At 61.3% G+C, this 114,913-nt stretch carries 109 protein-coding genes and 1 pseudogene (1 of these 110 cut by a window edge); 63 read left to right on the top strand and 47 right to left on the bottom strand.

What is annotated here, in order from left to right; all coding sequences use genetic code 11:
- Window positions 1–14 precede the first annotated feature (14 nt).
- Window positions 15–611, top strand: a complete 597-nt coding sequence (locus SFY93_RS13580; RefSeq protein ID WP_231077604.1) for a collagen-like domain-containing protein — start codon at window positions 15–17, stop codon at window positions 609–611.
- A gap of 79 nt (window positions 612–690) precedes the next feature.
- Here SFY93_RS13580 and SFY93_RS13575 read toward each other — a convergent pair whose 3' ends face one another.
- Window positions 691–1,755: an alpha/beta fold hydrolase gene (locus SFY93_RS13575; RefSeq protein ID WP_320447764.1), complete on the bottom strand. Its 1,065-nt coding sequence runs from the start codon at window positions 1,753–1,755 to the stop codon at window positions 691–693.
- Between the two features lie 252 nt (window positions 1,756–2,007).
- On the opposite strand from SFY93_RS13575, the gene SFY93_RS13570 reads away from it, so the two are divergent.
- The 5 genes from SFY93_RS13570 (at window position 2,008) to SFY93_RS13550 (ending at window position 4,460) form a co-directional block, all read left to right on the top strand.
- Complete coding sequence (locus tag SFY93_RS13570) at window positions 2,008–2,361, top strand: hypothetical protein (RefSeq protein ID WP_231077605.1); 354 nt, start codon at window positions 2,008–2,010, stop codon at window positions 2,359–2,361.
- A 148-nt stretch (window positions 2,362–2,509) separates the two neighbouring features.
- A complete protein-coding gene (locus SFY93_RS13565) occupies window positions 2,510–2,755 on the top strand; it encodes a DUF2188 domain-containing protein (protein ID WP_068732250.1) in 246 nt (81 codons plus the stop codon).
- A 16-nt stretch (window positions 2,756–2,771) separates the two neighbouring features.
- Window positions 2,772–3,005 carry a DoxX family protein gene (locus SFY93_RS13560; RefSeq protein ID WP_320447480.1) on the top strand — a complete coding sequence of 78 codons (234 nt, stop codon included), beginning with the start codon at window positions 2,772–2,774 and terminating at the stop codon, window positions 3,003–3,005.
- Between the two features lie 142 nt (window positions 3,006–3,147).
- Window positions 3,148–3,753: an MSMEG_1061 family FMN-dependent PPOX-type flavoprotein gene (locus SFY93_RS13555; RefSeq protein ID WP_068732246.1), complete on the top strand. Its 606-nt coding sequence runs from the start codon at window positions 3,148–3,150 to the stop codon at window positions 3,751–3,753.
- A 116-nt stretch (window positions 3,754–3,869) separates the two neighbouring features.
- Window positions 3,870–4,460 (top strand): hypothetical protein, encoded by a 591-nt coding sequence (locus SFY93_RS13550; protein ID WP_320447479.1) that lies wholly within the window; start codon window positions 3,870–3,872, stop codon window positions 4,458–4,460.
- A 20-nt stretch (window positions 4,461–4,480) separates the two neighbouring features.
- On the opposite strand, the gene bfr is transcribed toward SFY93_RS13550, so the two are convergent.
- Together bfr and SFY93_RS13540 are read right to left on the bottom strand one after the other, a co-directional pair.
- Window positions 4,481–4,966 carry a bacterioferritin gene (gene bfr / locus SFY93_RS13545; protein WP_068732242.1) on the bottom strand — a complete coding sequence of 162 codons (486 nt, stop codon included), beginning with the start codon at window positions 4,964–4,966 and terminating at the stop codon, window positions 4,481–4,483.
- A gap of 150 nt (window positions 4,967–5,116) precedes the next feature.
- On the bottom strand, window positions 5,117–5,404 hold the full coding sequence (locus SFY93_RS13540; RefSeq protein ID WP_068732239.1) for a (2Fe-2S)-binding protein: 288 nt from the start codon (window positions 5,402–5,404) through the stop codon (window positions 5,117–5,119).
- A 379-nt stretch (window positions 5,405–5,783) separates the two neighbouring features.
- Here SFY93_RS13540 and SFY93_RS13535 point away from each other — a divergent pair, with 379 nt between their 5' ends.
- Together SFY93_RS13535 and SFY93_RS13530 are read left to right on the top strand one after the other, a co-directional pair.
- On the top strand, window positions 5,784–6,110 hold the full coding sequence (locus SFY93_RS13535; RefSeq protein ID WP_093760596.1) for a hypothetical protein: 327 nt from the start codon (window positions 5,784–5,786) through the stop codon (window positions 6,108–6,110).
- A 245-nt stretch (window positions 6,111–6,355) separates the two neighbouring features.
- Window positions 6,356–6,652, top strand: coding sequence for a hypothetical protein (locus SFY93_RS13530; protein WP_068732235.1), 297 nt, complete (start codon window positions 6,356–6,358; stop codon window positions 6,650–6,652).
- A 95-nt stretch (window positions 6,653–6,747) separates the two neighbouring features.
- On the opposite strand, the gene SFY93_RS13525 is transcribed toward SFY93_RS13530, so the two are convergent.
- From SFY93_RS13525 to ettA, 4 genes are all read right to left on the bottom strand, one after another.
- The gene (locus tag SFY93_RS13525; RefSeq protein ID WP_320447478.1) at window positions 6,748–7,974 is read right to left on the bottom strand and encodes a lytic murein transglycosylase; all 1,227 of its coding nucleotides are present in this window, start codon (window positions 7,972–7,974) and stop codon (window positions 6,748–6,750) included.
- 5 nt (window positions 7,975–7,979) lie between these two features.
- Window positions 7,980–8,597, bottom strand: coding sequence for a TIGR00645 family protein (locus SFY93_RS13520; protein ID WP_089267384.1), 618 nt, complete (start codon window positions 8,595–8,597; stop codon window positions 7,980–7,982).
- Between the two features lie 107 nt (window positions 8,598–8,704).
- Window positions 8,705–9,475, bottom strand: a complete 771-nt coding sequence (tam, locus tag SFY93_RS13515) for a trans-aconitate 2-methyltransferase (RefSeq protein ID WP_089267385.1) — start codon at window positions 9,473–9,475, stop codon at window positions 8,705–8,707.
- A gap of 13 nt (window positions 9,476–9,488) precedes the next feature.
- The gene (ettA, locus tag SFY93_RS13510; RefSeq protein ID WP_320447477.1) at window positions 9,489–11,138 is read right to left on the bottom strand and encodes an energy-dependent translational throttle protein EttA; all 1,650 of its coding nucleotides are present in this window, start codon (window positions 11,136–11,138) and stop codon (window positions 9,489–9,491) included.
- Window positions 11,139–11,369: 231 nt separating this feature from the next.
- Here ettA and SFY93_RS13505 point away from each other — a divergent pair, with 231 nt between their 5' ends.
- Complete coding sequence (locus tag SFY93_RS13505; RefSeq protein ID WP_315841279.1) at window positions 11,370–11,576, top strand: hypothetical protein; 207 nt, start codon at window positions 11,370–11,372, stop codon at window positions 11,574–11,576.
- A 114-nt stretch (window positions 11,577–11,690) separates the two neighbouring features.
- A complete protein-coding gene (locus SFY93_RS13500; protein WP_320447476.1) occupies window positions 11,691–12,650 on the top strand; it encodes a D-2-hydroxyacid dehydrogenase family protein in 960 nt (319 codons plus the stop codon).
- 80 nt (window positions 12,651–12,730) lie between these two features.
- On the opposite strand, the gene SFY93_RS13495 is transcribed toward SFY93_RS13500, so the two are convergent.
- The gene (locus SFY93_RS13495) at window positions 12,731–13,909 is read right to left on the bottom strand and encodes a L,D-transpeptidase family protein (RefSeq protein ID WP_093760602.1); all 1,179 of its coding nucleotides are present in this window, start codon (window positions 13,907–13,909) and stop codon (window positions 12,731–12,733) included.
- Window positions 13,910–14,267: 358 nt separating this feature from the next.
- On the opposite strand from SFY93_RS13495, the gene SFY93_RS13490 reads away from it, so the two are divergent.
- Window positions 14,268–15,062, top strand: coding sequence for a hypothetical protein (locus SFY93_RS13490; protein WP_320447475.1), 795 nt, complete (start codon window positions 14,268–14,270; stop codon window positions 15,060–15,062).
- A 12-nt stretch (window positions 15,063–15,074) separates the two neighbouring features.
- Here SFY93_RS13490 and sseA read toward each other — a convergent pair whose 3' ends face one another.
- The 3 genes from sseA to SFY93_RS13475 all read right to left on the bottom strand — a co-directional run bounded on the left by sseA (window position 15,075) and on the right by SFY93_RS13475 (window position 17,648).
- Window positions 15,075–15,932 (bottom strand): 3-mercaptopyruvate sulfurtransferase, encoded by an 858-nt coding sequence (gene sseA / locus SFY93_RS13485; RefSeq protein ID WP_320447474.1) that lies wholly within the window; start codon window positions 15,930–15,932, stop codon window positions 15,075–15,077.
- 133 nt (window positions 15,933–16,065) lie between these two features.
- Entirely contained in the window at window positions 16,066–16,470 is a 405-nt protein-coding gene (locus SFY93_RS13480) for a rhodanese-like domain-containing protein (protein WP_320447473.1), read from the bottom strand.
- Window positions 16,467–17,648, bottom strand: coding sequence for a vWA domain-containing protein (locus tag SFY93_RS13475; protein WP_320447472.1), 1,182 nt, complete (start codon window positions 17,646–17,648; stop codon window positions 16,467–16,469). The genes SFY93_RS13480 and SFY93_RS13475 overlap by 4 nt, the downstream gene beginning before the upstream one ends.
- 303 nt (window positions 17,649–17,951) lie before the next feature.
- Between SFY93_RS13475 and SFY93_RS13470 the strand changes: the two genes are divergently transcribed.
- The 6 genes from SFY93_RS13470 to SFY93_RS13445 all read left to right on the top strand — a co-directional run bounded on the left by SFY93_RS13470 (window position 17,952) and on the right by SFY93_RS13445 (window position 24,256).
- On the top strand, window positions 17,952–19,868 hold the full coding sequence (locus tag SFY93_RS13470) for a diguanylate cyclase (RefSeq protein WP_320447471.1): 1,917 nt from the start codon (window positions 17,952–17,954) through the stop codon (window positions 19,866–19,868).
- 217 nt (window positions 19,869–20,085) lie between these two features.
- Window positions 20,086–20,328, top strand: coding sequence for a GlsB/YeaQ/YmgE family stress response membrane protein (locus SFY93_RS13465; protein WP_068732215.1), 243 nt, complete (start codon window positions 20,086–20,088; stop codon window positions 20,326–20,328).
- Between the two features lie 92 nt (window positions 20,329–20,420).
- The gene (locus SFY93_RS13460; protein WP_068732213.1) at window positions 20,421–21,263 is read left to right on the top strand and encodes an AAA family ATPase; all 843 of its coding nucleotides are present in this window, start codon (window positions 20,421–20,423) and stop codon (window positions 21,261–21,263) included.
- Between the two features lie 193 nt (window positions 21,264–21,456).
- The gene (locus SFY93_RS13455; RefSeq protein WP_320447470.1) at window positions 21,457–22,506 is read left to right on the top strand and encodes an aromatic ring-hydroxylating dioxygenase subunit alpha; all 1,050 of its coding nucleotides are present in this window, start codon (window positions 21,457–21,459) and stop codon (window positions 22,504–22,506) included.
- Between the two features lie 4 nt (window positions 22,507–22,510).
- Window positions 22,511–23,266, top strand: coding sequence for a GntR family transcriptional regulator (locus SFY93_RS13450; protein ID WP_320447469.1), 756 nt, complete (start codon window positions 22,511–22,513; stop codon window positions 23,264–23,266).
- A 12-nt stretch (window positions 23,267–23,278) separates the two neighbouring features.
- Window positions 23,279–24,256 carry a PDR/VanB family oxidoreductase gene (locus SFY93_RS13445; RefSeq protein WP_320447468.1) on the top strand — a complete coding sequence of 326 codons (978 nt, stop codon included), beginning with the start codon at window positions 23,279–23,281 and terminating at the stop codon, window positions 24,254–24,256.
- Window positions 24,257–24,259: 3 nt separating this feature from the next.
- Here the strand turns inward: SFY93_RS13445 and SFY93_RS13440 are convergent, their stop codons facing one another.
- A complete protein-coding gene (locus SFY93_RS13440) occupies window positions 24,260–25,399 on the bottom strand; it encodes an MFS transporter (RefSeq protein WP_320447467.1) in 1,140 nt (379 codons plus the stop codon).
- Between the two features lie 203 nt (window positions 25,400–25,602).
- Here SFY93_RS13440 and SFY93_RS13435 point away from each other — a divergent pair, with 203 nt between their 5' ends.
- Complete coding sequence (locus SFY93_RS13435) at window positions 25,603–26,181, top strand: TetR/AcrR family transcriptional regulator (protein WP_320447466.1); 579 nt, start codon at window positions 25,603–25,605, stop codon at window positions 26,179–26,181.
- A 3-nt stretch (window positions 26,182–26,184) separates the two neighbouring features.
- Here the strand turns inward: SFY93_RS13435 and SFY93_RS13430 are convergent, their stop codons facing one another.
- Together SFY93_RS13430 and SFY93_RS13425 are read right to left on the bottom strand one after the other, a co-directional pair.
- Window positions 26,185–26,778, bottom strand: a complete 594-nt coding sequence (locus SFY93_RS13430; RefSeq protein WP_320447465.1) for a GNAT family N-acetyltransferase — start codon at window positions 26,776–26,778, stop codon at window positions 26,185–26,187.
- A gap of 70 nt (window positions 26,779–26,848) precedes the next feature.
- Window positions 26,849–27,784, bottom strand: a complete 936-nt coding sequence (locus tag SFY93_RS13425; RefSeq protein WP_320447464.1) for an SMP-30/gluconolactonase/LRE family protein — start codon at window positions 27,782–27,784, stop codon at window positions 26,849–26,851.
- A gap of 179 nt (window positions 27,785–27,963) precedes the next feature.
- Between SFY93_RS13425 and SFY93_RS13420 the strand changes: the two genes are divergently transcribed.
- The 3 genes from SFY93_RS13420 (at window position 27,964) to SFY93_RS13410 (ending at window position 31,583) form a co-directional block, all read left to right on the top strand.
- A complete protein-coding gene (locus tag SFY93_RS13420) occupies window positions 27,964–28,791 on the top strand; it encodes an enoyl-CoA hydratase/isomerase family protein (protein ID WP_120288996.1) in 828 nt (275 codons plus the stop codon).
- 173 nt (window positions 28,792–28,964) lie between these two features.
- The gene (locus SFY93_RS13415; protein WP_320447763.1) at window positions 28,965–30,191 is read left to right on the top strand and encodes an ABC transporter substrate-binding protein; all 1,227 of its coding nucleotides are present in this window, start codon (window positions 28,965–28,967) and stop codon (window positions 30,189–30,191) included.
- Window positions 30,192–30,389: 198 nt separating this feature from the next.
- Entirely contained in the window at window positions 30,390–31,583 is a 1,194-nt protein-coding gene (locus SFY93_RS13410) for an ABC transporter substrate-binding protein (protein ID WP_320447463.1), read from the top strand.
- Window positions 31,584–31,595: 12 nt separating this feature from the next.
- Here SFY93_RS13410 and SFY93_RS13405 read toward each other — a convergent pair whose 3' ends face one another.
- Window positions 31,596–31,976 carry a hypothetical protein gene (locus tag SFY93_RS13405; protein ID WP_170849791.1) on the bottom strand — a complete coding sequence of 127 codons (381 nt, stop codon included), beginning with the start codon at window positions 31,974–31,976 and terminating at the stop codon, window positions 31,596–31,598.
- A 118-nt stretch (window positions 31,977–32,094) separates the two neighbouring features.
- Here SFY93_RS13405 and SFY93_RS13400 point away from each other — a divergent pair, with 118 nt between their 5' ends.
- Window positions 32,095–32,304, top strand: a complete 210-nt coding sequence (locus SFY93_RS13400) for a hypothetical protein (protein ID WP_320447462.1) — start codon at window positions 32,095–32,097, stop codon at window positions 32,302–32,304.
- Window positions 32,305–32,354: 50 nt separating this feature from the next.
- Here SFY93_RS13400 and SFY93_RS13395 read toward each other — a convergent pair whose 3' ends face one another.
- Together SFY93_RS13395 and SFY93_RS13390 are read right to left on the bottom strand one after the other, a co-directional pair.
- Window positions 32,355–33,494 (bottom strand): hypothetical protein, encoded by a 1,140-nt coding sequence (locus SFY93_RS13395; protein ID WP_320447461.1) that lies wholly within the window; start codon window positions 33,492–33,494, stop codon window positions 32,355–32,357.
- Between the two features lie 274 nt (window positions 33,495–33,768).
- Window positions 33,769–34,422, bottom strand: a complete 654-nt coding sequence (locus tag SFY93_RS13390) for a glutathione S-transferase family protein (protein ID WP_093760630.1) — start codon at window positions 34,420–34,422, stop codon at window positions 33,769–33,771.
- A gap of 179 nt (window positions 34,423–34,601) precedes the next feature.
- On the opposite strand from SFY93_RS13390, the gene SFY93_RS13385 reads away from it, so the two are divergent.
- Window positions 34,602–35,825: a polyhydroxyalkanoate depolymerase gene (locus tag SFY93_RS13385; protein ID WP_320447460.1), complete on the top strand. Its 1,224-nt coding sequence runs from the start codon at window positions 34,602–34,604 to the stop codon at window positions 35,823–35,825.
- Window positions 35,826–36,054: 229 nt separating this feature from the next.
- Here the strand turns inward: SFY93_RS13385 and SFY93_RS13380 are convergent, their stop codons facing one another.
- Entirely contained in the window at window positions 36,055–37,221 is a 1,167-nt protein-coding gene (locus SFY93_RS13380; protein WP_320447459.1) for a helix-turn-helix transcriptional regulator, read from the bottom strand.
- 174 nt (window positions 37,222–37,395) lie between these two features.
- Window positions 37,396–38,574, bottom strand: a complete 1,179-nt coding sequence (locus tag SFY93_RS13375; RefSeq protein WP_089267410.1) for an MFS transporter — start codon at window positions 38,572–38,574, stop codon at window positions 37,396–37,398.
- 63 nt (window positions 38,575–38,637) lie between these two features.
- Here SFY93_RS13375 and SFY93_RS13370 point away from each other — a divergent pair, with 63 nt between their 5' ends.
- The gene (locus tag SFY93_RS13370) at window positions 38,638–39,438 is read left to right on the top strand and encodes an AraC family transcriptional regulator (RefSeq protein ID WP_320447458.1); all 801 of its coding nucleotides are present in this window, start codon (window positions 38,638–38,640) and stop codon (window positions 39,436–39,438) included.
- Window positions 39,439–39,444: 6 nt separating this feature from the next.
- Here the strand turns inward: SFY93_RS13370 and SFY93_RS13365 are convergent, their stop codons facing one another.
- The 4 genes from SFY93_RS13365 to SFY93_RS13350 form a co-directional block, all read right to left on the bottom strand.
- Entirely contained in the window at window positions 39,445–39,903 is a 459-nt protein-coding gene (locus SFY93_RS13365; protein WP_414717123.1) for a RidA family protein, read from the bottom strand.
- Window positions 39,904–39,937: 34 nt separating this feature from the next.
- Window positions 39,938–41,605, bottom strand: coding sequence for an AMP-binding protein (locus SFY93_RS13360; RefSeq protein WP_414717144.1), 1,668 nt, complete (start codon window positions 41,603–41,605; stop codon window positions 39,938–39,940).
- Window positions 41,606–41,749: 144 nt separating this feature from the next.
- Window positions 41,750–42,568: an alpha/beta hydrolase gene (locus SFY93_RS13355; protein WP_320447456.1), complete on the bottom strand. Its 819-nt coding sequence runs from the start codon at window positions 42,566–42,568 to the stop codon at window positions 41,750–41,752.
- 10 nt (window positions 42,569–42,578) lie between these two features.
- Window positions 42,579–43,085 carry a MarR family winged helix-turn-helix transcriptional regulator gene (locus SFY93_RS13350; RefSeq protein ID WP_170849792.1) on the bottom strand — a complete coding sequence of 169 codons (507 nt, stop codon included), beginning with the start codon at window positions 43,083–43,085 and terminating at the stop codon, window positions 42,579–42,581.
- A 339-nt stretch (window positions 43,086–43,424) separates the two neighbouring features.
- Between SFY93_RS13350 and SFY93_RS13345 the strand changes: the two genes are divergently transcribed.
- The 6 genes from SFY93_RS13345 (at window position 43,425) to SFY93_RS13320 (ending at window position 48,588) form a co-directional block, all read left to right on the top strand.
- Window positions 43,425–44,600, top strand: coding sequence for an ABC transporter substrate-binding protein (locus SFY93_RS13345; RefSeq protein WP_093760644.1), 1,176 nt, complete (start codon window positions 43,425–43,427; stop codon window positions 44,598–44,600).
- Between the two features lie 102 nt (window positions 44,601–44,702).
- Window positions 44,703–45,623 (top strand): branched-chain amino acid ABC transporter permease, encoded by a 921-nt coding sequence (locus SFY93_RS13340; RefSeq protein WP_320447455.1) that lies wholly within the window; start codon window positions 44,703–44,705, stop codon window positions 45,621–45,623.
- Between the two features lie 12 nt (window positions 45,624–45,635).
- Window positions 45,636–46,625 carry a branched-chain amino acid ABC transporter permease gene (locus SFY93_RS13335; protein WP_320447454.1) on the top strand — a complete coding sequence of 330 codons (990 nt, stop codon included), beginning with the start codon at window positions 45,636–45,638 and terminating at the stop codon, window positions 46,623–46,625.
- On the top strand, window positions 46,622–47,374 hold the full coding sequence (locus SFY93_RS13330) for an ABC transporter ATP-binding protein (protein WP_320447453.1): 753 nt from the start codon (window positions 46,622–46,624) through the stop codon (window positions 47,372–47,374). Before SFY93_RS13335 ends, SFY93_RS13330 begins: the two co-directional genes overlap by 4 nt.
- A complete protein-coding gene (locus tag SFY93_RS13325) occupies window positions 47,374–48,072 on the top strand; it encodes an ABC transporter ATP-binding protein (protein ID WP_320447452.1) in 699 nt (232 codons plus the stop codon). The genes SFY93_RS13330 and SFY93_RS13325 overlap by 1 nt, the downstream gene beginning before the upstream one ends.
- A gap of 60 nt (window positions 48,073–48,132) precedes the next feature.
- Window positions 48,133–48,588: a cupin domain-containing protein gene (locus SFY93_RS13320; RefSeq protein ID WP_089267419.1), complete on the top strand. Its 456-nt coding sequence runs from the start codon at window positions 48,133–48,135 to the stop codon at window positions 48,586–48,588.
- 150 nt (window positions 48,589–48,738) lie between these two features.
- Here the strand turns inward: SFY93_RS13320 and SFY93_RS13315 are convergent, their stop codons facing one another.
- The 5 genes from SFY93_RS13315 to SFY93_RS13295 all read right to left on the bottom strand — a co-directional run bounded on the left by SFY93_RS13315 (window position 48,739) and on the right by SFY93_RS13295 (window position 55,438).
- Window positions 48,739–49,989, bottom strand: a complete 1,251-nt coding sequence (locus tag SFY93_RS13315; RefSeq protein WP_320447451.1) for a flavin-dependent oxidoreductase — start codon at window positions 49,987–49,989, stop codon at window positions 48,739–48,741.
- Between the two features lie 58 nt (window positions 49,990–50,047).
- Window positions 50,048–52,399: a bifunctional salicylyl-CoA 5-hydroxylase/oxidoreductase gene (locus SFY93_RS13310; RefSeq protein ID WP_320447450.1), complete on the bottom strand. Its 2,352-nt coding sequence runs from the start codon at window positions 52,397–52,399 to the stop codon at window positions 50,048–50,050.
- Between the two features lie 264 nt (window positions 52,400–52,663).
- The gene (locus SFY93_RS13305; protein WP_320447761.1) at window positions 52,664–53,506 is read right to left on the bottom strand and encodes an enoyl-CoA hydratase family protein; all 843 of its coding nucleotides are present in this window, start codon (window positions 53,504–53,506) and stop codon (window positions 52,664–52,666) included.
- 53 nt (window positions 53,507–53,559) lie between these two features.
- Complete coding sequence (locus SFY93_RS13300) at window positions 53,560–54,321, bottom strand: SDR family NAD(P)-dependent oxidoreductase (protein WP_320447449.1); 762 nt, start codon at window positions 54,319–54,321, stop codon at window positions 53,560–53,562.
- An 88-nt stretch (window positions 54,322–54,409) separates the two neighbouring features.
- Window positions 54,410–55,438, bottom strand: a complete 1,029-nt coding sequence (locus SFY93_RS13295) for an AraC family transcriptional regulator (protein WP_320447448.1) — start codon at window positions 55,436–55,438, stop codon at window positions 54,410–54,412.
- Window positions 55,439–55,704: 266 nt separating this feature from the next.
- Here SFY93_RS13295 and SFY93_RS13290 point away from each other — a divergent pair, with 266 nt between their 5' ends.
- Together SFY93_RS13290 and SFY93_RS13285 are read left to right on the top strand one after the other, a co-directional pair.
- On the top strand, window positions 55,705–56,154 hold the full coding sequence (locus SFY93_RS13290) for a cupin domain-containing protein (RefSeq protein WP_315841244.1): 450 nt from the start codon (window positions 55,705–55,707) through the stop codon (window positions 56,152–56,154).
- Window positions 56,155–56,270: 116 nt separating this feature from the next.
- Window positions 56,271–57,773 carry a flavin-containing monooxygenase gene (locus SFY93_RS13285; protein WP_320447447.1) on the top strand — a complete coding sequence of 501 codons (1,503 nt, stop codon included), beginning with the start codon at window positions 56,271–56,273 and terminating at the stop codon, window positions 57,771–57,773.
- Between the two features lie 37 nt (window positions 57,774–57,810).
- Here SFY93_RS13285 and SFY93_RS13280 read toward each other — a convergent pair whose 3' ends face one another.
- On the bottom strand, window positions 57,811–58,983 hold the full coding sequence (locus SFY93_RS13280) for an acyl-CoA dehydrogenase family protein (RefSeq protein WP_320447446.1): 1,173 nt from the start codon (window positions 58,981–58,983) through the stop codon (window positions 57,811–57,813).
- A 251-nt stretch (window positions 58,984–59,234) separates the two neighbouring features.
- Between SFY93_RS13280 and SFY93_RS13275 the strand changes: the two genes are divergently transcribed.
- Genes SFY93_RS13275 through SFY93_RS13255 form a run of 5 tightly spaced genes read left to right on the top strand, consistent with a single transcriptional unit; the run spans window position 59,235 to window position 64,954 of the window.
- Complete coding sequence (locus SFY93_RS13275) at window positions 59,235–60,062, top strand: alpha/beta fold hydrolase (RefSeq protein WP_320447445.1); 828 nt, start codon at window positions 59,235–59,237, stop codon at window positions 60,060–60,062.
- A complete protein-coding gene (locus tag SFY93_RS13270; RefSeq protein WP_320447444.1) occupies window positions 60,059–61,342 on the top strand; it encodes an acyl-CoA dehydrogenase family protein in 1,284 nt (427 codons plus the stop codon). Before SFY93_RS13275 ends, SFY93_RS13270 begins: the two co-directional genes overlap by 4 nt.
- Before the next feature lie 2 nt (window positions 61,343–61,344).
- On the top strand, window positions 61,345–62,883 hold the full coding sequence (locus SFY93_RS13265) for a class I adenylate-forming enzyme family protein (RefSeq protein ID WP_320447443.1): 1,539 nt from the start codon (window positions 61,345–61,347) through the stop codon (window positions 62,881–62,883).
- Window positions 62,880–63,974 (top strand): NAD/NADP-dependent octopine/nopaline dehydrogenase family protein, encoded by a 1,095-nt coding sequence (locus SFY93_RS13260; RefSeq protein WP_320447442.1) that lies wholly within the window; start codon window positions 62,880–62,882, stop codon window positions 63,972–63,974. Before SFY93_RS13265 ends, SFY93_RS13260 begins: the two co-directional genes overlap by 4 nt.
- The gene (locus SFY93_RS13255; protein ID WP_320447441.1) at window positions 63,971–64,954 is read left to right on the top strand and encodes a 3-hydroxybutyryl-CoA dehydrogenase; all 984 of its coding nucleotides are present in this window, start codon (window positions 63,971–63,973) and stop codon (window positions 64,952–64,954) included. Before SFY93_RS13260 ends, SFY93_RS13255 begins: the two co-directional genes overlap by 4 nt.
- A 141-nt stretch (window positions 64,955–65,095) precedes the next feature.
- On the opposite strand, the gene SFY93_RS13250 is transcribed toward SFY93_RS13255, so the two are convergent.
- The 9 genes from SFY93_RS13250 to SFY93_RS13210 form a co-directional block, all read right to left on the bottom strand.
- Window positions 65,096–65,860 carry an ABC transporter permease gene (locus SFY93_RS13250; RefSeq protein WP_068732140.1) on the bottom strand — a complete coding sequence of 255 codons (765 nt, stop codon included), beginning with the start codon at window positions 65,858–65,860 and terminating at the stop codon, window positions 65,096–65,098.
- 7 nt (window positions 65,861–65,867) lie between these two features.
- Entirely contained in the window at window positions 65,868–66,650 is a 783-nt protein-coding gene (locus SFY93_RS13245) for an ABC transporter permease (protein ID WP_093760676.1), read from the bottom strand.
- Window positions 66,650–67,492: an ABC transporter ATP-binding protein gene (locus tag SFY93_RS13240; protein ID WP_320447760.1), complete on the bottom strand. Its 843-nt coding sequence runs from the start codon at window positions 67,490–67,492 to the stop codon at window positions 66,650–66,652. Before SFY93_RS13240 ends, SFY93_RS13245 begins: the two co-directional genes overlap by 1 nt.
- Before the next feature lie 198 nt (window positions 67,493–67,690).
- Window positions 67,691–67,945, bottom strand: a complete 255-nt coding sequence (locus SFY93_RS13235; RefSeq protein ID WP_320447440.1) for a DUF3297 family protein — start codon at window positions 67,943–67,945, stop codon at window positions 67,691–67,693.
- A complete protein-coding gene (locus SFY93_RS13230) occupies window positions 67,942–68,418 on the bottom strand; it encodes a glutathione peroxidase (RefSeq protein WP_320447439.1) in 477 nt (158 codons plus the stop codon). The genes SFY93_RS13235 and SFY93_RS13230 overlap by 4 nt, the downstream gene beginning before the upstream one ends.
- Before the next feature lie 14 nt (window positions 68,419–68,432).
- Window positions 68,433–69,836, bottom strand: coding sequence for an amidase family protein (locus SFY93_RS13225; RefSeq protein ID WP_320447438.1), 1,404 nt, complete (start codon window positions 69,834–69,836; stop codon window positions 68,433–68,435).
- A gap of 893 nt (window positions 69,837–70,729) precedes the next feature.
- Entirely contained in the window at window positions 70,730–71,296 is a 567-nt protein-coding gene (locus SFY93_RS13220) for a c-type cytochrome (RefSeq protein ID WP_320447437.1), read from the bottom strand.
- 193 nt (window positions 71,297–71,489) lie between these two features.
- On the bottom strand, window positions 71,490–72,860 hold the full coding sequence (locus SFY93_RS13215) for a PQQ-dependent sugar dehydrogenase (protein WP_320447436.1): 1,371 nt from the start codon (window positions 72,858–72,860) through the stop codon (window positions 71,490–71,492).
- A 257-nt stretch (window positions 72,861–73,117) separates the two neighbouring features.
- Entirely contained in the window at window positions 73,118–73,375 is a 258-nt protein-coding gene (locus tag SFY93_RS13210; protein WP_089267437.1) for a DUF6894 family protein, read from the bottom strand.
- Window positions 73,376–73,660: 285 nt separating this feature from the next.
- Here SFY93_RS13210 and pqqA point away from each other — a divergent pair, with 285 nt between their 5' ends.
- The 15 genes from pqqA (at window position 73,661) to SFY93_RS13135 (ending at window position 87,860) form a co-directional block, all read left to right on the top strand.
- Window positions 73,661–73,741 carry a pyrroloquinoline quinone precursor peptide PqqA gene (pqqA, locus tag SFY93_RS13205; protein WP_089267584.1) on the top strand — a complete coding sequence of 27 codons (81 nt, stop codon included), beginning with the start codon at window positions 73,661–73,663 and terminating at the stop codon, window positions 73,739–73,741.
- A gap of 99 nt (window positions 73,742–73,840) precedes the next feature.
- Complete coding sequence (gene pqqB, locus SFY93_RS13200) at window positions 73,841–74,770, top strand: pyrroloquinoline quinone biosynthesis protein PqqB (protein ID WP_320447759.1); 930 nt, start codon at window positions 73,841–73,843, stop codon at window positions 74,768–74,770.
- A gap of 2 nt (window positions 74,771–74,772) precedes the next feature.
- Window positions 74,773–75,525 carry a pyrroloquinoline-quinone synthase PqqC gene (gene pqqC / locus SFY93_RS13195; RefSeq protein WP_320447758.1) on the top strand — a complete coding sequence of 251 codons (753 nt, stop codon included), beginning with the start codon at window positions 74,773–74,775 and terminating at the stop codon, window positions 75,523–75,525.
- 10 nt (window positions 75,526–75,535) lie between these two features.
- Window positions 75,536–75,856: a pyrroloquinoline quinone biosynthesis peptide chaperone PqqD gene (gene pqqD, locus SFY93_RS13190; RefSeq protein ID WP_320447435.1), complete on the top strand. Its 321-nt coding sequence runs from the start codon at window positions 75,536–75,538 to the stop codon at window positions 75,854–75,856.
- A complete protein-coding gene (gene pqqE / locus SFY93_RS13185; RefSeq protein ID WP_320447434.1) occupies window positions 75,853–77,067 on the top strand; it encodes a pyrroloquinoline quinone biosynthesis protein PqqE in 1,215 nt (404 codons plus the stop codon). The genes pqqD and pqqE overlap by 4 nt, the downstream gene beginning before the upstream one ends.
- Window positions 77,057–78,034 (top strand): prolyl aminopeptidase, encoded by a 978-nt coding sequence (pip, locus tag SFY93_RS13180; protein WP_320447433.1) that lies wholly within the window; start codon window positions 77,057–77,059, stop codon window positions 78,032–78,034. Before pqqE ends, pip begins: the two co-directional genes overlap by 11 nt.
- A 10-nt stretch (window positions 78,035–78,044) precedes the next feature.
- Window positions 78,045–78,713, top strand: a complete 669-nt coding sequence (locus tag SFY93_RS13175; RefSeq protein ID WP_320447432.1) for a DUF4286 family protein — start codon at window positions 78,045–78,047, stop codon at window positions 78,711–78,713.
- An 88-nt stretch (window positions 78,714–78,801) separates the two neighbouring features.
- A complete protein-coding gene (locus tag SFY93_RS13170) occupies window positions 78,802–79,434 on the top strand; it encodes a hypothetical protein (RefSeq protein WP_320447431.1) in 633 nt (210 codons plus the stop codon).
- Between the two features lie 29 nt (window positions 79,435–79,463).
- Window positions 79,464–79,916, top strand: a complete 453-nt coding sequence (locus SFY93_RS13165) for a DsrE family protein (RefSeq protein ID WP_320447430.1) — start codon at window positions 79,464–79,466, stop codon at window positions 79,914–79,916.
- Between the two features lie 377 nt (window positions 79,917–80,293).
- The gene (locus tag SFY93_RS13160) at window positions 80,294–83,146 is read left to right on the top strand and encodes a bifunctional transaldolase/phosoglucose isomerase (protein WP_320447429.1); all 2,853 of its coding nucleotides are present in this window, start codon (window positions 80,294–80,296) and stop codon (window positions 83,144–83,146) included.
- A 64-nt stretch (window positions 83,147–83,210) separates the two neighbouring features.
- Window positions 83,211–84,239: a phosphogluconate dehydrogenase (NAD(+)-dependent, decarboxylating) gene (gene gnd / locus SFY93_RS13155; protein WP_320447428.1), complete on the top strand. Its 1,029-nt coding sequence runs from the start codon at window positions 83,211–83,213 to the stop codon at window positions 84,237–84,239.
- Between the two features lie 5 nt (window positions 84,240–84,244).
- A complete protein-coding gene (zwf, locus tag SFY93_RS13150; protein ID WP_320447427.1) occupies window positions 84,245–85,771 on the top strand; it encodes a glucose-6-phosphate dehydrogenase in 1,527 nt (508 codons plus the stop codon).
- Window positions 85,772–85,775: 4 nt separating this feature from the next.
- Entirely contained in the window at window positions 85,776–86,516 is a 741-nt protein-coding gene (gene pgl / locus SFY93_RS13145; protein ID WP_320447426.1) for a 6-phosphogluconolactonase, read from the top strand.
- Window positions 86,517–86,556: 40 nt separating this feature from the next.
- On the top strand, window positions 86,557–87,036 hold the full coding sequence (locus tag SFY93_RS13140) for a gluconokinase (RefSeq protein WP_320447757.1): 480 nt from the start codon (window positions 86,557–86,559) through the stop codon (window positions 87,034–87,036).
- An 11-nt stretch (window positions 87,037–87,047) separates the two neighbouring features.
- Window positions 87,048–87,860, top strand: a complete 813-nt coding sequence (locus SFY93_RS13135; RefSeq protein ID WP_320447425.1) for an HAD family hydrolase — start codon at window positions 87,048–87,050, stop codon at window positions 87,858–87,860.
- A gap of 238 nt (window positions 87,861–88,098) precedes the next feature.
- On the opposite strand, the gene SFY93_RS13130 is transcribed toward SFY93_RS13135, so the two are convergent.
- Both SFY93_RS13130 and malQ read right to left on the bottom strand, forming a co-directional pair.
- A complete protein-coding gene (locus tag SFY93_RS13130; protein ID WP_089267451.1) occupies window positions 88,099–89,898 on the bottom strand; it encodes a glycoside hydrolase family 15 protein in 1,800 nt (599 codons plus the stop codon).
- A 24-nt stretch (window positions 89,899–89,922) separates the two neighbouring features.
- Window positions 89,923–91,875, bottom strand: coding sequence for a 4-alpha-glucanotransferase (gene malQ, locus SFY93_RS13125; RefSeq protein ID WP_320447424.1), 1,953 nt, complete (start codon window positions 91,873–91,875; stop codon window positions 89,923–89,925).
- Between the two features lie 198 nt (window positions 91,876–92,073).
- On the opposite strand from malQ, the gene SFY93_RS13120 reads away from it, so the two are divergent.
- The 6 genes from SFY93_RS13120 to treY are packed head-to-tail and all read left to right on the top strand — an operon-like array spanning window position 92,074 to window position 106,111.
- Window positions 92,074–94,026, top strand: coding sequence for an alpha-1,4-glucan--maltose-1-phosphate maltosyltransferase (locus SFY93_RS13120; RefSeq protein ID WP_320447423.1), 1,953 nt, complete (start codon window positions 92,074–92,076; stop codon window positions 94,024–94,026).
- 10 nt (window positions 94,027–94,036) lie between these two features.
- The gene (gene treS / locus SFY93_RS13115; protein ID WP_320447422.1) at window positions 94,037–97,336 is read left to right on the top strand and encodes a maltose alpha-D-glucosyltransferase; all 3,300 of its coding nucleotides are present in this window, start codon (window positions 94,037–94,039) and stop codon (window positions 97,334–97,336) included.
- Window positions 97,333–99,474, top strand: coding sequence for a 1,4-alpha-glucan branching protein GlgB (gene glgB, locus SFY93_RS13110; RefSeq protein WP_320447421.1), 2,142 nt, complete (start codon window positions 97,333–97,335; stop codon window positions 99,472–99,474). The genes treS and glgB overlap by 4 nt, the downstream gene beginning before the upstream one ends.
- 3 nt (window positions 99,475–99,477) lie before the next feature.
- Entirely contained in the window at window positions 99,478–101,556 is a 2,079-nt protein-coding gene (gene glgX, locus SFY93_RS13105) for a glycogen debranching protein GlgX (RefSeq protein ID WP_320447420.1), read from the top strand.
- Window positions 101,553–103,319: a malto-oligosyltrehalose trehalohydrolase gene (treZ, locus tag SFY93_RS13100; protein ID WP_320447419.1), complete on the top strand. Its 1,767-nt coding sequence runs from the start codon at window positions 101,553–101,555 to the stop codon at window positions 103,317–103,319. Before glgX ends, treZ begins: the two co-directional genes overlap by 4 nt.
- Window positions 103,319–106,111, top strand: a complete 2,793-nt coding sequence (gene treY, locus SFY93_RS13095; protein ID WP_320447418.1) for a malto-oligosyltrehalose synthase — start codon at window positions 103,319–103,321, stop codon at window positions 106,109–106,111. Before treZ ends, treY begins: the two co-directional genes overlap by 1 nt.
- A 230-nt stretch (window positions 106,112–106,341) precedes the next feature.
- Here treY and SFY93_RS13090 read toward each other — a convergent pair whose 3' ends face one another.
- Window positions 106,342–106,653 (bottom strand): polyhydroxyalkanoic acid system family protein, encoded by a 312-nt coding sequence (locus tag SFY93_RS13090; RefSeq protein ID WP_320447417.1) that lies wholly within the window; start codon window positions 106,651–106,653, stop codon window positions 106,342–106,344.
- 155 nt (window positions 106,654–106,808) lie between these two features.
- On the opposite strand from SFY93_RS13090, the gene SFY93_RS13085 reads away from it, so the two are divergent.
- A complete protein-coding gene (locus SFY93_RS13085; protein WP_081422059.1) occupies window positions 106,809–106,973 on the top strand; it encodes a DUF3309 family protein in 165 nt (54 codons plus the stop codon).
- 107 nt (window positions 106,974–107,080) lie between these two features.
- On the opposite strand, the gene ligD is transcribed toward SFY93_RS13085, so the two are convergent.
- Window positions 107,081–109,804 (bottom strand): DNA ligase D, encoded by a 2,724-nt coding sequence (gene ligD / locus SFY93_RS13080; protein WP_320447416.1) that lies wholly within the window; start codon window positions 109,802–109,804, stop codon window positions 107,081–107,083.
- Window positions 109,805–109,946: 142 nt separating this feature from the next.
- On the opposite strand from ligD, the gene SFY93_RS13075 reads away from it, so the two are divergent.
- Window positions 109,947–110,834, top strand: a complete 888-nt coding sequence (locus SFY93_RS13075) for a non-homologous end joining protein Ku (protein ID WP_320447415.1) — start codon at window positions 109,947–109,949, stop codon at window positions 110,832–110,834.
- 19 nt (window positions 110,835–110,853) lie between these two features.
- Complete coding sequence (locus SFY93_RS13070) at window positions 110,854–111,090, top strand: hypothetical protein (protein ID WP_320447414.1); 237 nt, start codon at window positions 110,854–110,856, stop codon at window positions 111,088–111,090.
- A gap of 153 nt (window positions 111,091–111,243) precedes the next feature.
- Here SFY93_RS13070 and SFY93_RS13065 read toward each other — a convergent pair.
- Window positions 111,244–111,489: pseudogene (locus tag SFY93_RS13065) on the bottom strand (DUF6496 domain-containing protein); the annotation flags it as partial.
- A gap of 184 nt (window positions 111,490–111,673) precedes the next feature.
- Between SFY93_RS13065 and SFY93_RS13060 the strand changes: the two are divergent.
- Together SFY93_RS13060 and dapA are read left to right on the top strand one after the other, a co-directional pair.
- Window positions 111,674–111,943: a hypothetical protein gene (locus tag SFY93_RS13060; protein WP_320447412.1), complete on the top strand. Its 270-nt coding sequence runs from the start codon at window positions 111,674–111,676 to the stop codon at window positions 111,941–111,943.
- 10 nt (window positions 111,944–111,953) lie between these two features.
- Window positions 111,954–112,928, top strand: coding sequence for a 4-hydroxy-tetrahydrodipicolinate synthase (gene dapA, locus SFY93_RS13055; RefSeq protein ID WP_320447411.1), 975 nt, complete (start codon window positions 111,954–111,956; stop codon window positions 112,926–112,928).
- Here the strand turns inward: dapA and SFY93_RS13050 are convergent.
- The 4 genes from SFY93_RS13050 to SFY93_RS13035 form a co-directional block, all read right to left on the bottom strand.
- Entirely contained in the window at window positions 112,925–113,107 is a 183-nt protein-coding gene (locus SFY93_RS13050) for a hypothetical protein (RefSeq protein WP_320447410.1), read from the bottom strand. The genes dapA and SFY93_RS13050 overlap by 4 nt on opposite strands.
- A complete protein-coding gene (locus SFY93_RS13045) occupies window positions 113,104–113,400 on the bottom strand; it encodes a hypothetical protein (protein ID WP_199712044.1) in 297 nt (98 codons plus the stop codon). The genes SFY93_RS13050 and SFY93_RS13045 overlap by 4 nt, the downstream gene beginning before the upstream one ends.
- 159 nt (window positions 113,401–113,559) lie before the next feature.
- A complete protein-coding gene (locus SFY93_RS13040) occupies window positions 113,560–113,823 on the bottom strand; it encodes a hypothetical protein (RefSeq protein ID WP_089267466.1) in 264 nt (87 codons plus the stop codon).
- A gap of 87 nt (window positions 113,824–113,910) precedes the next feature.
- Window positions 113,911–114,913, bottom strand: the 3' portion of a protein-coding gene (locus tag SFY93_RS13035; protein WP_175367285.1) for an OFA family MFS transporter. Its footprint extends 656 nt past the window's final position; the window shows 1,003 of its 1,659 coding nt (coding positions 657–1,659); its start codon lies beyond the right edge, outside the window; it ends in the stop codon at window positions 113,911–113,913.

The raw sequence follows: 114,913 nt of genomic DNA, 5'->3' as shown, positions 1-114,913 counted from the left end.
ACGGAGTGTGAGGCGTGGCAAAAGATACGATCAGCCAAACCGGATTACGCGGCCCCCGCGGCGAACCGGGACTTCCCGGACCGCAGGGCCATCCCGGACGGCCGGGGCCGGACGGCGCGCAGGGCAAGCCGGGCCTGGCCGGCAAAGCCGGCGCCAATGGCAAGCCGGGGCCGCAGGGCAAGCGCGGCGAAGCAGGCCCTCAGGGTAAGGCTGGCGTCAATGGTAAGGCTGGCGCCGACGGCAAGCCTGGTCCGATCGGACCGCAGGGCAAGGCCGGGCCGCAGGGACCACGGGGTGAACAGGGCCTTCAGGGCAAACCCGGTGTGCAGGGTGAAGCCGGGCCGCGCGGCGAGCAGGGTCCTCCCGGCACGCTGCCGAGCCTCGAGCAGATCATGCCGTGGCTGCACATGGTGTTCGACGCCTGGGAAGACCACCGCCAGATGCGCCTGCGCGAAGCCCAGGAGCGCGAAGAGGCGCTGCTGCGCGAGCAGCAGGAAGCCGTTGAACGTGTCGCCGCGATGATCGAGGCCGAAGCCGCCATCGCGGATGAGTCCGATGAAACCGACGACGGCAAGAAAAAGAAGAAGCGCAAGAAGAACAAGGACGACTAGCACCGCTGCGTCGTTCGATACGGACGCGCGACAACAGATCAGGCGACGCGCCGCAATGCCGGCCCGTCGCCTTTACTTTTTACATGGTCCGCTGCGGTGCGGTCTGCAGCAGCTCCTGAAGCTGTTGCTTATAGAATCTCGCACCGCCCGTCGTGAGATGACCACGGGTCTCGGTGCTTGCCCGGATCAGCAGCATCTTCGCGTTTTTGATCCGCTTCAGCGCGGCATCCATCAACCCGGTCTCCGGCGGATTGCGCTCGTCATCGGCAGCGTTGATCGCGAGCACGACGGATGTGATCTTGTCCAGACCTGCTGATGGATTGTAGTCGCGCGACGATTCCCACTGATAGATGAAATCATTTGCATCGGCGACAAATGGCGCCTTGAGCCGGTCATCGACATTCTTGTCGGCGGCCTCGCCGGTCGGCGCCAGCATCTGATAGGCCAGCGTGCCGCCGGCTGTCGCGATGCCATACATCACGCTGGCAAATTTGATCATGCCGGGCTGCGATGTGTAGTTGCCGGCCTTGTAGTCTGGATCGGCGCGCACGGTCTCGATCATCATGCGCCGCATCATCCAGTTGCGTGCGCTCATTTCCGTAGGCTGTGATGCCATCGGCACCAGAGCGTCCATCACATCGGGATATTTCGTGCCCCAGATCCACGCATGCATGCCGCCCATGGAATTGCCGATCACCATGCGCACATGCTTGATGCCGAGCCCTTCGATCAGCAGCCGGTGCTGGGCATCGACCATATCGTCGTAATTGTACTTCGGAAATGCGGTCTTCATGCCATCAGAGGGTTTCGACGATTTGCCGTGGCCGACCGCATCGGGAATGATGATGTAATATTTTGTGGCATCGAGCGGCTGGCCCGCGCCGAATAACTCGCCCGCAAAAGCAGGCGTCAATATGCTCTGCGCCGAACCGCCGGTGCCATGCAGCACCAGCACCGGCTGGCCGCTCGGCTCACCCACCGTCGTGTAATGCAGCTTCAACTCCGGCATCACATGGCCAGTATGAAACTTGAAATCCTTCGCGATCCAGTCGCCCTGCTTTGGCGCCGGATAATCAGCGGCGAACGCGGTCACGGCAGCAAGCGAAGCACATGTCACGACAGCAGCAGCGCACAACGCGCGCATAGAACGGCTGGGCATCGTCATCCTCCCCGGCGCAGCCATTTGATCGGGCCGCTTGACACAGATGCTAGCACGGCAGCGTGAGCCAGGAGACCAACAGATCGATACTGCAGCGCAGCGATCCCCAGCTCGTCGCTCCGGGTATAATTTTTGGGCAGGCGTCGCCGCCATAGCTCGGGCTTAATCATCGCAAGAATCCGAGTCGTCCCGTGCGGCACCCGGCGTCCGCGCGTGATGCAACACCGTGAGGTTCGCATGCGGGGATTGATTCAAGTGGTGCTGCTGGCAGTGCTTACCGTGATGGCGACGACCGCTCACGCCATCGATCGCGGCCAGTTCAGCGATGTGCCCGACGATATCCGGAACTGGTTCAAAAGCGTCATCAGCCCTAATGGCGTGCCGTGTTGCGATATCTCCGACGGCCATCGCACCGAATATGACGTCCGCAACGGCGCCTATTGGGTACCGATCGAAGGCATATGGACGGAGGTGCCGACGCGCGCCGTGATCCGCGATCGCGGCAACCCCGTTGGCGAAGCCGTCGTCTGGTATGTGCGCCATCGCGGCGAGATCATCATCAGCTGTTTCGTTCCGGCTGACGCCGCGTGATGACGATCACGAAACGGTGCCAGGGTGCGGCCTTGCAATCCACAGGCAATCGGGCCCAATTTGAGGCTAATTCTGCGCGCGGCGCGTTAGGTCACTCTGGCCCCGCCGTCACCTCGCCGCGGGCGCTACAGGATAAAGAGAGACCGATATGACGGAAGTGACCTATGTGATCGTCGAGCATGATGGCGGTTGGGCCTATAAGGTTGGCGCCGTCTTCTCCGAGCCGTATGCGACGCACGCACTCGCCACCGCAGCCGCCAAGCGCGCCGCGGCCGAGCAGAGAGTGCCGGGACGCACCGAGGTGATCGCCTATGAGGACGAAAAAGGACAGTGGCACGAGGAAACTGCCTCGGGCAGTGATCGTCCCAACACCCACATCATCGACAAGGCCTGATCGCGAAGACAGGTGAATGATCCAACTGACGTCAACGCGTCCAATGGCGCCGGCATTGCCGTATCTCGCCATGCCGGAGAAGTTGTTGCTCGTCACGCCCGCCTGGGTGCCTTTCGCGCGCGAACTCATCATCGCCAGCGGCGTCATTGAAATCGCCGCATGGCTTGCACTTGTGACACGCACACGGTTGCGTTGGTGGGCCGGCGTCATCAATTGGCCCGAGCCACACAAAGACGCCCCAGACTCATAGCGAACGGGCCAAATCAGCAAGCAGGATTCGTTAGGGAGTCACATGGTGACTCCGACGTCGGTTGCGGTGCTGTCTGCGCGACTTTTCCGCAAGGCGCCACCATGCTAGTTTTGCACCATCAAATTGCATCGGGAGAGCAGACGTGACCGACGTCGCAGCAGACGAACTCCGCACCATTTATCCAACGCCGCACCCGCGCGTGATCGCCAAGGCGCGACCGACGCTCGACATGCATTCCAGCAAATTCATCTCGCTATCCCCGTTCTGCGTGCTTGCTTCGTCGGGTCCCGACGGCACCGTCGATGCATCGCCGCGCGGTGGCGGCGTCGGCTTCGTGCGGATCGCCTCGCCGACCGAATTGCAGATGCCGGACCGTCCCGGCAACAACCGCATCGATACGTTCCAGAATCTGATGGCGGGCAGCGGCCATGTGCAGCTGATCTTCTTCGTTCCGGGCATCGACGACACCTTGCGTGTCAGCGGCGTCGCCAGGCTGATTAAAGACCCGGAACTGATGGCGTCGATGGAAGAGTTCGGCAAGCTCCCGCGCGCAGTGTTGAGCATCACCGTGACCGAAGCCTATTTTCATTGCGGCAAGGCGCTGATGCGTTCGAAGCTGTGGTCGCCGGAGGTGCAGGTGAAGCGCTCGGTGATGCCGAGCATCTCCGAAATGGTTCACGATCAGACGAAACTCGGTGAACCGATGACTCAGGAACAGATCGACGTCGCCTATCGCCAGCAGTTGTAGCTCGTCGACCTCGTCCGGATCCAAAAGGAGTTCCGGCAGCCGCGGTCATCCACGCACAACCTCTATTTGAAATTATCACTTAAGGTTGTATAGTCACGACGCTTGGGGAGAGCGTTGTGCGTGGCGTTGCGTTGATCCAGCTGATGACGGTCGCGGGCCTCATGCTTGGCGGCTGCGTGCGTGATCCATTCGTGACAGAACGGGACGAAACCTATGCAGGCGAATGGCTGATCCCGCACCAGATCGACCGCATTACCGGAGCCGAACTACCGAGCGCCTATGTCTTTGCCGAAGCGTCAAACAGCAATGTGGATTTTCCACGCGTCTCGTCATTGCTGCTGACATGCATCGATGGCGCGCCGCTGATCCGCTTCGCCTTTGATTTCAAGATCGGCAGCAACCGCAACACGGTGCTCGGCTATCGCTTCGATGGAAAACCTGGTCACGACGACGTCGGCTCGCGGGTGGTGCGGGGAAACCAGATCATCGTCATCGAAGACAGGGCAGAGATCGCGACCTTTGTCAGCGAGCTTGCCGGCGCGAAGACGTTGTACGTCCGGATCAGGTCGATCAACGGGGGCCGAACGGCCGTCGAATATCCGCTGGAGGGATCGACTGCGGCGATCCGCGCGGCATTCGCGAAATGCGATATGCCGAAACCGCCCCTGCCGGAACAGGGGCGGACGACATTGTCCGGCGTCTATTGAGACACCGCAAAGATCCAGGCTTAGAACTCGCTCTCAAGGCCACCCATGTGCTTCTGGGTGTAGAGATCGATGCCGATCCGCTCGATCAGATCGAGCTGGGTTTCGAGGAAGTCGATGTGACCTTCCTCGTCCTTCATCAGCTTCTCGAACAGGTCGCGCGAGACGTAATCCTTGACGCCGTGGCAATAGGTGGCGGCTTCTTCATAAAGCGTGCGGGCGCCGATTTCGGCAGCGAGATCGCATTCGATGATTTCCTTGACCGTCTGGCCGATGCGCAACGGATCGAGAACCTGCATGTTCGGGAAGCCGTCCAGGAAGAGAATGCGATCGGTAAAACGATCCGCGTGATTCATCTCTTCAATGGATTCCTTGCGCCACATCTTGGCCATGTCGACCAAGCCCCAGTGATTCAGGAGCCGGAAGTGCAGCCAGTACTGGCTGATCGCTGTGAGCTCGCTGCGCAGGCCCTTGTTGAGGAATTCGATGACCTTCGGGTCGCCCTTCATGATGTTCTCCTGTCTGCTGAACCCGTCCGAAACAGGCCCTCGTCTGAATTTAGAATGTTTCTAAATCAGATTCACCGGCAGGACAACCCTTCTTTGCTCAATTCGGCAAGGAGCGTGGAAAAGCTGGAAAGCTGTTGAATTTATAAGTGCTTAGGCTGCCGCTTCGATCGAGGCAATATCTGCCAGTTCGATATGCGCATGAGTCTCGGTGTGAGACTGTCCGTGGGCCGCTGTATGCGGGCATCCGGCACAGCAGGACTTGGCGCAGGCGCCCAGCGCTTCGTCCATGATCTTCTTGATCGTCCGTACGCACCGTCCGCACTGGGCGCTGCAACCGAGGCATCCATAGACCTGCCCCGGCGTACGCGGCGGACGCGCTCCGGCAACGGCACTACGGACATCATGGTCGGAAAAGACGTTGCAGGAACAAACGATCATGAGATGAAGGCGAACTCGCAGGTCAGGACCCTTCTTGGATATGTAAGAGGCCGCCCCGATGCAAAAGGAAAACGCCGACTTTGAAGCTATTCCAAACTACTGATCGCATGGAAGAAATTGGAACGAATCTAAAATTCGTCTGAGCGCTCGCAAGCGCCATGATCGGAAGACGGCTAGCCGACAGATGCCCCTATCCAGTAACCGCCTGCAGCTCGGCATGCCCTTGGGAGGGTCGCGGACCTCCGTCCGGAATGGCTTTAATATCAAGATGTAACCTGGATCGCGCGGTCCCGTTCATTGATCATTCAAGTGAAGTATGAAACTTTTCGCGTCAGGCAGCGCTATGTGTGAGCGAAGCCCGATTGAGAAAGGGAATGCCATGAAGAAAACTCTGATGGCCATTGCCGCCGTTGCCACCCTGGCCGTTTCCGCCATGGCTCCTACATCGGCAAGCGCGCAGCACTGGCGTGGACATGGCGGCGGTGGCGCGGTGGCTGCAGGTCTGATTGGCGGCGCCCTGCTTGGCGGCGCGATCGCTGCCGGTTCGGGATACTATGGTCCCGGCTATTACGGTCCCGGCTACGGCTATTACGGCCGTCCTGCCTATGTGGCCGGCCCCGGCTATTACGGCGATTGTTTCTGGCAACGTCAGCGTTTCTGGGACGGCTATGGCTGGCGCATTCGCCGCGTCCGCGTGTGCGGCTGAGATCGCAGGATCATGTGATCTCTGAGATCACTGTGATCTCCTGTTACGCATCGGAAACCTACGACATTTCCAGTGCGTGATGCTTGCAATGGCCCGAAAAAACCGCTTTTTCGGAGCATTGACTGGCTAACGTTTACATCGAATTGACGGTTGGGCGCTTCTAAGTGAGACCGTCAGTTCGAATCGCAGCGTGAGTAGACCTTTAACCGTGCGTCGCTTGCGGCGCCCTTCTGGAGAGACTTGAGATGAAGAAGACGATTTCCGCCTTGCTCGCCGCCGCGACGGTTGCCGGTTCGCTGGTTGCTGTTGCGCCTGCCGCAAAGGCCGACGGTGGCCGCATCGCCGCTGGCGTTGCCGGTGGCCTGATCGGTGGCGCTCTCCTCGGTGGCGCCATTGCAGCCAGCCGTCCGGCTCCGGCCTATGGCTACGGCTACGCCCCCGCTCCGGTTTATGTCGAACCGGAATGCCGTGTCGTCCGCCAGCGCGTCTGGGACGAATATCGCGGTGTCTGGCGTTCGCGCCCGGTCGAAGTTTGCGATTGATCTGATCTGACGACCGCGCATTCGCGCGCACGATCCAAATTCAAAACCCGGCCGTTTACGCGGCCGGGTTTTTCGTTGGGCGATTGAAGGTGCGACTATCTTGCGTTCATCGCACGCAACACCGTCTCGCTGGGCCAGCAATCGACCTTGAGGCCCGCTGACTTCTGATAGGCACCGAGCGCGGCGCGCGTCTTCATGCCGGCCTTGCCATCCATCTTGTCGGCATAGAGACCAAGCCTCGTCAGGTGCCGCTGCATGGCCTCGACATCGGTGCTGCGCAACTGGTTCGATGCCGACCACGGCGTAGCAAAGGGCTGCGCATTGGCCATTCGATCACTGAGATGGCCGACGAACAGCACATAGAGATCGGAAAAATTGTATTCCTTGATGACGAAATAGTTCTTCGTCGTCAGGAAGGCCGGGCCGTAGATCCCCTCCGGCTGCAGCAGCGACGCGGGCTGCGCCTGCTCCGCCGCGCTGAGCTTCTCACCACGGACCGGAATGAAGCCGGCACGAATCCACTCCCCAATCGGCCGGGTGACTTCTGGCACACCCATCGTACAGTCGGCATTGACCGGCGCACGCACTTCATAGGCCCAGCGCAAACCGCGCTGCCAGCCCTTGTTGGTGAGTTGCTGCGCCGCTGATGCCAGCGCATCCGGCACCGACTTCCAGATATCGACACGGCCGTCGCCGTCGAAATCGACGCCGTGCTTATCCAGTTCCGACGGCAGGAATTGCGTGAGCCCCGTCGCGCCGCCCCACGACACGCGCAGATCCTTGCGCGATACGTCGCCGCGCTCGATCAGCTTCAACGCTGCGATGAACTCGCCGCGATACTGGTCCTTGCGGCGGCCGACATATGCCTGCGTCGCCAGCACGCGAATGCCGTCATAGGGCAACGCATACCGACCGTAATCGGTCTCGCGCCCCCAGATCGCCAGGATGATTGTCGCCGGCACGCCGAAGCGCTGCTCGATGGCAGCCAGTGTCGCGCGGTGCTTCTGCAGCAGCCGCTGCCCTTCGCCGGACAGCCGGATGATGCTGGCCTCTTTCACATAGTCGGCAGGCACCTGCACGAATTCCGCCTGCGACGGCGCGCCAGTCGCAGGACGGCCGGGCAGAATGAGATCCGGAAGCTTGTAGTCCGGCTCGAGCCCGCGTGTGGCCTCATCGAAGGTCTTGCGCGAGACGCCAGCCTGCTGGGCTTCCGGCCAGAGCGAAGCAACGAAGGTGGTGAAGCCGGCGTCGGCGGCGCGGGCAACCGAGGCACTGCCCGACAGAACTAGCGCCAGCAGTGCATATTTCAGAATACGGATCATCGCCCTCAATGATGCTTGCCATGGCCATCGGCCAGTTCGTGGGCGCCCTGCCGCCGCGCTTCTTCCGTGGCGAGGTTCGACAACCGATCGACATAGGCGATGCCGACTGCCGAAAGTATGAACACCGTATGGATGATGGTCTGCCACATCACGCCGGTCTCTGTGTAGTTGCCGGCGCGGGACGAGCCCAGCGCGCCAGCCTCGATGAAGGTACGCAGCAGATGGATCGAGGAGATGCCGATGATCGCCATAGCAAGCTTGATTTTGAGCACGCTTGCGTTGACGTGGCTCAGCCATTCCGGCTCGTCCGGATGGCCCTGCAGGTTGAGCCGCGACACAAAGGTCTCGTAGCCGCCAACGATCACCATCACCAGCAGGTTGGAAATCATCACCACGTCGATCAAGCCGAGCACCGCCAGCATGATCTGCTGTTCGGTGGAATCGAAAGCGCCGTGGAACAGATGCCACAGCTCCTTAAGGAACAGCACCACGTAAACGCCCTGCGCCACGATCAGGCCGACATATAGCGGCAGTTGCAGCCAGCGCGATCCGAAAATCAGCATCGGGATCGGGCGCAACGGGAAGCCCTTCGGCGGCAGGGGCGTTTCAGGCGTCATGGACATGTCGGGGCTCGCTTGAGGGACGAATCGCGGCGCGATTGAAGTGCCGATTATATAACGCGGGTTGTGGACGCCATGATGTCGGCGTGCGCGGCGACTCGCCGCATCAGCTATTTGACAGCGACAATGAAGATCCGCGGAAATTTCAGCAAAACCTTGCCATCCGCCTGCGGCAAATAGCTGGCGGCGATGCGCGCGGTATACTCGGCAATGTAAGCCTTGCGCTCCGGCGGCTCCAGCGGATCGACGAACGGACGCAGCCCGGTGCCCTTCACCCATTCCACGATCGCGGCGGCATCGGCCAACGCATGATTGTAGACGGTGTGCCAGATCTCGACGCGGGAACACAGCGGCTGCAATGCATCGTAATACGCGCCGGGCTTCGGCAGCGAGTCACGCAGCTCCGCAGCCTTCGAGAGCTGCGCGCGCCACGGCTCGAGATAGGCGACCTCGCGCATCAGGATGTGCGAGGGCTCGTCGAGATTATCCGGCATTTGCACGGCCAGCACGCCACCGTCAGGCAAGGCACCGACCAGACGCTTCAGCTGCTTGATGTGATCCGGCACCCACTGAAACACGGCATTGGCAAACAAGACATCGGAGCCGGCCGGCGCCACCCAATGGGCGATATTGGCCTCGATGAACGTCTGCGCGGGCAGCCGTTCCCGCGCCTGCCGCAACATATCGGCCGACGTATCGACACCGATGACCGATGCTTGCGGCCAGCGATTGACCAGAAGCTCCGTCGAGTTGCCGGGTCCGCAGCCGATGTCGACGACCTTGCGGGCATCGAGAAGCGGAATCTGCGCGAGCAGATCCCGTGCCGGCCTGGTTCGCTCGTCCTCGAACTTCAGATACTGCTGCGCGCTCCAGTCGGCCATTTGAGAGTTCTCCTCAGCGCGTCAGTTTCTTGTATTTCACGCGATGCGGGATGATCGAATCCTGCCCGAGACGACGCATCTTGTCCTTCTCGTAGTCCTGGAAGTTGCCTTCAAACCATTCGACATGGCTGTCGCCTTCGAAAGCGAGCATATGGGTCGCGATACGGTCGAGGAACCAGCGGTCATGGCTGATGATCACGGCGCAACCGGCGAAGTCTTCCAGCGCCTCTTCCAGCGCACGTAGCGTGTCGACGTCGAGGTCGTTGGTCGGTTCGTCGAGCAGCAAGACGTTGGCGCCGGACTTCAGCATCTTGGCGAGATGCACGCGGTTGCGTTCACCGCCGGACAATGCGCCGACTTTCTTCTGCTGATCGCCGCCCTTGAAGTTGAACGACGAGCAGTAGCCGCGCGAATTGACTTCCTTCTTGCCGAGCAGGATCAGTTCGTTATTGCCCGAGATTTCTTCCCAGACAGTCTTCTTGCCGTCGAGCGCATCGCGCGACTGATCGACATAACCGAGATGAACGGTCTCACCGACGGTGATCGTGCCGCTATCGGGCTTCTCCTGACCAGTGATCATCTTGAAGAGCGTGGTCTTGCCGGCGCCGTTGGCGCCGATGACGCCGACGATACCGCCGGGCGGCAGCTTGAAGGTCAGATCGTCGATCAACACGCGGTCGCCGTAGGCCTTGGTGAGACCTTCGAAGTCGACCACGTTGTCGCCGAGGCGTTCGGCCACCGGAATGGTGATCTGCGCACCCTGAGTCTGCTTCTCGCTGGCCTTCTTGAGCAACTCGTCATAGCGCTGGTAGCGCGCCTTCGATTTGGCCTGACGTGCCTTGGGCGACGAGGCGATCCATTCCTGCTCGCGTTCCAGCGTCTTCTGATGGGCTGCGTCCTCGCGGCCTTCCTGTGCCAGGCGCTTCTGCTTCTGCACCAGCCAGGACGAGTAGTTGCCCTCGTAGGGAATGCCGCGGCCGCGATCGAGTTCGAGAATCCACGACGTCACATTGTCGAGGAAGTAGCGGTCATGGGTCACGATCAGGATCGCACCGGGATAGTTGCGTAGATGGCCTTCGAGCCACGACACGGATTCGGCGTCGAGATGGTTGGTCGGTTCGTCGAGCAGCAGCAGTTCGGGTGCATCAAGCAGCAGCTTGCAGAGCGCGACGCGGCGGCGTTCACCGCCGGAGAGCTTGGTGACGTCGGCATCATCAGGCGGACAACGCAGCGCGTCCATCGCCTGGTCAACCTTGCTGTCGAGATCCCAGAGGCCTTGCGCCTCGATCTCGTCCTGCAGCTTGGTCATCTCGTCGGCGGTCTCTTCCGAGTAGTTCATCGCCAGCTCGTTGTAGCGATCGAGAACAGCCTTCTGCTTGGCGACGCCAAGCATGACGTTCTCGCGGACGTTCAAAGACGCATCGAGCTGCGGTTCCTGTTCGAGATAGCCGACACGCGCGCCCTGCGCGACCCAGGCCTCGCCGGTGTATTCCTTGTCGAGGCCCGCCATGATCTTGAGCAGCGTCGACTTACCAGCGCCGTTGACACCGAGCACGCCGATCTTGGCGTCCGGGTAGAACGACAAATGGACGTTATCCAGCACCTTGCGGCTCGGATAGGCCTTGGTCAGACCCTGCATGAAGTAGACGAATTGGCGAGCCATCGTGATCCTTGAAAACCGTCGCGGGCGTGAAAAATGGGTTGTCGCTGATGTAGCGGCGTGGCCCCGAAAGGGCAACCGGGGGTCTTAAGGATTTGGTAACTCTGCACTTCTTCGAGGCAGCCGTTGTGACAATTAAAACCGCTTTTTAACGACTTCCGCCAAGAGTGCTCCCAGGGCGATCAATCATGCCCCTCGCGACTGAAGTCGCGGGCAGACAGGCGGAGCCTCGTCATGGCGATCATTACATCAGTCCCCTCTCCAGCCGCCGCCGAAACCCGCGCGGCGCGCCCAGGCCTACTCCACGAAATCCGGACGTTCTGGCAGCTGTTCTTCGTCGCCGCCTTCGATCCTTACCGGCCCGAGCAGCATTACATGCGCGGCCCGGGCCCCGCCTGTCGCGCCAAGGACCCGTCCGCGCCGGTCCCGCCCTCACATTAAGCTGATCGCACTGCCGCCGACGATGCAGACGCTTGCGCACGCCCGCGAGGCGCGCAATGTGTCCATCCCCTGACGGCTTCAACACCGTCATCACCACACCGGATGGACGATCCCATGACGCGGCTGCGCTGTGCAATTCTCGACGACTATCAGAACGTGGCCTTGACGCTTGGTGACTGGAGCGCACTCGCCGACCGCATTGAGATCACCGTCTTCGACAAGCCGTTCGCCTCAGCGGACGAAGCGGCTGCAGCGCTGAAGGATTTCGAAATCATCTGCGCCATGCGCGAGCGGACGCCGTTTCCCCGCGCGATGTTCGAGGCGCTGCCGAAACTCAAGCTGCTGATCACTTCCGGCATGCGCAATGCCGCGATCGATTTCGAGGCCGCGAAGGCTCATGACGTCACCGTCTGCGGTACCGCGATGGTGGGCAATCCGACGGCCGGCCTGACCATCGGCCTGATGCTGGAACTGACCCGCAAGATCGGCTTTGAAAACGCACGCATGAAGGCCGGCAAGCCCTGGCAGGTTACCGTCGGCGAGGACATCGAAGGCAAGACGCTGGGAATCATTGGCCTCGGCAAGCTCGGCAGCCAGGTCGCCGGCATCGGCCGCGCGCTTGGGATGAAGACCATTGCCTGGAGCACCAATCTGACGCCCGAGGCCTGCGAAAAAGCCGGCGTGACCTATGCCACCAAAGAAGAACTGTTCGCTCAGGCCGACATCATTACGATCCACCTCGTGCTGAGTGATCGCTCACGCGGATTGGTGTCACGGGTGGATCTCGCGCGGATGAAACCGACAGCCTATCTCATCAACACAGCACGCGGCCCGATCGTGGATGAAGTCGCGCTGCTCGAGACCTTGCAGGCCGGGAAAATTGCCGGTGCAGGTATCGACACCTATTCCCATGAACCGCTGCCGCTCGACAGCCCGCTGCGCAAGCTCGACAATGTCGTGATCACGCCGCATCTCGGTTATGTCACCGCGGAAAACTACAAGCGGATCTATGCGGAGATGATCGAGGGCATCGGCGGCTGGTTGAACAGCGCCCCCGTCCGCAAGCTCAACTGACGCAAGCGCTCACAGCGCAAAAGAAAACGGGCGCCGTGTGATCACACGGCGCCCGTTTTCTCGAAATCAGCTGAAAGAAATCAGCGAATGCTGACCGGGGCCGGTAGCGGCTGAACCGATGTCGGCTGGGTACCGGGCAGCGGCGCCGGCGCGGCGCTGGCGCTCGGACCGGGCACGGGCTGCGCGGAGGCGGTCGTTGCCGGAGCCTTGCCCGGCATCACCACCACGCGGGTACCGACCTTGACGCGCTCGAACAGATCCGAGACGTCGTCGTTGAGCATGCCGAAGCAGCCCGACGACACCGACTTGCCGATGGTCGACGGCTGGTTGGTGCCGTGGATACGATACACGGTGGAGCCGAGATACATCGCGCGGGCGCCGAGCGGATTGCCCTCGCCGCCGGCCATGAAGCGCGGCAGATAAGGCTGGCGCTCGATCATCTCGGTCGGCGGATGCCAATCCGGCCACTCCGCCTTGCGGGTGATCTTCTGCACACCATTCCAGGTGAAGCCGTCGCGGCCGACACGGACGCCATAGCGCATCGCGCGGTTGTTGCCGAGCACATAGTACAAATAGAAGTTCGGCGTATCGACGACGATGGTGCCCGCAGGCTCCTTCGTCACGAAATTGACTTCCTGCCGGCGGAACTGCGGCGGCAACTGCGCCGGACCGGTTTCCGGCTGATCTTCCGGAGGCAATGAAGCCACCATCACGGAGCTGCCATTGGCGCCGAGACCCTGCCCCTGAACGGAGCCGGTCACAGGAGCACCCTGCCCGCCCATGCCTTCAGGCGGACGCACCGCGCCATCGCCATTGCCTCGGTTCGAATAGACCACCGCCGGCGGCGCCATTGGGCGGCCATAGCGTGGATCGTCCGGCGACATGACCGGACCCTGCGGCATGGCGCGATCGGAATAAACCGGGGCAGCACCAGCAGGGCGACCGTAGCGCGGATCATCCGGAGACATCACCGGGCTCTGGGGCGCAATTCCGGGCGCGGATAGCCCCGTCATCGGCCGGCCACCGCGAGAGGGCGGCGCGTCATCTTCGTCGAGCGCATCAAAGTCCGGCATGGCGTCCAGCGCGCGATCGGCGCGCGAATTAGCCGGATAACCGCCCGGGGGGTAGTTGGGGTCGGCCGGGATCGAATAGCCGCTTGGCGTGCCCACAGGATAGCCCTGCGCCACCGCGAGCGAATGACCCGCGACGCTACCGAGAGCCACGGTCGCCAATGTCGTCAAAACACGCTTGATCATCATTGCCCTTGTATAAGCTCAAGCAAAAACCGGAACATGCCGTCAGATCGCGCAGGATAGCGGCGCATTCAAGACAATTCCGGAAAAAAGCTTCCCATTTCGGTCATATTCGCGAGATCACACGCCGGCGTGGCTATCTTGCCTCACCTCCGCTGAAATCACTGCTCAGGAATGCGTCCTCAGTTGTGCATCCCACTTTTTAACAAACGGTTCCTGAGGCCGTGCGTTATCCTCAAATGGTCCTGATTCGCGACGCTTTGGCGGCAGCCGATTCTGCGGAACGGGCCGCTTCCAGTGTTGTCACCGCGTCCCCGTCGTTCGAAAGCCTTCCACGGTCTGTCCGAAGGCGGAACTGCCATTCATGCTTCCGGGTTTCCGATTTCTGTTCGCAGCCGTCCTGCTCACAGTCTCGTTGGTGGTCTTCGGTCTTGGCGCCGCAGCCCTGCTGCGCTCTGCCCATCAGGAATTCGCGACCATTCCAACCAGGCGCGCGCCGCAGGCCGTCTTTGCCCAGCAGCCCGTCGAAGCTCCGCCGACATTGGCCATGCTGCGCGTCGAGGCATCCGCCCCCACCCCTGAGACTATCTCGCCGCCAGCGGTCTCCGTGACATCGATCGCAGAACAAGTGCCCCCCATCGCGGCTCCTGCGGAGCCGGAAAAGATCGCGTTGCCCGAGACTGCCGCGCCCCCGGCGACGCCGGCCGCACCGGTTGTCGAGATTACTGCCCCGGTGGCGGCGACGCCGAACCCTGACGTTGTAGCGAAGTCGGAAGCAACGAAGATCGAAGAGCGGGAACTTCTAACGACGGTTGCCGTCGCACCAGCGACCTCCGTCGAACCAGTTGCTGCCCCTCTTCCCGAGCCTGCCGCCGTTCCAGCACCAGCCGCCGCAGTAGAGGTCGTAGCGGGGCCACGACAGACGGCCACGCTGACCGACGATGACGCAAAATTGTCTTCGACGAAAATTGCGATGCTGGGCGGACCGCCCATCGATACCGAGTCAGTTCCACTGCCGAAAGCGAAGCCTGCTGCAGAGCCCGCCAGGAAGATCGTGAAGAAGCGCATCGTCGTCAAAAAGCGGCGTGTGGCCGCCAGGCCTATGGCGGCCGCTGCACCACAGCCGACCGACCCGTTCGGATTGCCGGTCGCGCGCTGACCTCGATCCCGGTTACGCCGGCCCGGTCGCGACGGGCGGACCGTCGGGCTGCCCCCATTCCGACCACGAGCCGTCATAGAGCGCTGAACCGCGCACGCCGAGACGATAAAGTGCCAGCGTCAACACCGCCGCAGATACGCCCGAGCCACATGTGGTGACGATGGGCTTGTCGAGATCGAGCCCCGTGCCGGTGAAGGCTTCGCGCAATTCTTCGAGCGGCTTCATCGTGCCGGTCGCAGCGTCGAACAACAGGTTGTAAGGCAGGTTGCGGCTGGCGGGGATGTGACCGGAGCGAATGCCCGCGCGCGGTTCAGGGACGCTTCCCTCAAAGCGATTGGCGGCACGCGCATCGATCAATTGCTCTTTGCGCGAATCCAGATTGGCAACGACCTGCGCCTTACTGCGGATGTACGACTTGTCGAGCGTGGCACTGAAAGTGCCAGGCTTCGGTGACGACTTTCCGGTTTCTATCGCACGCCCTTCGGCCTTCCACTTCTTCAGCCCGCCATCGAGCACCTTCACATTGGCGTGGCCGTAAGAGAGGAACATCCACCACGCCCGTGGCGCCGCGACCCAGCCACCCGCATCATAGGCGACGACCGTATCATCAGAGGAAATGCCGAGCGCGGCGATGTCGCGCGCGAACTGGTCAGCATCCGGATACATATGCGGCAACGGCACGGAGTGATCGGAGACCGCATCGACATCGAAGAACACCGCGCCTGGAATGTGTGCCGCCAGATAATCATCAACCGGCAACGGCAGCACGCCTGGCATCTTGAACGACGCATCGATGACCTTCACCTTGGGATCGCCAAGATGCGCGGCGAGCCATTCGGTCGAGACGAGAGGATCAGTGCTGGATGTCATGCTGCTCTTTCTTCTGTCATTCCGGGACGCGCTCTTGCGCAGACCCGGAATCTCGCGGTGTTAAGCTATCTCCAGATTCCGGGTTCACCCGCAGTTATCGCTACGCGCCCCCCGGAATGACGACAAATATCGACTACTTCGGCTCGACCTTCTCGACCGCACCGCCGGCATCGCGCCAGGCGGTGAAGCCGCCGCCCAGATGCGCCACCGGCTTCAGGCCCATATCGGCCGCGGTCTTGGCGGCCAGTGCCGAGCGCCAGCCGCTGGCGCAATGGAAAATGAACTTCTTGTCTTCCTGAAAGATCGGCTTGCCATAGGGGCTTTCCGGATCGATCCAGAATTCCAGCATGCCGCGGGTGCAGGAGAACGAGCCGGGGATCTTGCCTTCGCGTTCGATCTCGCGGGGATCGCGGATATCGACGATAACGACATCCGGGCTTTCCGCCGCTTTCATTACGTCCTCGACGCTCATGGTCTCGATCTGCTTGTTGGCTTCGTCGAGCAGCGCCTTGTAGCCGCGGGTAATCGTCTGCGTCATGCTTTTCGCACCAGTTCCTTCATTGCACCTTCGAGACCTTCAATCGTCAGCGGATACATCCGTTCCGAGAACAGCCGGCGAATGATGGTCGTGGACTCCGAGTAGTCCCAGTGCCGCTTGGCGACAGGATTGAGCCACACCGCATTCGGATAGGTCTGCGTGATGCGCTCCAGCCAGACCGAGCCGGACTCTTCATTCACATGTTCGACCGAACCGCCGGGCACCATGATCTCATAAGGCGACATCGAGGCGTCGCCGACGAACACTATCTTGTAGTCATGGGCATATTTGTGCAGCACGTCCCAGGTCGGCGTGCGGTCCGTGAAGCGGCGTTTGTTCTGCTTCCACACGCCTTCATAGAGGCAGTTGTGGAAGTAGAAATACTCCATGTGCTTGAATTCGCTCTTCGCCGCCGAAAACAGTTCCTCGACCTGCTCGATATGCGAATCCATGGATCCGCCGATATCGAAGAACACCAGCACCTTGACCGCGTTGCGCCGTTCCGGGCGCATGTGGACGTCGAGATAGCCATGATTGGCGGTCTCCCGAATCGTGGTGTCGAGATCGAGCTCATCCGGCGCACCAGTGCGGGCAAACTTGCGCAGACGGCGCAGCGCCACCTTGATGTTGCGGATTCCAAGTTCGACATTGCCGTCGAGATCCTGGAACTCGCGCTTGTCCCAGACTTTCACCGCGCGCCGGTGACGGCTCTTTTCCTGGCCGATACGGATGCCTTCGGGATTGTAACCTTCGGCGCCAAACGGTGAGGTCCCGGCGGTGCCGATCCATTTGTTGCCGCCCTGATGGCGTTCCTTCTGCTCCTCAAGGCGCTTCCGCAGGGTTTCCATGAGCTTGTCCCAGCCCATGGCCTCGATCTGCTTCTTCTCTTCCTCGGTGAGATATTTCTCGGCGAGCTTCTTCAGCCACTCGGCGGGAATCTCCGCCTTTTCCATGGCGTCGAGCAGGCTCTCAAGCCCCTTGAAGACCGTGCCGAACACCCGATCGAACTTGTCGAGATTGCGCTCGTCCTTCACCAGCGCTGCGCGGGATAAATAATAGAAATTCTCTACCGACTGATCAGCGAGGTCGGCGTCGAGCGCCTCCATCAGCGTGAGATATTCGCGCAGGGTCACCGGGACCTGTGCATCGCGCAGCGATGTGAAGAATTGCAAGAACATGATTGACAGATTGCCCGACCACCCGCGTCCGTCAAGGGCCGGATGTGGTAGAAGCCTACACAGCTCCGTGGCTCGTCATCGCAGCGCACATCCGAAATAAGCGAGATTTGTCAGTCAAACCGGGGTGAATTCCGCTCCGCGGCATGGTGAAGCGATGGTTGTCAGATTGCAGGTATTTGTTTCAACAATTCCGGCGTCAGTAACCACGCAACGCGGTGTCCCTCCGTCGGCGGGCATTCTTAGCTATCGTGAAAGCAACGACGGCCATGGTGATGGCCTGTTTTGCTGTCAACATAGAACCGAATGACCGTACCCACGACACTGACCAGCAGTTCGCCGAGCCGCCTCTCCGCGCCCGGTGTGATCGTCACGCTGTTCGTGCTGGCGATGAGTGCGTGCGTGCTCGGGCTTGTCGTCTGGAAGGCGCTCGATGCCCGCCAAGCCGTGCTGGCGCAAAGCGAGACCGATAGTCGAAACCTCGCACATTCGCTGGTCGAACATGCTTCGCGCTCGATACAGGCCATCGATATCGCCATGAGCGGGATGGCAGATCTGCTGAAGTACCAAAACCCGCAGCCGGATCGCTTCAACACGTTTCTGGCCAATACGGCGAATGCACTGCCACAGCTCCGCGAAATCGGTGTATTCGATACGCTGGGGAACTGGCGTTATTCCTCGTTGCCGGAAACGCCAACGCACAATAATTCCGACCGCGACTATTTCACCTATCATCGCGATCACACCGACTCCAATATCAGGATCAACGCTCCCATCACGTCGCGGCTAACCGGCCGCACGTCAATCATCCTGTCGAAGCGGATCGACGGGCCCGACGGCAGCTTCAAAGGTGTGCTGACGGGCGCAATCGACAACCAGTACTTCAGCGATTTCTACAAAACATTCCAGATCGGCGAGAGCGGCGGCATCAGCCTGATCCGAAGCGACGGCACGCTGCTGATTCACTGGCCATCGATGGAGGTGGGGAAAGATCTCTCCGGAACTCAGCTCATTCAGACCCGTCTGAAACAGAGTCTGGCAGGCTTCTACAAGATCGATTCGCCGTTCGACGGCATCACCAAATATTTCAGCTACGAGCAAACCACGCAGTATCCGCTGATCGTCACGGTTGCGATTCCGGAAGATCAGGTGCTGGCGATATGGAAGAGCAATCTGCTGTCCGACGTTATCGTTGCTTCAGTCCTGCTCTGCACCGTGATCCTACTCGCCGCCCTGCTATCGACCCAGTTTCGCTTCCGGCTCAACATGGAACACGCGCTCCGCGAGCGCGAGTCCCACTATCGCCTGCTTGCCGACAACATCGCTGATGTCATCATTCTGCTCGATAGCTTCGGGAATATCGTCTTCGTCTCGCACTCGGTCGAACTCGTCCTGGGACACAGTCCGAACGAGCTGCTCGGGCGGTCCTGCTTTGAACTGGTGCATCCGGACGATGTCGAAACCGTGAAGGCTGCCAGCGCGCAGCTTACAGATCTCACCGCAAACCGCACGGTGATCTTCAGGACCTATCGCCACGACAAATCACTGGCGTGGGTAGAAGTAAACTTCAAGCTGGCCATGCGCGCGACGGATCGCGAAAAGGTCGAGATTGTCGGCGTGCTGCGCGACGTCACCTTGCGCAAGAGGATGCAAGACGAGTTGACCGCGCTGAATTCCAAACTCGCCGAACTCGCGACCACCGACGGGCTGACGGGACTGGCCAACCGCCGCACGCTCGACGGCTTTATGCGCCGCGCCTATGAGCAGCATGAGCAGATGTCTGTGCTGCTGATCGATGTCGACAACTTCAAGGGCTATAATGACAACAACGGCCACCAGGCCGGCGACGAATGCCTGAAACGCGTCGCATCCGTCATCGCCGATGCCACGATCAATACGCCGGCATTGTCCGCACGCTATGGTGGCGAGGAATTTGCCATCGTTTTGCCGGACGTATCCGAGGCCGATGCGATCACTATCGCGGAAGCCCTGCGCCTTCGGGTCAGGGCATTGGAGATTCCAAATATGGCATCAACCCGTGGCCACCTGTCGATCAGCGTCGGCGTTGCCAGCCGGAACAGCCTAACCTCGAACGAAGCCGTCCTGGTCGGCGAGGCCGATCTGGCGCTTTACGAGGCCAAACGACGTGGTCGAGATTGCGTTGTCGCCAATTCGGCGCTGCAACGCGAATATTTCAGCGCGGGCTTTTCGCACAACGGCTGATCCGCCAATTGCCGCCAGACCGCCCGGCTTTTCCCCGCCATGATATGTTCTTCGTCATCGCAAAAGGTCCCGCGAAGTGCCCGGAATGGTGGCTGGACCTGACCAATAATTCAATTAAACTTCGCCCGGAAACGTGCCGACTGGTCAAATTGGCCAACGGCTGATGATCACAACAGGAATGGCGCGTCACTTGATGTCGCCGGCGAAGGATTGATCCATGGGAATTCTCGCAGCATTGCTGATCGGCGCCATTGCCGGCTGGTTGGCCGGGTTGATCGTTCGTGGCGCCGGCTTCGGCCTGCTCGGCAATATCGTGATCGGCATCATCGGCGCACTGGTCGCTGGCTGGCTGCTGCCGCGCCTGGGTGTGAGCCTTGGCGTCGGGGCGATCCGCGACATCATCAACGCCACCATCGGCGCGGTGATCGTGCTCGTCATCCTGTCGCTGATCCGGCGCTAACGTCGTATCCCCCACTCTGCGATCGCTACCGCGATTCCCATCATTTTCGGCGGCGCGCGTCCGCGCGACAAGAAGAACAAGGCAAAGTCTCCATGAAATTTACCGGCACCGAAAACTATGTCGCGACCGATGATCTCAAGGTCGCGGTCAATGCCGCCATCGTGCTCGAACGCCCGCTGCTGGTGAAGGGTGAACCTGGCACCGGCAAGACCGTACTCGCCGAAGAAGTCGCCAAGGCGCTGGGCGCACCGCTGCTGACCTGGCACATCAAGTCGACCACAAAGGCGCAGCAGGGCCTCTACGAATACGATGCCGTCTCGCGCCTGCGCGACAGCCAGCTCGGCGATCCCCGCGTTTCAGATATCGGCAACTACATCAAGCGCGGCAAGCTGTGGGAAGCTTTCACCCATGCAGAGCGACCGGTGCTGCTGATCGACGAAATCGACAAGGCTGACATCGAATTCCCGAACGACCTTCTGCTTGAGCTCGACCGCATGGAATTCCATGTTTACGAGACCGGCGAGACCATCAAGGCGGCAAAGCGCCCGATCGTGATGATCACATCGAACAACGAGAAGGAATTGCCCGACGCGTTTCTGCGCCGTTGCTTCTTCCACTACATCAAGTTCCCCGACATCGACACCATGAACCAGATCGTCGAGGTCCACTTCCCCGGCATCAAGCATCGCCTCGTCGCCGAAGCGATGCGTATTTTCTTCGAGGTGCGCGACGTGCCCGGCCTCAAGAAGAAGCCATCGACGTCGGAACTGCTCGACTGGCTGAAGCTGCTGGTCAATGAGGACATGTCGCCGGAGATGCTGCGCGAGCGCGACCCGCGCAAGCTGATCCCGCCGCTGCATGGCGCGCTGTTGAAGAACGAGCAGGACGTGCACCTGTTCGAGCGGCTGGCGTTTTTGAACAGACGGGAAGTCTGATCCCACCATCGAGGTATACAGCCTTCACGAAAAACCGCCCTCAGGGGCGGTTTTTTAATACCTATTCCGCAGATATTTTCCAATTTCAGTATACACAAACTGGTTCTAATCCCCGTTCTATTGAGATATCGTTCCTTCAAACGCCCGCCCTGTATACAGACAGGACTCAAGAACTGCGCCACGGAGGAATACGATGCCCGCTTCATTCCCGTTGAACGCCTGGTACGCCGCCGCCTGGGATGCCGACATCAAGCACCAGCTTTTCCCGCGCACGATCTGCGGCAAGCATGTGGTGATCTACCGACGCTCCGATGGCGGCGTCAGCGCGCTGGAGGATGCCTGCTGGCACCGACTGGTGCCGCTCTCCAAGGGACGTCTCGAGGGCGACACGGTGGTCTGCGGCTATCACGGCCTGAAATACAACGCGCAAGGCCGCTGCACCTTTATGCCCTCGCAGGAGACCATCAATCCCTCCGCCTGCGTGCGCTCCTATCCCGTGGTCGAACGGCATCGCTTCATCTGGCTGTGGATGGGCGACCCGGCGCTGGCAGATCCCGCTTTGGTGCCGGACATGCATTGGAATGACGATCCGGAATGGGCCGGCGACGGCAAGACCATTCATGCGAAGTGCGACTACCGCCTCGTGGTCGACAATCTGATGGATCTCACCCACGAGACCTTCGTGCACGGCTCCAGCATCGGTCAGGACGACGTCGCTGAATCTCCTTTCGATGTTACCCATGGCGACAAGACCGTCACCGTGACGCGCTGGATGAAGGGCATCGAAGCGCCGCCATTCTGGGCCGCGCAGTTGCGCAAGCCTGGCCCCGTCGATCGCTGGCAGATCATCCACTTCCAGGCGCCGAGCACGGTGAATATCGACGTCGGCGTCGCACCCGCCGGAACCGGCGCTCCGGAAGGCGATCGTTCGCAGGGCGTCAATGGCTTCGTGCTCAACACCATAACGCCGGAAACCGAGACCACCTGCCACTATTTCTGGGCCTTTGTGCGCAACCACCGCATCACCGAACAGAAGATCACCACGGAAATCCGCGAAGGCGTCGCGGGTATTTTCCGCGAGGACGAGATCATTCTCGAAGCGCAGCAGAAAGCGATGAACGAGAACCCTGACCGCGTATTTTACAATCTCAATATCGATGCCGGGGCGATGTGGTGCCGGCGGGTTATCGATCGCATGGTGGCGAAGGAAAGCACGCCACCCACACTGCAGGCGGCAGAGTAAAATCATGAGCGAACGCGATACCGAACGCTCCGTCTCACAGACCGTGCGCGCGCAACTAGCGCTGCGCGACATGATCCTATCCGGCACGCTGCGCCCGGGCGAGCGCATCAGCGAATTGCAGGCTGTCGAAATCACCAGCGTGTCGCGCACGCCGGTGCGCCTCGCGCTGGTGCGGCTGGAGGATGAAGGCCTGCTGCAGGCGATCCCATCCGGCGGCTTCATGGTGAAGGCGTTTTCCGAGCGCGACATTCTCGACTCCATTGAGCTGCGCGGCACGCTGGAAGGCCTCGCCGCCCGCTTCGCTGCGGAGCGTGGCGCCACTGCGCGCAATCTCGAACCGTTGAAGGAATGCCTGTCCGATCTGGATCAGTTGGTGCGGCAGGATCCGATCTCGGTGGAAGCCTTCTCCGCCTATGTCACCATGAACGCCCGTTTCCATGCGCTGCTGACCGACCTCTCCGGCAGCGCGCCGGTGATCCGGCAGATAGATCGTGTTTCGGCGATGCCCTTTGCCTCGCCCAGCGCCTTCGTGATGGCACAGTCAGCGCTGCCGGAAGCGCACAACATCCTGCTGATCGGCCAGGAACATCACCGCATCGTCGTCGACGCCATCGAGAATCGCGAAGGAGCACGCGCAGAGGCGATCATGCGTGAGCACGCGCGGCTTGCCGTGCGCAATCTGCGGCTGGCACTGCGCAATCGCAATCATCTCGATCTGCTGCCTGCACTGGCATTACTGACCTCGACACCGGCGGATTGACGGAGACCTTTCATGCGTTTTGCAGAACACTGGATGGGATGTCGCGTCGAGGCCACGCGCAATGTGGCGCCGAACATTCGCGAGATCACGCTGAAGCCGGATACACCGCTGCCGTCCTACCCTCTCGGCAGCCATATCAATGTCAGCCTCCTTATCGACGGCCAGCCACAGACGCGATCCTATTCGCTGGTGGGAGAACGCGCGACCGATATGCTGCGCATTGCGGTGCGGTTGGCGCCGGATAGCCGCGGCGGCTCCAAAGCCATGTGGGCGCTGCAGGTCGGCGCGCGGCTTGAAATCTCCAACCCATCATCGCTCTACGACATCGACTGGAATCGTGGGACATACTGCCTGATCGCCGGCGGCATCGGCATCACGCCGATCACTGGCATTGCCGCAGCGCTCCACAGCAAAGCCATCGACCTGCAGCTGCATTATGCGGTGAAGGCTCGCAGCGAAGCCGCCTATCTCGATGAACTATCGACGCTGCTCAGCGACCGCCTGACGGTTCACGCCAGCCATGAAGGCGCACGACTGGATTTCGCCGCGACCTTTGCTGCCTTACCTCACGATGCCATCGTTATCCTCTGTGGCCCGATGCGGATGCTGGAAGCGGCCCGGCGCGAATGGAACGCCGCCGGGCGCGCGCCCGCTGATCTGCGCTATGAAACATTCGGCTCCAGCGGTCTCCTGCCAACTACGGAATTTCGCGTCCGGCTGAAGGACAGCGGTGCCGAGATCGTGGTGCCGCAAAGCCGCTCGATGCTGGCAGCGCTCAACGAGGCCGGCTTCGAGGTGATGTCGGACTGCGAACGCGGCGAATGCGGGGTCTGCGCCATCGATGTCCTCGCCATCGACGGCGAAATCGATCATCGCGACGTGTTCTTCAGCGATCACCAGAAGAGCGGCAACACGAAGATCTGTCCCTGCGTCTCGCGCGTCGTCGGCACGGTGACGGTGGATACGTTGTATCAGCCGGACGCTGTCTGACCGTCAGCGTTCACCGCGCAGCGACGCAATCATCGACATGATCGCGAGTAGGATGACCACGGCGCCATAGACATAGGCCACGACGGCCAGTCCGGCATATGGCACGGCCACGCCTGCAGCGAGTGCCGGCAGGCTGAAGGCCAGATAGGACAACACATAAAACGCCGCCAGCAAACCGGCGCGCTGATGCGCCTCGGCGGTCGGCAGCAGCGTGCTCAGCGAGCCGGCGAAGGACGCGCCGAAGCCGAAACCTGCGATCACCGAACCGGCAAACAGCATCGCAACGCTGTGCTGCCAGATGCCGAGCAGCGAGACGAAGACGCCCAGCGACAGTGCGGCCGTGCCAATCACCAGCAACCGCTGCGCCGGAAGCTGCCTAAGGGCGGCCACGGTCAGCGCTGCAGCGAGCATCAGGGTCGCGACCACGACGCCGCCTACCCAAGGCGCGGAGACGCCCATCGTTGTTGCGACCACCGTGGGCATCAAGGACAGAGAGAAGCCGCCCAACGCCCACGTGGCGACGGTGGCCGGTGCAACGCGCAGCAGCGCGGCGCGCGATTGGCTGGGCACGCGCACATGCGGCCGAAGCGAAGCCAGCGCGCCCGATTTACGCGACACGGTCTCGGGCATCACGAATAGCAGCACAATCATCACGGCCGTCAGCGCGAATAGAACCTCATAGACCAGATGCAGCGGATCGGGCGCGAAGGTGACGAGCGCCGCCGCGCCGAGCGCGCCGACCATCAGGCCAAGAAAGGCGGTCACGCTGTTGAGCAGCGGTCCGCGCTTGCGGTCGGTGTCGAGGATCGCAGCACCCAATGCCGTTGTCGCCGTGCCGACGCACAGGCCCTGTACGGCACGCGCGAGGATCAGTTGCCCGACATCACTGGCATAGGAGAACAGGATCATCGCGATGGCGTTGAGCAGCAGACCGCCGAGAATGACCGGACGGCGTCCGACATAATCGGACAGGCCGCCGACCGTCAGCAGCGCCGCCAGCAGGCTGATCGCATAGACCGCGAATACCAGCGTGATCATCAGCGGCGAGAGATGCATGGACTGCTGGTAGAGCCGGTACAGCGGCGTCACCGCGCTGCTGCTGGCTGCGACCAGCGCGGCCCCGGCAAAACTGAATGCCGTCATGGCCGATGGCTTCAACACCCAACCGGCTCTGGCTGGTGATGCTTGAGCATTGGAAACACACGTCTTTTCGGCACTGCCTTGCATAGCTCATTCCTAAAAGCTAAGTAATTGCATTAGGCATCTAGGTCGCCCGAGAGCTTAATGCAAATATTTTGCGTTAAGAATCTCAGTTTTTTGCACATGTGCGACCGTGGGAGACCGATGTGACGGTGAAGGAACGAGTCCGGATTGGTGGACGCAGCGCGCGGATACAGAGCGCCGTGCATGATGCTGTCCGCAAATTGGGGGCTCTTTCCACCCGAAACCAGATCACCGTGCCGCAAATCGCTGCCGAGGCTGGCGTGACGCCGTCGACCATCTATCGGCGCTGGGGCGATCTCTCCGCGCTGCTCGCCGACGTCGCCGTGGCGCGGCTGCGGCCGATCGCAGATCCCGACGACACTGGTGCGGTCGAAACCGATCTGCGCGCCTTCATCGAGCAATATGCCGAAGAGATGTCGTCCCCGGTCGGCCAGGCCTTGATGCGGGACGTGTTGTCGGCACTGAAGGAGGGACTGCCCAGCGCCTGCGCGGGCTTCACCTGCGATCACCTCACCACCCTTAACGCACGCGCCAAAGCGCGCGGCGAGACGCCATTCGACATCGACGAGGTGATCGACCATGTGGTGGCGCCGATCATCTATCGCGCGCTGTTCAGCGACCAGATGCCGACACCCGATTATTGCAATCGCCTGATTGACCGGATTTATCCGCCTGCCCGCAAGCGACGCACCGCCAGCTGATCGTCAGCGCGGCTTCTCTTCCAGCTGATAGGTCAGATGCGCCTTCACCGTCGGCCATTCGCCGGGCAAGATACTATAGACAACCGTGTCGCGCAGCGTGCCGTTCGGCGCGATCTGGTGATTGCGCAGGATGCCGTCCTGCTTGGCGCCGAGCCGCTCGATGGCACGACGGGACTGGTGGTTGAAGAAATGCGTGCGGAATTCCACCGCGATGCAATCCAGCTTCTCGAACGCATGCCCGAGCAACAGGAGCTTGCACTGGGTGTTCAGCGCGGTGCGCTGGACCCATTTGCCATACCAGGTCGAACCGATCTCGACCCGGCGGTTGGCGGCATCGACATTCATATAGGTCGTCATGCCGGCGATCTTGCCGTCGGCATCTTTCACCGTGAATGGCAGCATCGCGCCTGATGCCTGCAGAGCGAGCCGACGGTCAATCTCGGCACTCATCTTTTCGGGCGTTGGGATCGCCGTGTACCAGATCTTCGAAAGGTCGCCTGACTTGGCGGCCTCGATCAGGCCATCGCAGTGATCTTTGGCAAGAGGTTCGAGCCGGGCGTGAGGTCCACTGAGCGTAACGGGTTCAAGCCACGGCATCGGTCTTCCTTCGTTCTAGACGCGCGATCGGACGCAAAACCGGCTTCCACTTTTGCTGATCGCGCTCGGGCTACTTGTTCAAGAAATTGAGCGGCAAGCCACCGCGCGGCCAGTCCATCGCGATCAGCTCGCCCTTGCCTGACAGCGTGATATAGGCCGTCTTCAGCTCGGGGCCGCCAAATGCAATATTCGTGGTGACGCGGTCGCCAGTTTGTATCTGTTCCACCAATTTTCCATCCGGCGCAATCACCGAGATGCAGCCGCTGACCAGCGTTGCGACGCAGACATTGCCGGAGGCTTCCACCGCGAGAGAATCGAACATCTGGTAACCACCAAGACCCGCGATGGGACGGCCGCGCTCGCCACGGTAGATCACGTCGCTCGGCTTCACCTCGCCGGGGGCGCCGACGTCAAAGGCCCACAGCCGCGCCGTCGGCGTCTCGGCCACATAGACGGTCTTCTCGTCCGGCGACAGGCCGATGCCGTTGGCCGGCAACATGCCGAAATGCCCTTCGACGACTTCGGTGGCACCCGGCTTCATGTAATAGAACGCGCCGACATCCATATCGCGGTGCCGGCGTTTGCCGAGATCGGTGAACCAGAGCCCACCCTGCTTGTCGAACACCAGATCGTTCGGCCCCTTCAGCGGATGCGCACCGCATTTATCGAACAGGGTTTCGACCTTGCCGTTAGAGAGGTCCACGCGCTGGATCGAGCCGCCGATATATTCATGCGGCTCCGGCGCACCGGGCATGATGGCGCCGCGCGATGCCGCCCAGCTGAAACCTCCATTGTTGCAGAGATACATCTTGCCGTCCGGACCGAGCGCAGCGCCATTCGGGCCGCCGGGAATTTTCGCGACCACTTCCTTGCGGCCATCGGGCCACACCCGCGTCAGTTGCTGCGCACGTATCTCGACCAGAATGACGGAGCCGTCCGGCATCACCACCGGGCCTTCGGGGAATGCGAGATCGGTGGCGAGGACACGGATGCTGGGGCTGGACATGGAAACTCCCTGACATTTTCTTGGTTTGTTATCGCACCCTGGGTGGGCGACGCAGCGTGACGAAAGTAGAGCAAACATGTCCGGCGCTGCCAAGCCGCGCAAATGCATGGCCACTTGCGTGGAATTTCCATTCGGCTTTAGCTGCAATCAACGACAACGCGAAAAGTCCGAGGAAACCGATGCCGACCACCCCCGCAGTTGCGCCTGGAGCCGATGACGAAGTGCTCTACTCTGTCGCGCACGGGATCGCGACCGTCACGCTCAATCGCCCGCAACGGTTGAACACGATCTCACGCGAGATGCTGACGCAGCTCAGCGATCTGTTTCTGAAAGCGGACGCTGATCCCGAAGTCCGCGTGGTGATCCTGACGGCCACCGGCCGCGCCTTCTGCGCCGGGCTCGACATGGCCAGCGCCACCAAGGGCACCGGCATCGGCTCCGCTAACGACGCCAACAACAGCCGCACCACGCTCGATCTGAAGACAGCGCCTCCGATCGTGATGTTCAACATGGAGAAGCCGACGATCTGCGCCATGAATGGTGCCGCCGCCGGCTATGGCATGGACGTCGCACTCGGCTGCGACATGCGCATCATGGCGGAGAGTGCCAAATTCGCCGCGGCCTTCGTGAAACGTGGCGTGGTGCCTGAATCCGGCGGCACCTGGTTTCTGCCGAGGATGATTGGCTGGGCCAAGGCAGCCGAGCTGATCTTCACAGGCCGCACACTGTCGGCGCGCGAAAGCCTCGAAATGGGCCTTACCAACGAGGTGGTTGATGATGCGGAATTGATGACGCGCGCCAATGCAGTGGCGGCCGAGATTGCCGCCAATGCGCCGCTCGCAGTGCAGGCCGCCAAACGCATGATGCGCTCAGGTCTGTCCGAGAGCTTTGGCGACCACGTCCATCACGTGTTCCTGCAATTGCTACCGCTGTTTCGCACAGCGGATTTCCGCGAAGGCATGGCGTCGTTTCTTGAAAAGCGCCCAGCCAAATTCACTGGCAAGTGAGCGCGACGCACAAACATATCGACGCGGTGTTGTGCGCCGCGTCATGCTTTGCTGATTAAGTCAGCTTTCCAACTTCAAGGCTTGGTGCATACTCCCGGCATTCGAGCCGCATCACAAAAGCCTGCATAGACGGGCCGATGCGGTTGATCGAACCACAGGGAGGACACTTGACCATGCAGCATGACTGGAAAGTTCTGCGAGTGACTTTGCTCGCCGGCGTTGTCGTAGCGCTTACGTCCACCGCAAGCCACGCGCAGAAGAAATACGATACTGGCGCCACCGATACCGAGATCAAGATCGGCAACATCATGCCGTATAGCGGCCCGGCGTCCTCCTACGCGACGATCGGAAAAACCGAGGCCGCCTATTTCAAGATGATCAACGAGAAGGGCGGCATCAATGGCCGCAAGATCACCTTCATCAGCTATGACGACGGCTACAGCCCGCCGAAGACGGTGGAGCAAGCGCGCAAGCTGGTCGAGAATGACGAGGTGCTGTTCATCATGAACCCGCTCGGCACGCCAGGAAATACGGCGATCCAGAAATACATGAACACCAAGAAGGTGCCGCAGCTGTTCGTCTCGACGGGCGCCGCGAAATGGGCCGATCCGAAGAACTTCCCTTGGACCATGGGCTGGCAACCGAGCTACCAGGCCGAGGCGCGCATCTACGCGCAATACATCATAAAGAATCATCCCGGCAAGAAAGTCGGCGTGCTCTATGCCAATGACGACTTCGGCAAGGACTACATCATCGGCCTGCACGAAGGCTTTGGCGACAAGGCCAAGGACTACATCGTCTCCGAGGTGCCTTATGAAACTGCTTCACCGACAGTGGATTCGCAGATCGTGCAGATCAAGGCGGCCAATCCAGATGTCTTCATCAACATCGCCACGCCAAAATTCGCTGCACAGGCAATCAAGAAGGTCGCCGAGATGGGCTGGAAGCCCGTTCACATCGTCACCAATGTCTCGGCATCTGTCGGCAGCGTGATGAAACCCGCGGGCTATGCCAACTCGCAGGACGTGCTCAGCGCGGCCTACATGAAGGATCCCAAGGATCCGACATGGAAGAACGATCCCGGCATGCTGGAATGGTCGGCCTTCATGGACAAGTACTATCCCGAAGGCGACAAGGAAGACGGCGCCACCGTGTTCGGCTACGGCGTCTCGCAGGGCATCGTCCAGGTGCTCAAGCAATGCGGCGATGACCTCACCCGCGAGAACATCATGAAGCAGGCGGCGAGCCTGAACATGGAGATCGGCATCTATCTGCCGGGCACCAAGATCAAGACCAGCCCGACCGACTTCAGCCCGCTGGAGCAGCTTCAGATGCAGCGGTTCAAGGGCGAAAGCTGGGAGCTGTTCGGCCCGCTGATGTCCGGCGAGAAGAACTCGTAAGCAATACGCTCCGGCGTCCCCTCTCCTGAGCCAGAGGGGACGCACGCGTGCTGAGCCACGCGCTCTCGTTGCTGGCCCCCTCTCCTCAATCGTGCATACTCGACGCAAGCCGCGGCGATCGACGGTCCACTCAGATGAACCGCACCGCGGGCATACAAAACGTCAGAGGAAGCGATGCACAGGACACTGCCCCGCGGGATGACTCTCGCGCTTTCCGCGCTCATGTTCGGCGCGCTGGCCACGCCATCTCACGCGCAGAAGAAATACGATCCCGGCGCCAGCGATACCGAGATCAAGGTCGGCAACATCATGCCCTATAGCGGGCCGGCATCCTCCTATGCCTCGATCGGAAAATCCGAAGCGGCCTATTTCAGGATGCTGAACGATCAGGGCGGCATCAACGGCCGCAAGATCAATTTCATCAGCTATGACGATGCCTACTCTCCGCCGAAGACAGTGGAACAGGCGCGCAAGCTGGTCGAGAGCGACGAAGTGCTGCTATTGTTCAACCCACTGGGGACGGCGACCAATTCCGCGATCCAGAAATACATGAACATCAAGAAGGTGCCGCATCTGTTCGTGTCATCGGGCGCCTCGAAATGGGCCGACCCAAAGCACTTTCCGTGGACCATGGGCTGGTCGCCCAGCTACCACAACGAGGGACGTATCTGGGCCGCGTGGATCCTGAAGAACCATCCCGATGCCAGGATCGGCGTGCTGTTCCAGAACGACGACATGGGGAAGGACTATTTCAGCGGCGTACGCGAGGGACTCGCCGACAAGGCCGACAAGATGATCACGGTGCAAGCGAGCTTCGAGACCAGCTCACCGACTGTGGATTCACAGATCGTCCAGATCAGGACTGCCAATCCCGATGTGTTCCTGAACATCGCCTCGCCGAAATTCGCTGCGCAGGCGATCAAGAAGGTGGCCGAGCTGAACTGGAAGCCGGTGCAGATGCTGGTCAATGTGTCACAATCGGTCGGCTCGGTGATCAAGCCCGCCGGCTTCGACAATGCGCAGGGCGTGATCAGCGCGGCCTATATGAAGGATCCCACCGATCCGCAGTGGAAGGACGATCCGACCATCAAGGAATGGCTTGCCTTCATGGACAAGTATTATCCCGACGGCGACAAGAACGACATCTACACGCTGTACGGCTTCGGCATCGCGCGCACGCTGGCGCATATTCTCGAACGTTGCGGCGACACGCTCACACGGGAGAACGTGATGAAGCAGGCCACGAGCCTCGATTATGAGGTCGGCATCTTCCTGCCGGGTACCCGCGTCAAGACCAGCCCAACCGACTACAGCCCGCTGCAGCAGTTGCAGATGATGCGTTTCAAGGGCGAACGCTGGGAACTGTTCGGACCCGTGCTGAGCAGCGAGTAGGACGAGAGCGCCCTACTTCGCTGCATCCTTGGCAGGCGCTGGCGCATCCTTGGCCGCCGGCGCGTCTTTCGCGGCAGCTGGAGCTTCCTTCGCAGCCGGCGCCGGCTTCTTCTGCGCCGCCTGCAGCTCCTCCACCGTTTTCTGCAGGGCAACGACGGTAGCCTTCAGCGCCTCGACCTGACGGTTGGCCGCATCAAGCCGCTGTTGCTGATCAAGCCGCAGCTTGCCCAGCGTTTGCTGGAGGAAATTGACGTTGCTTTGCAGGCAGCTGGTGCGGCGCTCCATGGTCTTTTCGACCGTGCAGATCTCGATTCCCGGCACATCCTGCGCCTGCGCCTTGGCGGCGCCCAAAATGGTCAGCAATGTCATCGCAAGGATTGTTCGGCCGCGCATCGTTTTCCCCATCATGTCCGTCATGCCGCCAAGACCAAGCGGTGCTGGCGCCCGGCTGTCAACCAGGTGTGATGGGAACGAAGAAGATGTCCGCCCGTTCCTTGGACCGGAGCACCTCATGGCGACGCGTGAACGACGGCTGGCCGAATTCGATGGCCAGGGTGATCCTGAGCCTGATCAGGCGGTGCAAGTGTTGTGCGAGGACCACAGTGGCACCTATCAACTGCCCTTCCCTTGCGTGTTCACGGATGGCGAATGGCGCAATGCCGAGACAGGCAGCATGGTCCAGGCACGCGTGGTCGGATGGCGGCTGCCACGTACAGCGTGAGCGCCGTGTGCCTGCTTTAGGGGGCGGTGGTGTACTGCGTCGGCAGGCGCTTACGCGTACAGATAGCCGACCGGCTTGCCCTCGGTCCGCAGCGGACGGATATCCTTCTGTGTAATGATCTTGGCGGCCAGGCCGTCGATCTCGTCGCGCTGCGTCGGCGTCCAGCTTCGAAGCTGCTCCATGCCTTTCAGCAGGCCAAGCCGGAGGACTTGCGTATTTTCGCCCATCCCGATGAGACTGGTCGAATTCTTGCCCGCCGTCACCACATCACCGGCCGCAAGTTCGAACGTCTTCCCCGCACTATCCACGAATTCGGCCGTGCCGCGAATGACGCGATAGATGACAACTTCACCTCTCGCGAAAGAGGCGGCATCCACGGCCGCCGCGGAGCTCTTCGGCAAGAGGGACTTGCCATGCGGATCGGTTGCGATGATGTGACCGGTGACAAGATGACCGCTCGGAGCCTCGATGCCAATATCGCGCACATAGACGGGCGCCGCCGACTTGATGGTGTCATCAGCCAGCAGCTTGAAGAGCGCATCCAGTGCCAGCGGATCCTGAAGCCAGAAGCCTGCATCGTCCGGGCGATCATGCAGCGCATGGGTCCAGGCCATACGTGGCGTCTCGGCTTCGTTGATCTGATCCGGACCCACGATTGTCGGGTTCGGGAAGGTCGTCGGATCGGTTACGAAGGCTTCGAGAAACTTGCCGGAGTAGCCCATGGAGAGGGGATCGGGCACCACCGTCTGCGGGGTCTTCAGGTTCTCCTCGGTCGACAATCCCGACCAGGTGTAGAACAGCTGACGATGCACGATCGCGCTTTGCAGCATCACTGCGCCAGGGCCGACATTGTAGAAGCGCCCATCGTAATCGAAGGTGAACATGCCCGACGTGACCAGCACGAGCTGGAAGCCGCCTGGTGGAAGATGCAGATGGAAGTCGGTAGGGCCGGTGTCTTCGCGATAGATCGGCAGATTGGTCGCGACCTCATGAAGGAGGAAGGTTTCGTTGTTGGCGTGAAAGCCTTCATTGGCGCGGCTATAGAGCGCCTGCGGGCGATAGGTCGCCTCGTATGTCGTGTCCTTGTGCCGATCGATCGCTACGAAATCCCCATGATTCAGGCGCAGAGGATCGCCGTTCGGGTGCTTGAGCCCAGGCCATTTGAGGTCGATCGCAGCATGTACATTCATGGGATCCTCCAACGTGTTCAAAAACACTCGGGGACCGAACTGTGATTGGCGTCCAATCGATCGGCAGCCAACGCAATGCGGCTCGCGAGAAGTTGCTGCTATGCGAAAATCGCGCCAGCTGGCGTCAAAGGCGTTTTGATAACAATCGCGCGCGTTAGCAGGTGATCTGGCGGCCAAACCGCGCAAATCCTCGGGCGAGCGCTACAAATTCTGGATACAAGTTGAGCACGCCGTGCCCGATCTGTGAGCCGGCGAGGCGTTGCCGAACTATCAATCAGTACTCAACCTCGAGCTCTTCGATATCGGTAGGCTCCTGCCTGGCTGCGGCAATCCATTCCTGCATTTCGGGCAGGTTCATCACCATGCTGGCATAGGCTGATAGCTGCGGATCCAGCTTGACGTCATAGGTCGCGAAGCGCGTCACCACCGGCGCATACATGGCGTCCGCCATGCTGCGGGTGCCGAACAGGAAAGGGCCGCCGGACTTCGACAGACACTCGCGCCAGATCGTGCAGATCCGGTCGATATCGGCTTGTGCCCGCGACCAGACCTTGAAGTTCGGAAAATGCCCTTTGATGTTGACCGGCAGCGATGCCCGCAATGTCGTGAAGCCGGAATGGATTTCGCCCGAAATCGAGCGGCAATGCGCCCGCAGGATGCGGTCGGCCGGCAATAACTTAGCTTCCGGCATGATCTCGTTGAGATATTCGGCGATTGCCAGCGTATCCCAGACCACCGCCCCTTCATGGCGCAGGCAGGGCACCAGGATCGATGAGGACAGCAACAGGATCTCGGCCTTGGCGGAGGCATCGTCCGGCGCCGTAACGACTTCGTCGAACTCAAGGCCTGAGAATTTTGTCAGCAGCCACCCTCGCAATGACCACGACGAGTAGTTCTTGCTGCTGATGGTGAGTGTTGCGTTGGCCATGACTTATCCCCTTACGCCCGAACCCAGGCAGCCCGTCAGCCCTCGGGGTAACCGGTTCCCGGCTGCCCATTGCTTGTGCTGCTTTAATTTTATTCAGCAAACCACGTGCCAGTTTTCCAGACGAATTGACTCTTCTCTGGCTTCAATATTGCATAGCAACAAAGCAGGGATAGCTCCGGATGATGTCAATGATGTATCAGGCCTACCAGAATCACATGGATCTGACAGCACCTTGGCGCACCGGTGCGTCTGCCGCATTGAAGTACCTCAATCTCGTCCCGGCCGGCACGTCCGAGAAACTGTTCGGTCGCCTTGCGGCAGCACTTGAGCTGATCTCGCGCTCCGCCCTCACCTATCATCGGCCCGAATTCGATATCGGCAAGGTGATGGTCGGCAACGCTGAGCATGAGGTGACGGAAGAAGTCACCTTCAAGACGCCATTCGGATCGCTGCTGCACTTCAAGAAAGAGAATGCACCGGAGCAGCCACGCATGCTGCTGGTGGCGCCGATGTCCGGCCACTTCGCGACGCTGCTGCGCGGCACCGTGAAGACCCTGCTGCAGGATCATGACGTCTATATCACAGACTGGCACAACCCGCGCGACATACCGCTCGATCAGGGCAAGTTCGGCCTCGACGAGTATACCGAGCACCTGATCACATTCATGAATGAGCTCGGCCCACGTTCCCACATGGTCGCGATTTGCCAACCGTCCGTATCGGCACTCGCCGCTGCAGCTATCATGTCGGAAGACAATCACCCCGCGCGACCGGCAAGCCTGACGCTGATGGCGGGCCCGATCGATACGCGCATTCAGCCGACCAAGGTCAACGAGTTCGCCAAGAGCAAGCCGTTGAAGTGGTTCGAAGACAACATGATCAACTACGTGCCGTTCCAGTGCAAAGGCGCGTTCCGGCAAGTCTATCCCGGCTTCATTCAGTTGACGGCATTCGTCTCGATGAATCTCGAGCGGCACATCAAGTCACATGTCGATCTCGCCAATCATCTCGCCAAGGGCGAGACCGAGAAGGCTGAAGTTATCAAGACATTCTATGACGAATATTTCGCGGTGATGGATCTGCCAGGAGAGTTCTATATCGACACCATCCGCGACGTGTTCCAGGAGCATCTGTTGCCGCAAGGCAAGCTGACCTACAAGGGCCGGACCGTGAACTGCGCATCGATCAAGCGCATGGGGCTGATGACTGTCGAGGGCGAGAAGGATGATATCTGCTCGATCGGCCAGACTCTAGCAGCCCAAGATCTCTGCACCGGCGTTCGCGCCTATCGCAAAGTCCATCACATGCAGGCCGGTGTTGGTCATTACGGTGTATTCAGCGGACGCCGTTGGAACAACGAGATCTACCCGCTGCTGCGGGATTTTGTTCACGTGAATTCGTGAAACCCTGCGTTGTATACAAATAGTCGGGCGCTTCACCCAAATTGGTGACGCGGATGTCGCAGGAATAACCTACGTCGATACCGGGAATTGTTTCGCTGCTGCTTCAGCAGCATAGCAGCGGTTTCTTATTACCGCTTCGGCGGACCGTGTATTGACGACTGCACGATTTTTCACCGGACATACTTACGCATCAAGGCCGGCCATCGTGCCGGCCTTTTTCGTGGATTTTTCAGGCGTCCCGGTCCGGGATCAATTGAACTCGCGGCTGGCCCAGAAGCCGAACCAGGTCCACCTGCCGCTCGACGCCGGTTTTCAAGAAGACGGATTTCAGCTGAGTCCGCACGGTGTTCAGGCTGACGCCCTGCATTTTCGAGATGGCGGTGACTGAGTTGCCATCGATCAAAAGGCTGGTGATCCGCGCTTCAGCCGGCGTCAAATCGAACAAAGCCTGCAGAAGCTCCGGACCCGGGCTGCGCTGCTGGTGGGTGATCGGCGTCAGGAGCAGGATCGACATAGCGCCCGCAAAAACATCGAGGCCAGCCAGACGGAGGGGCAGCACATGCGCGATCAAGGGTGGGCTGTGCTCAGTCCCAGAAATTGGAATTGAACGGCCCGTTTTCGACAGAGACAAGGGCTTGCTCAGCGCCTCGGTAAACATGGTCTGAGCGACCTGCGAGGCGAACTGCACCTGATCCTGCGCGCCAATGCCGACAATCGTCGTGCTGGAAATGAACCCAGGATTGGCCGCGATAACGCGCCCCTCCTGACTGACAGCACTCGCGGGAAGACCAATCATCTGAAGTGTTGCAACCGCCGTACGGGCGCGTTCGAAGCCCAGACGACCGGACAACACCGCCGCACGGGCCAGATGAGGCCGGAGGCCATCCAGTTGATCCGCCACAGCGCGTTCAACCGGCCCCTTGGCGTAAGCCTTCTCTACCGAAATCACGAGCGTATCACCGGAGGGAGACCGTACCGAGGTACCGGCGCACCAGCCGAGACCCGCCGGCCGGAGAATGTCCCGATAGAAGCTCTCATTGTCGAGTTCTTCCATCGTGAACCGGTCCAGGTCCGTCAGAAACCACGGCTCGTTTTCCGCGATTAGTCTGGCGCTTCGTGGATTCTTGGTCGCATAAGGACTCTTGGTCCAACGATCGATCCGCTCGCGAATTCTCTCAGATGACGTCCACCGCGGAATGCCAGGCGCGGATGCGAAAATCATCGCACCTTCGGCATCTGCCATCTCCGCCAGGCGATCAAACACCTGCGGCCAACGCTCCGGCAAAACTCCCGCTTCATAAATCTCGTCAACGAGCGTTTCAAAATTCACGGATGTATCCAGCAACACGGTTTCCGGCGGCTCGCCGTCTCGGTCATCACGGTCAGAAAGCAGCACCCATCATGCAACACCGCAGACATCGGACAATTCCCGAGACCATTCGGAAATCTGCGACCACGATGCTGATGTGCGTGAAATGCCACTTTCGCCAGCCGCCGTTCAGGAGGCGAATGGTATTCACCGCCTAACTAGACCGGTCTCGCGCTGCTCGCCAGTGTCAAGCGAGAGGTTTTATGCCAGAGGCGCTTTTGCCGGCGGCAACTCCCGCGGCAAAATCAATGCAGCGACGATCACCAGCGCCGACAAGGCGGCAAAGGCGTGCAACATCATGATGAAGCCACCCTGCTCGTACAACCACGCGACAAGCCCGACCGAGGCTCCCGCTGCGGTAAAGCCAACGAAATAACGCACGGCATAAGCGCGCGACCGCCACTCCTCGCTTGTATACTTGCCGACGATCGCCTCGTTGACGGTGATCTGCCCGAACAGACCAATGATAATGCCGATCGCGACGACGATCAGTGAGATGTTCGATTGCGACGCTGCGAAATACAGGAACGGCGCGAGCACCAGCGACAACGGAACGCTCACCGCCTTCAGCGAGTGCTTATCGATCAGTTTGCCGATGTTGTACTGGGTTGCCGCGCCGAAGACATAAACGCAGGCGGCAATGATGCCGAGCAATGCCGGGCTGTCCGTCATATCGGACAGACGCTCGGCAAACAGTTTTGGCAGCGCGACGGTGATGGCGTTGAAGACGGTGGAGATCGCGACCACCGTGACCAACAGTGCAAGGATCACGCGCCACATGTCGGACTTCGCGACGCGCGCTTGCGCCGCGGCCTGCTTGAATCCCGAGCGATCTTCATGCGCGACCTCGCGCATGAAGACAACACCAGCTGCAACAGTGACGAGGCCGGGAATGATAAAGGCCCAGCGCCACCCGAGAAACTGACCGAGTACGCCGGTGATCAGTGCGGAAGATGCCACGCCGAAATTGCCGAACACGCCGTTAATGCCCATCGCACTGCCGAGCTTGTCGGCATAGGAGACGATCATCGCCGTGCCGACCGGATGATAGATCGACGCGAACAGACCAACCGAGAACAGCGCCGCACCAAGCTGCAAAGGCGTCTGCACCAGGCCGACAGCCATCATCGACAGACCGATGCCATAGAAGAAGATCACCATCATGTGGCGACGGCTCCAGCGGTCCCCGAGCCAGCCGGTTACCAACGAGCCGGCCCCAAACGCCATGAAGCCCGGCGTCGCATAGGGCAGCAGCTCGGTATAGGTCATATTCATGGCCGGACCCATCACGAGCACCGCTGCCGCAAAGATCAGCATCGCGTAGTGGTCGATGAAATGGGCGACATTAACGAGGGTGATGACCCGGCTGGGGACGTTCATGAATCGATTCCTTGGCAACCTTGGAATGCCGTTATATGAGCTTGCTCTAACGGGATGTTGCCAATGAATGTCGCAGAACCGCCAATCCTGGACTTATCGGAGCGCCGGCGCTCGGCGACCGACGGTGTCCACATCCTGGCGACGCGCTACCCCAAGGGTATCCGGCTGGACACTCATGCCCATCGCGAGGCGCAACTCGTATTCGCCGCTGCGGGCACTATGCAGGTCACGACTCCAAAGGGCCGCTGGCTGGTGCCACCGGATCGCGCGGTCTGGGTGCCGGCCCACCTGCCCCACGCCATCGACGTTCTGGCCGACATCGAGATGCGCTCGTTGTATTTCAACGTCGACTGGCTGGCGCAGGATCGACGCAATGGCGATCTCGCCGCGGAGTTCGTGGTTCGCGTGTCGCGCCTGTTGCACGAGTCGATCCTGGCGCTGTTCGATGGGCGCGATGACGTCGCACGGAATCGGTTGTTGATCGAGATTGCCATGCTCGAACTGCATCAGGCAAGCGATCCCACGACCTTCATGCCGCTGCCGCAAGAGCCGCGCTGCCGACGCGCGGCGGAGATGGTGCTAGCCGATCCGACGCAGACTTACGAGATCGAAACACTGGCGCGCGCCGTCGGTACGTCTGCACGTACATTATCGCGACTGTTTTCGGCAGAGACGCAATTGAGCTTCAAGAGCTGGTGTCAACGCGCCCGGATCGCAGAGGCGATCGAACGACTGTCGATGAACCACAACGCGTCGGTGAAGCAGCTCGCTGCCGATCTCGGCTATGCCAGCTTCTCGGCGTTTTCGCACGCGTTCCGGCAAGTGACGGGCAAGAGCCCGACAGAGTTTATCGAGGCGAAGTAACGCCGCTTAGCGCGGCACCACCGCAGTCGCCTCGATCTCGACGCGCGCGGCGAGTTCAACCAGACGCACGACCTGCACCAGCGCCATGGCCGGATAGTGCGTGCCGAAAATCTCGCGATAGGCTTGGCCGAGCGCTTTGAGATTGCCGAGATATTCTTCCATATCGACGACATACCAGGTCAGCCGCACAAGATGCTCCGGCCTGGCGCCACCTTCCGCGAGAATGTCGGAAATGTTCTGCAGTGCCTGACGCACCTGCGATACAAAATCTGGCTTCAGCTTCTCCTCGGCGTCCCAGCCAATTACACCACCGGTCACGACGATGCGGCCATCTGCCGTCATGCCGTTGGCATAGCCTTTGGGCTTCGGCCAGCCACTCGGCTGCAATGCGCGCGAAACGGATGCTGCAACATCGCCCTTTGCGTTTGGCACCACGGTCAATGTCGGGCCCTTTGGTGCATTCACCGGGCAATCCTCCCTGAAAGAAACGTCTTCAAACTTATGCAGCCACGGTCGGTGACGCGCCCGCCGCGGCCTGCTGGCGAAGCGCAAAGCGCTTCAGCTTGCCGGTCTCGGTCTTGGGCAGTTGCGTCACGAACTCGATGGCGCGCGGATATTTGTAAGGCGCGATCTCGCGCTTCACGTGGTTCTGCAACTCGGTTGCCAGCGCGTCGCTCCCTGCCTGACCGGGAGCGAGAACGACATAAGCCTTTACGATCATGCCGCGGTCGGCATCGGGGCAACCGACAACGCCACAATCGACCACGGCTTCATGGGTGAGCAACGCAGCTTCAACGTCGGGGCCGGCAATATTGTAACCCGCCGACACGATCATGTCGTCCGAGCGCGACTGATACCAGAAGTAACCATCCTCATCCATCAGGAAGGTATCGCCGGTGATATTCCAGCCGTTTTGCACGAATTTGAGCTGACGCGGATCAGCGAGATACTTGCAGCCCGTCGGGCCCTTGACGGCGAGACGGCCTAGCGTGCCGGGCGCCACTTCGTTGCCTTCGTCGTCAACGATCCTGGCGACATAGCCGGGCACCGGCTTGCCGGTCGAGCCCGGACGAATTTCCTCTTCGATGGCGCAGATGAAGATGTGCAGCATTTCGGTGCCGCCGATGCCATCCATCAGCTTGATGCCAGTTGCCTTCAGCCATGCATCGTAAGTGCCCTTCGGCAGCGTCTCACCGGCGGAGACGCATTTGCGCAGCGTCGAGAGATCATACTGGTCGATCTTGCCAAGAATGGCCCGATAGGCGGTCGGCGCGGTGAAGCAGACCGTGACCTTGTGCTTGGCAACAGCCACCGGCAGCTCTTCCGGGCCGGCCTTCTCGAGCACCACGAAGGACGCACCGATATGCAGCGGGAACAGTACGCCGCCAAAGCCAAACGTGAAGGCCAGCGGCGCCGAACCGATAAAGCGATCTTCCGGGCTGGCGCGCAGCACATTGCGTGCGAATCCGTCGCACACCGCGAGCATGTCGCGGTGGAAATGCATGGTGCCCTTCGGGTCGCCCGTTGTGCCCGACGTGAAGGCGATCAGGCAGATATCATCCGAGGCCGTATCGACGGCGGTGAATTCCGGGCTGGCCTCGGCGATCATCGCATCGAGTTCGGCTTCGCCGGTGCCCCAGTAGACAACGCGCTTGAGTTCGGGCGAAACCGCCTTGGCCTTCTCCATTTCGTCGGACAGCTTGCTGTCGCACAGCGCCAGCGAGATCTTCGCCTTCTGCAGCGGATAGGACAGTTCCTTGGCGCGCAGCAGCGGCATGGTCGACACGCAAACGCCGCCGGCCTTGATGATGGCGAGATAGGTTGCAACCATCATCGGATTGTTGGCCGAACGCAGCAGCACGCGACCGCCGGTAACCAGGCCAAGCTCGTTGACCAGAACGTTGCTGATCTTGTTCACGAGCTCATAGAGCTCGCGATAGGTGTAGCTCTCGTTCAGCCCGATCATGCACGGCGCATCGCCGCGCCCCTCGGCGACCCAGCGATCGAGAAATGGCACCACGCAATTGATGCGCGGCGGATAGTGAAATTCCGGCCGGGTGAACAGAAACTCCGGTAGCTGTTCCGGCGGGGGCATATTGTCCCGCGCGAACGTATCAACATGCGCCGTATAAGGCTTTGTCAGCTGAGTATCAGCGGCCATTGCAATGCTCCCGTCACGTCAGATGCCCGGCAACGTCATCCAAATATCATTTTAGACTTAAAACAGTTTTCCGCAACTGCGGAGTCTTGGGGCACGCCGAAATTTTCGGCGGAGGATGCGAATTTGCGCAGTTTGTTTAGGCAACCGCGCCTAAAGCGTGGCCAGCGCCTTTAGCCGCAGCACCATGGCGGACTGCGGATCGGCCAGCGGTGCGACGGCGGTAAAATGATTTGCGCCGGGAAGCGCCTCGAAGCGCGCGGGAATACGGACACCCCAGGCGTCGACGATGCTTTGGCTCTGCCGCAAATATTCGACACCCTCGTCGCCACCAACCACCGCATCGAGAGACCCGTGCAAAGGCGCCGGCCAGAACAACGGACTGACCTCACGGGCGCCGGCATCGTTCAAATGCAATGCATTGTTGATGGACGTCGGCACCAGCGGTGCCAGATCGAACAGGCCGGAGATCGCATAAGCACCGACAATCAGGTCCTGCGGCAGCGCGGAATCGAGCGCGCGCCAGTCCGTCGCCAGCATGCAGGCCGCGAGATGACCGCCCGCCGAATGGCCCGACACGACGAGCCGCCTGCCGAGCTTCGCCAGCTCGCGGGTCGCCGCACGCATCTGCGCGATGATATCACCGACCGAGACGTTCGGACACAAATCGTAGCTGGGGATCGCCACGCTGATGCCATGGCTGTTCAGCCCGCGCGCCAGATGGCTGAAGAACGAGGCATCCAGCGCCTGCCAGTAGCCACCGTGAATGAAGACGACAATCGGACCTTTGTCGCCGGCGGGAAAGTAGTCGATCGTGTGCCGTGCGCCTGAGCCATATGGAATGGCCCGCATCTGCACGCCGCTGTCGCGATAGGCTTTGGCGTCCTGTGCCCAGCCGGCGATCAGCGCAGAGCTTTCCGGGACTTTTGCGCGATTGTTGTATTCGGCTTCGAGATCGATCACTGCACTCACCGCGTCGCGTTTACGGCACCTTGCCGTTCGCTGCCTTTTGCGCCGCTTTCTGCGCAGAAGCCTTGGTCTTGGCCAGTAAACGCATCAGTTCGCGGACATCCTTCGGCGCCAGATCCGTGAAGATTTCGGCGATCCAGGTCTCATGCTCTTCGGCCATCTTGCGGAACTCGGCGCGGCCGAGTTTGGTGAGCCGGATCACCTGAACCCGACGATCGGTGTCGGAGGTGCGGCGATCGACGTGGCCGGATTCGACAAGACGCTCGACCAGACCGGTCACGTTGCCGTTCGACACCATCATGCGCTTCGAGACATCCGACAGGGTCATACCGTCGGGCACCTTGTCGAGCTGGGCCATCAGGTCGAAGCGCGGCAGCGTGACATCGAAGCGCTCGCGCAAGCGGCTACGGACTTCGCCCTCGATCAAGGTCGTACAGGTCAAGAGCCGGAGCCACAGGCGCAGCTCATCGCCGTGATCATCGGGAAGTTCGACGGCCTTGGTCTCGGAATCGAGAATCATGATGCAATCTTACCTGCTTGAAGCTCCTGCGGCGGCCGAGAGACCGGCAATCCACAATCTCGTACCGCCCCATACCGATCCTTTGACCTTCAAGGAATTTCCGTCCGACCGCAAGCCAAAACGCCGCAGCCTTGACCGCCGCCGATTTTGAATATTTCTTTAAGGTTCAAATAAATTGGCCTACGGTTTGCATAGCGTATTCGGCTGATTTCTGACGCCTGGAAGTCATTTACATTGCTTGCGGCTGCGCCCGTCGTGAGCATAATCTAGGCAAAAGAACAGAATTCTGGGTTGGCACGTTTTTCGGCTGCCTGTCGCGGTCGAGTGGAGGAGAAGTTAATGAAGCAGTCTTTCAAACTGGCCGGTTTGGCCGCCCTGATGATGAGCGTTTCGGCCATCCCGGCCATGGCGCAGGAAAAGATCAAGGTCGGCGTGATCGTGTCGCTGTCGGGCGCCGGTGCCGTGCTCGGCCAGCAGGCCCGCGACGGCTTCAATCTCGCGGTCAAGGATCTCGGCGGCAAGATGGGCGGCAAGGACGTCGAAGTCATCGTCGTCGATGACGAACTCAAGCCGGACGTCGCCGTGACCAAGGTCAAGGGCCTTCTGGAGCGTGACAAGGTCGACTTCGTGGTCGGTCCGATCTTCTCCAACATCCTCGGCGCGATCCACAAGCCGGTCACCGAGAACAAGACCTTCCTGATCTCTCCGAATGCCGGCCCGTCGAGCTACGCGGGCAAGGAGTGCAATCCGTACTTCTATGTGACGTCGTATCAGAACGATCAGATCCACCAGATCCTCGGTAACGTCGCCCAGAAGCGCGGCTACAAGAAGATCTATCTGATGACCCCGAACTATCAGGCCGGCAAGGACTTCGTCGCCGGCGTGAAGATGGACTTCAAGGGCGAGATTCTTGAGGAATCCTTCATCCCGCTCGGCACGCTCGACTTCCAGGCCGAGCTCTCCAAGATCGCATCGATGAAGCCTGACGCCGTGCTCACCTTCATGCCGGGCGGCATGGGCGTGAACCTCGTCAAGCAGTACAAGCAGGCCGGCCTGCTCGACCGCATTCCGTTCCTGTCGACCTTCACCGTCGATGAATCGACGCTGCCGGCTCAGCAGGACGCGGCGATCGGCATGTTCGGCGGCTCGAACTGGGCACCGACCCTCGACACTCCGCAGAACAAGAAGTTCGTCGCGGAATACGAGAAGGCCTATAACAGCGTGCCGGCGACCTACGCCTTCCAGTCCTATGACGCGGCCATGCTGATCAACAGCGCCGTCGTTGCCGTGAAGGGCGACCTCTCGGACAAGGCCAAGGTGGCTGCAGCCATGAAGAAGGCAGACTTCCCGTCGATCCGCGGCGGCTTCAAGTTCAGCAACAACGGCTATCCCGTTCAGGACTTCTTCCTGACCAAGGTTGCCAAGCGCGCTGACGGCAAGTTCCAGACCGAGATCGTCGAGAAGGTGTTCTCGAACTACGGCGATCGCTACGCCAAGGACTGCGCTGCGCAGTAATCGCCCTGGCGATCACTCATCACCGGGCCGTTGCCGCGAAGGCGGGACGGCCCGGTGTTTTATCGGCCCGTGTTTATCTCAGTATAGAAACCAAGTTATCTGATGACCCTCACGCTTGCCCTCGTCCAGATCCTGAACGGCTTGCAGTTCGGATTGATCCTGTTCCTGATCGCCGCCGGCCTCACGCTGGTGTTTGGCGTCATGGACTTCATCAATCTTGCACATGGCGTGCAATACATGGTCGGCGCCTATCTTGTCGCCGCCTTCACCGCCATGACCGGAAGTTTCGTCGCCGGCCTCGCACTGGCGCTACCAGCAGCCCTGATTTTCGGGCTCCTGCTGGAGGTCCTGATCTTTCGACATTTATATGATCGCGACCATCTCGATCAGGTGCTCGCGACCTTTGGCGTCATCATCTTCCTCAATCAGGCCGTCAAATACATCTGGGGCGCTGCGCCGCTAAATGTTGCAATTCCTGACGCGCTGTCGGGCGCGGTCGAGATCACCGACGGCATGCTCTATCCGGTGTGGCGTCTCGTCATCATCGCCGTCGGTCTTGCTGTCGGCCTCGCGCTCTATCTCGTCGTCAACAAGACCAAGCTTGGCATGCTCGTGCGTGCCGGCGCCAGCAACGCCGCCATGGTCTCCGCGCTGGGCGTCAACATCCGCCTGCTGTTCACCATCGTGTTCGGCGTCGGCGCCATGCTTGCGGGCTTCGCCGGCGCCATGGTTGCACCGATCCTCTCGGTAGAGCCCGGCATGGGCGACAACGTGCTCATTCTTGCTTTCGTGGTGATCGTCATCGGCGGCATCGGCTCGATCCGCGGTGCCTTCATCGCGGCGCTGCTGATCGGTCTCGTCGATACGCTCGGACGTTTCTTCGCGCCCACGCTGCTCAAGCTGCTGCTCGATTCCTCGGCGGCCAGCCAGACCGGCCGCGCCATTGCGCCGATGCTGATCTATATCCTGATGGCTGCGGTGCTGTTCTTCCGGCCATCCGGCCTGTTCCCGTCCAAGCAGTAACGGGAGCAGACCATGAACAATCTCGTCGACCTCGACACCCCCGCTTCGCCTGCCCTCGCAACGCCGCTGCGTACCAGCCGCGCCTATGTGCTGCCGCTGATCGTTTTCGCGATCTTCGCCCTTGTGCCACTCTCGGTGCTGTGGGGATCGCAGAGCTTCATCCTGGCGCTGGTCACGCGCATCATGATCCTGGCGCTGGCCGCCATGTCGCTCGATCTGCTGATCGGCTACGGCGCGATGATCTCGTTCGGCCATGCCGCCTATGTCGGCCTTGGCGCCTACAGTGTTGCGATCCTCGCCAGCCACGGCATCACCGACGGCTTCATCCAGCTTGCGGTGGCGCTTGGTGTCTCGCTCATCTTCGCTCTCTTCACAGGCGCGATCTCGCTGCGGACCAAGGGCGTCTATTTCATCATGATCACGCTGGCTTTCGGCCAGATGCTGTTCTTCCTCGGCACTTCGCTGGCTGCCTATGGCGGTGACGACGGGCTAACACTGGCCTCGCGCAGCATGTTCTTCGGCTCGAAGTTCCTGAAGAACGATGTGACGATGTATTACGTCGCCTTCGGCGTGCTGCTCGGCGCTTATCTGCTGCTCCGCGCCATCGTCGCGTCACGCTTCGGTCGGGTGCTACGCGGCATTCGCGAGAATCCCGTGCGCATGGAGGCGATCGGCTTTGCGCCCTATCGTTATCAGCTGACGGCCTATGTCATTGCCGGCATGATTGCCGGCGTGTCGGGCTTTCTGCTCGCCAACCAGACCGAATTCGTCAGCCCGGCCTATACGGCCTGGCAGCGCTCCGGCGACCTGATCTTCGTACTCGTGCTCGGCGGTCTCGGCTCACTGCATGGCGCGATCATCGGCGCAGCCGTGTTCAGCCTGCTCGCAGATATCCTGTCGCATTACACGGAGAACTGGGCACTGATCTTCGGACCCATCCTCATTCTCGTCGTGCTCTATGCCCGCGGCGGCATTACCGGATTGTTCGGGAGCAAATCATGAGTAACGCTCCGCTTCAGCTGCAGAACATCTGCAAGAATTACGGCGCGCTACGCGTCACCGACGATGTGTCGCTGAATATCGAGGCCGGCGAATTGCACGCCATCATCGGCCCCAACGGCGCCGGCAAGACCACGCTGATCCACCAGATCTCCGGCCACGCGCAATCGGACTCCGGCCGCATTATCTTTGACGGCCAGGACGTCTCCCGTTTGCCAATGGCAGAACGTGCGCGGATGGGCCTGGTGCGCTCGTTCCAGATTACCTCGATCCTGCCGCGCTTCTCCGCGCTGGAGAATGTCGCCATCGCCGTGCAGGCGCGCAGCGGATCGAGCTTCAGTTTCTTCGGAAATGCGTCGAAGGAGCCGGCACTGAATGACGCCGCGATGGCGCTGTTGTCGCGCTTCGGCCTCGCCGCTCGCGCAGGCGTGCCGGCCGGGCAGATGTCGCATGGCGAGAAACGCCAGCTCGAAATCGCCATAGCGCTAGCGGCGAAGCCGAAACTGCTGCTGCTCGACGAACCGCTCGCCGGCACCAGCCACGATGAATCGCAACGGCTGATCAACACGCTGCAGGAACTGCGCAAGGAGCTTCCCATCGTGCTGATCGAACACGATATGGACGCCGTGTTCGCACTGGCTGACCGCGTCTCGGTCCTTGTTTACGGCCGCATCATCGCATCAGGTTCGCCGCAAAGCATTCGCGACAATGCGGAGGTGCGTGCCGCCTATCTCGGCGAGGAGGCCGCCTGATGCTCACCGTATCCAATCTGCAGGCCGCCTATGGTGCGGCGAAAGTGCTGTTCGATATTTCGCTCACCATCAATGCCGGTGAAGTCGTTACCCTGCTCGGTCGCAACGGCATGGGCAAGACGACCACCATCAACGCCATCATGGGCCTGATTCATCCAACCGGTGGCACGGTCACCTTCGACGACAAGCCGATGGCCGGCTTGCCGTCCTATCGTATCGCCCAGGCGGGCATTGGCCTCGTGCCGGAAGGTCGCCAGATCTTCCCGACGCTCACCGTGGAAGAGAACCTGATCGCCACCGCCGCCGTGCGCCATCCGCCGGCGCGCTGGACGCTGGACAAGATCTACGAGTTGTTTCCGCGCCTCAAGGAGCGCCGCAGCAATCTCGGCACGCAATTGTCGGGCGGCGAGCAGCAGATGCTGGCGGTCGGGCGCGCGCTGATGACCAATCCGAAGCTGCTCATTCTCGATGAAGCCACCGAAGGCCTCGCCCCGCTCATTCGCCTTGAGATCTGGAATTGCCTGAAGAAGCTCAAGGCCGAGCGTCAGTCCATTCTGGTCATCGACAAGAATGTCGATGCGCTGGCCGGCTTCGCCGATCGTCATGTCGTGATCGAAAAAGGCCGTGTCGTATGGACCGGCACATCCGAGCAACTGAAGAGCGACTCCACTGTGAAGGACCGTTTCCTCCACGTTTGATCAACTGTTTTCGAGTACCACCCGACGCGTCGTAATGCGTGACCCAAGGAAGGACCAACCATGAAGACCGAGATCGCCGGCATCACCCGCGCCAATGAAGGCATGCAGGGCATCACATGGAACATCCTCGGCCAGACCTATGTGCCGAAGAACTGCACCGAGGATTCGTTCTCGTGGCACGCCACCTTCCCGCCCGGCACTTTCGTGCCGCCGCACATCCATCCTGATCAGGATGAGTATCTCTACATCCTCGAAGGCAAGCTGGACTTCTTCCTCGGCGGATCTGAAACGTCGGCTACGCCGGGCGATCTGGTGCGGCTACAGCGCGGCATTCCGCACGGCATCTTCAACAAGTCCGATCAGAACGCCAAAGTGCTGTTCTGGGTTTCGCCGAGCCGCCGGCTCTATGACCTGTTCTGGGCGATCCACAACATGAAAGAACAGAAGCCCGAGGACGTTGTGGCGCTCGCCGCCGAATACAACATCCACTTCCTGCCGCCGCCTCCCGGCGCGTAAGCGCGGCTCTTCGTTCAGGCCACATACCATCATCGACGTCATGGCCGGGCTTGTCCCGGCCATCTACGTCTTAAGCGGCGCCCAAAACGTGGATGCCCGGACAAGCCCGGGCATGACGAAAGCTAAGTTCTCGATTTGCAGCGAGCTATATCAGCCGTTCACCACGGCAAGTCCCGGCGAGGCCGCAAAGCCAGCCTTATGCGCATAGCCCTTCACGATCGCTTCACGCTGCGCGTAGCTCAACACGTTCTCGACATTGTCGAAGCCGTCCGGCGCGATCTGCTCGACAGCATCGATCACGCCTTCCGGACCGCCGCGGCGGTTGGAGCGCACGATCTCCGCGGTCATCGGCAGGCGCTTGCGCTCATAGGCCATCAGCGCCTGGCGCGGATGTTCGGCATGGGCCAGCGAGTCGGCCAGCGCGCGCGCATCGAGGATCGCCTGCGAGGCGCCGTTGGAGCCGACCGGATACATCGGATGCGCAGCGTCGCCGAGCAGCGTGACGCGGCCGCCTGACCAATATGGCAGTGGATCGCGGTCGCAGCAGGGATACTCCCAGAATTCCGGCGTCGCCGTGATCAGCGCGGGCACGTCGATATGCGGCACATTGAAACGCGCCACATGCGGCATCAATTCGTCGCGCTTGCCGGGGCGTGACCAGTCCTCGCGGCGCGGCGGCAATGTGCCACCCTCGCCGGTCTTCACCAGCACCGCCCAGTTGGTCAGCCGGTTGCCCGGCGTCTCACCCTCGGCGATCGGATAGACCACAACCTTGGCATGGAGACCACCGGCGACGATCATCGAATTTCCGGTCAGGAAGGCCGGCCAGTCGCGCGCGCCACGCCACAGCATCAGACCGTTCCAGACCGGATGTCCTTCGTTCGGGAACAGCGTACTGCGGACCTTGGAATGGATGCCGTCGGCGCCGATCAGGATATCGCCGCGCGCTGTCTCGACGTGATTGTTGTTGCGATCAAAGAAATAGGCGGTGACGCCGCCTTCGTCTTGCGTAAAGTGACCGAGCCGACGACCTGTGTGAATCGCCTCAACGCCAAGGCGCTCTTCTACCGCGCGATGAATCGTGGTCTGCAGGCGGCCGCGATGGATCGAGAATTGCGGCACGTCGTGGCCGGCGCCGAAGCCCCGTTTCTCGCGCCAGACTTCCTGCCCGTGACGGTTGAGGTAATGTAGCTCATCGGTGCGGATTGCCACCGCGTCGAGGCGATCGAGCAGACCGAGACCAGCGAGTTCGCGGATCGCGTGGGGTAGCGTGTTAATGCCAACGCCGAGTTCGCGGATGGTGTCAGCCTGTTCAAAGAGTTCGCAATTGATGCCCCGCGCCCGCAGCATCAAGGCGGTGGTCAAACCGCCAACGCCGCCACCCACGATGATTGCTTTCATCAGCCCAACTCCACTTTACGCACCGCCCAGAATTTAACCGGTAAACTCGCATGCCCAGTCATTCAGCTGCAAGTGGCTTTGCCGCCTCGGCACGCATCTCGGCGCGGGTCTTCGGCTTAGCCTTAATTTTCAGGTCTTCGAAATCCTGCTTGTCCCTGACGCTGTTGCGGAAAATCTGGTCCTTGCCGGGCATATATTGCGGCGGGCAATAGGCGTCCTTTGCACCATACCAGGCCGCCGCCTTGATGGTGAAGGACGGGTCAGTCAGGTGCGGACGGCCGAGCGCGACGAGATCCGCGCGGCCGGCGGCCAGGATCGTGTTGACCTGATCCGCTGACGTGATGTTGCCGACGCACATGGTGGCGACGCGCGCCTCGTTGCGGACCTGATCTGAAAACGGCGTCTGGAACATGCGACCGTAGATCGGACGCGACTCCTTGACGGTTTGCCCCGTCGAGATGTCGACGAGGTCGACACCGGCTTCGGCGAAGGCACGGGCGATCTGCACCGCATCGTCACCGGTGTTGCCACCTTCGGCCCAGTCGGTCGCCGAGAAGCGAACCGACATCGGCTTGTGTGCCGGCCATGCCGCACGCATGGCCTCGAACACTTCGAGCGGGAAGCGCAGCCGGTTCTCAAGGGAGCCGCCATATTCATCGGTGCGCTTGTTGGTCAGCGGCGACAGGAAGCTCGCCAGTAGATAGCCGTGCGCCGTATGCATCTCGAGCATATCGAAGCCACAGCGGTCACCACGGATCGTGGCGGCCACGAACTCCGCCTTGACGCGGTCCATACCGGTGCGATCGATTTCCGCGGGCACCTGACTATCCGGATAGTAGGCCAGCGGCGACGCCGAGACGATGTCCCACGCGCCATCGGCGAGCGGGCGATCCATGCCGTCCCACATCAGTTTGGTTGCGCCCTTGCGGCCGGCATGGCCGAGCTGCAGACAGATCTTCGCAGCCGAGGTCGAGTGGACGAAATTGACGATGCGCTTCCACTGCGTTTCCTGCTCGTCGGTCCACAGACCTGCGCAGCCGGGCGTGATGCGCGCGTCGCGGCCAACGCAGACCATTTCGGTGAAGACGAGACCGGCGCCGCCAATGGCGCGCGAGCCGTAATGCACCAGATGGAAATCGTTCGGTACGCCCTCTTCCGCCGAATACATACACATCGGCGACACCACGGCGCGATTGACGAGCACCATGTCCCGCATCTTGAACGGCTGGAACATCGGCACTTCCGGCTTTTCGACATCGACGTCGAAGCCCTGTGCGCGCACCTTCTGCGCAAACGACTTGTCGACTTCCTTGACGAAGTCCGGCGCTCGCAGCGTCAGGTTATCATAGGTGATCGCCTTTGCGCGGGTCATGACGCCGAAAGCGAACTGCACGGGGTCGAAATCCCAGAAGCGATCCACGTGCTCGAACCAGACCAGCGAGACATCGGCGGAGTGCTGGATCTTTTCGGTCTCCTCGCGGCGACCGTGTTCGTAGTCATGCAACCCGGCCTCGACAGTGGGCGCCTTCGCCATCGCATCATGCAGCGCGATGGCATCCTCCATGGCGAGCTTGGTGCCCGAACCAATGGAAAAATGTGCCGTCGCCTTGGCGTCGCCGAGCAGCACCATGTTGTCCTTGACCCAGCGCTTGTTGCGGATCATCGGAAAATTGCGCCACATCGAGCGGTTGATCAGCAGCTTGTGATCGCCGAGAAACCACTTGAAAATCTCGTGCATGCGCTCGGCGGATTCCTGCTCGCCAAGGCCTTCGAGGCCGGCGCGCTTGAAGGTCTCCGGATCGGTCTCGAAGATCCAGGTCGAGCGGCCAGCCTCATACTGATAGGCGTGCGCAATGAACGGCCCCCACTCGGTTTCCTGGAACAGGAAGGTGAAAGCATCGAGCGGCTTGGTCGAGCCCATCCAGGTGAACTTGTTCGACCGAATATCCACTTCCGGCGCGAAGTGCTCGATATACTTGTTGCGGAAGTGGCTATTGATGCCATCGGCCAGCACGATGAGATCGGCATCCGCGAAACGCGCTTCGTCGGTGATATCGACTTCGAACAACAGATGGACGCCAAGTTCACGTGCGCGATCCTGCAGGATCATCAGCAGCGTGCGGCGCGAACAGCCGCAGAAGCCGTTGCCGCCGACGCGGTGGACAGTGCCGCGGAAGTGCACGGCGATATCGTCCCAGTAAGCGAATTCCTGGGTGATGCGCTGATAGCTGGGAAGATCGTATTTCTCGAAATTATCGAGGGTGGCGTCGGAGAACACCACACCGAAACCGAAGGTGTCGTCAGGGCGGTTGCGCTCATAGACCGTGATCTCTGCCTGCGGGCGCTGCTTCTTCAGCAGGATCGCAGAATAGAGGCCCGCCGGCCCGCCACCGATAATCGCGATCTTCATGACAGCCTCCGCAGTCGTGCCTGGATGGAGATATTTTAAACCTAAAACAATTCCTGGCAAGCCTGACAAACCGGCAATTCGCCAGCTTTGATGCACATCAAATTATCAGTCGGCGCGATGCATCTTGAATTTGCTCGCGCCCGCGCGAGGCGACTTGTTGAAACTCTGTCATGGCCGGGCCTGACCCGGCCATCCATCTTACCACCCGCATTGCCGCCAAAGATGGATGCCCGGGTCAAGCCCGGGCATGACGGTGCGTGTGTCTCAATTACCCTCAAACTTCGGCTTCTGCTTGTTGGCAAAGGCATGGAACGCCCGGGCAAAATCCTCGGTGGTCATGCACAGCGCCTGCGCCACGGCCTCGGCTTCGATCGCCTCTTCCACCGACATCGCCCATTCCATCGACAGCATTCGCTTGGTCATGGTGTTGGCATAGGTCGGGCCCTCGGAAATCTGCTTGGCCAGTGTCTGTGACTGGCTCAGCACCTCCGCAGGCGCGACGATGCGGCTGAAGAAGCCCCAGCGCTCGCCCTCCTCGGCCGTCATGAAACGGCCGGTATAGAGCAGCTCCGACGCACGGGACTGGCCGATGATGCGCGGCAGGATCGCGCAAGCACCCATGTCGCAGCCGGCGAGACCTACCTTGTTGAACAGGAAGCCGACCTTGGCGCCGGTCGCAGCCAGACGCATGTCGGAGGCCATCGCCATGATGGCGCCGGCGCCGGCGCAGATGCCTTCCACTGCGGCGATGATCGGCTGCGGGCAGGCGCGCATCGCCTTGACCAGATCGCCGGTCATGCGCGTGAAGGCGGTGAGATCCTTGGTATTCATCTCGATCAGGGGACCGATGATTTCGAACACGTCGCCGCCCGACGAGAAATTGCCGCCGGCGCCGGTAACGACCACGACCTTGACGTCGTCATCCATCGCGCAGGCACGGAAGAAATCGGTCAGTTCGCGGTAGCTCTGGAAGGTCAGCGGGTTTTTACGCTCGGGCCGGTTCAGCGTCACCGTTGCGATGCCATCGGCCACCGCCAGCAGGAAATGCTCAGGCTTGAACTCGGCCAGCGGCAGCGTGACGGGATTGGCGACCTTGTTCTTGACCATGACTGACATATTGGCTCCCAGTAATTCGTTCGGTTCTTGTTGTTGCGTATCGATCAGACTTCGCCGCCGGCGACGGCGATGCTCTGGCCGGTGATGGAACTGGCGCCAGTGCCGCACAGCCACAGCACCGCGTCAGCGACTTCGCCCGACGTCACCAGACGGCCCTGCGGATTATGCTTGGCCAATTCGGCAACAGCTTGTTCGCGCGTACGGCCAGTCTTGCTCATGATGTTGTCGATGCTGCCTTCGAGCAGATCAGTCTCGGTAAAGCCTGGGCACACAGCATTCACAGTGACACCGCTTTTCGCGACTTCCAGCGCCACCGAACGTACCAGACCGATAACGGCGTGCTTCGCAGCGCTATAGGCGCTCACATAACCATAGCCCTTCAGGCCAGCCGTCGAAGCAATCGCAACGATGCGGCCACTCTTTCGCTTGACCATCTCGGGCAGCACAGCCTGCGTTGCATAGACGACGCCCATGAAATTCACATCCATCATGCGCTGGAACAGCGCTGCATCCGATTTCACGAATGGGGCAGACTCCGCAGCGCCCGCATTTGCCACCAGAATATCGATCGGCTGGCGTTTCGCCGCGTCCGCTATCGCGGCATTCAGCGCAGCCTGATCGGACACATCAGCCATGATCGCATAATGCGCGTCACCGGCCGCGACCACCTCGTCCAGCACTGCAAGATTGCGGCCCATGATGGTGACGGTCGCGCCAGCTCGCACCAGTGATGCCGCAATGGCGCGGCCGATGCCGCGGCCGCCACCGGTCACCAGAGCGTGGGAGGAGCGAGACAATCCGGACATGCGTGACCTTCCGCGAGCTCTCCATGAGCTCATCCGATATATTTTAAACTTCAAGCTTTTGCAAGAAAGCGGGGCGCACGAGCTGGCTCTAGCGGCTCCGGCGGAGCGTATCCGATGGGCTCTCGCCGTAACGGGCACGGTAGAAGCTGGCCATCCGGCTCGGATGGGTAAAGCCGAGATCGAAGGCCATATCGATGACCCGCTCGCCCGGCGCAGCCCGCAGCAATCGTGCATTCAAATGCGTCAGCCGGATATCGAGCAGCGCATCGGAAATCGACATGCCGAAATGCTTCTGGAAGCCGAGCTGCAGCGAACGTATCCCGATGCCAGCTGCGCGCGAGAGCCGATCGAGATCGAGCGGCTCAGTGGCATGAGCCTCAAGATAGTCCCGTGCCTTTCTCAGCACCGATGGCAGCGGACCAAGGCGCGCAAGGGTGCGGTCGATGGTGTCGGTGAGCGTATGACGCTGACCGGTCAGCAACAATCCAATCACGGAGTCACGCAGGATCGCCGCCATCATGGGCGAAATCTGCTGCCCTGGTCCGCGATGCTCCGCGAGATCAACGAGGTATTCGATCTGGGACCGGATCGCGAGACCGAACGGCGTATTGAGGTCGACCTCCGGATCAAACTCGATGACCGCTCCGGATCTTTCCGCCAGCGCCGCCGCGCGCTCTTCTACGAGCCGCCGTTCGACCAGCAGGATCAGCTTGGCGCAATCGTCCTGCCAGACCATCTTTGTCGGCATGGTCGGCGACAGCAAGGAAGCGAAACGCCCTGCCGACACCTCGATCGTCCGGCCACCGGTATTGATCCGGGCACCGCCATGCATTGGTATCTGCAGCAGGAAGAAGCGATCGAGACAGCCGGGATCGATCGATACCGAACCGCCATAGGACACATAGTTCACCGAGAAGCCATCGAACGCGGCACAGTTATGGAGCGCGTGAAAATCCGGCCAGGAGCGCTGCAAGGGATCGAGCGCATGCGGGCAGAAGATGCGCCCGATCGAATCGGCAGCCTCGTCGATATCCCTGGTGAAAACGCGAGAGAACGCCGCAAGCCTTGCAGCGCGGGCCGGCTGGGCATTCCCTGATACGGCTGCGTCCAACACCATGGTCCGATCGCCTGCGTTATTTGAAGCCTAGACTATCCATGTCCCGTCACGCCGCATAGTCGGCACCCCGCCGCAAATATTGCCGTGCTGCACAACGAATGCGCAGGCCGGCGTCTTCCAAGATGAGTGTGCGGCGCAGCGTACGCGCGCCCCGCCTGCACCGGTAATTATTTCGTCGTTCGGATAGCGGATTCGTTCAACGGCTAGAGACAAGCCCCGAGGTCACGCAGCATCCTTGCAGACGTGAAACCCAAGGGAGCAGAACCATGGCGGCACTTGAAAAAGGCATTACCCAGAACGGCACCGGATATGGCGGCACCACGTGGAATATCCTTGGACAGGTCTATTTCCCGAAGGCCGTGACCGACTCCACCTTTGCTTTCGAGACCAACAGCGATCCCGGCCAGTTCGTGCCGGTGCATATCCATCCGACCCAGGAAGAGTTCATCCTGGTTCAGGAGGGTATTCTCGACCTCAAGCTCGACGGCCAGTGGGTCCGCGCCCATGCCGGCGATCTGGTCCGCCTGCCCCGCGGCATTCCGCATGGCTATTTCAACAAATCGGACAAGCCCGCCCGCGCGCTGTTCTGGGTCTCGCCGACACAGAAGCTCGAAGCCCTGTTCAAGCAATTGCACAATATGAGCGATATCGAAGCCATCGTGCGGGTCTCCGCCGAGCATGAAGTGAACTTCCTGCCACCGGAAGCCAACGACTAGGCTCAACAGCCGAACGGCACTCAACACTCCACGCGAACGTTTCGCGCAGATGTCCGTCTGCGCGCGCGAACCCGCACGTCCGCGATCCAACGCCGCATTCAGACAGGAGACGAGCCATGGTCAAACAGAAGAGCGTTTGCGTCATCGGCGCCGGTATCGCCGGCCTTGCCGCCGCCAAATCCTTCACAGCATGCGGACACAAGGTCACGATGCTTGAACGCAGCGGCGACCTCGGCGGCGTCTGGGAGCCAGCCCGCTCTTATCCAGAGGTGCAGACCCAGAGTCCCAAGGAACTCTATCGCTTCACCGACAAGCCGATGCCGGCGAGCTATCCGGAATGGCCCAAGGGGCCGCAGGTCCATGCCTATCTCACAGATTATGCACGCGACCACAATCTGATCCCGCTGATGCGCTTCAACACGACCGTCGTGAGCATGAAACGCCGCGAAGATGGACTCCCCGGCTGGACGCTTGAGACACGCGATGCGGCTGGCAACACCGCGCAGGAAACATTCGATTTCGTGGCGGTCTGCACCGGGCAATTCAACGAGCGCAAGGAGCTACATCACCCCGGCGAGGACGCGTTCAAGGCCGACGGCGGCGTGATCCTGCATTCGGCGGAGCACACGGATTCATCTATCGTCAAAGGCAAGAAGATCGTCGTGCTCGGCGGCTCAAAATCGGCCACCGATATCGCCGTGCATTCAGTCAATGCCGGCGCCAGCGCCGTCACCTTCGTCTATCGCGAGCCGGTGTGGCGCATTCCCTATTTCATCGGCGGCCTGATCAACTTCAAGCGCATCCTCTATATTCGTGCGCAGGAGGAGATGTTTCGGGGCTGGGGCCTGACTGCGCTCTCGCGGCTCAATCACGCCATCGCCAAACCCTTCATCTGGGCCAACTGGCGCGGGCTCGAAGCCATGCTGAAGACCCAGCTGAAGCTGAAGAAATGCAACATGGTACCTGAAGGCCGCATCGAGGACGGCATCAACTGCTCGGTGCCGATCGCCACGCCGAACTTCTTCCCGATGGTCGCCGATGGACGCATCAAGGCGGTCCGTGGCACCTTCGATCACTATGACGGCAAGACCATCGTGATGTCAGAAGGCCAGCGCGTCGAGGCTGACGTTGCTGTGCTGGCTATCGGCTTCACACTCGGCGTGCCGTTCCTGCCGCAGCACTATCGCGACAAGCTCATTCAGGACGACGGGCAGTACCGGCTGTATCGCGTGATCGCCAATCCGGATCTGCCGGACATGGGCTTTGTCGGCTTCAATTCCAGCTTCTGCTCGGTGCTGACAGCGGAAATGGCCGCCAACTGGCTGGTGCGCTATGCCGACGGCAAGCTGGCGAAACAGCCGACCGCCGCCCAGATGCATGCGGATATGGACAAGATGCTGCATTTCAAGCGCGTCGAACGACCCGCAGCCGGCGTTTATGGCGGACTATGCGTGGCGCCCTATCACTTCAGGCATTTCGACGAACTGCTCGACGACATGGGCGCCACCAGCAAACGGCGCGGCGCGCTGGTAGAGAAATTCACCCCGCCGGATGCGGAGGCCTATGCGCGGTTTCTTGCGTCGGCGCCGAACTACAAGGCGGACACGACAGCCGCGTGAGGTGTCAGGCGAGTCGTGATCGGCTCGCCTTTTCCGCTCAATTGGCCTGCGCCGCCTTGATGAGCTCGCGACCGATGATGACCTTCTGGACTTCGGTTGCGCCTTCATAGATGCGCAGCGCGCGAATCTCGCGATAGAGCTCCTCGACCTTGACGCCCGACTGCACGCCCATGCCGCCGAAGATTTGAACCGCACGGTCGATCACTGTCTGTGCCGCTTCGGTCGCGAACATCTTGGCCATGGCGGCTTCGCGCGTGATGCGCGCGGCGCCCTGATCCTTGGTCCAGGCCGAACGATAGACCAGCAGAGCCGACGCATCGATGGACGTGGCCATCTCCGCGAGTCCCGCTTGCGTCAGCTGAAGATCGCCCAGCGTATGGCCAAACATTTTTCGCGTGACCGAGCGATGCAGCGCTTCATCGAGCGCGCGACGCGCAAGACCGAGCGCGGCTGCGCCTACCGTCGAGCGGAACACATCGAGCGTCGCCATCGCCACCTTGAAGCCCTCGCCGTCCTTGCCGATACGGTTCGCCAGAGGCACGCGGCAATCCTCGAATTTCAACGTGGCCAGCGGATGCGGCGCGATCACATCGATCCGCTCCGCAATCGTGAAGCCGGGCGTGTCCGCACCGACGACGAAAGCGCTGATGCCGCGCGCGCCGGATTCGCCCGTGCGCAGAAACACCACATACTGGTCGGCAATGCCGCCATTGGAAATCCAGGTCTTGAGGCCGTTGATGCGGACATGATCCGGACCATCAGGCACCGCCGTCGTCGTCATCGCAGCGACATCCGAACCTGCATCGGGCTCCGACAGTGCAAACGCTGCAATGGCCTCGCCGCTGGCGACGCGCGGCAGATAACGCGACTTCAATGCTTCCGAGCCGAACAGACTGATCGGGCCGGTGCCGAGTCCCTGCATCGCAAACGCGAAGTCGGCGAGACCGCTCTCATAGGCGAGCGTTTCGCGGATCAGACACAGCGAGCGCACATCGAAGGTTGGAAACATGCCGCCATGGCTTGCCGGTACCGCTGCGCGCAACCATCCGCCGTCGCCAAGCGCCTTCACCAGACGCTTGCAGGAGCCATCGACGTCATGGTGATCGACTAGACCAGGCAATGTCGCCTTGGCCCAGCGCGACAGGCCCGTGGCCAGCTCGCGGTGATGGTCCTCGAAAAACGGCCAGGACAAAAATGACTGATCGGACATGGCTTCCTCCCTCGATGCATCGGCAATCAACATTGTTTTAAACCTAAAGAAATTTCGGACAAGGGCGATGGCCGAACTTCACAACATCGCCAAGCGGAAGGCGCAGGGTCCATCACTCGGAGACCCAACCTCTAACAACGACGTGCCTCCGGATGAGGCAATCCACAACCCTTTAAGTCTAAAACTATCGCTTTTCATATATCTCGGACATGCTAGGATCACCCTTGTCCGACAGCACAGGAGGCGTATGCGTGCCAAATTCTGCAGCCCTGACGACGAAGGACGGCCGCTTCGGCTTTGAAGCCAAAGGCTCCCCCGCGGCGACGCCGCTGGTGTTTCTGCATGGGATCGGCGGTGCCGGTCGCGGCTGGCGTAACCAACTCGAGGCGTTCGGCGACCGCTACTACGCCATCGGCTGGGACTCGCCGGGCTATGGCGGTTCGAAGCAACTTGAGACGCCCAGCATCCCGGCCTTCGCCGAAGCCCTGAAGGATTTCCTCGCGCAGATTGGCGCCAGGAAACCGGTGCTGGTCGGCCATTCCATTGGCGGCATGATCGTGCAGCGCTTCATGGTGGACTATCCCGATCTCGCCGGCGCCATCGTGCTGGCGCAGACCACCTCCGCCTTCGGCAGCTCCGACGGCGAATGGCAGAAGAATTTCATCGACGCCCGGCTTGGCCCGCTCGACCGTGGCGAGACCATGGTGTCGATGGCGCCGAAGCTGGTGGCAGGCCTGATCGGCGACAATCCGGATCCTGCCGGCCTTGAACTCGCACGCGACTGCATGGCGTCTGTGAAGCCCGACACCTACCGCGCCTCGATGAAGGCGATGATCGGCTTCGATCTGCGCAAGAACATCGCGAACATCAAAATACCGACTTTAGTCCTATCCGGTTCGAAAGACAACAACGCGCCGGCAAAGACGATGGCAAAGATGGCGGGCCTCGTGCCCGGGTCGACCTATGTCGAACTCGAGGGCGTCGGCCATCTCGCCAGTTTCGAACGTCCGCACGAATTCAACGAAGTACTCGCCGACTTCCTCAAAACCAGCCACAACCTTTCGGGGTCATCCTCATGAACAAGCCCGCCAGCAAGCCAGACCTCGACAGCATCGTCCTCGACAAGCCGATGTTCGATCCGAAGGCCTATCGTCTCGACGACGAGCAGGCCGGGCTGATCGCCAAGGCGCGCGAGCTGGCGCAGGCTAACTTCGCCGGTCGCGCGGCGAAGTGGGATACCGAGGCCACCTTCCCGCTGGAGAACTACAAGGACCTGCACAAGGCGGGTCTGCTGGGCATCTCGATCCCGAAAGCCAATGGCGGTTCGGGCGCCGGCTATCAGACCTATTCGCTCGCTGCTGCCGAAATCGGCCGCTATTGCGGCGCCACCGCGCTGACCTGGAACATGCATGTCTGCTCGACGCTGTGGTCCGGCCCACTCGCCGATGACCTCGACATGGATGACCAGATGCGCGCCGAACAGCACCGCCGCCGCGCCATCCACTACAAGCGCATCGTCGAAGACGGCGCGATCTATTCGCAGCCGTTCTCCGAAGGCGGCGCAGCAGCCGCAGGCGGCGTTGCGTTCGGAACCGAAGCCAAGCCCGTCAAAGGCGGCTGGATCGTCAACGGCAAGAAGATCTTCGCGTCGCTGTCGGGCTTCGCCGATTACTACGGCGTGCTCTGCACCGAAGTCGCTGAGGGTGAGAAGGCTTCGCGCCGCAACACGCTGTATCTGGCGATTTCCGCCAAGTCCGAAGGCGTCTCGGTCGTCGGCGACTGGGATCCGCTCGGCATGCGCGGCACGGTCTCCCGCACGCTGATCTTCAAGGACGTGTTTGTGCCGGAAGATGCAGCGCTGATGCCGCGCGGCGTCTACTTCCAGGCCGCGATGCGCTGGCCGCACATGTTCCTGACGCTGTCACCGACTTACGTTGGTCTCGCGCAGGCATCGTATGATTTCACCGTGAAGTATCTCCGCGGCGAAATCCCGGGCATGCCGCCAGTCAAGCGCCGGATGTATCCGACCAAGCAGATCGCCGTGGCGCAGATGCAGATCAAGCTCGAACAGCTCAAGTCGATCTGGTTCCAGGCCGTGACCGAAGCCTGTGCCAATCCGAGCAAGGAGCAGGTGCTGCGCGCCTACGCCGCCCAGTACACCGTGATGGAAGGCGCCAACGAACTCGCCGCACTGGCGATCCGCACCTGCGGCGGTCAGGCCATGCTGAAGACGCTGCCGCTGGAGCGCATCTATCGTGACAGCCGCTGCGGTGCGCTGATGCTGCCCTGGACCGCCGAGCTTTGCCTCGACCGTATCGGCCGCGAGGCACTCTATGAGGCCGGTGAGAAAGACGAGTAATCGTGGATCTCTCCAGCCTCATCGCCCACAACGCGGCGTTCACGCCAGACAAGCCCGCGATTCATTTCGAGGGCAAGACGCTCAGCTACGCCGTGTTCAACGCGCGGATCGAGGCGACGGCGAAGGCACTGAAGACGGAATGCGGCGTTGGTCGCGGCGATCGCGTCGCGATCCTGAGCATGAACCGGCCAGACTATCTGGTCCTGCTCTATGCCTGCGCCCGCCTCGGCGCGATCATGGTGCCGCTGAACTGGCGCCTCGCGGTCGCCGAGCAGCTCTTCATCCTGTCTGACGCCTCGGTGAAGGTGCTGGTGCTCGAGGAAAGCTTTGCGGCCATCCTCCCGTCGCTTGCGAAGGACTTGCCGGATACGCGCGTGATCGCGTTCGATTTCGCGCCTGATGCCCCCGGCCAGACATTCGACACACTGCTGTCCCGCGCTTCCGGAGATGGCCGCAATCCGCATACCGACCTCTCCTGCCCGCTGCTGATCGTCTACACGTCAGGCACCACCGGCCGCCCAAAAGGTGCCGTGCTGCGCCAGGAAGCGCTGCTATGGAACGGCGTGATGAGCCAGCACATGCACGGCATCACGTCAGACGATCACGTGCTGACCGTGTTGCCGTTCTTCCATGTCGGTGGCCTCAACATCCAGACGACGCCTGCGCTGCATCATGGCGCGACCGTCACGATCCATGCGCGCTTCACGCCCGACTCCACGCTGGAAGCGATCACGCGGGAGCGACCCACCCTGACCGTTTGGGTACCCGCGATCATCCAGGCGATGAGCGAGCATTCCGGCTGGGCTGCGACCGACGTGTCCTGCCTCAAGGCCGTATCCACCGGCTCCAGCATCGTACCGCCGCATCTGATCGAGCGTCTGACGGCACGCGGCATTCCCGTGCTGCAGGTCTATGGTTCGACCGAGACCTGCCCGATCTCAGTCTATACGCGGCTCGGCGGCGACCTGTCGCGCGCGGGATCGACGGGTTTGCCCGGCCTGTGCTGCGAAGCGATGATCATCGACGATAACGGCAATGAACTTCCCGCCAAGGCCACCGGCGAGATCGCCGTGCGCGGCCCCAATGTGTTCTACGAATACTGGGGCAATGAAGCTGCGACGCGCGAGGCGCTGCATGACGGCTGGTATCGCACCGGCGATATCGGCACGCGCGATGATGACGGTTATTTCTGGGTCCACGACCGCAAGAAGAACATGATCATTTCCGGCGGCGAGAACGTCTATCCCGCCGAGGTCGAACGTGTATTGCTCGAACATCCCGATGTCGCCGATTGCGGCGTCGTCGGCGTGCCCGATCCCAAATGGCAGGAAGTGCCCGTTGCCTATGTCCTGCTGCGGCCGAATTGCAGCGTAACGGCCGAGGCGCTGAAAGCCCATGTTCTGACGCAGCTCGCGCGCTACAAGCAGCCGCGCGACATCGTATTCGTCACAGACTTGCCGCGCACAGCGCTCGGCAAGGTGCAGCATTTCAAACTGAAGCAGGTTCAGGCGGCAACGCCGAGCGACGGAGAGACCAATTGAAGATCGCAGTATTGGGTGGCGGCAACGGCTCGTTCGCAGCCGCGGGTGATTTCGCACTGCAGGGCCACGACGTCCGGCTGTGGCGTCGCGATGCCGAAGCTGTGGCCGAACACAAGAAGGCCGGCTCGCGCATCAAGGTCAAGAATGCAAAGGGCACGCACGATACGCAGCTAACGCTGGTGACGACGGATATTGCTGAAGCGATCAAGGATGTCGAACTGATCCTCTGCCCTGCCCCCGCTTTCGCACAGCCCGATATCGCCAAACGGATCGCCCCGCACCTCAAGGACGGCCAGGTGGTCTATCTGCCGCCCGCGACCTTCGGCTCGATGATCTTCGCCAAGGCTGCGCATGACGCCGGTAACACGGCGAAGGTCGCCTTTGCGGAAACCGGTACACTGCCCTGGCTCGCGCGCAAACACGGACCGTTCGAGGTCGCCATCACCATCCGCGCCAAGCGGCTGCCGACCGGCGTGTTCCCGCTTCACATGATGGACTATGCCTGCAAGGTCATCGACAAGGCCTTCCCCGGTGTGATCGAGCCATGCGGCGATGCGTTGTCCGGCGCGCTGATGAATGCCGGTCCGATTATCCATCCGCCACTCATCGTCATGAATGCCGGGCCGCTTGAGCATTTTCCGACCTGGGACATTCACAAGGAAGGTACGCAGCCCGCGATCCGCCGCGTCACCGACGCGCTCGATGCTGAGCGCATCGCGATCCGCGAGGCCTTTGATTACAACGGCGCACATTTCCCACTGGCGGATCACTACGCCAAGGAAGGCGAAGAGTGGATGTATGGCCGCGGCTCGCATGATCGTCTCACCGACAGCGGTGACTGGCGCGAGCACATCGTGCTCACCGAGCATCGCTACATGCGCGAGGACCTGCGCACCGGCCTGTCGTTTTTCCTGTCCTGCGCCCAGCTCGCTGGCGTCAAAACGCCACTGGTCAAGGCGTTCCTCGCGATTGGCGGCGCGATCTGCGGCGAGAACTTCCTGCAGGGTGGCCGCACACTCGCAAGCCTCGGCTTCGGCGATCTCGATCAGGCCGCGCTGCTGAAGCTACTGCGCGAAGGCTTTGCCGCATGAGCGCCCGTGCCGCCATCGCATGTCTTGGCGCAGGCCGCATGGGCCGCGGCATTGCCGTCGCCTTCGCCTATGCTGGCCACAATGTCGCAATCGTCGACTTCAAAGCGCGCGAGGACGACAAGTTCAAGGCACTGGAAGCCGAGGCGCTTGGCGAGATCCGCAAAACCTTTGCCAGCATGGCGCGCTTCGGCCTGCTCACAGAAGCTGACATCGAAACACTGGTGTCACGCATCAGCGTTGTGCCGGAAGCCGGTGCGGGCGCTGCGCTCAGCAGTTCGGCGATCATATTCGAAGGCGTGCCTGAGGTGCTCGATCAGAAGCGCGATGCGCTGGCCCGCGCATCACAACTCGCAGGCCCCTCGCCGATCATCGCTTCCACGACTTCGACCATCCTTGTCGATGACATCTCCAGTGCCGTCGACCATCCCGAGCGCTTCCTCAACGCGCACTGGCTCAACCCGGCCTATCTCGTGCCGCTGGTCGAAGTCTCGCCGGGCGCGAAGACCGATCCGGCGATTACCGCGCGCGTGAAGGAACTGCTCGAAGGCATTGGCAAGGTGCCGGTCGTGTGCTCGGCCTCGCCCGGCTATATTGTGCCGCGCATCCAGGCGATGGCCATGAACGAAGCCGCGCGCATGGTCGAGGAAGGCGTTGCGAGCCCCGAGGATATCGACAAGGCGATCAAATACGGTTTCGGCTTCCGCTTCGCAGTACTGGGCCTGCTTGAATTTGTCGATTGGGGCGGCGGCGATATCCTGTATTACGCCAGCAAGTATCTCACCGACGCGCTGAACAACGACCGCTACGCGTCGCCGGAGATCGTCGGCCGCAACATGGCCGAAGGTCGCATCGGCCTCAAGACGGGCGAAGGTTTCCTCAATTATGAGGGGCTCGATGTCGATGCCTATCGCGAGGGGCGGCTATCGGCATTCGTGGATCTGCTGAAGCACTTCCAGTTGCAGAAGCCGCCGGTGCTTTGAGACACCGCGCTCTACTCTCTCGTCATGCCCGGCCTTGACCCGGGCATTCATCTTTGCCGCAAACGCCGAAGATAGTTGGATGGCCGGGTCAAGCCCGGCCATGACGAACATTGGCAGATGAGTTCGGCGGCTGAGCCGACCTCACACTTCCGGAAAGCCCCGCAGCAGATAGCTGCGCAGCCAGTGCAGCAGGCTGTTCAGGATCAGACCCAGCATCGAGATCATGATCAGCGGGACGAACATGTCCACGGTCTGGAACGTGCGCGCAGCCTGCACCAGCATGTGACCGAGGCCGTCGGTCGAGGTGATCATCTCCGCCAAGAATACCACGATGCAGGAGATCACGAGACCGATGCGGCAGCCCGTCAGGATCGACGGCATTGCGGCCGGCAGAACGACCTTGAACAGGATCTGCCAGCGCGGCGTGCCCGCGGCCATCGCCGACCAGATCAGCTTCTGCTCGACCATCGACGCGCCGTAATAGGTCGACAGCAGGATCGGGAACAGCGCGTCGGCGGTCACCAGCGTGATCTTCGACGCATGGTCGAAGCCGAGGATCAGCAGCAGTGCGGGATACAGCGCGATCTTCGGGATCGGCGCCAGCACGCGCACCAGCGGCTTGACCACGGCATTGACCGCCGGGCTCACCGCCGCCGCAAGGCCGATGAACACGCCGACGACCACGGCAATGCCGAAGCCGGCGAACAGACGGATCAGCGTCGCGGCGATATCGTGCAGAAAGTCGCCGTTGAAGAAGTCCTTCGCCAGCTTGCCGAACACGGCGCCTGGGGGTGGCAACAAGCTCGTCGGTGCGAAGCCGAATGAGATCAGCGACTGCCACAGCGCGATGAACAGCACGATCGGCGTGATGCCCAGCAGAACCGAATTGATGCGTTCCTGGTTCATGTCGTGCTCACGTGAAGCTGAGAGGCATGTCGTCGCGCGGCTGCGACCAGCGCACCAGCGACAGGCGAAGCTTCTCGAAGGCCGCGTCGAAGATGATGCCCATGGCGCCGATGATCAGGATCATCGCAAACACCGTGTCGTATTGCGCCATGTCGAGCGAGTTGAACAGGATGTTGCCGGCGCCGGACTGGCGCGCGATCATCTCCGAGGTGATCATGGTGATCAGCGCCAGCACCAGACCCGTGCGGCAACCCGTGAGAATTTCAGGCAGTGCTGCCGGCAATACGATGCGGAGCATACGCATCGGCGCCGACATGCCCATCGCCGCCCCCGACCACAGCATCTTTTCTTCGACGGCCTTGGAGCCCTGGAACGCGTGATAGATGATCGGCAAGCTGACACCAAGGAAGATGACGAGGATCTTGGAGACGTCGCCGACGCCCATCCACAGCATGATGATGGGCATCAGCGCCGCTTTCGGCACCGGATAGATGATCATCATCAGCGGATTGAAGAAGGCCGCGACAGCCTTGATGCGCCCCATCAGCAGGCCCAGCGGGATCGCAAACATCACCGCGAGTACGAGACCGATGGCCATACGACGGATAGAATCGAGAATGTTCAGCAGCGATCCCTTGTCCCCGAGGATCGACGGAATGGCCTTGATCGACTCCAGCGCCGTTGGGAAGCTTTCGGTATCCAGCCGCAGCGAGGCAATCTGCCAGACACACAGCAACCCGATGCAGGCGAACAATGGCGAAAGTGTCTTGAGCACCCCGCGCACGGTCATCACAGATGGTCCTTGCCGTCGTCGATCATCTTCTCGATATCGACAATGTATTTCTGGAACCGTGCGTCGAGCAGCAGATCGGCACGCTTGCGCGGCCGCGGCAGATCGATATCGACGATTTCCTTGATCGAGCCCGGCGAGCGCGACATCACGATCACCTTGTCTGAGAGATAGACGGCTTCTTCGACCGAATGCGTCACGAACAGCACCGTCTTGCGCTGTGTATCCCAGATGTCGAGCAGATCGTTCTGCAGCCGCGTGCGGGTATGCGCATCGAGCGCGCCGAACGGCTCGTCCATCAGCAGCACGGCGGGATCGTAGGCCAGCGTGCGCGCGATCGCGACGCGCTGCTTCATGCCACCGGAGAGTTCTTTCGGATAGAAATTCTCGTACCCCTTCAGGCCGACCATTTCCAAGAGCTTGCGGCCGCGCGTTTCGGCTTCAGCCTTCTTCATGCCCTGCTGGCGCATGCCATACATGACATTGCCGAGCACGTTCTTCCACGGAAACAGCGCGAATTCCTGAAACACCGGACCGCGATCAGGACCCGGTCCCGTGATCGCCTTGCCCTTCACCTTGGCGACGCCATCGGTGGGCTGCACGAAGCCCCCGACGATATAGAGCAAGGTCGACTTGCCGCAGCCTGATGGTCCGAGGATCGAGACGAAGGCGCCGTCTTCGATGGTGAGGTTGATATCCGACAGCGCCAGATGGCTTTGCTTGCCGGAGGTCTGGAAGCGTTGCGAGACGTGCTCGATTTCGATCATGGCGGAAGCGGGTTTGCGGCCGGACAAAGGTTCCGACTCGGCGTGAGCGTCCGAACGTAGCGACACCACCTGCATTCCCGGTCCTTCATTTGCCATGCACGCATTGCAATCACGACGGCCCGACTGTGTCCATCATGCTGACGGACGCAGCCTAGCCGGAAACTGCAATTACTTTAAGCTTCAAATTTATGCGGGCAACGCCTTTTTGCTAGTCAACGGCTGCTGCAAACAGGTCAGCGTCCCGCACCGGGCCTTTCAACGCGTTTTCCGCGTTTAGTCTCGGAAATACGGCTCCACCGGGCCCGTCAACTTGATCAGCAGCGGATTGCCGTACCGGTCCTTTGCCGCGCCGGCGGGCACCTTCACCCAGCCTTCGCTCACGCAATATTCCTCGACATTGGTCTTCTCGGTACCCTTGAAGCGAATGCCGACATCGCGCTGCAGCACTTCGGCATTGTAGAACGGGCTTCGCGGATCGGTGGACAGGCGATCGGGCAGATCGGCTGATGCGTTGGTGTTGTCGGTCATAGCAGCGCCTCGATTTTCTCTCGCAGTGATTCAGGTTTGGCGGTCGGCGCAAAACGCTCGACGACCCGTCCGGAACGGTCGATCAGGAATTTGGTAAAATTCCATTTGATCCCCGAACCCAGCAATCCGGACTTTTCAGATTTCAGATAATTATACAATGGATGCGCCCCGGCGCCATTCACGTCGATCTTCTCAAACAGTGGGAAGGTGATGTGGTAATTGGCCTCGCAGAAGCTCTCGATCGCCTTGGCGTCGCCCGGCTCCTGCGCGCCGAACTGGTTGCAGGGAAAGCCCAGCACGGAAAATCCGCGCGGCGCAAAATCCTGCTGCAGCTTCTCCAGCCCGGCATATTGCGGCGTGAATCCGCAGGCGCTGGCGGTGTTGACGATCAGCAGCACCTTTCCTTCGAACTGCTTCAGCGCGACCGGTTCACCGGACAGCGCATTCGCAGAAAAATCGGAGATGCCGGTCATCGCACTGATCCCTCTCAGGCCGTCGCGGGGTCGCAAGGCATCGGCGGGGTACCGCCGGCCTCGATGGCTTCGCCGGCCAGCAGACACAGATCCTCGCGGTAACGGCCGGCCACGACCTGCACGCCGGTCGGCGCACGGCCGACGAGGCCTGTGGCAACGCTCAGCGCCGGCAGGCCCATGAAGGGAATGCCAATCTGCGGCATCTGGGCGGCCCAGACGCGATCGAAGCCTTCCTGGCCCTGCATATCCAGATGATCCGGGAACGGCAGCTCTCCGGACATCGGCATCAGCACCACGGCATAGCGCTGCAAGAACATTTCCCAGTCGCGCACGAAGGTGGAACGGCGCACCAGCGCGCGAGACAGGCCGCCATTCTCGAAGTCCTTGAGCTTGTCCTTCTGTCCGCGCAGACAGACCAGTGCTGCGGGATCGCCCTCGCGTTCGGCCGCATCCAGCATGCCCTGATAGCCATCGCCGAACCAGAGCTGCGTCTGCAAGGCGGCGGCCTCGCGCAGGGCCGGCGTGTTCTCGACTTCCTCGACGACCCACCCTGCCCGCTCCAGCCGCTTGCCGGCATCGCGCACAGCGGCTTCGACATCGGCGGTGATGGCGAGCCCGTCGGGCCGCAGGCACATGGCGGCGCGCTTCTCGCGCGTCGGTCCTTCGAGCGGCGCCGGCACCCACCAGGGATCGCGCGCGTCGGGCTGCGACATCGCGGCGAGGCCAAGACGGACATCGTTGATGGTGCGCGCCAGCGGGCCGGACACCGCGGTGATCTGGCCGGAAATGATGCGCTCGGGCAGTGCCTGATTATAGGCGGCGATGCGACCGACGGTCGGACGCAGACCGTGTACACCGCAGGCATAGGCGGGATAGCGGATCGAGCCGGCAATATCGGTACCGTGCGCGATGTGTCCGATGCCGGCCGCGACCGCGCTGCCTGCGCCGCCTGATGATCCGCCCGGCGTCAGCGAGGGATCGCGCGGGTTTTTGGTATCACCATAGAGCTGGTTCGTGGTGAACCAGCGATAGGAAAATGCCGGGCAATTGGTGCGACCGATGATGACCGCGCCGGCCTTCAGCAGATTGTCGATCACCGGGCTGTTGGTCGTGGCGATGATCTCGTTCTGGATCTTCACACCGTTCGAGGTCGGATAGGTCGCGTAGTCGATATTCACCTTGACCGTAATCGGCACGCCGCCGAGCGGGCCGACATCGTCGCCGCGCGCAATCGCCGCATCGACCGCATCCGCCCGTGCCAGCGCCTCATTGGGTCGATGGTCGACCACGGCATTGATGGCAGGGTTCACAGCATCGAGCCGTGCGAGGCCAGCCACCGTCGCCTCCTTGGCGGACACCTTGCGGTTGCGAATGAGTGCGGAGAGGTCAGTTGCCGACAAACGCCAGAGATCGTTCATGCAGTGCTCCATTGCTTGTCGCTTGTTAACGCAGGCGGCCGGAGATTGCCAATCAGGCACGATTTCGCAGTCTCGCGGCGCCGAAGCGTCCGAGCTATGAGCATTCCTTCCCACCCTCAATCGAGAGGGCGTGCGGAACGCCGGGTGCCCGTTGCACCCTTGGGCCTGATGCGAATGCGGTCTTCCGCAATCTAGAGTGCATCAGGACTTTCGGAGGCGCCGAGCAAGTGCCCGACGTTCCGCATACGGTGTTTTTTCGGTTGCCTGCACATCTGCCATGGCGAACGGTCCCATCACCAAAATTAATGTCCCAGGGCGGAGGGACAGGGTAGCCTCAAGCGAGTAAGCCGAACGCGTTTTGACTTGGTCGTCCGTCACACTGTCCAGGGAGTCTTTCCATCCCAAGATCGGCCGTCTCCTTGCCAGTGGCAGTGCTGGCGCAGATCCGTCCTGCCCGAAGACAGCGTCACCCCCAAACCGCGTGACGCCGCATCTCCGGCGTCCACCGCATCCCACCCCGCGAACGTGACGATCGCGCTCGCCCCTCTCATCGGGGCCAGACGAAGGGGAAAATAATCCATGGCGAGATATTGTCAATAAGAAATAGGAAAAAATGTTTGGGCGCTGCGTTGCCGCCCTGCCCCAAACTGTCATTCCGGGGCGGCTGCGCGCCTTCGCGCAGACGAACCCGGAATCTCGACCTGTTCAGCGCAAAACACTTCGAGATTCCCCACCATTCCAAGTGGAATGGCTGAGGTTCGCGTCCGGCAAGTGCCGGCCGCGCCCCGGAATGACAGTGGGAGCTGAACATGTTGGGATTCCGGGCTCATTCCGGTCCGCTGTGCGGCCCGGCCTGCCCCGAAGTGACGTCGCGCGGGCGAGCCCGCGCGACGTCACTTCACCCTTGCGAGAAAATACGCCAGCTCCACGATCTGCGCTTCGGAGATCGACTGCATCACATCGGCCATGGTGGCATCGTAACCGTGGCGGGAGTTGTCCTTGTATTCGCGCATGGTCTTGGCGAGGTAGTCCTCGCGCTGATTGGCAATGCGCGGGATATTGTCGCGGCCGGAGAAATCCGCGTTGTGGCAGCTATCACAGCGGAATTGCGAGGTCAGCGCCTTGGCGGCCTGCATCCGCGCGGCATCGCCCGCCTCCAGCGCTGTCGGTTTCGGCAGCGTCGCGAGATAGTCAGAGAAACTGCGCAGATCGTCGTCGGTGAAATCCTTCACCATGTCGTTCATCGGCTCCGCGACGCGGAGCTTCTCGCGAAACATGTAGATCTGGATCAGCGAATAAGCCGGCTGCTGCGCACCGAGCGACGGCGTGTTCTCGGTTTCGGAGACACCCTTCTCGCCGTGACAACCGAGGCACGGCGCGGCGCGCTCAGTGATGGGTTCGGCGGCGAAGAGTCGGGACGTCGAGAGAAAAAGAGCTACGATGACGGCAAACGGACGCATCGGCTTTGAACTTTCTGAATACTGAAACTCCGGCGTGGCGAATTCCTTCTCCCCGCTTGCGGGGAGAAGGTGAGGATGAGGGGGACTCTCACCGCGCTCGGAGCAAGTGGAGAGTCCCCCTCACCCGACTTTCACGCACTTCGCGTGTTGCAGTCACCTCTCCCCGCAAGCGGGGAGAGGTGAGAAAACGTCGTCACTTCGCGCCCGCCACCTTCTGCTTGCCATAGGTGATGCGATAGATCGCGCCGTTCCAGTCGTCGGAGACCAGCAGCGATCCATCCTTCATCTGCAGCACGTCGACGGGGCGGCCGACATATTTGTTGTCCTCGATGAAGCCGGTGAGGAACGGCTCGACGGATTTCACCGTACCGTCCTTGTTGAGCTTCGCGACAACGACGTCACCGCCGAGCTTCTGCGTCTTGTTCCAGGAGCCATGGCGCGCGATGAAGATCGCGTCCTTGTAGGCCGCCGGGAACATCTTGCCGGTGTAGAACCGCATGCCCAAGGCTGCCGTATGCGACCCGAGCAGGCCGACCGGCGCGGTGTAGTCGGCGCAGGACTTGCCCCAGCCGAATTCCGGATCGAGGATATTGCCCTGCAGGCAGTATGGCGCGCCGAAATCCTCACCTGCCTTGGTGACGCGGTTGAGTTCATCCTCCGGCACCGCTTCCGACATCCAGTCGCGGCCGTTGTCTGTGAAGTACATCTGCTTCGTGGTCGGATTCCAATCGAAGCCGACGGTGTTGCGGACGCCCTTCACATAGATCTCGGCGCCGGTGCCATCGAGATTCATGCGGCGGATCTGGCCATGGGCCTCGTCATGCAGCACGTTGTTGCCGGGCTGGCCGACCGGCACATAGAGTTTGTTGTCCGGCCCGATGCCGATGAACTTCCAGCCATGGGCTTCGTCCTTCGGCAGGTTGTCGTAGATCATGGTCGGCTTCGGCGGGTTCTCGAGATTGTCTTCCACCTTGTCGATCTTCGAGATCTTCGACAGTTCGGCGATGTAGAGCGTGCCGTCCTTGAAGGCGAGACCGTTCGGGCGATAGAGGCCGGAGGCCAGCACCTTCACCTGGCGCTTGCCGTCCTTGTTCATGACCGCGTAGACCTTGTCGACGAGGCGCGACCCCACAAAGACCGTGCCCTTGTCGCCCTCGCGCATCGACCGCGCATTGGCCATGCCGGCGGCGTAAACCTCGATATTGAAGCCCGCGGGCACTTTCAGTTTGGCAGTCGGCAGCTTGTCGGCGGCAGACGGAATCGGCGGCGGCGCGACGGGCGCGAGTTTCGCTGCGGCAGCGCCATCGGGACGGCCGATCAGCGGCGAGCCGGGCGGCAGTGCAGGCGCGGCGGCAACGGCCGGTGCTGCGGGCGCCGGAGCGGCGGCTTGTGGTGCGGCCGGCGCAGGCGCCGCTGCGGGAGCAGCAGGCGCTGCACTCGGAGCTGCTGCAGGAGCCGGTGTTGCAGGTGATGTATCGGACTGCTGGGCAAAAGCGCCGCTTGCAAAGACGCCGATGAACGCACCGGCGAGCAATGCCCGGCGCGCAGACGTGTAGACACTCATGGATCTCTCCCCTTTTTACGGAAGCCTTCTCTGCTCGCAGCGCATGAGATGCGCCGCCCCCGAGGCTTTCCGGATCGCACTGTTGGATATTTTTATGTCGCTGCGCAATCAAAACATCACGCGCGAGCAAGCCTGTGCGGATTCCCGCAAACGGCTAGAGCCTTTTCGGTTCTGATAGAGTTAGAACCGAGGCTCTAGCATTGTGTATTGACGCGTTTTCTTGAGGCGAACCGGTGCCCACTTCGCTCGACAACGCTCTAATGCCGCGTTGCGGACTCATCGGTGGCATCGAGCAGTGCTTCGGTGAACGGAAATTCAAGCACGATCTCGCCGTCCTTGTCCGTGACTTCCAGCACCGCTTTGAGCAGATCGCTCGGCGTGCCCTCGGAGCGCAGCAATTGCAGGATCATCGACCGCGCCACATCCCAGGCATGATCGGGATCCCGCAGCTCCTCGCCTTCGGGATCGACCACCAGCTCGTCGTTGATGCGTGTGTTGAAGAAATAAAGCGGCATGGCAATTCTCTTGGCACTGGGCTTGGGCGCGGAAGACCTCAGACCACGCGAATATCCCGGAAGATGCGGCGGGCTGAGGACGAAACGATGCCTTTCAACCAAAGGCCTTCGCTATCTATGGAACGTTCTCGCCATTGCAATGTTGCAGCGCAATCGATTGTGCACTGCACGCATATTGTACCCCCGTCGCTTCACATTGTGATGACGAAGTTGTTGGCGAACCTTTGAGCAGGGAATAGAGTTATGGTTATGCAGTACCTGACTGCAGAGAAGCGGGAGAGAAATATGGCCTGGAAAGCACCTAAGATCGTCGAAGTTGCAGTCGGCATGGAAATCAACATGTACGCCTGCGCGGCGCGCAAGTAAGACTTGAGCTCAAGCTAAGTTTTGGGGGCGCCTTCGTCGACGACAGGCGCCCCGCGTCTTTTTACGAGACGCGAATTGGCCGGGATTCAGGGCGATCTCATGTTGCGTGTTGTCGTTCTTGGAGCCGCGGCCGGCGGCGGTGTTCCGCAATGGAATTGCGGTTGCCGGATTTGTCGTGCGGCGCGCAATGAGCGGCCGGACTTGCAGAGCGGTCAGGCCTCGATCGCGGTGTCGGCCGACAATGCCAACTGGTTCCTGATCAATGCTTCGCCCGACCTGCGACAACAGGTCACCGATACGCCCCAGCTTCACCCCCATCCCGATCATGTCAGGCATTCGCCTATTGCGGGCGTGATCCTCACCAATGGCGAAGTCGATGCCGTGGCCGGGCTCTTGTCGATGCGCGAGGGTTCGCCATTTACAATCTATGCGCATATGCGTGTGCTGGCGATCCTGAAAGCCAACAGCATCTTCAACGTGCTCTCGGACAAGAACGTGCGCCGCGAAGCCATCGACATCGATACATCTTTCGAACCGAAGCTGCAGGACGGCGCGCCCTCCGGCCTGGAGGTGCTGCCTTTCACCGTGCCCGGCAAGAGCGCGTGGTATCTCGAAGGCCAGGCGCATCCGGCCGGTGAAGATGGCGACGGCGATACACTGGGTCTGCGGATCGCCGAGAAGACCACCGGCAAGTATTTCTATTTCATCGCCGCCTGCGCGCGGGTGACGTCCGAACTGAAACAACGCATAGCAGGCGCGCCGCTGGTGTTCTTCGACGGCACCGTATGGCGCGACGACGAGTTGATCGCGGCGGGATTGGGCCAGAAGACCGGCCAGAGCATGGGGCATCTGTCGATGTCCGGCACGGATGGCGCGATCAGCGAACTGGCCGATACCGGCATCGCCAGAAAGTTCTTTCTGCACATCAACAATTCGAACCCGGCGCTGCTGCATGATTCCACCGAGCGCGCCGCATTGACCACCGCCGGCTGGCAGATTCCCAGCAATGGTATGGAGATCAGCCTGTGAATATATCTGCGCTGTCGCTCGATGCGTCGGTTCCGCTCGACAATGCCGCGCAACTCGAAGAGACGCTGCGGCATATCGGCGCGACGCGCTATCACAGCCTGCATCCGTTTCATAAATTGTTGCATGGCGGCAAGCTCAACAAGGGCCAGGTGCAGGCCTGGGCGCTGAACCGCTATTATTATCAGAGCACGATCCCGATCAAGGACGCGGTGGTGATCTCGCGCTTCCGCGACCGGGCGACACGCGTGGAGTGGCGGCACCGGATCGAGGATCACGACGGTGATACCGGCGCCGAAGGCGGCATCGAGCGCTGGCTGAAGCTGACCGAAGGGCTCGGTCTCGACTCAGCCTATGTGGAATCCACCGAAGGCATCCTGCCGGCGACGCGTTTCGCCGTGGAGGCCTATGTGCATTTCGTGCGCGACAGGACGCCGCTCGAAGCCATCGCCTCGTCGCTGACGGAACTGTTCGCGCCCAACCTGCATGAGGAGCGCATCTCTGGCATGCTGAAGCATTATGACTTCGTCAATCCGGACATCATGAGCTATTTCAGCCGCCGCCTGACCCAGGCGCCCCGTGATGCCGGCTTCGCGCTGGATTACGTGAAACAGCACGCCAACACCCCGGCCGAGCGCCGCGCGGTCGCCAATGCACTGATCTTCAAGACCAATGTGTTGTGGGTGCAGCTCGATGCGCTGTATCATGCCTATGTCGATGGCCATGTGCCGCCGGGCGCGTTCGTCCCGGCCAAGTAAGAAGGCAACGATGACGGAGTTGCGCAGCAATCGTCGGATCAGCGTCAGCGAGGCCAGCAAGCCAATCTTGCCGCGCCACGCCAGGCTGAAGTTCGACGAGACGCGCCAGCGCTGGGTGATTCTGGCGCCGGAGCGCGTGCTGGCGCCGGACGATATCGCCGTCGAAATCCTGCAGCTTTGCGATGGCAATCGCAGCGTCGCCGATATCATCGACCTCCTGGTGGCCAAATATGCCGCGCCGCGCGACGATATCGGCACCGATGTTCTCGCCATGCTGCAGGACCTCGCCGACAAGGGCTTTCTCACGCAAGCGCGGGAGAAGACAGCATGAGTCCTACGCTTACCGACGCCAGTCCCGTCTTCACCGATCCCGCCGACAGTCTCGCGATCATGGAGCGCACGCGCTCGACCGCAGAGACCTTCGGCATTCCCCTCGCCGTGCTGGCCGAACTCACCCATCGCTGCCCGCTGCAATGTCCATACTGCTCCAATCCCGTGGAGCTCGACCGCGGCAGCACCGAGCTGACCACCGATGAATGGAAGAAGGTGCTGTCAGAGCTTGCCGAAATCGGCGTGCTGCAGATCCACTTCTCCGGCGGCGAGCCGACCGCGCGCAAGGATATCGTCGAGCTGGTGCAGCATGCGACGGATGTGGGGCTGTATTCCAACCTCATCACTTCGGCCGTGCTGCTGACGCGAGACAAACTTTCCGCACTCGCCGATGCCGGGCTATGCCATGTGCAGATCAGCTTCCAGGGCAATGAGCCCGTGGTGGCCGACCGTGTCGGCGGCTATCGCAATGGCCACGCGAAGAAGCTCGAAGTCGCCAGATGGACGCGCGAACTCGATCTTCCGCTGACGGTGAATGCGGTGATGCACCGGCAGAACCTGCATCAGCTCAGCGACATCATTCAGATGGCTGTCGATCTCGATGCCGACCGGCTGGAAGTCGCCAATGTGCAGTATTACGGCTGGGCGTTGAAGAACCGCGCCGCTTTGATGCCGACCATCGACCAGATCGACGAGACCAGCCGCATCGTCGAGGATGCGCAGCTGCGCCTGAAAGGCATTCTCGATATCGACTATGTCGTCCCGGACTATTACGCGCTGCGGCCGAAGAAGTGCATGGGCGGCTGGGGCCGGCAGTTCTTCAACATCTCTCCATCAGGCAAGATCCTGCCCTGCCATGCCGCCGAGACCATCACCGGGATGGAATTCGAATCCGTGCGCTCCAATCATTCGATCGCCTGGATCTGGCAGAACTCCGAAGCCTTCAACCGCTATCGCGGCACCGGCTGGATGCCCGAACCGTGCCAGAGCTGCGCGTTCAAGGAAGTGGATTTTGGCGGCTGCCGCTGCCAGGCCTTCGCGCTGACCGGCGACGCCGGCAATACCGACCCGGCTTGCACACTGTCGCCCCGGCACGAAGAGATCTTCAAACTGGCCGCGACGGAATCCACTGAGGGCCGCGACCGCTTCATCTATCGCAACTTCAAAGGCGGCACGCTGGAGCCGGACGCGGACGACGTCCATGGCCGCTGATGTCCCTGCCCCGGTGAATGCGGACCTGTTTGCGCCGCTGACCTCGGAACATCTCGATGTCGGCGACGGCCACGCAATCCATGTGGAGAGCGTCGGCCGCAGCGACGGCATTCCGGCAGTCTATCTGCATGGCGGCCCCGGCTCCGGCTGCCAGCCCGATCACCGCCGGCTGTTCGATCCGCAGCGCTTTCACACCGTTCTGTTCGATCAGCGCGGCGCCGGCCGCAGCAAGCCCAAAGGCAAGCGCGAGGCGAACACGCTGCCGCATCTGATCGCCGATATGGAAACGATCCGCACCCAATTCGGCTTCGACAAATGGCTCGTGGTCGGCGGCTCCTGGGGAGCGACGCTGGCGCTGGCCTATGCGCAGGCCCATCCGGATCGCGTGACCGGCATCGTGCTGCGCGCAACCTTTCTCGGCACGCGGGAAGAATTGCACGATGTCTTCAACGTCATGCTGCCGCGGCATTATCCCGGCCTGCATGGAGACTTTCTGAGCGCCCTTGCCGAAGCCGAGCGCGCCGATCCGCTGCCGAACTTCTATCGCCGCATTCTCGATGCCGATCCGGCCGTACATGTCCCGGCGATCCGCGCCTGGGGCGGCACCGAAGCCATCCTGTCCGAAATCGCGCCGAAGCGCACACGGCTCGACCTTGCCGAGCTTGGCAACCAGACGCGGCCGATGCCGGCGACGCCGGCGATGGAAGCGCATTACTTCAAGCACGACTGCTTTATGCGGCCGCAGCAGCTCATGGAAGACGCCGGCAAACTCACCGGCATTCCCGGCGTCATCATTCAGGGCCGTTACGACTTCCTCTGCCCGCCCGCCACATCGCACGCCCTGGCCAGGCGCTGGACGAATGCCGAGGTGCGCATCGTTGAAAGCGCCGGTCACAGCCTGTATGACCCCGGCATGCGCGATGCGGTGATGAAGGCCATCGCCGATGTGGCGTCGAAACTGAAATAGGACTTCTGGAATGCCGATCAAAGGCACGGGAATGCTGATGACGTCGATGGATATCGACGCCAGCCATGAGCAGGAATTCAACGCGTGGTACGACCGCGAGCATCTCGCCGAGCGGGTCGCCATCGAGGGCTTCAATGAGGCGAGGCGCTATGTGGCCGTGAATGCCAGGCCGAAATATCTCGGGCTCTATTCAACCGCGACATTCGATGTGCTGGACAGTGATGCCTATCGCACGGCGCTGGCGAACCAGACCAAGTGGTCGCTGACCAATATCGGCCGCTTCCAGAACATGCTGCGTTCGGTGGCGCGGATCACCCTCAGCCGCGGTCAGGGCCGCGGCGCGGCGCTCGGGCTGGTGCGCATCCGGCCACCCGCCGAAGGCGCTGACAAACTGCGCAGCGCCATCGAAGCACAGCTCGATCCTGGCGATATCAACGGCATCATTTCGATGCATCTGATGGAAAGCGATCCCCGCCTCTCGAAGCCGCTCACCGACGATCCCGCCGCGCCCAATCCTGCGGCGCGCGACTGGTATGTGATGATCGACGGCACCGATGTGGATGCGGTGGCTGCGACCATGAAGGGACGCTTCAATGCGGCCATCACAGCGTTCTCGGCGGAGCTAATTTCCGAGGGGACCTACCGGCTGATGTGGGATCTGGCGAAGGCTGATCTTTGACTGGCGATCTCTGATTGAACGCATGGTACCGCTGACGCGACCAAGGTGAAATGGCCCGCAACGGGCCGCTTCATCTTGAGAGATACCAATGACCGTCCGTGTGCTGTCCCTTGTGGTTCTCACTGCCGCTTTGATCATCGGCAGCTCAGCGGCACGCGCCGAGGACGAGCCGGCCAAGGTCGATGCGGTGAAGGCAGCCGAATTCAACAAGCGCATGTTTGCCGGCCCGCTGGGTCCGAAGCTGACCTATGCCTGCTTCGTCCGGCGCTATGACGCCGAGCATCTGGCACGGCATCCCAAACAGAAGGTCAGCACCATGAAGCTGCTGGTCGTCGCCGGGCATCCGCCCGAAGAAAGCTACACGCCCTACTCGTTTCGGCTCGGCTTCAAATATCGCCATCGCAAAGGCGACTGGGATTCCAGCGGTTCTTGCGGCCAGATCCAGGATACCGACAAGGGCCAGGAAGTGAAGTTCGCATGCAGCGTCGATTGCGACGGCGGCGGCATTGCGATCGGCCTGGCCAAAGACATCGACGCGACGCTGGTCCGTGTCGAGCGCGTCCGCATCTGGCAGAACAGCAAACCCGATGAAGAACCCGGCACCGACGCGCTCACCGGCGGTGAGGACGACAAGATTTTCCGGCTCGATCGCACGGACCTGAAGGAATGTGAATCGTTGATCACGGACCGCAAGGAACTCGCGGCGATGCGCAGCAAGTGAGCGTGATTGACACCCAATCGGAGCAGGCCATGAATCGACGCAGCCTATTGTGGACCGCCCTGTCGTCGGTTGGCGCGGGACTATTGGTATCGCGAGCGAATGCCGTGACGGCCGACGAGAAGCCGCCCGCCAGGCTCAAGGTCGTCTATCATCTCGCCGATGCCGACCGGGTGAATTTCGCCCTCGGCAATATCCAGAATCATTTCGACGGTGTCGGCGGCCCCGACAACGTTACCATCGCACTGGTCGTGCTTGGCCCGGCGCTGAAGTCATTTGCCCCGGCTTCCACCAATCCCGACATCGCCGCGCGGGTTAGCAAGTTCACCAAGGCCGGCCTGCAACTGGCCGCCTGCAGCAACACCATGAAGGCGCAGGATGTGACGCTGGACGGCCTGCTGCCGGGCTTCACCATCGCCGACCGCGGCGGCGTGGTCCGGATCGCGGAGCTGCAGTCGCAGGGCTATCTGTACATCCGGCCTTAGGCATCACTTCTGACGAGTATGTTGGAAATTAACTCGTCATGCCCGGGCTTGACCCGGGCATCCATCTTTTATGTCCGCTGGCGGAAGTTGGATGGCCGGGTCAAGCCCGGCCATGACGCGGAGAGGTTCGCGATCCGCATCTCACTGCACCGCAGTCGCCCGGGCGATTACCCCACAAAACCGACGCACAAAATTTGCACAATTGTCATGCCGCCGGGCCAATCTGGCGAACACGGAATTGCGATCCGGCTCCCGCGCCCTGAATGGAACCGTTCGGCTTGCCATGCGTATGGGTTCGGGGCGATCATTGGAACCGGGCCGCGGAACGTTTCGCGCGGCGATCGGCCTTTTGATAATTGTAAGCAGAACAAGGCATCATGAATCCCGTCAAAGCACTCGAATCCCATGGTCAGGCCGTTTGGCTGGACTTCCTCGCCCGCGGCTTCGTCGCCAAAGGCGACCTCAAGAAGCTGATCGACACCGACGCCGTGAAGGGCGTGACGTCGAATCCGGCGATCTTCGAGAAGGCGATCGGAAGTTCGGACGAATATGATGCCCCGATTGCCGAGGCGTTGAAGTCCGGCGACAAGTCGCCTGCCGACCTGTTCGAGCACATCGCCGTCGAGGATATCCAGCACGCCGCCGATGTGCTGAAGCCGGTCTATGACAAGATGAAAGGCGACGATGGTTTCGTCAGCCTCGAAGTCTCGCCCTATCTCGCCAATGACACCAAGGGCACGGTCACTGAGGCGGAGCGCCTGTGGGCCAGCGTCAAGCGCCCGAACCTGATGGTGAAGGTGCCGGCGACGCCGGAAGGCCTGCCCGCTATTCAGCAATTGATCGGCGAAGGCATCAGCATCAATGTGACGCTGCTGTTCGCGCAGAAGACCTATGTCGAGGTTGCCGAGGCCTATCTGAATGGTCTGGAAAAATATGTTGCCGGCGGCGGCGATCCCTCGCATGTGGCCAGCGTCGCCTCTTTCTTCGTCAGCCGCATCGATGCGCAGGTCGACAAGCAGCTCGACGACAAGATCGCCAAGGCCAATGATCCCTCAGAGAAGGCGCGGCTCAAGGCCCTCAAGGGCAAGGTCGCCATCGCCAATGCGAAACTCGCCTATCAGGAATATCTGAAACTGTTCGCCGGCCCGCGCTGGGAGAAGCTGAAGGCCAAAGGCGCAAAACCGCAGCGCCTGCTCTGGGCCTCCACCGGCGTGAAGAGCAAGGACTATCGTGACACGCTCTATGTGGAAGAGCTGATCGGCAAGAACACCGTCAACACCGTGCCGCCCGCCACGCTGGACGCGTTCCGCGACCACGGCGAAGTGCGCGACAGCCTCGAAGAGAATGTCGAGGACGCGAAGAAGGTGCTGGCCGACCTCGCCAAGACCGGCATTTCGCTCGATGCGATTACGACGCATCTCGTCGAGGACGGCGTCAAGCTGTTCGCCGATGCCGCCGACAAGCTGTATGGCGCGGTGGCGCACAAGCGCGCGACGTCGCTTGGCGGCAGCATCGGCGCGCAGAAGCTGGCGCTGGGCGACGGCATCACGAAGAAGGTCGCGACCTCGACCGAAGACTGGCGCGCGTCCGCAAAGATCCGCCGGCTCTGGCACAAGGACAAGTCGGTCTGGACCGGATCGGATGAAGACAAGTGGCTGGGCTGGCTGAACAGCGCCTTTGACGAGAAGGCCAAGCTCGCCGACTACAACGACTTCGCCAAATGGGTGAAGGCGCAGGGATTTACCGATGCGGTGGTGCTTGGCATGGGCGGCTCGAGCCTCGGGCCGGAAGTGCTGGCGCAGACTTTTGCCAAGGTGGCGGGTTTCCCGAAACTGCATGTGCTGGATTCCACCGATCCCGCGCAGGTCGCGGCCATGGGCAAAGCCGTGAAGATCGCCTCGACGCTGTTCATCGTCTCCAGCAAATCCGGCGGCACGACCGAGCCGAACGTGATGAAGAACTACTTCTTCGACGAGGTGACCAAGGCGGTCGGCGCCGACAAGGCCGGTTCGCATTTCGTCGCCGTGACCGATCCCGGCTCGTCGCTGGAGAAAGTAGCCAAGACGCAGAAGTTCGCGCGCATCTTCCATGGCGATCCCACCATCGGCGGCCGCTATTCGGTGCTGTCGCCGTTCGGCCTGGTGCCGGCCGCTGCGGCGGGTGTCGATCTCACCAAGCTGCTGGATCTCACACTGTCGATGGTCCGCTCCTGTGGACCGGACGTGCCGCCCGCTGAAAATCCAGGCGTACAGCTTGGCCTCGCGATGGGCACTGCAGGCCTGGACGGCCGCGACAAGGTGACGATCCTCTCATCGAAGAAGATCGCCGATTTCGGCGCATGGGCCGAACAGCTCATCGCCGAATCCACCGGCAAGGACGGCAAGGGCCTGATCCCCATCGACGGCGAAACGCTGGGCGACCCCTCCGTCTATGGCACCGATCGTTTCTTCATCGATCTGCGCACCTCGGGCGAAGACGACAAGGGACATGACGACAAGCTAGCTGCGCTGGAGAAGGCGGGCCATCCCGTCGCGCGCATCGTGATGCCGTCGATCGATCATCTCGGCCAGGAATTCTTCCGCTTCGAGATCGCGACAGCCGTTGCGGGATCGATTCTGGGCATCAACCCGTTCAACCAGCCAGATGTGGAAGCCGCCAAGATCAAGACGCGCGAACTGACGGAAGCCTTCGAGAAGACCGGGTCGCTGCCGCCGGAGACGCCGGTGGCGTCGTCAAAGGACGCCGATCTCTATACCGACGACAGCAATGCCGAACTGTTGAAGAAGGCCGGCGCCGATGGCGATCTGACGTCGTGGCTGAAGGCGCATTTCCGCCGCGTCACGCCCGGCGATTACGTGGCCCTGCTGGCCTATGTCGAACGCGATAGCGCGCATATCGACACGCTGCAGCACATGCGGATGGCGGTACGCGACAAGAAGAAGGTCGCGACCTGCGCCGAATTCGGACCACGCTTCCTGCATTCGACCGGCCAGGCGTACAAAGGCGGACCCGATACCGGCGTGTTCCTGCAGATCACGGCTGACGATGCCAAGGATCTTGCCATTCCCGATTACCGCGCCTCGTTCGGTGTCATCAAGGCGGCACAGGCGCGTGGTGACTTCGGCGTACTGACGGATCGCAACCGCCGCGCGCTGCGCATCCATCTCAAGGGCGATCTCAAGGCCGGACTTGCTGTTCTCGACAAGGCGATGACTGTCGCATTGAACTAAACGACGATCCGCATGGCCCGGACATTGCTTCGGGTCATGCGCAATCAATAAAGGACATCACACAATGCAGCTCGGCATGATCGGTCTCGGCCGAATGGGCGGAAATATTGTCCGCCGCCTGATGAAGAACGGTCACACCGCCGTCGTCTATGACAAGGATGCCAAGGCCGTCAGCGGCCTTGCCTCCGAAGGTGCCATCGGCGGATCGTCGCTCGAAGACTTTGTCAAGAAGCTCGATAAGCCCCGCGCGGTCTGGGTGATGCTGCCCGCCGGCAAGATTACCGAAACCACCATCGACGCGCTGACCAGGCTGCTTGAACCCGGCGATACCGTTATCGATGGCGGCAATACCTTCTGGCAGGACGATGTTCGCCGCGGCAAGGCGCTGAAGGAGAAGGGCCTGTATTACATCGACGTCGGCACGTCCGGCGGCGTCTGGGGCATCGATCGCGGCTATTGCATGATGATCGGCGGTGAAAAGAGCGTCGTTGATCGGCTCGATCCGATCTTCAAGACACTGGCGCCGGGCATCGGCGATATCCCGCGCACGCCGGGCCGCGACAACAGCGATCCGCGCATCGAGAACGGCTATATCCATGCCGGCCCTGTCGGCGCCGGACACTTCGTCAAGATGGTTCATAACGGCATCGAATACGGACTGATGCAGGCCTATGCCGAAGGCTTCGACATCATGAAGAACGCCAATATCGATGCGCTGCCGGAAGCGCATCGCTTCGATTTGAATTTGCCTGACATCGCCGAAGTCTGGCGCCGCGGCAGCGTGATCCCGTCATGGCTGCTCGACCTCACCTCCTCCGCGCTCGCCAAGAATGAGACGCTGGATACCTATTCGGGCTTTGTCGAGGATTCCGGCGAAGGCCGCTGGACGGTGAATGCCGCCATCGACGAGGCAGTGCCAGCTGAGGTTCTGACTGCTGCGCTGTTTGCGCGGTTTCGCTCCCGCAAGGAGCACACATTTGCAGAGAAGATTCTATCCGCGATGCGCGCCGGTTTCGGCGGCCACAAAGAGCCCGATCAGCATCCGGATCCAAAACGGCAGGACGCGCCTGATATCATCAAACCAAAGGCGTAGCCCACATGACCGAGATACAAGCTCCAGGCCCTGCCAAATCCAAGAAGAAGCCAGACCCTTGCGCATTCGTGATCTTCGGCGTCACCGGCGATCTCGCCCACCGGCTGGTCATCGCGGCGCTGTATAACCTGCAGGCGGCCGATCTTCTGCCGGAGAAATTCTGCGTCGTCGGCATCGCCCGCAAGGACATGACCGGCGCGGAACTCCGCGATGACCTGATGAAGGGCCTGAAGCAATATGCGACGCGCCCGGTCGACGACGCCATCGCGCAGAAGCTGCTCAATTGTGTCACCTGCATCGAGGCCGATCCGGGCGAGCCGGAATCCTTCGATCGCATGCGCGAACAGCTCGACAAACTCGAGGAAGCGCGCGGCACCGGCGGCAATCGCCTGTTCTATCTGGCAACGCCGCCTTCGGCCTTCGCGCCGATCGCGCGCCAGCTCGGCCGTACCGGGATGCTGAAGGAAAATGGCTCGTGGCGGCGCCTTGTGGTGGAGAAGCCGTTCGGCACCGACCTCGAATCCGCGAAGAAGCTGAACAGTGAACTGCTCGGCCTGATGAACGAGCAGCAAATCTACCGGATCGATCACTATCTCGGCAAGGAGACGGTGCAGAACATCCTGGTGCTGCGCTTTGCCAATGGCATGTTCGAGCCGATCTGGAATCGCAACCATATCGATCACGTGCAGATCACCGTGGACGAGAAACTCGGCGTCGGCCATCGCGGCTCGTTCTACGACGCCACCGGCGCGCTGCGCGACATGGTGCCGAACCATCTGTTTCAATTGCTATCGCTAGTCGCGATGGAGCCGCCCGCGCGTTTCGAGGCCAATGCGGTGCGCTCCGAGAAAGCTGAAGTGCTCGCCGCCGTCACCACGCAGACCGAAGCCGAAGCACTGCAGAATTCGGTTCGCGCGCAATATGTCGCCGGCCATGTGGGCGATACCGACATTGGTGATTATCTGAAGACCAAGGACGTCAAGGAAAGCAGTACCACCGAGACCTATGCAGCGATGAAGCTGTCGATCGACAACTGGCGCTGGGCCGGCGTTCCCTTTTATCTGCGCACCGGCAAGGCACTTGGTATCAAACGCACCGAAGTGGCGATCAAGTTCAAGCAAGCGCCCTTCGCCATGTTCCGTGACATGTCGGTGGAAAGCCTCGCCGAGAACTTTCTCGTTATCGCGGTGGAGCCAAATGAAGGCATCTCGCTGAAGTTCAACACCAAGGTGCCCGGCCCTGCGGTGGAGATCGACGGCGTCGAGATGAAGTTCCGCTACAAGGATTACTTCCAGGCCGCGCCGGCGACAGGCTACGAGACGCTGATCTATGACTGCATGATCGGCGACAACATCCTGTTCCAGCGCGCCGACAGCGTGGAAGCCGGCTGGCGTGCCGTACAGCCGTTCCTCGATGCCTGGAAGAAGGCCGGCAAGGATGGGCTAAAGACCTACAACGCCGGCAGCGAAGGTCCCGAGGAAGCCAACGACCTGCTCAAGCGCGATGGTCGTAGCTGGCGCGTGCTGAGCTGACGCCATGACAGCGCCCAATCGCCATATCGTCGTGGTCGAGGATGCGGTGGCTCTCGCCGAAACCGCAGCCGACCGGCTGATCGAGCGCATCGAAGCCAATCCCGGCCGCATCGCCATCTGCATGACCGGCGGATCGAGCCCGAAGCGTCTCTATGAGTTGCTCGCTACCGAGCCTTACCGCAGCGAGATCCCCTGGGATCGCGTACACTGGTTCATCGGCGACGACCGCTTCGTTCCTTCAAGCGATCCGCTCAACAACATGACCATGGCGCGAACTGCGTTTCTGGATACATGCGCGCCGCTTGCGAATGTGCACCCGATCAAGACCGATGCGGCGAATCCGGATGAAGCCGCTGCGCTCTATACGCGCGAGCTGCAGTTGTTCTACGGAGCCGACAAGCTCGATAAAGCCAAACCGCTGTTCGATCTGGTGTTGCTCGGCGTCGGCCCCGACGGCCACGTGGCGTCGCTATTTCCAAGCTATCCAGCCATCGAGATCAAGGACCGCTGGGTTGTCGGCGTGCCCGAAGCCCATGTGAAGCCTTTCGTGCCGCGCGTCAGCCTGACGCTGCCGGCACTCGCCTCATGCCGCGAGATGCTGTTCCTGATGAGCGGCGAGGACAAGCGCGCGATCCTGACGCGGGTGCTGAAGGGCGAGGATCTGCCAGCCAATCGCGCGCGGTCGGACGGCGAAACCGTGTGGCTGTGCGACAAGGCCGCCCTCCCGGACGACGCGCGTGGCTGACACCGCGCTCAAGGCCCTGGCACCCAAGGCTCTGGTGGTGATGGGCGTCTCCAGCTCAGGCAAGAGCTCGATCGGAAAGGCCCTGGCGGATCGTCTCGGTTGGCGTTTCGCTGATGGCGATGATTTTCACCCGAAGGCAAATATCGAGAAGCAGCGCGCGGGCCAGCCACTCACCGACGACGATCGCTGGCCCTGGCTGCAGGCCATTGCCGACGAGATCGACCGCGTCACCGCCGATGGCCAAAAGCTTGTCGTCGCCTGTTCTGCGCTCAAGCGCGCCTATCGCGGTCTGCTATTGCACGGCCGCGACGACATTCGCATCGTCTATCTCGACGGCTCCAAGGAGCTAATCGCCAAGCGCATGGCGGCGCGGAAGAATCATTTCATGCCGCCCACGCTGCTCGACAGCCAGTTCAAGACGCTCGAAATCCCCGGCCCAGACGAACGCCCGATGACAGTATCCATCGACGACGATGTCGACGGCATCGTCTCCGCCATCATCAAACAACTGCCGACCTGAAGGATCAAACCATGACCAAAATCGCTCTCGTGGTGTCCGATGTCGACGGTACGCTCGTCACCCACGACAAACGCCTCACCGACACAGCCAAGGCGGCCGTGAAGAAACTGGAAGACGCCGGCATCGGCTTCACGATCACGTCGAGCCGCCCGCCCGTCGGCATGCGTTTCCTGGTCAAGCCACTGGGGATCACGCTGCCGATCGGCCCGTTCAATGGCAGCTCCATGGTGGACGGCGACCTCAAGCCGATCGTGCAGCACCTGATCCCGGAAGCTGCGACCAAGCGCGCCATTGAAGTGCTGGAAGACCACGGCGTCGATATCTGGATTTTCACCAATGACGAATGGGTGATCAAGCGCGACGACGGCAAATATGTGCCGCACGAGCGCGACACCATTCAACATGACGCCGTGATGGTGGATGACTTCTCGCCCTATCTCGCCAAGGCCTGCAAGATCGTCGGTGCGAGCCAGGATTTTCCATTGCTGGAACGCTGCGAGGGCGCGATGCAGAAGGCGCTGGGCGATACGGCTGTCGCGGTGCGCTCGCAAAACTATTATCTCGACGTCACGCCGCCCAATCAGAGCAAGGGCACCTTCGTGCAGGCGATGGCGCAGCGCCTCGGCATCTCCCTTGAGGCCATCGCCACCATCGGCGACATGCGCAACGACCTGCCGATGTTCAAGGTGTCAGGTATGTCGGTGGCGATGGGCAATGCGAGTGACGATGTGAAGAAGCAGGCGACGGATGTGACGACGTCGAATGAGGAGGAAGGTTTTGCGGGCGCCGTGGAGATGATTTTGAAGAGGAATGCGGGCGGCTGAGGCGCTCCAGCGCCCGTGGCTTCCCTCCCCTAAGCGTAGCGAAGCTGCGCGCAGTTGGGGTCTGGCGGACGAATTCGTCCGCCATGGGTCGGCCGCTAGGCCGGGGTGGGGTGTCTCCGCAGCTCGGAGCTTGTGGCACCACCCCCACCCGACCGTCCTTACGGCCGGCCACCCTCCCGCCTAGCGAAGCTTCGCTTCGCGCGGGGGAGGGATAAGAAAGAGCGCCCCCGTCTCAGAGCTACTTCGCCCGCTCCACCTTCTTCTCCTGCGGACGCTTGGCGCTCGCCAGATTATGCGCCACGGCGATCAACGCGATATGGGTCAGCGCCTGCGGGAAGTTGCCGGTCTGGCGTTTAACGCCGCTGTCATATTCTTCCGCCAGCAGCCCGACATCATTGGCGATCGCGACGACGCGATTGAAGAGTTCTTCCGCCTTGGCGATCTCACCCATCTTGATATAGGCCTCGGCCAGCCACAGGCTGCAGGCGAGGAACGCACCCTCGGCGGGCTGCACCTCGCCGGTGACCTCGCGTGGATCATGGCGCAGCACGAAGCCGTCGCGTATCAGATATTTCTCGACCGCTGCGATCGTGCCCTTCACGCGAGGATCGTCGGCCGGAAGAAAACCCAGAGCTGGCAGCAGCAGAATGGCGCCGTCGAGCACGTCCGAACCATAGGATTCCACGAAGGTGTTTTCGCGGGGATCGAACCCTTTCTCGCAGACATCGCGATGAATCTCCTTGCGCAGCGCCTTCCACGTGTCGACGGGGCCTTTGAGATTGAAGCTCTCGGCACTCTTGATGGCGCGGTCGAACGCAACCCAACAACCGACTTTCGACAGCACATAGTGCTTGCCGGGGCCGCGGCGCTCCCAGATGCCGTGATCGGGCTTGTTCCAGACAGAAGCGAGATGTTCGAGGATCTCGCATTCTACCGCCCAGGTGCCATCCTCGAGATCGAGTTTGGCAACGCGGGTCTGGTGGAAGGCATCAATCAACTCGCCATAGACGTCGAGCTGCAGCTGCGCATGCGCAGCATTGCCCACGCGCACAGGCAGCGCGCCGCCATAGCCGGGCAGCCAGTCGGCCTCCCATTCGAGCAGGCGGCGCTGGCCCATGATGCCATACATGATCTGCATCTCGGCCGGTGCGCCGGCGACGGCGCGCAGCAGCCAGCGATACCAGGCGCGCGCTTCATCCGTGTAGCCGCTGTTCATCAGCACCAACAGCGTGAATGTCGCATCGCGCAGCCAGCAGAAGCGATAGTCCCAATTTCTGGAGCCGCCGAGCTTTTCGGGCAGCGACGTGGTCGGCGCCGCGACAATGCCGCCGGACGGCGCATAGATCAGCGCCTTCAGCGTGATCAGCGAGCGCATCACGAGATCGCGGTGCTCGCCTTTGTAGGTGCAGCGGCTGCTCCATTCCTTCCAGAATTCCTCGGTGTCCTTCAGCGCCTCGTCGACATTGATCGGCGCTGGCACTTTGAGATGCGAAGGCCCATAGGTCAGCACGAACGGGACGCTGTCGCCCTGTTTGACTTCGAATTTCGCGACGGTCGTGAGGTTCTCGCCATGGGTCTCGACGGGCGTGTGCAGCACGGTCATGTCGGGCCCGCAAATCGCCAGCACTCCGCCGTCCTTGTCGCGCTTCACCCAGGGGATGGCCGCGCCGAATCCGAAGCGGATGATCAGCTCCATCCGGACCGTCACCGTGCCGCGATCGCCGCGGACAATGCGCACCACATCAGAGGCAGCGCCGCGCGGCGGCATGAAGTCGATCAGCGTGATGGCGCCGTCGTCCGTCTCCAGCGTGGTTTCCAGAATGAGGGAGTCGCCGCGATAGCGCCGTTTGCATGCCGTGATCGGAGCGTCGGGCGTGATTTGCCAGCGGCCGTGATCCTTGGTGCCGAGCAGCGCGGTAAAGCAGGCGTCGGAATCGAAGGCCGGCCAGCACAGCCAGTCGATCGATCCGTTGCGGTTGACGAGAGCGGCGGTCTCACAATCGCCGATCAGCGCGTAATCTTCGATATTGCTGTACAATGTCTTTCCGCCACCTGACAAAATTTACGTCAATGCGGACAAACTCCTGTCCGCGGTTGCAATGTGCAGCGCGTCACGATCGATCGACGTGGCCATCGTCTCCACCGTGGTCGGCAGCCGCTGCCGCCAGTTCGGATGCTCATTGATGGTGCCGGGAATATTCGGCTGATCGATCACACCCAACAGGTCTTCCAACGCCACGGCCAGCAAACGGGTCCGCGTGCGCGCGAGAAAGTGAGCGACAGCGTAGAAGTCTTCGGTATTGATGCCCTGGGTTCGCAGCGCCTCGCCGAGCATCTGCAACGCGTAACGGCGGGCATCATCGCTCTCGCCGGGATCGATGCCCAGCGAGCGCTTCAGCTGCAGATCGTGCAGGCTGCGCCAGCCGGCATAGGTCGGCAGATCGTGGGTGTTGAACGTGACCAGCGCATTCGGCTGGTAATAATCGACGCCGCGGAAGGCATAGCGTTCATCACGCTCGAACATCATCACCAGATACGACCAGATGCCCCAGGATGCGAGATGATCGCGGAAGCCGTCCGGCACGGTACCTAGGTCCTCACCGATCACCACGCAGCGATTGGCGACGCTCTCCTGCGCCGCCACCGCCAGCAGCGCTTCCAGCGGCATCTTCACATAGGCGCCGTTGTCGGCGTCGTAGCCATGCGGCACAACGTAAAGCCGATTGAGGCCGAGCACGTGATCGAGCCTGACGGCGCCGGCATAGCGCATCGAGGCGCGCAGCATGTCCTTGAACGGCGCGAAGCCCTGCACTTCCAGCCCCGCCGCATTGAAGCCCGCGAGACCCCAGTTCTGCCCGGCGGGCTGCAGCGCGTCGGGCGGCGCACCGACTGACAGATGACGCGAGATCGCGATCTGCTCGTTCCAGGCATCGAAGCCGCCGGACTGCACGCCGACCGCGACGTCGAGATAGAGGCCGACGGGCATACCGAGCTTGATGGTGAGATCGAAACAGGCCTTGAGCTGCAGGTCGGCATTCCACTGCACGTATTCGATGTAAGCCACGTCCTTGCCGTCCGGTCCGGCGCGGAAGGCGCCGCAGGTCGCGTCATCGGGCAGCAGCCATTCCGACGGCCAGTCCCACCACGCGGTCTGCTGCTGATGCCGCAGCACCTCGAAACAGGCGAAGCGCGTCAGCAGCGGCGCGCGCTCGGCGCGGAATGCGGCAAAGGCCTTCTGACGCTCGGATGTCGGATCGGCATAAAATGTCTCAAAGGCGGCACGCATCGCTGTCGACTTGACCGCGGCGATATCGACATAGTCGACGAACTTGCTGGCGCGCATCTCAGCCAGCGTGTCGCCGCTATCGTTCGCCGCATATTCGGGCAGCGCCTCGACGTCGATATAGAGCGGATTGAGAAACAGCCGGCTGTTCGGCGAATACGGGCTGCATTCGGCCGGCCTGTCGTCGAACAGCGCATGCAGCGGGTTGAGACCGACGCCGCCGGCGCCGATACTGGCGGCCAGTCTGATCAGGTCCTGCAGATCGGTGAAGTCGCCGATGCCCCAGTTGCGCTCGGAGCGCACGCCGTAGAGCTGTACGGCGAGAATCCAGGAGCGATCGAAGGTCCCGGGAAATGCCTTGGACGGCGCGACGATGAACGGCGCCTCCTCGGGGAATTTCTTGGCGTCGACCAGCCTGAGCCGGTGCACGCCGACCGGCAGATCGCGCGGCCAGGTGATCTCGCGTCCCTCCGTCGTTCCCTCGGCGATAACCTTAACCCCGTCGAGAATTTTCCAGGTCAGGGGAAACGTGGCAGCCTCATTGAGGACCGTGCGGGCACCCTCGCCGGCCCGGACCACGACCGGACTCGCCACGAAGCGATGCGGCGTGCGCACCGGCATGGCGTCCAGAATGAGCTTCAGGGCAGCTTCGCCCGTGGTGTGCCACTGGCCCTGACCGTCGTGAAAACCGGTCTGGATTCCGAGTTCGGCAGCTTTGGTGAAAAGGTCCATTCGGCACGCTGTTTGCAGAGCAACAATCGAAAGTTGCTGGGAAATTTCTGAATTTGCGGAAGAGGATAGCCGATTTCAACGCGTCGATCTAAGCTGAGTTCCATGGGGAACCAAACCCCTGTCACGGGGCTTTGTATATGATCGCACCGTCTCTTTTTGAAAAATCGAACAGGGACGACACCTCATGATGGCATCACCGTGAACAGAACATCGCAAATCGTGGACACCGCCGGTATCGGCGGGGCTTTCCATATCGAAAACATCTATCCGATCATCGACGCTGGCCGCTTTCCGGTCAAACGCATCGTGGGCGAACCTGTCGCTGTCTATGCCGACCTGTACCGCGATGGTCACGAGATCATTGCCGCAGCCATCGTCTGGCGCCGCGAGCAGGACCGCGAGTGGAATCGGGTCCCGATGACGCTGGAAGTGAACGACCGCTGGGGCGGCTCATTCATCCCCGATGGCATCGGACGCTATGTGTATGCGATCGAGGCCTGGACCGACGAATTCGCGACCTGGCGCCACGGCTTCGAACTGAAGCTGAAGGCGGGACAGGATGTCACGCTGGATGCGCTGGAAGGCGCCGGTCTGATGACCAAGGCCCAGAATGGCGGGCCCGAGGCTTCGGCGCTCATCGTCAAGCAATGCGAGAATTTCCTGCAGACCGGCGACAATGAGCCGCTGCTGTCACCTGAGCTGCGCACCGCCATGGGCGAGGCACAGTTGCGCCCGGACCTGACGCGCTCGCCGCTGCTGCCGCTGATGATCGACCGTGAGCGTGCCCGCAGCGGCGCATGGTACGAGATGGTGCCGCGCAGCCAGAGCACGGTGCCCGGCCAGCATGGCACGTTCCGCGACTGTATTGCCCGCCTGCCCGACGTGCAGGCGATGGGCTTCGACGTGCTGTATTTCACGCCGATCCACCCCATCGGCAAGACAAACCGCAAGGGCAAGAACAATTCACTGACCTCCGAGCCCGGCGATGTCGGCAGCCCCTATGCCATTGGCGGCGCCGAGGGCGGCCATGACGCATTGCATCCGCAGCTCGGCACCATGGAGGATTTCCATGCGCTGATCGCTGCGTGCAAAGAGCATGGTCTGGAAGTGGCGATCGACGTGGCCGTGCAATGCTCGCCGGATCATCCGTGGGTCAAGGACCATCCGGACTGGTTCAAGCGCCGGCCGGACGGTTCGATGAAATATGCCGAGAACCCGCCGAAAAAATACGAAGACATCCACAATCCGGACTTCGACTGCGAGGACGCGGGATCGCTGTGGAATGCGCTCCGCGACATGCTGCTGTTCTGGTGCGACCAGGGCGTCAAGATCTTCCGCATCGACAATCCGCACACCAAGCCGTTGCGGTTCTGGGAATGGGCGATCCACGAGGTGCAGCTAAAGCACCCCGATGCGCTGTTTCTGGCGGAGGCCTTCACGCGCCCGAAGCTGATGAAGGGCCTCGCCAAGCTCGGCTTCTCGCAGAGCTATACCTATTTCACCTGGCGCACCGCGAAGTGGGAGATCGAGCAGTATCTCAACGAACTGTGCGGCTATCCGGAGCGCGAGTTCTATCGACCGAACTTCTTCGTCAACACGCCGGACATCCTGCCCTATCACCTGCAATCCGGCGAAGCCTGGATGTTCAAGGCGCGCGTGGCACTGGCGGCCGCGCTGTCGTCGACCTATGGCATCTATAACGGCTTCGAACTGCTCGAACACGAGGCCATCCCGGGCAAGGAGGAATATCTGAACTCGGAGAAATACGAGATCAGGACCCGCGACTGGAATGCGCCGGGCAATATCAAGCCCTACATCACCGCGCTCAATCACGCGCGCCGCGCCAACTCGGCGCTGCAGCAGACATCGAACCTGCGCTTCATGCCGGTCGACAACGACAACATCATCGGCTTCGTGAAGCAGTCGGTCGACGGCGCCAATACAGTCGCCGGCGCCATCGCGCTGTCGCGAGATCCTTATGAATTCTGGCTGCCGATCGACACGCAAGTCACGGTCGATGGCGAAAAGCGCAATGTCGCCGCCGTCGAGAACATCATTACCGGCGAGCGCCATGGCGTCGAATGGGGCGGCATCCGCTTGCGTCTCGATCCCCAGCGCGATCCCGCCATCTTCTTCCGTTGCCTCGCCTGAAAGCGTTGACATGAACGTAATGACCGATATCGACGTTAAAGCGAAACAGCGCGCCGAGGAGATCGACAAGCTCTGGTACAAGGACGCCATCATCTATCAGCTGCATGTGAAGACCTTCGCTGACAGCAACCATGACGGAATCGGCGACTTTATCGGCCTGACCGAGAAGCTGGATTACCTGCAGGATCTCGGCGTCACCACCATCTGGCTGATGCCGTTCTATCCGTCGCCGGGCCGCGACGACGGCTACGACATCGCCGACTATGGTTCGATCCATCCCGACTTCGGCACGATGAAGGACTTCAAGCGCTTCATCCACGAAGCCAAGCGCCGTAGCCTGCGCGTGATTACCGAACTCGTCATCAATCACACGTCGGACCAGCATGACTGGTTCAAGCGCGCCCGCCGCAGCCCGGCCGGCTCCAGTGCGCGCAACTGGTATGTCTGGAGCGACACCGACCAGAAATATCAGAGCACCCGGATCATCTTTACCGATACCGAAAAATCGAACTGGACCTGGGATCCGGAAGCCAAGGCCTATTACTGGCACCGCTTCTTCTCGCATCAGCCGGATTTGAATTTCGACAATCCGCGCGTCGTCTCTGCCGTGGTGCAGGTGATGAAACGCTGGCTGGATGCCGGCGTCGATGGCTTCCGTCTGGACGCGATCCCCTATCTTGTCGAGCGCGACGGTACCAATAACGAGAACCTGCCGGAAACGCACAAGGTCATCAAACATCTGCGCGCCGAGCTCGATGCCTATGCGCCGGGCAAGCTTCTGCTCGCCGAGGCCAATCAATGGCCGGAGGACGTGCAGGAATATTTCGGCAACAGCGACGAATGCCACATGGCGTATCACTTCCCGCTGATGCCGCGCATCTATATGGCGCTGGCGCAGGAGGACCGCTTCCCGATCACCGACATCATGCGCCAGACGCCGGACATTCCCGGCGACTGCCAGTGGGCGATGTTCCTGCGCAATCACGACGAGCTGACGCTGGAAATGGTCACCGACGTCGAGCGCGACTATCTGTGGTCGACCTATGCGAACGATCCGCGTGCCCGCATCAATGTCGGCATTCGCCGTCGCCTGGCGCCTTTGATGGACAACGACCGCCGCAAGATCGAGCTGCTGGATTCATTGTTGCTGTCGTTTCCCGGCACGCCGATCATCTATTACGGCGATGAGATCGGCATGGGCGACAATATCTATCTCGGCGACCGCAACGGCGTGCGCACACCGATGCAATGGGCGCCGGACCGTAATGGCGGCTTCTCGCGCGCCGATCCCGCGCGGCTCTACGCACCGCCGATCATGGATCCGATCTACGGCTACGAGTCCGTGAACGTGGAGGCGCAGTCGCGCAGCCTGTCATCGCTGCTGTCGGCGACCAAGCGCCTCATTGCTGTCAGGAAATCGACGCTGGCTTTCGGCCGCGGCACCATGACCTTCATCCGCCCCGACAACCGCTCCGTTCTCGCTTATGTGCGCCAACTCGGCGACGAAGCGATCCTCTGCGTCGCCAACCTGTCGCGCGCCGCGCAGGCCACCGAACTCGATCTGTCGCCGTGGAAGGAACGCGTGCCGCTGGAAATGCTCGGCCGCACCAAATTCCCGCCGATCGGCGATCTGCCTTACATGATTACGCTGGCGCCTTACGGTTTCTACTGGTTCCAGCTGCAGCTCCGCGATGTCTCCGAACATTCGCAGCCGCCGGTGGTACCGGAATTCGAAACGCTGGTGGTGCCGCTCGGCTCGACCTGGATGACTCTCGCCCGTACGCGCGGTGTGTTCGAGCGCGACGTGCTGCCTTCCTTCCTGGCGCGCAGCCGCTGGTATCCGGAGCGACAGCCAAAGGCGATCCAGCCCATGCTCACCGGCGCGATCCCGTTCTGCGAGATCGGCGACAACCGCCCATGGCTGGTGTTCTTCGAAACCACGCAGCGCAATGTGGCGACGCGCTATCTGCTGCCCATGCAGATCGAGTGGACCCGCTTCGACCGTGAACGCTACAATCCGAAAGCCTTTGCCGCTGTCCGCCAGGGCGCACGCGAAGGCACCCTGCTCGATGTCGCCACCGACCACATCTTCATTGCGCTGCTGCTGCACAATTTGCGCATTTCACTGACCGTCGAAGAAGAGGGCAACCGTCTGGAATTCCGGCCAACGACCAAGCTTGCCGAAAAGCCGGCTGCGCCGCTGGAGAACATCCGTGCGGTCGAAACCGAACAGTCCAACAGCACTGCATTGGTCGACAACGACTATGTCGTGAAGATCTATCGCAAGCTGCAGGCCGGCATCAATCCGGAGATCGAGGTCAGCCGTTTCCTGACGGATATCGCCGGCTTCACCAATACGCCGGCTTTGCTTGGCAGTGTCGAACTGGTCGAGGGCGATCAACGCACCGCCGTCGCCATCGTGCATGCCTTCGTGCAGAATCAGGGCGATGCCTGGACGGTGACATCGGCCTATCTCGACCGTTTCGCCGATGAGCAGCGCCTGCTGGCGGCGGATGACCACGCCCCGCACAGTGAAGAGCAGGTGCCGTATCTGCTCTATATGTCGCAGACCGGCCGCCGCGTCGCCGAGATGCAGATGGCGCTGGCCAGCCGCGACGACATCCCGGATTTCAAGCCGGAGCCGACGTCGCCTGACGATATCAGGCTCTGGATCAATGAAATCGTCACGCGTGCGGAGCCGGTATTTAGTGCGCTCGCCCAACGTCGCAATGCTGCAAGGGATTCGGATCGCGCACTGATCGATCAGGTACTGGAACTGCGCCACGGCTTGCGGGGGTGGCTGACTGAGCTGCTGCCGGAGAATATCGACGGACTGAAGATCCGCCATCACGGTGATTTCCATCTCGGCCAGATGCTGATCGTCAAGGATGATATCTTCATCATCGACTTCGAGGGTGAACCGCGCAGGTCGATCGATGAGCGCCGCCGCAAGGCGCCCGCTGCACGTGATATCGCCGGGCTCATTCGCTCGATCGATTATTCGGCAACGGCAGCGCTGGAACGCGCACTCAAGGTAACTTCGGACGACACCGGCAAGCTGGCTGCGGCACTGGACGCCTGGCGGGAACGTGCCACCACGGCGTTCGTTGACGCCTATCGCGAGACCATGACTGATGCGCGGCTGTGGCCGGCAGACGCGGGAGCCACCAAGGAAATGCTGAACTTCTTCCTTCTGGAAAAGGCGCTCTACGAAATCGAATACGAACTTGCGCATCGGCCAGATTGGCTGCGGGTGCCACTGACTGGCATTCTGCGCATTCTGAACCAGTATTCTGAGGAAGCCGTATGACAAATTTGCCCGCCGAGGCTTACGCAATCGTCGAAGGCCGCCACTCCGATCCATTTCACTATCTCGGCCCCCACAAGGAAGCCGATAAGACGGTCGTGCGCGCTTTCCTGCCGGAAGCCGTGAAGGTCGATGCCATCGACGATCACGGTGCGACGACGGCATTAGAACGCGTGCATGACGCCGGGCTGTTTGTAGGCGCGCTGGCTAATGGCTCGACCAAGTATCAACTGCGGGCGCGCTATGGCGACAGATCCGTCGATCTTGACGATCCTTATCGCTTTCCGCCGATCCTGACCGAGTTCGATCTCTATCTGCTCGGCGAAGGCACCCATCAGCGGCTCTATGACAAGCTCGGCGCCCATCCGATGGTGCTTGAAGGCGTCAGCGGCGTCGGATTTGTGGTGCTCGCGCCCAATGCGAAGCGTGTCAGCGTGGTCGGCGATTTTAATTTCTGGGATGCGCGGCGTCATCCCATGCGCGTGCGCGGTGCCGGCTACTGGGAGCTGTTCGTTCCCGGAGCCACGCCCGGCGATCACTACAAGTTCGACATCATCGGCCCGCATGGTCAGTTGACGCAAAAATCCGACCCGATGGCCTTCGCCGCCGAACTGCGGCCCTCCACGGCGTCCATCGTGCTCGACGAAACCAGGATCCCGCATCCGCGCCCTGCCCCGGATCACATCAATGCGCTGAACAAGCCAATGTCGATCTATGAGGTGCATCTGGGCTCGTGGCGCCGCAAGGGCGACAATGAATGGCTGACTTATCGCGACCTCGCAGAGACGCTGCCGCGCTATGCCCGCGATCTTGGCTTCACCCATGTGGAATTCCTGCCGGTCAACGAGCATCCGTTTGACGGCTCCTGGGGCTATCAGCCGACCGGCATGTATGCGCCGACGAGCCGCTTCGGCACGCCGGCAGAATTCGCATTGCTGATCGACGCCTGTCATGCCGAGGGGCTCGGCGTGCTGCTCGACTGGGTGCCCGGGCACTTCCCGGATGATCCGCATGGCCTCGGCAATTTCGACGGCACGGCCCTTTATGAACATGCCAACCCGCTGCAGGGCCGGCACATGGACTGGGGCACGCTGATCTACAATTACGGCCGCACCGAAGTCGTCAACTTCCTCGTCTCCAACGCGCTGTTCTGGCTTGAGCGTTACAATGTGGATGGGCTGCGCGTCGATGCCGTCGCCTCGATGCTGTATCTCGATTACAGCCGCGAAGCCGGCGCCTGGATTCCGAACAAATATGGCGGTCGCGAGAATATCGAGGCCGTCAGCTTCCTGCGCCGCTTCAACACCGAAGTCTTCGCGAAATTCCCGAATGCGACCACTGCAGCGGAGGAATCCACTGCATGGCCGCAAGTATCGCGTCCCGTCGAATTCGGCGGACTGGGCTTCGGCTACAAGTGGAATATGGGCTGGATGCATGACACGCTGAATTACATCAGCAAGGATCCGATCTATCGCAAGTATCAACACAACGACATCTTGTTCGGGCTGCAATATGCCTTCTCGGAAAATTTCGTGCTGCCGCTCTCTCATGACGAAGTGGTGCACGGCAAGCGGTCCATCCTGGGCCGCATGCCGGGCGACGACTGGCAGCGGTTCGCCAATCTGCGCGCGTATTATTCCCTCATGTTCGGCCATCCCGGCAAGAAGCTGATGTTCATGGGCTGTGAATTTGCCCAGGAGCGCGAATGGAATCACGATACCTCGCTGGACTGGCACCTACTGGAGCAGGACAAGCATGCCGGCATCCATTCGCTGATCCGCGATCTCAACGAGCTGTATCGCAACCAGCCGGCGCTGCACGAACTCGATTGCGATCCCGCCGGTTTCGAATGGATGATCACCGACGATGCCGGCAACAACGTCTTCGCCTGGCTGCGCAAGGGCGCCAATCCGCGCACGCAGTGCCTCGTGGTGGTGAACTTCTCGCCCAACGTCTATCACGATTACCGCGTCCGCGTGCCGTTCACCGGCGCCTGGCGCGAGGTGTTGAATTCCGATGCCGCGCATTATGGCGGCAGCAATGTCGGAAATTCGGGCGAAGTCATTGCCAAGGGGCTTGTCCCCGAACTCAGTCTGACCCTTCCACCGCTGGCCGCACTCTTTCTCGTACCGGAATTCTAGAGCATGAGACTATCCGCCGGCATGCCCTCCCGCCTCGGCGCAAGCTGGGACGGACGGGGGACCAACTTTGCCTTGTTCTCTGCGAACGCCACCAAGGTCGAACTGTGTCTGTTCGACAGTCAGGGGCGGCGCGAGCTCGAGCGCATCGAACTGCCGGAATATAACGAGCACGTCTTTCACGGCTATCTCAACGATGTCTCGCCGGGCCAGCTCTATGGCTATCGCGTGCACGGGCCCTATGAACCGGAGCATGGGCATCGCTTCAATGCGCACAAACTGCTGCTCGACCCCTATGCCAAGAAACTGGCCGGGCGTCTCGTCTGGAGCGATGCACATTTCGGCTATCGCACCGGCTCGTCGCGCGAGGACCTCTCCTTCGACCGCCGCGACAATGCACGCGGCATGCCGAAGGCCGTGGTGGTCGACGAGACCTTCAATTGGGGTCGCAAGGAAGCACGCCCGAGCGTGCCGTGGGAAGACACGATCATCTATGAGGCCCATGTGAAGGGCCTGACGCAGACCCGCAAGGACGTGCCGCCAGGACTGCGCGGCACCTATCGCGGACTGTCGTCGCCGTCAATGATCGAGCATCTCAAACGGCTTGGCGTCACCACCATCGAGCTGCTGCCGGTGCACAGCTTTGTCGATGACCGCCGGCTGGTGGAAATGAAGCTGGTGAATTACTGGGGTTACAACACCCTCTCCTTCTTCGCACCGGAAGCGCGCTACGGCACCGACAATCCGCTCGATGCGTTCCGCACGACGGTCGCGCGGCTGCATGATGCGGGCATCGAGGTGATGCTCGACGTGGTCTATAACCACACCGCCGAAGGCAATCATCTCGGCCCGACGCTGAGTTATCGCGGCATCGACAACGCCTCCTATTACTGGCTGATGCCGGACAATCCACGATTCTATGACGACTTCACGGGCTGTGGCAGCTCGATGAACCTTACGCATCCGCGCGTGTTGCAGATGGTGATGGATTCATTACGCTACTGGGTTGAGGTGTGTCACGTGGATGGCTTTCGTTTCGACCTTGCAACCACGCTGGCCCGCGGGCCGAATGGTTTCGATCGCAATAGCGGTTTCCTCACCGCCATCCGGCAGGACCCTGTCCTCGCGAACGTCAAAATGGTCGCCGAACCCTGGGATCTCGGCATGGGCGGCTACCAGGTTGGTGCGTTCCCATCGCAGTGGTCGGAATGGAACGACAAATATCGCAGCGCCATGCGCCGCTACTGGAGCGGCGAAGGCTCGCTGATCGGCGAAGTGTCCAGTCGCATGACAGGTTCGTCAGACGTGTTCAACCATGACGGCCGCAAGCAGCGCGCTGGCATCAACCATGTCACCGTACATGACGGTTTCCCGCTAGCCGACCTGTTTGCCTATAACGAGAAGCACAACGAGGCCAATGGCGAGGACAATCGCGATGGCTCCAGCGACAATCTGAGCAACAATTTCGGCGTCGAGGGCCAGACCGATGATCCCGAGCTGCTGGCGCTGCGCCGGCAGCTGCGCAAGAACCAGCTCGCCTGTCTGTTCCTCGCGCAGGGCGTGCCGCTGCTGCTGGCCGGCGACGAGGTCGGTAATACCCAGGGCGGCAACAACAATGCCTATTGTCAGGACAACGAGATCGGCTGGGTCGGCTGGGACAATCTCGGTGATAAGGACGACGATCTCACCGACTTCATCGGCCATATGGCGCAGCTGCGACAGCGCTTTCCGCAGATCACCACGCAACGCTGGCTCGACGGTCGCCGCGCCGATGGCACCTATGGCGTGCTGTGGCTGACGCCCTCGGCCGACGAGATGACCGAGACGGACTGGGCGTTTCCAGACGGGCGCTTCCTGTCCTATGTGCTTAGCGCTTCCGGCGACAACACCAATCCGATCTTCATCGTGCTGAACGCAGCGCCCGAAGGCATTCCGTTCAAGCTGCCGAAGATGCTGGAATACAAGAACTGGCGGCAGGTGCTAAACACCGCCGACGAAAAGCTCTCGATCGCTATCCTGCCCCCCGGCAGCGACATCGATGCGCCAGCGCGCTCGGTGCTTGCCTTTGCGGGGACGCCAGCATGAGCGCTCATTCGTTCGGACCACGGCTGACCGAGAAAGGCGCGATCTTCCGCCTCTGGGCGCCGGCGGCGCAACGCGTCGACGTGGTACTTGGCGATCAATCCCATCCCTTGACGCCCGGCGATGACGGCTGGTTCGCCGCCGAGATTTCCGATGTGAAAGCCGGCGCCACCTATCGCTTCAGGATCGACGGCAAGACCGACGTGCCCGACCCCGGCTCCCGCTTTCAGCCGAACGATATCGCCGGCCCTTCCGAAGTGATCAACCACAAGGCCTATCCGTGGCGCGCGACCGACTGGCGCGGGCGGCCGTGGGAAGAGACCGTGCTGATTGAAACCCATGTCGGTACCTTTACGCCGCAGGGCACCTATCGCGCGATGATCGAGAAGCTCGATCACCTTGTGGCGACGGGGATCACCGCGCTCGAATTGATGCCGCTGGCCGATTTCGCCGGCAAGCGCAACTGGGGTTATGACGGTGTGCTGTGGTATGCGCCGGACGCGATGTTCGGCCGCCCGGACGATCTGAAGGCGCTGATCGACGAGGCGCATCTGCGTGGGCTGACGGTGTTTCTGGACGTCGTCTATAACCACTTCGGCCCGGAAGGGAATTACATCGGGCAGTATGCGCCGTCCTTCTTCGGCGATGCGCATACGCCGTGGGGCTCGGCGATCAACTATCACCTGCCGGAGGTGCGGGCCTACGCGATCGAGAATGCCGTGGCGTGGCTGCGCGACTATCGCTTCGACGGGCTACGGCTCGATGCCGTGCATGCGATCCCCGAACAGGGCGAGATCCCGATGCTGCACGAGCTGAGCCGCGAGGTCGGCAAGCTAGCCGCCGACACCGGCCGGCTGATCCATCTGGTGCTCGAGAACGACGACAACCGCGCCACTCTGCTCGATCCCGCCACCAACCCGCCGCGCGGCAAATATCGCGCGCAGTGGAACGACGACTATCACCATGCCTGGCACGTGCTGCTCACCGGCGAGGACAAGGGCTATTACAGCGACTACGCACCGAAGCCGCTCGATCATATCGTACGGGCGCTGGGCTCGGGCTTCGCCTATCAGGGCCAGTCGTCGGCGCATCGCGACGGCGCACCGCGCGGTGAACCATCAGGCGAACTCGCACCGGCGGCCTTCGTGAATTTCCTGCAGAACCACGACCAGATCGGCAATCGCGCGCTTGGCGATCGGCTGGAGACCTTGGCCAAGCCCAAGGCCATCGAAGCTGCACTGGCCATTACATTGCTGGTGCCGATGGTGCCGATGCTGTTTCAGGGCGAGGAATGGGGCTCGAAGGTGCCATTCCCGTTTTTCTGCGATTTCGAAGGCGATCTCGCCAATGCCGTACGCAATGGCCGCAAGAAGGAATTCGCCAGCGCCTACGAAAAATATGGCGACGAGATTCCCGATCCGCTGGACGAGAGCTCGTTCCGCTCGGCCTTTGTCGATTGGAGCAATCGCGAAACGACCACGGGTAAGACGCGGCTGACGCTGGTTCGCGAGCTGCTCGCATTGCGCAAGCAGCACATCGTGCCGCGCCTCGCTGGCGCACGGTTCGGCCAGGCTGAGGCGAGCGACGACGGTTTGCTCACGGCCTTCTGGAAGATGGGTGACGGCAGCAGGCTGCATCTCACGGCCAATCTTTCCGACAAGGCCGTCAACGCAGCACCGCCGAGCACAGGCACAACAATTTGGGGCAACACTACCACCGGCGTGGGGACGCCGTGGTCCGTCATATGGCGGATCGGAGATAGATAATGGCTCCTGCGATTCCCGTCGCGACCTACCGTATTCAACTCACCAAGGATTTCGATTTCGATGCCACCGCGGGCATCGTCTCCTATCTGAAGGCGCTTGGCATCACCCATCTCTATGCCTCACCCTTCATGAAATCGCGCGCCGGCTCGACCCATGGCTATGACATTGTCGATCACACCAAGCTCAATCCGGAGCTGGGCGGCGACGACGGTTTCGAGCGCCTGAGTGCCGCGCTGAAGGCCAACGATATCGGCCTGATCCTCGACTTTGTGCCCAATCATGTGGGCGTGCATTTCGCTGACAATCCGTGGTGGCTCGACGTGCTGGAATGGGGACAGGCCTCGCCGCACGCCGTCTCCTTCGACATCGACTGGGACACCCTGCCCTATCGCGCACGCGGCGGCCTGCTGCTACCGATCATCGGTAGCTCTTATGGCCAGGCACTGGACAATGGCGAGATCGAGCTGAAATACGACGCCGAGGAAGGCAGCTTCTCGGCCTGGTATTTCGAACATCGGCTGCCGATCGCGCCGGAGCGCTACAGCGAGATGCTGCGCACCATCGTCAAGGAAGCCGACGCCGGCAACACGCCAGCCGGCCGCGCAATCCTGACACTGGCGGCCAGGCACAAAGGCCTCCGCCATCCCAACCGGCGGGAAGCGCCGGCTTTCAAGCAGCAGCTGGCGTCGATCGACGGCGCTGCCGAGGTTATCACGCGCGGCCTCGACGCCTATCGCGCCGGGCTGGATCGGCCCGCCCAGATTCAGGCCATGCACATGCTGCTGGAGCGCCAGCACTACAAGCTCGGTCAGTGGCGCCTGGCATCGAGCGAGATCAATTACCGCCGCTTCTTCGACGTCAATACGCTGGCTGGCCTGCGTATCGAGGACGCCGATACGTTCGAGGCGATCCATTCGCTCATCAAACGGCTGATTACCGAAGACAAGCTGCAGGGGTTGCGGCTGGACCACATCGACGGCCTTCACGATCCCTCGCAATATTTCCAACGGCTGCGCCGGCTGATCCGCGAGGCGCATGGCAACAGCACCAAGCCGTTCTATGTCGTGGTCGAGAAGATTCTCGGCGAGCACGAGAAGCTGGTGCCCTTCGCCGGCGTGCATGGCACCACCGGCTATGAATGGCTCAATGTGATCACGCAGGTGCTGGTCGAAGAAAAAGGCCTGGAACCACTGGGCGAAACCTGGCGACAGGTGAGCAACGTCTCGCCGAAATTCGAACCGCAACTGGTGGAAGCCAAGCGCCGCGTGCTCGATACGCTGCTGCTCAGCGAATTCACCGTGCTGACGCGTCTGCTGGCACGGATCGCCAACGGGCATTATTCAACGCGCGACTTCTCCGCCGACACGCTGCGTCAGGCTTTCGAACTTTACGTGCTGCATTTCCCGGTCTATCGCACCTATCTCTCCACCGCCGGTCCATCTGCCCTCGACCGGCAACTGATCGCCACGACCATCGAGAAAGCTCGCGCCGACTGGTTCGGCGCCGATGAAGGCTTGTTCGACTTCTTGCGCGACGCTCTGACGCTGGACCTGCTGAAGCCTGGCCGCCCCGCACATAGCAAGCCGCGGGTGCGACGCTTTGCATTGAAGGTGCAGCAGTTCACCGGGCCGACGATGGCGAAGTCGCTCGAAGACACCGCCTTCTATCGCTATCATCGCCTGCTGGCGTTCAACGAAGTTGGCGGCGAGCCGGCAGCGGAAGCGATACCTGTCGCCACGTTCCACGAGATAATGATCACACGCGCGCTCGAGCGGCCGCATGGCATGACTTCGACCGCCACCCACGATACCAAGCGCGGCGAGGATGCCCGCGCGCGTTTGCTGGCGCTGGCCGAAATGCCCGGTGAATGGGCCAGTGCTGTCAGCCGCTGGAAGTTGCTGAACGCGCCGCATCTGGTTGTTGACGGCGAGATGCGCGCGCCCTCCGCAGCGTTCGAGTATATGTTGTATCAGGCGCTTATCGGCGCCTGGCCGCTCGGCGGGCAGGACAATTCCTTCCTCGAGCGGATGCAGGCCTATGCGCTGAAGGCGGCGCGCGAGGGCAAGCAGGAAACGAGCTGGCTCAACCCCAACGACACCTATGAGAAGGGTCTGCGCATGTTTCTGGAGCGCATTCTCGACCCGGCCCAGTCGCTGGAATTTCTTGCAGCGCTTGAGATCTTTGCCAAACGCACGTCGCTGATCGGCGCGTTGAATTCACTCAGCCAGATCACGCTGAAAGCGACCATTCCCGGCATGCCGGACTTCTATCAGGGCACCGAATTCTGGGATTTCTCGCTGGTCGATCCCGATAACCGCCGCCCGGTGGATTTCGCCGAACGCGCGAAAGTGCTGAAGGCACTGCAGCAACCGGATTGGGCGGCACTGGCGCAGCACTGGGATGATGGCCACATCAAGCTCGCCTGGACGCGCGAGCTTTTGAAACGCCGCACCGAGATGGCAGCCGTCTTCACCGATGGCGATTACGAACCACTTGAAGTGACCGGACCTCATGCCGCGCACATCATCGCCTTTGCTCGGCGGCATCAGCGCGACGCGGCAATCGTCGTGATCCCACGCGCTTTTTCCGAAGCGACGCAAGGCGGGCGGCATTGGCCGGAGGCGACGACCTTCGACGCGACAGTGATCGCTCCCGGCTACCTCGTTGAAGGTTCTGCGCAGAAGAACGGCGCGATCCAGCTCTCTGTTGCCAAGCTCTTCAGGCAGATTCCGATGGCGATCGTGAAGGCACATGCCGCGCCGAAACGCATTCGTTCGACGCGTTTGCGATAGCACACACGACAAGGCCGCCCGGGATCAACGGCCGGACGGCCTGGCGGATGTCGTGCCGACTCGAGAAAGGTCGGTTCCCTTCCTCCGCGTGCTCAAAGCTTTTCATCAAATTGTTTGCGAGTGGTTTACGATCAAACTCGCGTGCGCCGCACTATCGCACGGCACTTTTATGTTGCGCAGCAACAGACATTGAAGATGCGTGAGATTTTCTGCACGCCGCAATCGCCGCTTCAACTCTTTTTCGCGAGCAGCAGATTTCCGCGCGATTTGATCGCTGCCTGCGCCACTTCCGCGAAACGCTGCAGCAACCAGGGCAGCACCACTTCGACGGTGACATGATCCTCGGCCACATCGACATGACCGGACGCCGCCTGCCCCATGGCACGGACGCGGAAGATCATCCGGTCGCCGTCCCAGCGCTCCTCGTCAACTTTCAACATTGGTACATTAGTTGTTGCCCGTGTCAGTCCTGTCTTGAGCCGGCGCGCAGCTTCCTCGCGGCCGAGGCTGTGCGGAATGGAAACGACGAGCGGTGCAGACATCTCATGATCCTTTGTTAGCTCACACGGATGTAAGCGCGATTTCGCCCGACGGTAGTCGTAATCAAAGTTTCACTCATGGAACCTTGGGGATGTCTGCGCGTTTTTATCGCATGAAGGCAGCAGGCTTGTCCGTCTGCCAGGCTGAGGAGAAATCCATGTCCATTGGTACTATCATTCTGATCATTCTGATTATCGCCTTGCTTGGTGGTTTCAGCGGTATCGGCGGCGGTCCGTTCTACGGCACCGGCTATTACGGCGGCGGCGGTCTTGGCCTCATCGTGGTAATTCTGCTGATCCTCCTGCTGCTTGGTAAGCTGTAAGAGCGGATATTGATTTCAAGGCGCGCGATCCGGAAGGATCGCGCGCTTTTCCATGTGCGTACGCTCTCACCGTCATCACCCGCGAAAGCGAGTAATGACGGTGAGCGTCATTTCATTTTCCCGATCGCCGACTTGATCGACGACGCAGCATCCTCGTAACCCGCCCACGCCTTGCTCTTCGCCATTAGCGACAGGACGCTGCGCACAGTGAAATTCTTCGGATCCAGATCTTTGCGCAGCTGTGGCCATGTCAGCGGCATCGACACCGTGGCCCCCTTTCGCGCCCGCGGCGACAGCACCGAGACCGCGGTCGACATCCGGTCGTTGCGCAGATAATCGAGGAAAATCTTTCCACCACGCAGCTTCTTCGACATGTTGAGGAGGTAGCGCTCGGGGTCGTCACTGGCCATCTGCTGGCACACGGCCTGCGCAAAACTCTTCGCCGTTTTCCAGTCGACCTTGTCCTTCGCGCCGTGCAGCAGTGGCGCCACCACATGCAGGCCCTTGCCGCCGGTCGTCTTGCAGAAACTCTCCATGCCGAGGCTCGAGAGCCGTTCGCGCATCTCGCGTGCCGCATCCACGACGGCAATGAACTCCACATCAGGCGCCGGATCGAGATCGAACACCAGACGCCCCGGTGTATCCGGCGCATCAGGCGCGCAATTCCACGGATGCAGTTCGAGCCCGCCGATCTGCGCGACGGCCGCAAGACCCTCGACCCGATCGATCTGCAAGTAAGGCTTGCGGTCACCGGAGACTTTCACGAGTTCGAGCAGGTTGGATGTCCCCGGCATTGCGTGGCGCTGGAAGAACTGCTGCCCGTCGATGCCGTCGGGCGCGCGCACGATCGAACACGGGCGCCCCTTGAGATAGTCCATCATCCAGTCGCCCACGGCTTCGAAATACACCGCGAGATCGCGTTTGGTAACCGGCTCGCCATCGCCGGCATCCGGCCATAGCTCCTTGTCAGGCTTGGAGATCGAGACACCCATGACAACGGCATTGCCGGCCGCAGCTTTTGCGGGCGCGGCTTTTCTTGCGGAGCTTTTGGCAGTCTTCTTCGCGCTGCGCTTCGGCGTCGGCTCGGCAAGTTCGGTCTTCTTGGGAGTCTCGGCCTCGACCTCATCGGCTGGCTTGTCCTGCCGCAGCCCCTTGAATGACGCCTGACGCACCATGCCCGCGCCGGTGAAGCCTGCGAATTCGATCTCGGCCACCAGTTCGGGCTTGAGCCAGTGCACGTCCCGGCCACCCGGCGGCGTCTCCTTGCCGCCGAACGGGCTGGTCTTCGCCGCCGCTTTCTTCAATGCCGGCATGATGCGCGTGACCTTGTCCTGGCCGAAGCCGGTGCCGACGATGCCGACATAGGCCAGATGATCGCCTCTGTTGACGCCGACCATCAGCGACCGGAACTTGCCGGCATTACTCTTCCATCCGCCGATCACGACCTCATGGCCGGCCCGGCACTTGGCCTTGGTCCAGTGTTGCGAACGGCCTGACACATAGGGCTCCGACAGCTTCTTGGAGACGATGCCTTCCAGCGACAATTTGCAGGCCGACTGCAGAATGGCGTCACCACCGGTCTCGAAATGATCGACATAGCGAATGAGGCTTTCCTTGCGACGGCCGCGGGCTTTGTCGAGTAGCGCCTTCAATCGCTCCTTGCGCTCGCCAAGCGGCAGCTTGCGCAGATCTTCGCCTTCAGCGAACAGAAGGTCGAATACGAAAAAAATGAGCGTATCGGTCTCGCCATCCGACAGCGCCGCCTGCAGCGCCGCGAAGTCCGGCGCGCCATGGGCATCGAGGCCGACAATCTCGCCATCGACGATCGCATCCGACAGGCCGGTGGCTTCTTTGGCGATGGCCTGAAACTTCTCCGTCCAGTCGAGCCCCTTGCGTGTCTTCAGGGTGGCCTCGCCGTCTTCGACGCGGAGTTGCACGCGATAGCCGTCGAACTTGATTTCATGCGCCCAGCCATCCGCGGAGGGCGGCCGATCCACGACGTTACAAAGTTGAGGCGCGACGAAGCCAGGCATCCTTGCGACCTTGACCGGCTTCGCCGATGGCTTGGCCGCCTTCCTTGTCACGGTTTTTTTGCCTGCAGCTTTCTCGGTCCTCGCCTCCCCTACATCAGCCTTGGTCTTGCCGCCCTTCTTCGCACGCGCATCAGCAGCACTCCCCTCGCTGGAATCCCACACCGCGTCCGGCTTGATCTTCGCCGTCTTCGCGATCATGAACGGTTTCGGCGCCTTCCCTTTTCCTGAGGCGATGGCGCTCATGGTCCGGCCGGACGCCACTGACTTGTCGTCATTTAGGATGGTGTTGGCCTTGCCCTCCTTCACGAAGTCGTCGCGGTGCTTGATCAGCAGCCAGTTGGTCCGCTTGCCGCCATTGCGGTCATGCTTCATGCGCACCAACACGAAGCCGCCTTGCAGCTTTTCGCCGTCCAGCGTGAATTTCAGGTCGCCCTTCTTGAAGCCCTTGTCCGGATCGTCGCTCTCCCAATAGCCGCGGTCCCAGAGCTGCACGGTGCCGCCGCCATATTGCCCCTTGGGAATCGTGCCTTCGAAATCGCCGTAATCGAGCGGATGGTCCTCGACCTCGACAGCGAGACGCTTGTCGGCAGGGTCCATCGACGGCCCGCGCGTGACGGCCCACGACTTGAACACCCCGTCCATCTCCAACCGCAGATCGTAATGCAGCCGCGTGGCATCGTGTTTCTGGATCACGAAGCGGCGGCGCTTCGCGGGCGCGACCACGATCTGCCCGGCGGGCTCCTTCGTGAGCGCGAAATCGCGTTTCCGGCGGTAGATCTGAAGCTGCTTGTTAGCCACACCGTCCCCCACTCAACGCATTGGCGCATGATCCGGCGCGGAACCAAAACCGACAATTGCCGTTGAAGTTCCTGGAAATCCACGCCAGCGCAATACTTTGCGGCCTGCGCGCTTCATTTGTAGATCGAGTTGGAGGACGAGTATGGCCCCGCCCCGCGCCTATTGGAAAGGCTCTCTCAAGCTGTCGCTCGTCACCTGCCCGGTGGTGCTGTATCCGGCCGCGACCACGATCGAGAAGACCAAATTCCACATGATCAATCGTGAGACCGGCAACCGGCTGAAACAGCAGATGGTGGATGCCGAGACTGGCGACGTCGTGGAGAAGGAGCAGAAGGGCCGCGGCTACGAGATCAGCAAGGGCGAATATGTCGAGATCGAGAAGGAAGAGCTCGAGGCCGTGCAGATCGAGAGCAACCACACCATAGATATCGACAACTTCGTGCCGCGCGACGAGATCGATCGGCGCTATCTGAACAATCCCTATTACATCGCGCCCGACGGCAAGGCCGGTGCCGATGCGTTCGCCGTGATCCGCGATGCCATGAAGGACAAGGACCGCGTGGCGCTGGCGCGCATCGTGCTGACCAATCGCGAGCACATCATCGCCATCGAGCCGCTCGGCAAGGGCCTGCTCGGTACTACGCTGCGCTTCCCTTATGAGGTACGCGATGAGGAGGACTATTTCGACGATATCAAGTCGCCGAAGATCTCCAAGGACATGATCGACCTTGCGGTGCATATCCTCGACAGCAAGGCGTCGCATTTCGATCCCAGCAAGTTCAAGGATGAATATGAGACCGCGCTGAAGACGCTGGTGAAGCGTAAGGCTGCGGGCAAGCCGGTGAAGGTCGTCGAGAAGGAGGAGAAGCCGGACAACGTCATCAACCTGATGGATGCGCTGAAGGCGAGCCTCAAGGGTGGCAAGGGCAAGTCGACCAAACGCGCTTCGTCGTCACGACCACATGTGGCACGCAAGCGTCCGGCCAAGAAGGCTGCGCGGTCATCAGCGCGACATCGCAAGGCAAGCTGAGCGCATGAAGATTTTGGGAATGATCATAGGCATCGCGGTGATGCCGACCGTGGCAGCGCAGACGCAGCAGCTACAGACAAGGGAATGCAACGCCTCGAATATCGCCTTCGTCGCCGAAGCCATCGCCAAGATGGCCGATGGCAAGCAAAAGAAGACCGCTTCCGACGAGATCGGCCTGGCCAGCGAAGCAATGGCGGAGGGCAAGGACGATGAATGCAAGGACCACCTGCTGAAGGCGACGCTGCAGACCAAGTGAGGCGATGACGCTTCGGTCGAAACTGTCATGGCGGGCTTGTCCCGGCCATCTACGTCTTTTCTCTCCCCAAGACGTGGATGCCCGGGACAAGCCCGGGCATGACGAAGATTGGTTCATATGGGTCGATCAACGTACATCGGCGGAGCCTCAGGCCTTCGTCGACTTCCGGGATTTTTTTGCCGCTTTCTTTTTTCCCGCCGTCTTCTTGCTGGCTTTCTTCACCGTCTTTTTATTCGGCACCTTCTTGCCCTCGGCGCGAGCTTCCGACAGGCCGATGGCGATCGCTTGTTTGCGGCTGGTCACCTTCTTTTTCGAACGACCACTTCTCAGCGTGCCGGCCTTGCGCTTCTTCATGGCCCGCGCGACCTTCGCGGCGGCCTTCTTGGAATATTTCGCCATTCCATGCTCCCGTTGTGATCGAAACGATCAATCGTCATCATCGGTGATGGTTCCGCGTGGGTGATGTGCGAACGGACGCACTTATGAAATCCCTATAACGCGGCACTGCCGCTCATCTCGTTTTCAAACGGGCGGCCGATCATCTTGCAGCCATTCGCTCAAGCGAATGAACTGGAGACTGCAAGTGATCACCATCGAACCTCCCTCGTGTAGCTCGTCCCTCGTTTTCATTGGTAAGAACAGCCGCGGCCAGTGGGTCGCGCAGGAGCAAAACGGCCTATTCGGCGGATTGTTTGTCAGCCGCGCGAATGCCGTGCGTTATGCACTATTCGAGAACGGCCATCGCCCCGAAGCTATCATCGAGACGGCGGGCCTCATCGAGCTCGATATGAATGCCCTGCCTTTCACGGCAGCAACCTCTGTCGAACGGTTACAACAACGGCGCGTCGCCTGAGCTTCCCGCCATGTCCACAGTTGCTCTTCGGGCTCACGCCCTCCCGCAAGCTCATGCCTCCCATCACGCCAACGACTGGCTGCACGGCATCATCGCCGACGTGCCGACGCCGTTCGACGCGCATGGCGCGCTCGATCTCGTCAATTTCGCACGCTTGTGCGAACGTCAGGTCTGCGCCGGCGCCAGTGCCATCGTTGTCGGCGCGACCGCCGGTGAAGCCGACACGCTCACCTCGAACGAGCGCGCCACGCTGATCCGGACTGCCGCCGGCGTCGCCCGCGGGCGCATCCACGTCATTGCCGGCGCGGGATCCAACTGCACCAGCCGCGCCATTGAATCGACGCGGCTGGCATGGGCTGCCGGCGCCGATGCCGTCATGTCGGTCGTGCCGTATTACAACCGCCCGACGGCAAGTGGCATCGCAGCGCATTTCCGTGCGATCCTGGAGGCGACATTGCTGCCGGTCATTGTGCATGACGCACCGTCGCGTTGTGCCCGTCCGCTGGCCGACGACACGCTCATCGGTCTCGCCGCCTCGCCACGATTGATAGGCCTGCGCGACGACACCGGCGACGCCGGGCGACTGGCGCGATTGCGGCCGCTGCTGCCGGCGGGTTTCCGGATGCTGACGGGACGGGACACGGCAGCCCTGCCCTATCTCCTGCTCGGCGGTGACGGCGTTGTCTCCGCGATGGCCAATGTAGCGCCGCAGCTCTGCCGCGGCATGTATTACGCCACCCGACAGGGCTGCCCGCGCTATGCGACGACCATTTCCGACATGCTGGCGCCACTCGCCGAAGCCCTGCCGCCGGACCAGGTCGCATCGGCGGTGAAATTTGCATTGAGCCTGCGGGGCCTGGGGAGTGCCGCCGTGCGCCTGCCGCTGACGGCGCTCACTGAGACCGAGCAGCGGCAGGTCTACACCGCGATGGAGGCGATCTGGGCACAGCCTGACGACGCGCCGCCCCTGCGCCGCGCCCGCTAGGCTTGCGGGCGCTCGTTCTTCTCACGACATTTCGGGCCGGGTCCGCGCATATAATGCGCGGCCGGCCGAAAGACAGCAGGTCCAATGACGAAACGCCATAGCCGGGCGAGAATGCCCGGCATGATGGACGCATAGGAGCCAATGCGCGCGAACAGCGCTGCAGAACGGTCTTCCCTCATGGCACGCTCCGGCGATCCGGAAGCACCGGCGTATCGGCGGCGCGCACACGGACGCGCGCCAGCTCACGCCGCGCGCGGCGCATCTTGTCGGCCACCAGGGCCATGTGGATGGCGGCGAAGAAGCCCTTGATGTGGTTACGCGTCAGCCTGATGGCTACGCAAAGCCGTTTCCATTGGATATCGCCCGAGTGATGGACGATCGGCGGCTGATTGCGGCTGATGAGGTAGCTGCGATAGGCGCTGTCGGCCGAGAAATCGTGCAGCTGCGTATCGCGATTGTAGAACATCGTCATGGTCGTTGTCCGTCTTCTCAAATCCCTGGCGCATGAGCGCGTCGGGATGGTGAGAAGATGCGGACATCGCCATATGAAATCGAGACGGGCAGCCGCGCCTGTTCATAGGCGCGGCATAAAGATCAGGAGGTTGGAACTGCCGGAAAGACCAGCACTCGCTCAGCTCTTGGCCATGCAGTCTTCGATGTAGAACCAGCGGTCGTCGCCGGCGAGGCCCTTGACCTTGACGTCCTTGCGGCAGGCCTTGAGCTTGCCCTTGTTGGCGCTCCACTTCGCCTTCATGTCCTTCAGACTCTGCTTGTTCAGCTTCATCTTGGCGGGCGCAGCAGGGGTTGCCGGCGTCGCAGGCGCCTGTGCCGAAGCAACGCCCATTGAAGTCACAACGAACAGTGCGGCCAAGAGGCCCGTAGTGATGCGTGTCATCGTTATCCCCGAATGTGCTTGTTTTGAAGATTGTTCGTCAGATGTAAAATGGGACCGGAAGCTTTCGCTGCCGGTCCCGCGCAGGTTTTACTGGAAGATGCGCGCGGCGCTCTGCAGCGTCAGCCAGACACCCCAGCACAGCGGGACACCGACAAAAGCCCAGAAGGCAATGGCTGCTCCGTCGAAACCGCCCTTGCCAATGCCATAGGAGCCTCCGCCGGCCGACGCCGCCTCGGCGCCCTTGGCCTGCAACTTCGCGACTTCCTCCGGCTTCATGAACCAATGCGGCGCCAGTGGCTTCACCAGCATGTTGCAGATCAGTCCCAGCACCAGCATGCCGGCGAGGATGTACATCGTGAAGTCATAGACCTGCGCCCGCGGCACGCCGGCGGCGATCTGGAATTCACGGATGTAGTTCACCACCACCGGACCGACGATGCCCGCAGTCGCCCAGGCCGTCAGCAACCGACCGTGGATCGCACCCACGAACTGGGTGCCGAAGATATCGGCGAGATAGGCCGGGATGGTCGCGAAGCCGCCGCCATACATCGAGAGGATGATGCCGAAGGCCAGCACGAACAGAACCTTGCTGCCCATCGCCGCGAAGGTCGGCACCAGTGCATAGAGCACGATGCCGAGAATAAAGAACGTGTAGTAGGTGTTCTTGCGGCCGAGCTTGTCCGACAAAGACGCCCAGAAGAAGCGGCCGCCGATGTTGAACAGCGAGATCAGACCCGCGAAGCCGGCGGCGATGCCGGCGATCGCCGTCTTCTGTGCAGCCGAGAGCTGGCTGAAGGAGAGGTCCGGCGCACCGATCAGCTTGCCCGCAAAGATTTCCTGCAGCATCGGCGAGGCCATGCCGATGACGCCGATGCCCGCCGACACGTTCAGGCAGAGCACGCCCCAGATCAGCCAGAACTGCTTGGTCTTGTGCGCATTGTCGAGATGCACGTGGCCGGTGGTGATCATCGCATTCGCAGTAGCCGGCGGGGTCCAGCCTTCCGGCTTCCAGTTCGGTGGCGTGATGCGATAGGAGAACGCGCCAATGGTCATGAACACGAAGTAGATGACGCCCATGGCCAGGAAGGTC

This window comes from Tardiphaga sp. 42S5 (assembly GCF_034044155.1).
Lineage (GTDB): Bacteria > Pseudomonadota > Alphaproteobacteria > Rhizobiales > Xanthobacteraceae > Tardiphaga > Tardiphaga robiniae.
The sequence above is the reverse complement of the archived record's forward strand: the minus strand, read 5'-3'. Positions and strand labels throughout refer to the sequence as shown.

Coding starts and splice junctions, on each gene's coding strand:
- SFY93_RS13575 (WP_320447764.1), bottom strand. CDS start 1,755: ATGCGCGCGTTGTGCGCTGCTGCTGTCGTGACATGTGCTTCGCTTGCT.
- SFY93_RS13570 (WP_231077605.1), top strand. CDS start 2,008: ATGCGGGGATTGATTCAAGTGGTGCTGCTGGCAGTGCTTACCGTGATG.
- SFY93_RS13565 (WP_068732250.1), top strand. CDS start 2,510: ATGACGGAAGTGACCTATGTGATCGTCGAGCATGATGGCGGTTGGGCC.
- SFY93_RS13560 (WP_320447480.1), top strand. CDS start 2,772: ATGATCCAACTGACGTCAACGCGTCCAATGGCGCCGGCATTGCCGTAT.
- bfr (WP_068732242.1), bottom strand. CDS start 4,966: ATGAAGGGCGACCCGAAGGTCATCGAATTCCTCAACAAGGGCCTGCGC.
- SFY93_RS13540 (WP_068732239.1), bottom strand. CDS start 5,404: ATGATCGTTTGTTCCTGCAACGTCTTTTCCGACCATGATGTCCGTAGT.
- SFY93_RS13535 (WP_093760596.1), top strand. CDS start 5,784: ATGAAGAAAACTCTGATGGCCATTGCCGCCGTTGCCACCCTGGCCGTT.
- SFY93_RS13530 (WP_068732235.1), top strand. CDS start 6,356: ATGAAGAAGACGATTTCCGCCTTGCTCGCCGCCGCGACGGTTGCCGGT.
- SFY93_RS13525 (WP_320447478.1), bottom strand. CDS start 7,974: ATGATCCGTATTCTGAAATATGCACTGCTGGCGCTAGTTCTGTCGGGC.
- SFY93_RS13520 (WP_089267384.1), bottom strand. CDS start 8,597: ATGTCCATGACGCCTGAAACGCCCCTGCCGCCGAAGGGCTTCCCGTTG.
- tam (WP_089267385.1), bottom strand. CDS start 9,475: ATGGCCGACTGGAGCGCGCAGCAGTATCTGAAGTTCGAGGACGAGCGA.
- ettA (WP_320447477.1), bottom strand. CDS start 11,138: ATGGCTCGCCAATTCGTCTACTTCATGCAGGGTCTGACCAAGGCCTAT.
- SFY93_RS13505 (WP_315841279.1), top strand. CDS start 11,370: ATGGCGATCATTACATCAGTCCCCTCTCCAGCCGCCGCCGAAACCCGC.
- SFY93_RS13500 (WP_320447476.1), top strand. CDS start 11,691: ATGACGCGGCTGCGCTGTGCAATTCTCGACGACTATCAGAACGTGGCC.
- SFY93_RS13495 (WP_093760602.1), bottom strand. CDS start 13,909: ATGATGATCAAGCGTGTTTTGACGACATTGGCGACCGTGGCTCTCGGT.
- SFY93_RS13490 (WP_320447475.1), top strand. CDS start 14,268: ATGCTTCCGGGTTTCCGATTTCTGTTCGCAGCCGTCCTGCTCACAGTC.
- sseA (WP_320447474.1), bottom strand. CDS start 15,932: ATGACATCCAGCACTGATCCTCTCGTCTCGACCGAATGGCTCGCCGCG.
- SFY93_RS13480 (WP_320447473.1), bottom strand. CDS start 16,470: ATGACGCAGACGATTACCCGCGGCTACAAGGCGCTGCTCGACGAAGCC.
- SFY93_RS13475 (WP_320447472.1), bottom strand. CDS start 17,648: ATGTTCTTGCAATTCTTCACATCGCTGCGCGATGCACAGGTCCCGGTG.
- SFY93_RS13470 (WP_320447471.1), top strand. CDS start 17,952: ATGACCGTACCCACGACACTGACCAGCAGTTCGCCGAGCCGCCTCTCC.
- SFY93_RS13465 (WP_068732215.1), top strand. CDS start 20,086: ATGGGAATTCTCGCAGCATTGCTGATCGGCGCCATTGCCGGCTGGTTG.
- SFY93_RS13460 (WP_068732213.1), top strand. CDS start 20,421: ATGAAATTTACCGGCACCGAAAACTATGTCGCGACCGATGATCTCAAG.
- SFY93_RS13455 (WP_320447470.1), top strand. CDS start 21,457: ATGCCCGCTTCATTCCCGTTGAACGCCTGGTACGCCGCCGCCTGGGAT.
- SFY93_RS13450 (WP_320447469.1), top strand. CDS start 22,511: ATGAGCGAACGCGATACCGAACGCTCCGTCTCACAGACCGTGCGCGCG.
- SFY93_RS13445 (WP_320447468.1), top strand. CDS start 23,279: ATGCGTTTTGCAGAACACTGGATGGGATGTCGCGTCGAGGCCACGCGC.
- SFY93_RS13440 (WP_320447467.1), bottom strand. CDS start 25,399: ATGACGGCATTCAGTTTTGCCGGGGCCGCGCTGGTCGCAGCCAGCAGC.
- SFY93_RS13430 (WP_320447465.1), bottom strand. CDS start 26,778: ATGCCGTGGCTTGAACCCGTTACGCTCAGTGGACCTCACGCCCGGCTC.
- SFY93_RS13425 (WP_320447464.1), bottom strand. CDS start 27,784: ATGTCCAGCCCCAGCATCCGTGTCCTCGCCACCGATCTCGCATTCCCC.
- SFY93_RS13420 (WP_120288996.1), top strand. CDS start 27,964: ATGCCGACCACCCCCGCAGTTGCGCCTGGAGCCGATGACGAAGTGCTC.
- SFY93_RS13415 (WP_320447763.1), top strand. CDS start 28,965: ATGCAGCATGACTGGAAAGTTCTGCGAGTGACTTTGCTCGCCGGCGTT.
- SFY93_RS13410 (WP_320447463.1), top strand. CDS start 30,390: ATGACTCTCGCGCTTTCCGCGCTCATGTTCGGCGCGCTGGCCACGCCA.
- SFY93_RS13405 (WP_170849791.1), bottom strand. CDS start 31,976: ATGCGCGGCCGAACAATCCTTGCGATGACATTGCTGACCATTTTGGGC.
- SFY93_RS13400 (WP_320447462.1), top strand. CDS start 32,095: ATGGCGACGCGTGAACGACGGCTGGCCGAATTCGATGGCCAGGGTGAT.
- SFY93_RS13395 (WP_320447461.1), bottom strand. CDS start 33,494: ATGAATGTACATGCTGCGATCGACCTCAAATGGCCTGGGCTCAAGCAC.
- SFY93_RS13390 (WP_093760630.1), bottom strand. CDS start 34,422: ATGGCCAACGCAACACTCACCATCAGCAGCAAGAACTACTCGTCGTGG.
- SFY93_RS13385 (WP_320447460.1), top strand. CDS start 34,602: ATGATGTCAATGATGTATCAGGCCTACCAGAATCACATGGATCTGACA.
- SFY93_RS13375 (WP_089267410.1), bottom strand. CDS start 38,574: ATGAACGTCCCCAGCCGGGTCATCACCCTCGTTAATGTCGCCCATTTC.
- SFY93_RS13370 (WP_320447458.1), top strand. CDS start 38,638: ATGAATGTCGCAGAACCGCCAATCCTGGACTTATCGGAGCGCCGGCGC.
- SFY93_RS13350 (WP_170849792.1), bottom strand. CDS start 43,085: ATGATTCTCGATTCCGAGACCAAGGCCGTCGAACTTCCCGATGATCAC.
- SFY93_RS13345 (WP_093760644.1), top strand. CDS start 43,425: ATGAAGCAGTCTTTCAAACTGGCCGGTTTGGCCGCCCTGATGATGAGC.
- SFY93_RS13340 (WP_320447455.1), top strand. CDS start 44,703: ATGACCCTCACGCTTGCCCTCGTCCAGATCCTGAACGGCTTGCAGTTC.
- SFY93_RS13335 (WP_320447454.1), top strand. CDS start 45,636: ATGAACAATCTCGTCGACCTCGACACCCCCGCTTCGCCTGCCCTCGCA.
- SFY93_RS13330 (WP_320447453.1), top strand. CDS start 46,622: ATGAGTAACGCTCCGCTTCAGCTGCAGAACATCTGCAAGAATTACGGC.
- SFY93_RS13325 (WP_320447452.1), top strand. CDS start 47,374: ATGCTCACCGTATCCAATCTGCAGGCCGCCTATGGTGCGGCGAAAGTG.
- SFY93_RS13320 (WP_089267419.1), top strand. CDS start 48,133: ATGAAGACCGAGATCGCCGGCATCACCCGCGCCAATGAAGGCATGCAG.
- SFY93_RS13315 (WP_320447451.1), bottom strand. CDS start 49,989: ATGAAAGCAATCATCGTGGGTGGCGGCGTTGGCGGTTTGACCACCGCC.
- SFY93_RS13310 (WP_320447450.1), bottom strand. CDS start 52,399: ATGAAGATCGCGATTATCGGTGGCGGGCCGGCGGGCCTCTATTCTGCG.
- SFY93_RS13305 (WP_320447761.1), bottom strand. CDS start 53,506: ATGGTCAAGAACAAGGTCGCCAATCCCGTCACGCTGCCGCTGGCCGAG.
- SFY93_RS13300 (WP_320447449.1), bottom strand. CDS start 54,321: ATGTCCGGATTGTCTCGCTCCTCCCACGCTCTGGTGACCGGTGGCGGC.
- SFY93_RS13295 (WP_320447448.1), bottom strand. CDS start 55,438: ATGGTGTTGGACGCAGCCGTATCAGGGAATGCCCAGCCGGCCCGCGCT.
- SFY93_RS13290 (WP_315841244.1), top strand. CDS start 55,705: ATGGCGGCACTTGAAAAAGGCATTACCCAGAACGGCACCGGATATGGC.
- SFY93_RS13285 (WP_320447447.1), top strand. CDS start 56,271: ATGGTCAAACAGAAGAGCGTTTGCGTCATCGGCGCCGGTATCGCCGGC.
- SFY93_RS13280 (WP_320447446.1), bottom strand. CDS start 58,983: ATGTCCGATCAGTCATTTTTGTCCTGGCCGTTTTTCGAGGACCATCAC.
- SFY93_RS13270 (WP_320447444.1), top strand. CDS start 60,059: ATGAACAAGCCCGCCAGCAAGCCAGACCTCGACAGCATCGTCCTCGAC.
- SFY93_RS13255 (WP_320447441.1), top strand. CDS start 63,971: ATGAGCGCCCGTGCCGCCATCGCATGTCTTGGCGCAGGCCGCATGGGC.
- SFY93_RS13250 (WP_068732140.1), bottom strand. CDS start 65,860: ATGAACCAGGAACGCATCAATTCGGTTCTGCTGGGCATCACGCCGATC.
- SFY93_RS13245 (WP_093760676.1), bottom strand. CDS start 66,650: ATGACCGTGCGCGGGGTGCTCAAGACACTTTCGCCATTGTTCGCCTGC.
- SFY93_RS13240 (WP_320447760.1), bottom strand. CDS start 67,492: ATGCAGGTGGTGTCGCTACGTTCGGACGCTCACGCCGAGTCGGAACCT.
- SFY93_RS13235 (WP_320447440.1), bottom strand. CDS start 67,945: ATGACCGACAACACCAACGCATCAGCCGATCTGCCCGATCGCCTGTCC.
- SFY93_RS13230 (WP_320447439.1), bottom strand. CDS start 68,418: ATGACCGGCATCTCCGATTTTTCTGCGAATGCGCTGTCCGGTGAACCG.
- SFY93_RS13225 (WP_320447438.1), bottom strand. CDS start 69,836: ATGAACGATCTCTGGCGTTTGTCGGCAACTGACCTCTCCGCACTCATT.
- SFY93_RS13220 (WP_320447437.1), bottom strand. CDS start 71,296: ATGCGTCCGTTTGCCGTCATCGTAGCTCTTTTTCTCTCGACGTCCCGA.
- SFY93_RS13215 (WP_320447436.1), bottom strand. CDS start 72,860: ATGAGTGTCTACACGTCTGCGCGCCGGGCATTGCTCGCCGGTGCGTTC.
- SFY93_RS13210 (WP_089267437.1), bottom strand. CDS start 73,375: ATGCCGCTTTATTTCTTCAACACACGCATCAACGACGAGCTGGTGGTC.
- pqqA (WP_089267584.1), top strand. CDS start 73,661: ATGGCCTGGAAAGCACCTAAGATCGTCGAAGTTGCAGTCGGCATGGAA.
- pqqB (WP_320447759.1), top strand. CDS start 73,841: ATGTTGCGTGTTGTCGTTCTTGGAGCCGCGGCCGGCGGCGGTGTTCCG.
- pqqD (WP_320447435.1), top strand. CDS start 75,536: ATGACGGAGTTGCGCAGCAATCGTCGGATCAGCGTCAGCGAGGCCAGC.
- pqqE (WP_320447434.1), top strand. CDS start 75,853: ATGAGTCCTACGCTTACCGACGCCAGTCCCGTCTTCACCGATCCCGCC.
- pip (WP_320447433.1), top strand. CDS start 77,057: ATGGCCGCTGATGTCCCTGCCCCGGTGAATGCGGACCTGTTTGCGCCG.
- SFY93_RS13175 (WP_320447432.1), top strand. CDS start 78,045: ATGCCGATCAAAGGCACGGGAATGCTGATGACGTCGATGGATATCGAC.
- SFY93_RS13170 (WP_320447431.1), top strand. CDS start 78,802: ATGACCGTCCGTGTGCTGTCCCTTGTGGTTCTCACTGCCGCTTTGATC.
- SFY93_RS13165 (WP_320447430.1), top strand. CDS start 79,464: ATGAATCGACGCAGCCTATTGTGGACCGCCCTGTCGTCGGTTGGCGCG.
- SFY93_RS13160 (WP_320447429.1), top strand. CDS start 80,294: ATGAATCCCGTCAAAGCACTCGAATCCCATGGTCAGGCCGTTTGGCTG.
- gnd (WP_320447428.1), top strand. CDS start 83,211: ATGCAGCTCGGCATGATCGGTCTCGGCCGAATGGGCGGAAATATTGTC.
- zwf (WP_320447427.1), top strand. CDS start 84,245: ATGACCGAGATACAAGCTCCAGGCCCTGCCAAATCCAAGAAGAAGCCA.
- pgl (WP_320447426.1), top strand. CDS start 85,776: ATGACAGCGCCCAATCGCCATATCGTCGTGGTCGAGGATGCGGTGGCT.
- SFY93_RS13140 (WP_320447757.1), top strand. CDS start 86,557: ATGGGCGTCTCCAGCTCAGGCAAGAGCTCGATCGGAAAGGCCCTGGCG.
- SFY93_RS13135 (WP_320447425.1), top strand. CDS start 87,048: ATGACCAAAATCGCTCTCGTGGTGTCCGATGTCGACGGTACGCTCGTC.
- malQ (WP_320447424.1), bottom strand. CDS start 91,875: ATGGACCTTTTCACCAAAGCTGCCGAACTCGGAATCCAGACCGGTTTT.
- treS (WP_320447422.1), top strand. CDS start 94,037: ATGAACGTAATGACCGATATCGACGTTAAAGCGAAACAGCGCGCCGAG.
- glgB (WP_320447421.1), top strand. CDS start 97,333: ATGACAAATTTGCCCGCCGAGGCTTACGCAATCGTCGAAGGCCGCCAC.
- glgX (WP_320447420.1), top strand. CDS start 99,478: ATGAGACTATCCGCCGGCATGCCCTCCCGCCTCGGCGCAAGCTGGGAC.
- treZ (WP_320447419.1), top strand. CDS start 101,553: ATGAGCGCTCATTCGTTCGGACCACGGCTGACCGAGAAAGGCGCGATC.
- treY (WP_320447418.1), top strand. CDS start 103,319: ATGGCTCCTGCGATTCCCGTCGCGACCTACCGTATTCAACTCACCAAG.
- SFY93_RS13090 (WP_320447417.1), bottom strand. CDS start 106,653: ATGTCTGCACCGCTCGTCGTTTCCATTCCGCACAGCCTCGGCCGCGAG.
- SFY93_RS13085 (WP_081422059.1), top strand. CDS start 106,809: ATGTCCATTGGTACTATCATTCTGATCATTCTGATTATCGCCTTGCTT.
- SFY93_RS13075 (WP_320447415.1), top strand. CDS start 109,947: ATGGCCCCGCCCCGCGCCTATTGGAAAGGCTCTCTCAAGCTGTCGCTC.
- SFY93_RS13070 (WP_320447414.1), top strand. CDS start 110,854: ATGATCATAGGCATCGCGGTGATGCCGACCGTGGCAGCGCAGACGCAG.
- dapA (WP_320447411.1), top strand. CDS start 111,954: ATGTCCACAGTTGCTCTTCGGGCTCACGCCCTCCCGCAAGCTCATGCC.
- SFY93_RS13050 (WP_320447410.1), bottom strand. CDS start 113,107: ATGAGGGAAGACCGTTCTGCAGCGCTGTTCGCGCGCATTGGCTCCTAT.
- SFY93_RS13045 (WP_199712044.1), bottom strand. CDS start 113,400: ATGACGATGTTCTACAATCGCGATACGCAGCTGCACGATTTCTCGGCC.
- SFY93_RS13040 (WP_089267466.1), bottom strand. CDS start 113,823: ATGACACGCATCACTACGGGCCTCTTGGCCGCACTGTTCGTTGTGACT.